Origin of the sequence: Nonomuraea sp. NPDC049714 (genome assembly GCF_044465295.1) — a bacterium.
In the GTDB taxonomy this organism is placed as follows: domain Bacteria; phylum Actinomycetota; class Actinomycetes; order Streptosporangiales; family Streptosporangiaceae; genus Nonomuraea.
The window spans coordinates 55,024-163,454 of sequence record NZ_JBITLM010000009.1 but is presented as its reverse complement, the minus strand read 5'-3'; the positions used below and the strand labels follow the sequence as shown (position 1 = coordinate 163,454).

The 108,431-nt window shown below is 70.5% G+C and carries 117 protein-coding genes, 1 tRNA gene and 1 pseudogene (1 of these 119 running past the window's edge); 72 read left to right on the top strand and 47 right to left on the bottom strand.

All coding sequences use genetic code 11. The features are described 5' to 3' along the window. On the bottom strand, nt 1–849 hold the 5' portion of the coding sequence (locus tag ACIBQX_RS32015) for a phenylacetate--CoA ligase family protein (RefSeq protein ID WP_397011075.1). Its footprint begins 441 nt before the window's first position; 849 of the gene's 1,290 nt are visible here — the first part of the coding sequence; its start codon is at nt 847–849; the stop codon falls past the left edge of the window. 366 nt (nt 850–1,215) lie between these two features. Between ACIBQX_RS32015 and ACIBQX_RS32010 the strand changes: the two genes are divergently transcribed. Together ACIBQX_RS32010 and ACIBQX_RS32005 are read left to right on the top strand one after the other, a co-directional pair. Then, the gene (locus tag ACIBQX_RS32010) at nt 1,216–2,331 is read left to right on the top strand and encodes a zinc-binding dehydrogenase (protein ID WP_397011073.1); all 1,116 of its coding nucleotides are present in this window, start codon (nt 1,216–1,218) and stop codon (nt 2,329–2,331) included. 36 nt (nt 2,332–2,367) lie between these two features. Next, nucleotides 2,368–3,372: an amidohydrolase family protein gene (locus ACIBQX_RS32005; protein WP_397011071.1), complete on the top strand. Its 1,005-nt coding sequence runs from the start codon at nt 2,368–2,370 to the stop codon at nt 3,370–3,372. Between the two features lie 159 nt (nt 3,373–3,531). Here ACIBQX_RS32005 and ACIBQX_RS32000 read toward each other — a convergent pair whose 3' ends face one another. Beyond that, nucleotides 3,532–3,702: a hypothetical protein gene (locus tag ACIBQX_RS32000; RefSeq protein WP_397011069.1), complete on the bottom strand. Its 171-nt coding sequence runs from the start codon at nt 3,700–3,702 to the stop codon at nt 3,532–3,534. A 21-nt stretch (nt 3,703–3,723) separates the two neighbouring features. Here ACIBQX_RS32000 and ACIBQX_RS31995 point away from each other — a divergent pair, with 21 nt between their 5' ends. From ACIBQX_RS31995 to ACIBQX_RS31970, 6 genes are all read left to right on the top strand, one after another. Continuing rightward, complete coding sequence (locus ACIBQX_RS31995; protein ID WP_397011067.1) at nt 3,724–4,752, top strand: ABC transporter ATP-binding protein; 1,029 nt, start codon at nt 3,724–3,726, stop codon at nt 4,750–4,752. Further along, nucleotides 4,742–5,770: an ABC transporter ATP-binding protein gene (locus ACIBQX_RS31990; protein ID WP_397011065.1), complete on the top strand. Its 1,029-nt coding sequence runs from the start codon at nt 4,742–4,744 to the stop codon at nt 5,768–5,770. The genes ACIBQX_RS31995 and ACIBQX_RS31990 overlap by 11 nt, the downstream gene beginning before the upstream one ends. Further along, nucleotides 5,767–6,726 (top strand): ABC transporter permease, encoded by a 960-nt coding sequence (locus ACIBQX_RS31985; protein ID WP_397011063.1) that lies wholly within the window; start codon nt 5,767–5,769, stop codon nt 6,724–6,726. Before ACIBQX_RS31990 ends, ACIBQX_RS31985 begins: the two co-directional genes overlap by 4 nt. After that, nucleotides 6,723–7,739, top strand: a complete 1,017-nt coding sequence (locus ACIBQX_RS31980) for an ABC transporter permease (protein WP_397011061.1) — start codon at nt 6,723–6,725, stop codon at nt 7,737–7,739. The genes ACIBQX_RS31985 and ACIBQX_RS31980 overlap by 4 nt, the downstream gene beginning before the upstream one ends. A gap of 160 nt (nt 7,740–7,899) precedes the next feature. Then, nucleotides 7,900–9,495: an ABC transporter substrate-binding protein gene (locus ACIBQX_RS31975; RefSeq protein ID WP_397011059.1), complete on the top strand. Its 1,596-nt coding sequence runs from the start codon at nt 7,900–7,902 to the stop codon at nt 9,493–9,495. Nucleotides 9,496–9,652: 157 nt separating this feature from the next. Continuing rightward, nucleotides 9,653–11,176, top strand: a complete 1,524-nt coding sequence (locus ACIBQX_RS31970; protein ID WP_397011057.1) for a nitrilase-related carbon-nitrogen hydrolase — start codon at nt 9,653–9,655, stop codon at nt 11,174–11,176. Here ACIBQX_RS31970 and ACIBQX_RS31965 read toward each other — a convergent pair. Further along, the gene (locus ACIBQX_RS31965; RefSeq protein WP_397011055.1) at nt 11,173–12,183 is read right to left on the bottom strand and encodes an AraC family transcriptional regulator; all 1,011 of its coding nucleotides are present in this window, start codon (nt 12,181–12,183) and stop codon (nt 11,173–11,175) included. The genes ACIBQX_RS31970 and ACIBQX_RS31965 overlap by 4 nt on opposite strands. A gap of 61 nt (nt 12,184–12,244) precedes the next feature. After that, the gene (locus ACIBQX_RS31960) at nt 12,245–12,673 is read right to left on the bottom strand and encodes a hypothetical protein (RefSeq protein WP_397011053.1); all 429 of its coding nucleotides are present in this window, start codon (nt 12,671–12,673) and stop codon (nt 12,245–12,247) included. A 254-nt stretch (nt 12,674–12,927) separates the two neighbouring features. Here ACIBQX_RS31960 and ACIBQX_RS31955 point away from each other — a divergent pair, with 254 nt between their 5' ends. Next, nucleotides 12,928–15,879, top strand: a complete 2,952-nt coding sequence (locus tag ACIBQX_RS31955) for an MGH1-like glycoside hydrolase domain-containing protein (protein WP_397011051.1) — start codon at nt 12,928–12,930, stop codon at nt 15,877–15,879. Between the two features lie 3 nt (nt 15,880–15,882). On the opposite strand, the gene ACIBQX_RS31950 is transcribed toward ACIBQX_RS31955, so the two are convergent. Beyond that, a complete protein-coding gene (locus ACIBQX_RS31950; protein ID WP_397011049.1) occupies nt 15,883–16,476 on the bottom strand; it encodes a DUF305 domain-containing protein in 594 nt (197 codons plus the stop codon). 58 nt (nt 16,477–16,534) lie between these two features. Continuing rightward, on the bottom strand, nt 16,535–18,118 hold the full coding sequence (locus ACIBQX_RS31945; protein WP_397011047.1) for a peptide chain release factor 3: 1,584 nt from the start codon (nt 18,116–18,118) through the stop codon (nt 16,535–16,537). Between the two features lie 131 nt (nt 18,119–18,249). Here ACIBQX_RS31945 and ACIBQX_RS31940 point away from each other — a divergent pair, with 131 nt between their 5' ends. From ACIBQX_RS31940 to ACIBQX_RS31925, 4 genes are all read left to right on the top strand, one after another. Then, nucleotides 18,250–18,966, top strand: coding sequence for a spermidine synthase (locus ACIBQX_RS31940; RefSeq protein WP_397011045.1), 717 nt, complete (start codon nt 18,250–18,252; stop codon nt 18,964–18,966). 79 nt (nt 18,967–19,045) lie between these two features. After that, a complete protein-coding gene (locus ACIBQX_RS31935) occupies nt 19,046–19,624 on the top strand; it encodes a hypothetical protein (RefSeq protein WP_397011043.1) in 579 nt (192 codons plus the stop codon). A gap of 60 nt (nt 19,625–19,684) precedes the next feature. Further along, nucleotides 19,685–20,011 (top strand): hypothetical protein, encoded by a 327-nt coding sequence (locus tag ACIBQX_RS31930; protein ID WP_397011041.1) that lies wholly within the window; start codon nt 19,685–19,687, stop codon nt 20,009–20,011. A 4-nt stretch (nt 20,012–20,015) separates the two neighbouring features. Next, nucleotides 20,016–22,142, top strand: coding sequence for a carbon starvation CstA family protein (locus ACIBQX_RS31925; RefSeq protein WP_397011039.1), 2,127 nt, complete (start codon nt 20,016–20,018; stop codon nt 22,140–22,142). A 2-nt stretch (nt 22,143–22,144) separates the two neighbouring features. On the opposite strand, the gene ACIBQX_RS31920 is transcribed toward ACIBQX_RS31925, so the two are convergent. After that, entirely contained in the window at nt 22,145–22,270 is a 126-nt protein-coding gene (locus tag ACIBQX_RS31920; protein ID WP_397011037.1) for a hypothetical protein, read from the bottom strand. A gap of 153 nt (nt 22,271–22,423) precedes the next feature. On the opposite strand from ACIBQX_RS31920, the gene ACIBQX_RS31915 reads away from it, so the two are divergent. The 3 genes from ACIBQX_RS31915 (at nt 22,424) to ACIBQX_RS31905 (ending at nt 24,892) form a co-directional block, all read left to right on the top strand. Further along, nucleotides 22,424–23,068: a LuxR C-terminal-related transcriptional regulator gene (locus ACIBQX_RS31915; protein WP_397011035.1), complete on the top strand. Its 645-nt coding sequence runs from the start codon at nt 22,424–22,426 to the stop codon at nt 23,066–23,068. After that, nucleotides 23,065–24,246, top strand: a complete 1,182-nt coding sequence (locus ACIBQX_RS31910; protein ID WP_397011033.1) for a sensor histidine kinase — start codon at nt 23,065–23,067, stop codon at nt 24,244–24,246. The genes ACIBQX_RS31915 and ACIBQX_RS31910 overlap by 4 nt, the downstream gene beginning before the upstream one ends. 94 nt (nt 24,247–24,340) lie before the next feature. Next, nucleotides 24,341–24,892: a DUF2690 domain-containing protein gene (locus ACIBQX_RS31905; protein WP_397011031.1), complete on the top strand. Its 552-nt coding sequence runs from the start codon at nt 24,341–24,343 to the stop codon at nt 24,890–24,892. A gap of 39 nt (nt 24,893–24,931) precedes the next feature. Here the strand turns inward: ACIBQX_RS31905 and ACIBQX_RS31900 are convergent, their stop codons facing one another. Further along, nucleotides 24,932–25,735, bottom strand: a complete 804-nt coding sequence (locus tag ACIBQX_RS31900; RefSeq protein ID WP_397011029.1) for a class I SAM-dependent methyltransferase — start codon at nt 25,733–25,735, stop codon at nt 24,932–24,934. Nucleotides 25,736–25,813: 78 nt separating this feature from the next. On the opposite strand from ACIBQX_RS31900, the gene ACIBQX_RS31895 reads away from it, so the two are divergent. Next, the gene (locus tag ACIBQX_RS31895) at nt 25,814–26,758 is read left to right on the top strand and encodes a DNA polymerase domain-containing protein (protein ID WP_397011027.1); all 945 of its coding nucleotides are present in this window, start codon (nt 25,814–25,816) and stop codon (nt 26,756–26,758) included. Nucleotide 26,759: 1 nt separating this feature from the next. Here the strand turns inward: ACIBQX_RS31895 and ACIBQX_RS31890 are convergent, their stop codons facing one another. Next, entirely contained in the window at nt 26,760–27,275 is a 516-nt protein-coding gene (locus ACIBQX_RS31890) for a hypothetical protein (RefSeq protein WP_397011025.1), read from the bottom strand. 128 nt (nt 27,276–27,403) lie between these two features. Here ACIBQX_RS31890 and ACIBQX_RS31885 point away from each other — a divergent pair, with 128 nt between their 5' ends. The 3 genes from ACIBQX_RS31885 to ACIBQX_RS31875 are packed head-to-tail and all read left to right on the top strand — an operon-like array spanning nt 27,404 to nt 30,215. Continuing rightward, on the top strand, nt 27,404–28,399 hold the full coding sequence (locus tag ACIBQX_RS31885) for a hypothetical protein (RefSeq protein ID WP_397011023.1): 996 nt from the start codon (nt 27,404–27,406) through the stop codon (nt 28,397–28,399). After that, the gene (locus ACIBQX_RS31880) at nt 28,396–29,535 is read left to right on the top strand and encodes a sensor histidine kinase (RefSeq protein WP_397011021.1); all 1,140 of its coding nucleotides are present in this window, start codon (nt 28,396–28,398) and stop codon (nt 29,533–29,535) included. Before ACIBQX_RS31885 ends, ACIBQX_RS31880 begins: the two co-directional genes overlap by 4 nt. Beyond that, nucleotides 29,532–30,215 carry a response regulator gene (locus ACIBQX_RS31875; protein WP_397011019.1) on the top strand — a complete coding sequence of 228 codons (684 nt, stop codon included), beginning with the start codon at nt 29,532–29,534 and terminating at the stop codon, nt 30,213–30,215. The genes ACIBQX_RS31880 and ACIBQX_RS31875 overlap by 4 nt, the downstream gene beginning before the upstream one ends. A gap of 89 nt (nt 30,216–30,304) precedes the next feature. Here ACIBQX_RS31875 and ACIBQX_RS31870 read toward each other — a convergent pair whose 3' ends face one another. Continuing rightward, nucleotides 30,305–31,180 (bottom strand): EamA family transporter, encoded by an 876-nt coding sequence (locus ACIBQX_RS31870; RefSeq protein WP_397011017.1) that lies wholly within the window; start codon nt 31,178–31,180, stop codon nt 30,305–30,307. 105 nt (nt 31,181–31,285) lie between these two features. Between ACIBQX_RS31870 and ACIBQX_RS31865 the strand changes: the two genes are divergently transcribed. Further along, nucleotides 31,286–31,786, top strand: coding sequence for a MarR family winged helix-turn-helix transcriptional regulator (locus ACIBQX_RS31865; protein WP_397011015.1), 501 nt, complete (start codon nt 31,286–31,288; stop codon nt 31,784–31,786). A 21-nt stretch (nt 31,787–31,807) separates the two neighbouring features. Here ACIBQX_RS31865 and ACIBQX_RS31860 read toward each other — a convergent pair whose 3' ends face one another. Genes ACIBQX_RS31860 through ACIBQX_RS31840 form a run of 5 tightly spaced genes read right to left on the bottom strand, consistent with a single transcriptional unit; the run spans nt 31,808 to nt 36,454 of the window. Then, a complete protein-coding gene (locus ACIBQX_RS31860; RefSeq protein ID WP_397011013.1) occupies nt 31,808–32,422 on the bottom strand; it encodes an energy-coupling factor transporter transmembrane component T family protein in 615 nt (204 codons plus the stop codon). A gap of 46 nt (nt 32,423–32,468) precedes the next feature. Further along, nucleotides 32,469–33,143, bottom strand: coding sequence for an energy-coupling factor ABC transporter ATP-binding protein (locus ACIBQX_RS31855; protein WP_397011011.1), 675 nt, complete (start codon nt 33,141–33,143; stop codon nt 32,469–32,471). Between the two features lie 36 nt (nt 33,144–33,179). Further along, nucleotides 33,180–34,304, bottom strand: coding sequence for a thiolase family protein (locus ACIBQX_RS31850; protein WP_397011009.1), 1,125 nt, complete (start codon nt 34,302–34,304; stop codon nt 33,180–33,182). Nucleotides 34,305–34,347: 43 nt separating this feature from the next. Continuing rightward, the gene (locus ACIBQX_RS31845; RefSeq protein WP_397011007.1) at nt 34,348–35,847 is read right to left on the bottom strand and encodes a class I adenylate-forming enzyme family protein; all 1,500 of its coding nucleotides are present in this window, start codon (nt 35,845–35,847) and stop codon (nt 34,348–34,350) included. Nucleotides 35,848–35,854: 7 nt separating this feature from the next. Continuing rightward, nucleotides 35,855–36,454: a biotin transporter BioY gene (locus ACIBQX_RS31840; RefSeq protein ID WP_397011005.1), complete on the bottom strand. Its 600-nt coding sequence runs from the start codon at nt 36,452–36,454 to the stop codon at nt 35,855–35,857. 195 nt (nt 36,455–36,649) lie between these two features. Between ACIBQX_RS31840 and ACIBQX_RS31835 the strand changes: the two genes are divergently transcribed. Beyond that, nucleotides 36,650–37,282: a DedA family protein gene (locus tag ACIBQX_RS31835; protein WP_397011003.1), complete on the top strand. Its 633-nt coding sequence runs from the start codon at nt 36,650–36,652 to the stop codon at nt 37,280–37,282. An 11-nt stretch (nt 37,283–37,293) separates the two neighbouring features. Then, complete coding sequence (locus ACIBQX_RS31830) at nt 37,294–37,839, top strand: GNAT family N-acetyltransferase (RefSeq protein WP_397011001.1); 546 nt, start codon at nt 37,294–37,296, stop codon at nt 37,837–37,839. Here the strand turns inward: ACIBQX_RS31830 and ACIBQX_RS31825 are convergent. From ACIBQX_RS31825 to ACIBQX_RS31810, 4 genes are all read right to left on the bottom strand, one after another. Beyond that, nucleotides 37,823–38,422, bottom strand: coding sequence for a dienelactone hydrolase family protein (locus tag ACIBQX_RS31825; RefSeq protein ID WP_397010999.1), 600 nt, complete (start codon nt 38,420–38,422; stop codon nt 37,823–37,825). The two genes, ACIBQX_RS31830 and ACIBQX_RS31825, sit on opposite strands and share 17 nt — an antisense overlap. A gap of 27 nt (nt 38,423–38,449) precedes the next feature. Next, nucleotides 38,450–38,818, bottom strand: a complete 369-nt coding sequence (locus ACIBQX_RS31820) for a hypothetical protein (RefSeq protein ID WP_397010997.1) — start codon at nt 38,816–38,818, stop codon at nt 38,450–38,452. Nucleotides 38,819–38,900: 82 nt separating this feature from the next. After that, nucleotides 38,901–42,353, bottom strand: a complete 3,453-nt coding sequence (locus ACIBQX_RS31815) for a tetratricopeptide repeat protein (RefSeq protein WP_397010995.1) — start codon at nt 42,351–42,353, stop codon at nt 38,901–38,903. A gap of 134 nt (nt 42,354–42,487) precedes the next feature. Continuing rightward, the gene (locus ACIBQX_RS31810; protein ID WP_397010993.1) at nt 42,488–43,180 is read right to left on the bottom strand and encodes a response regulator transcription factor; all 693 of its coding nucleotides are present in this window, start codon (nt 43,178–43,180) and stop codon (nt 42,488–42,490) included. Nucleotides 43,181–43,355: 175 nt separating this feature from the next. Here ACIBQX_RS31810 and ACIBQX_RS31805 point away from each other — a divergent pair, with 175 nt between their 5' ends. From ACIBQX_RS31805 to ACIBQX_RS31755, 11 genes are all read left to right on the top strand, one after another. Further along, nucleotides 43,356–43,607, top strand: coding sequence for a MoaD/ThiS family protein (locus ACIBQX_RS31805; protein WP_397010991.1), 252 nt, complete (start codon nt 43,356–43,358; stop codon nt 43,605–43,607). Between the two features lie 75 nt (nt 43,608–43,682). Then, entirely contained in the window at nt 43,683–44,348 is a 666-nt protein-coding gene (locus tag ACIBQX_RS31800; RefSeq protein ID WP_397010989.1) for a DUF2993 domain-containing protein, read from the top strand. A gap of 88 nt (nt 44,349–44,436) precedes the next feature. Then, the gene (locus ACIBQX_RS31795) at nt 44,437–44,949 is read left to right on the top strand and encodes a sigma-70 family RNA polymerase sigma factor (protein ID WP_397010987.1); all 513 of its coding nucleotides are present in this window, start codon (nt 44,437–44,439) and stop codon (nt 44,947–44,949) included. Next, nucleotides 44,949–45,815 (top strand): zf-HC2 domain-containing protein, encoded by an 867-nt coding sequence (locus tag ACIBQX_RS31790; protein WP_397011539.1) that lies wholly within the window; start codon nt 44,949–44,951, stop codon nt 45,813–45,815. Before ACIBQX_RS31795 ends, ACIBQX_RS31790 begins: the two co-directional genes overlap by 1 nt. A gap of 27 nt (nt 45,816–45,842) precedes the next feature. Further along, a complete protein-coding gene (locus ACIBQX_RS31785) occupies nt 45,843–46,535 on the top strand; it encodes a TlpA family protein disulfide reductase (protein WP_397010985.1) in 693 nt (230 codons plus the stop codon). 32 nt (nt 46,536–46,567) lie between these two features. Beyond that, complete coding sequence (locus ACIBQX_RS31780) at nt 46,568–46,651, top strand: putative leader peptide (protein ID WP_350668905.1); 84 nt, start codon at nt 46,568–46,570, stop codon at nt 46,649–46,651. A 61-nt stretch (nt 46,652–46,712) separates the two neighbouring features. Then, complete coding sequence (locus ACIBQX_RS31775; protein ID WP_397010983.1) at nt 46,713–47,126, top strand: DUF4395 domain-containing protein; 414 nt, start codon at nt 46,713–46,715, stop codon at nt 47,124–47,126. Further along, nucleotides 47,123–47,962 carry a sulfurtransferase gene (locus tag ACIBQX_RS31770; protein WP_397010981.1) on the top strand — a complete coding sequence of 280 codons (840 nt, stop codon included), beginning with the start codon at nt 47,123–47,125 and terminating at the stop codon, nt 47,960–47,962. Before ACIBQX_RS31775 ends, ACIBQX_RS31770 begins: the two co-directional genes overlap by 4 nt. Then, a complete protein-coding gene (locus tag ACIBQX_RS31765; protein ID WP_397010979.1) occupies nt 47,962–48,261 on the top strand; it encodes a DUF1416 domain-containing protein in 300 nt (99 codons plus the stop codon). Before ACIBQX_RS31770 ends, ACIBQX_RS31765 begins: the two co-directional genes overlap by 1 nt. A gap of 94 nt (nt 48,262–48,355) precedes the next feature. Further along, nucleotides 48,356–48,907 carry an RNA polymerase sigma factor gene (locus tag ACIBQX_RS31760; protein ID WP_397010977.1) on the top strand — a complete coding sequence of 184 codons (552 nt, stop codon included), beginning with the start codon at nt 48,356–48,358 and terminating at the stop codon, nt 48,905–48,907. Continuing rightward, on the top strand, nt 48,904–49,683 hold the full coding sequence (locus ACIBQX_RS31755; RefSeq protein WP_397010975.1) for a methylated-DNA--[protein]-cysteine S-methyltransferase: 780 nt from the start codon (nt 48,904–48,906) through the stop codon (nt 49,681–49,683). Before ACIBQX_RS31760 ends, ACIBQX_RS31755 begins: the two co-directional genes overlap by 4 nt. A gap of 3 nt (nt 49,684–49,686) precedes the next feature. Here ACIBQX_RS31755 and ACIBQX_RS31750 read toward each other — a convergent pair whose 3' ends face one another. Next, the gene (locus ACIBQX_RS31750) at nt 49,687–50,277 is read right to left on the bottom strand and encodes a helix-turn-helix domain-containing protein (RefSeq protein WP_397010973.1); all 591 of its coding nucleotides are present in this window, start codon (nt 50,275–50,277) and stop codon (nt 49,687–49,689) included. Nucleotides 50,278–50,477: 200 nt separating this feature from the next. Here ACIBQX_RS31750 and ACIBQX_RS31745 point away from each other — a divergent pair, with 200 nt between their 5' ends. Together ACIBQX_RS31745 and ACIBQX_RS31740 are read left to right on the top strand one after the other, a co-directional pair. Next, on the top strand, nt 50,478–51,407 hold the full coding sequence (locus ACIBQX_RS31745; RefSeq protein WP_397010971.1) for an ADP-ribosylglycohydrolase family protein: 930 nt from the start codon (nt 50,478–50,480) through the stop codon (nt 51,405–51,407). 115 nt (nt 51,408–51,522) lie between these two features. Then, nucleotides 51,523–52,782, top strand: a complete 1,260-nt coding sequence (locus ACIBQX_RS31740) for a hypothetical protein (protein ID WP_397010969.1) — start codon at nt 51,523–51,525, stop codon at nt 52,780–52,782. Here ACIBQX_RS31740 and ACIBQX_RS31735 read toward each other — a convergent pair. Genes ACIBQX_RS31735 through ACIBQX_RS31725 form a run of 3 tightly spaced genes read right to left on the bottom strand, consistent with a single transcriptional unit; the run spans nt 52,772 to nt 55,068 of the window. Further along, on the bottom strand, nt 52,772–53,761 hold the full coding sequence (locus tag ACIBQX_RS31735; RefSeq protein ID WP_397010967.1) for a hypothetical protein: 990 nt from the start codon (nt 53,759–53,761) through the stop codon (nt 52,772–52,774). The genes ACIBQX_RS31740 and ACIBQX_RS31735 overlap by 11 nt on opposite strands. Before the next feature lie 3 nt (nt 53,762–53,764). After that, the gene (locus tag ACIBQX_RS31730; protein ID WP_397010965.1) at nt 53,765–54,412 is read right to left on the bottom strand and encodes a hypothetical protein; all 648 of its coding nucleotides are present in this window, start codon (nt 54,410–54,412) and stop codon (nt 53,765–53,767) included. After that, nucleotides 54,412–55,068: a hypothetical protein gene (locus tag ACIBQX_RS31725; RefSeq protein ID WP_397010963.1), complete on the bottom strand. Its 657-nt coding sequence runs from the start codon at nt 55,066–55,068 to the stop codon at nt 54,412–54,414. The genes ACIBQX_RS31730 and ACIBQX_RS31725 overlap by 1 nt, the downstream gene beginning before the upstream one ends. A gap of 167 nt (nt 55,069–55,235) precedes the next feature. Here ACIBQX_RS31725 and ACIBQX_RS31720 point away from each other — a divergent pair, with 167 nt between their 5' ends. The 4 genes from ACIBQX_RS31720 (at nt 55,236) to ACIBQX_RS31705 (ending at nt 62,336) form a co-directional block, all read left to right on the top strand. Beyond that, the gene (locus ACIBQX_RS31720; RefSeq protein ID WP_397010961.1) at nt 55,236–57,224 is read left to right on the top strand and encodes a hypothetical protein; all 1,989 of its coding nucleotides are present in this window, start codon (nt 55,236–55,238) and stop codon (nt 57,222–57,224) included. Nucleotides 57,225–57,305: 81 nt separating this feature from the next. Next, a complete protein-coding gene (locus ACIBQX_RS31715) occupies nt 57,306–60,320 on the top strand; it encodes an ATP-binding protein (RefSeq protein WP_397010959.1) in 3,015 nt (1,004 codons plus the stop codon). Between the two features lie 83 nt (nt 60,321–60,403). Next, on the top strand, nt 60,404–61,633 hold the full coding sequence (locus ACIBQX_RS31710; RefSeq protein WP_397010957.1) for a MurT ligase domain-containing protein: 1,230 nt from the start codon (nt 60,404–60,406) through the stop codon (nt 61,631–61,633). Continuing rightward, nucleotides 61,623–62,336, top strand: a complete 714-nt coding sequence (locus ACIBQX_RS31705) for a type 1 glutamine amidotransferase (protein ID WP_397010955.1) — start codon at nt 61,623–61,625, stop codon at nt 62,334–62,336. Before ACIBQX_RS31710 ends, ACIBQX_RS31705 begins: the two co-directional genes overlap by 11 nt. A gap of 7 nt (nt 62,337–62,343) precedes the next feature. Here the strand turns inward: ACIBQX_RS31705 and ACIBQX_RS31700 are convergent, their stop codons facing one another. Continuing rightward, complete coding sequence (locus ACIBQX_RS31700) at nt 62,344–62,706, bottom strand: DsrE family protein (RefSeq protein WP_397010953.1); 363 nt, start codon at nt 62,704–62,706, stop codon at nt 62,344–62,346. Nucleotides 62,707–62,750: 44 nt separating this feature from the next. On the opposite strand from ACIBQX_RS31700, the gene ACIBQX_RS31695 reads away from it, so the two are divergent. The 5 genes from ACIBQX_RS31695 to ACIBQX_RS31675 all read left to right on the top strand — a co-directional run bounded on the left by ACIBQX_RS31695 (nt 62,751) and on the right by ACIBQX_RS31675 (nt 66,709). Beyond that, nucleotides 62,751–63,254 carry an FABP family protein gene (locus ACIBQX_RS31695; RefSeq protein WP_397010951.1) on the top strand — a complete coding sequence of 168 codons (504 nt, stop codon included), beginning with the start codon at nt 62,751–62,753 and terminating at the stop codon, nt 63,252–63,254. Nucleotides 63,255–63,258: 4 nt separating this feature from the next. Continuing rightward, on the top strand, nt 63,259–63,555 hold the full coding sequence (locus ACIBQX_RS31690; RefSeq protein ID WP_397010949.1) for a DUF2470 domain-containing protein: 297 nt from the start codon (nt 63,259–63,261) through the stop codon (nt 63,553–63,555). Nucleotides 63,556–63,786: 231 nt separating this feature from the next. Further along, on the top strand, nt 63,787–64,938 hold the full coding sequence (locus ACIBQX_RS31685; RefSeq protein WP_397010947.1) for an alginate lyase family protein: 1,152 nt from the start codon (nt 63,787–63,789) through the stop codon (nt 64,936–64,938). A gap of 409 nt (nt 64,939–65,347) precedes the next feature. Then, a complete protein-coding gene (locus ACIBQX_RS31680) occupies nt 65,348–65,761 on the top strand; it encodes a Fur family transcriptional regulator (protein ID WP_397010945.1) in 414 nt (137 codons plus the stop codon). 9 nt (nt 65,762–65,770) lie between these two features. Next, nucleotides 65,771–66,709, top strand: a complete 939-nt coding sequence (locus ACIBQX_RS31675) for a YgfZ/GcvT domain-containing protein (protein ID WP_397010943.1) — start codon at nt 65,771–65,773, stop codon at nt 66,707–66,709. Nucleotides 66,710–66,748: 39 nt separating this feature from the next. Here ACIBQX_RS31675 and dtd read toward each other — a convergent pair whose 3' ends face one another. Further along, nucleotides 66,749–67,174, bottom strand: a complete 426-nt coding sequence (dtd, locus tag ACIBQX_RS31670; RefSeq protein ID WP_397010941.1) for a D-aminoacyl-tRNA deacylase — start codon at nt 67,172–67,174, stop codon at nt 66,749–66,751. Between the two features lie 59 nt (nt 67,175–67,233). On the opposite strand from dtd, the gene ACIBQX_RS31665 reads away from it, so the two are divergent. Beyond that, complete coding sequence (locus tag ACIBQX_RS31665) at nt 67,234–68,283, top strand: asparaginase (protein ID WP_397010940.1); 1,050 nt, start codon at nt 67,234–67,236, stop codon at nt 68,281–68,283. A gap of 254 nt (nt 68,284–68,537) precedes the next feature. Here the strand turns inward: ACIBQX_RS31665 and ACIBQX_RS31660 are convergent, their stop codons facing one another. Next, the gene (locus ACIBQX_RS31660) at nt 68,538–70,154 is read right to left on the bottom strand and encodes a DUF2207 domain-containing protein (RefSeq protein ID WP_397010939.1); all 1,617 of its coding nucleotides are present in this window, start codon (nt 70,152–70,154) and stop codon (nt 68,538–68,540) included. Nucleotides 70,155–70,222: 68 nt separating this feature from the next. On the opposite strand from ACIBQX_RS31660, the gene ACIBQX_RS31655 reads away from it, so the two are divergent. Beyond that, nucleotides 70,223–71,041 carry an ankyrin repeat domain-containing protein gene (locus ACIBQX_RS31655; protein ID WP_397010937.1) on the top strand — a complete coding sequence of 273 codons (819 nt, stop codon included), beginning with the start codon at nt 70,223–70,225 and terminating at the stop codon, nt 71,039–71,041. Nucleotides 71,042–71,162: 121 nt separating this feature from the next. On the opposite strand, the gene ACIBQX_RS31650 is transcribed toward ACIBQX_RS31655, so the two are convergent. Further along, on the bottom strand, nt 71,163–71,897 hold the full coding sequence (locus tag ACIBQX_RS31650) for an alanyl-tRNA editing protein (RefSeq protein ID WP_397010935.1): 735 nt from the start codon (nt 71,895–71,897) through the stop codon (nt 71,163–71,165). A gap of 78 nt (nt 71,898–71,975) precedes the next feature. Between ACIBQX_RS31650 and ACIBQX_RS31645 the strand changes: the two genes are divergently transcribed. Further along, the gene (locus ACIBQX_RS31645) at nt 71,976–72,632 is read left to right on the top strand and encodes an SGNH/GDSL hydrolase family protein (protein ID WP_397010933.1); all 657 of its coding nucleotides are present in this window, start codon (nt 71,976–71,978) and stop codon (nt 72,630–72,632) included. On the opposite strand, the gene ACIBQX_RS31640 is transcribed toward ACIBQX_RS31645, so the two are convergent. The 5 genes from ACIBQX_RS31640 to ACIBQX_RS31620 all read right to left on the bottom strand — a co-directional run bounded on the left by ACIBQX_RS31640 (nt 72,617) and on the right by ACIBQX_RS31620 (nt 75,324). Next, a complete protein-coding gene (locus tag ACIBQX_RS31640) occupies nt 72,617–72,985 on the bottom strand; it encodes a DUF2516 family protein (RefSeq protein WP_397010931.1) in 369 nt (122 codons plus the stop codon). The two genes, ACIBQX_RS31645 and ACIBQX_RS31640, sit on opposite strands and share 16 nt — an antisense overlap. Nucleotides 72,986–73,100: 115 nt before the next feature. Continuing rightward, nucleotides 73,101–73,508 (bottom strand): hypothetical protein, encoded by a 408-nt coding sequence (locus ACIBQX_RS31635; RefSeq protein WP_397010929.1) that lies wholly within the window; start codon nt 73,506–73,508, stop codon nt 73,101–73,103. 3 nt (nt 73,509–73,511) lie between these two features. Beyond that, a complete protein-coding gene (locus ACIBQX_RS31630; RefSeq protein ID WP_397010927.1) occupies nt 73,512–74,006 on the bottom strand; it encodes a helix-turn-helix domain-containing protein in 495 nt (164 codons plus the stop codon). A gap of 59 nt (nt 74,007–74,065) precedes the next feature. Next, the gene (locus ACIBQX_RS31625; RefSeq protein WP_397010925.1) at nt 74,066–74,971 is read right to left on the bottom strand and encodes a M56 family metallopeptidase; all 906 of its coding nucleotides are present in this window, start codon (nt 74,969–74,971) and stop codon (nt 74,066–74,068) included. Next, nucleotides 74,968–75,324 carry a BlaI/MecI/CopY family transcriptional regulator gene (locus tag ACIBQX_RS31620; RefSeq protein WP_397010923.1) on the bottom strand — a complete coding sequence of 119 codons (357 nt, stop codon included), beginning with the start codon at nt 75,322–75,324 and terminating at the stop codon, nt 74,968–74,970. The genes ACIBQX_RS31625 and ACIBQX_RS31620 overlap by 4 nt, the downstream gene beginning before the upstream one ends. A gap of 54 nt (nt 75,325–75,378) precedes the next feature. On the opposite strand from ACIBQX_RS31620, the gene ACIBQX_RS31615 reads away from it, so the two are divergent. After that, on the top strand, nt 75,379–75,882 hold the full coding sequence (locus tag ACIBQX_RS31615) for an O-acetyl-ADP-ribose deacetylase (protein ID WP_397010921.1): 504 nt from the start codon (nt 75,379–75,381) through the stop codon (nt 75,880–75,882). A 25-nt stretch (nt 75,883–75,907) separates the two neighbouring features. On the opposite strand, the gene ACIBQX_RS31610 is transcribed toward ACIBQX_RS31615, so the two are convergent. Both ACIBQX_RS31610 and ACIBQX_RS31605 read right to left on the bottom strand, forming a co-directional pair. Beyond that, nucleotides 75,908–76,702, bottom strand: a complete 795-nt coding sequence (locus tag ACIBQX_RS31610) for a class I SAM-dependent methyltransferase (protein ID WP_397010919.1) — start codon at nt 76,700–76,702, stop codon at nt 75,908–75,910. Then, nucleotides 76,695–77,438 carry an SDR family NAD(P)-dependent oxidoreductase gene (locus ACIBQX_RS31605; RefSeq protein ID WP_397010917.1) on the bottom strand — a complete coding sequence of 248 codons (744 nt, stop codon included), beginning with the start codon at nt 77,436–77,438 and terminating at the stop codon, nt 76,695–76,697. Before ACIBQX_RS31605 ends, ACIBQX_RS31610 begins: the two co-directional genes overlap by 8 nt. 143 nt (nt 77,439–77,581) lie before the next feature. On the opposite strand from ACIBQX_RS31605, the gene mshA reads away from it, so the two are divergent. Genes mshA through ACIBQX_RS31585 form a run of 4 tightly spaced genes read left to right on the top strand, consistent with a single transcriptional unit; the run spans nt 77,582 to nt 80,915 of the window. Then, nucleotides 77,582–78,859, top strand: a complete 1,278-nt coding sequence (mshA, locus tag ACIBQX_RS31600; RefSeq protein ID WP_397010915.1) for a D-inositol-3-phosphate glycosyltransferase — start codon at nt 77,582–77,584, stop codon at nt 78,857–78,859. Nucleotides 78,860–78,869: 10 nt separating this feature from the next. Further along, nucleotides 78,870–79,352, top strand: a complete 483-nt coding sequence (locus tag ACIBQX_RS31595; protein ID WP_397010913.1) for a YbjN domain-containing protein — start codon at nt 78,870–78,872, stop codon at nt 79,350–79,352. A gap of 11 nt (nt 79,353–79,363) precedes the next feature. Further along, nucleotides 79,364–80,161 (top strand): SAM-dependent methyltransferase, encoded by a 798-nt coding sequence (locus tag ACIBQX_RS31590; RefSeq protein WP_397010911.1) that lies wholly within the window; start codon nt 79,364–79,366, stop codon nt 80,159–80,161. 10 nt (nt 80,162–80,171) lie between these two features. Next, nucleotides 80,172–80,915 carry a phosphoglyceromutase gene (locus ACIBQX_RS31585; protein WP_397010909.1) on the top strand — a complete coding sequence of 248 codons (744 nt, stop codon included), beginning with the start codon at nt 80,172–80,174 and terminating at the stop codon, nt 80,913–80,915. 43 nt (nt 80,916–80,958) lie between these two features. Here the strand turns inward: ACIBQX_RS31585 and phoU are convergent, their stop codons facing one another. Further along, nucleotides 80,959–81,603 (bottom strand): phosphate signaling complex protein PhoU, encoded by a 645-nt coding sequence (gene phoU, locus ACIBQX_RS31580; protein WP_397010907.1) that lies wholly within the window; start codon nt 81,601–81,603, stop codon nt 80,959–80,961. A gap of 132 nt (nt 81,604–81,735) precedes the next feature. Between phoU and ACIBQX_RS31575 the strand changes: the two genes are divergently transcribed. Further along, nucleotides 81,736–82,908, top strand: a complete 1,173-nt coding sequence (locus ACIBQX_RS31575) for a sensor histidine kinase (RefSeq protein ID WP_397011537.1) — start codon at nt 81,736–81,738, stop codon at nt 82,906–82,908. After that, nucleotides 82,905–83,603, top strand: coding sequence for a winged helix-turn-helix domain-containing protein (locus ACIBQX_RS31570; protein WP_397010905.1), 699 nt, complete (start codon nt 82,905–82,907; stop codon nt 83,601–83,603). Before ACIBQX_RS31575 ends, ACIBQX_RS31570 begins: the two co-directional genes overlap by 4 nt. 89 nt (nt 83,604–83,692) lie before the next feature. On the opposite strand, the gene ACIBQX_RS31565 is transcribed toward ACIBQX_RS31570, so the two are convergent. Then, on the bottom strand, nt 83,693–84,271 hold the full coding sequence (locus tag ACIBQX_RS31565) for a copper chaperone PCu(A)C (protein ID WP_397010903.1): 579 nt from the start codon (nt 84,269–84,271) through the stop codon (nt 83,693–83,695). Nucleotides 84,272–84,511: 240 nt separating this feature from the next. Here ACIBQX_RS31565 and ACIBQX_RS31560 point away from each other — a divergent pair, with 240 nt between their 5' ends. From ACIBQX_RS31560 to ACIBQX_RS31545, 4 genes are all read left to right on the top strand, one after another. After that, nucleotides 84,512–84,994, top strand: a complete 483-nt coding sequence (locus ACIBQX_RS31560) for a CarD family transcriptional regulator (RefSeq protein WP_043624891.1) — start codon at nt 84,512–84,514, stop codon at nt 84,992–84,994. Between the two features lie 17 nt (nt 84,995–85,011). Beyond that, nucleotides 85,012–85,473, top strand: a complete 462-nt coding sequence (ispF, locus tag ACIBQX_RS31555; protein WP_397010901.1) for a 2-C-methyl-D-erythritol 2,4-cyclodiphosphate synthase — start codon at nt 85,012–85,014, stop codon at nt 85,471–85,473. Nucleotides 85,474–85,638: 165 nt separating this feature from the next. Beyond that, a complete protein-coding gene (locus tag ACIBQX_RS31550) occupies nt 85,639–85,926 on the top strand; it encodes a GlsB/YeaQ/YmgE family stress response membrane protein (protein ID WP_397010899.1) in 288 nt (95 codons plus the stop codon). 95 nt (nt 85,927–86,021) lie between these two features. Beyond that, nucleotides 86,022–86,291, top strand: a complete 270-nt coding sequence (locus tag ACIBQX_RS31545) for a GlsB/YeaQ/YmgE family stress response membrane protein (RefSeq protein WP_397010897.1) — start codon at nt 86,022–86,024, stop codon at nt 86,289–86,291. Nucleotides 86,292–86,853: 562 nt separating this feature from the next. On the opposite strand, the gene ACIBQX_RS31540 is transcribed toward ACIBQX_RS31545, so the two are convergent. Further along, on the bottom strand, nt 86,854–88,371 hold the full coding sequence (locus ACIBQX_RS31540; protein ID WP_397010895.1) for a DUF2637 domain-containing protein: 1,518 nt from the start codon (nt 88,369–88,371) through the stop codon (nt 86,854–86,856). A gap of 54 nt (nt 88,372–88,425) precedes the next feature. Between ACIBQX_RS31540 and ACIBQX_RS31535 the strand changes: the two genes are divergently transcribed. The 4 genes from ACIBQX_RS31535 (at nt 88,426) to ACIBQX_RS31520 (ending at nt 91,344) form a co-directional block, all read left to right on the top strand. Next, nucleotides 88,426–88,812, top strand: a complete 387-nt coding sequence (locus tag ACIBQX_RS31535) for a PPOX class F420-dependent oxidoreductase (protein WP_397010893.1) — start codon at nt 88,426–88,428, stop codon at nt 88,810–88,812. Nucleotides 88,813–88,855: 43 nt separating this feature from the next. Next, entirely contained in the window at nt 88,856–90,247 is a 1,392-nt protein-coding gene (gene cysS / locus ACIBQX_RS31530) for a cysteine--tRNA ligase (protein WP_397010891.1), read from the top strand. Between the two features lie 43 nt (nt 90,248–90,290). Then, nucleotides 90,291–91,250 (top strand): 23S rRNA (guanosine(2251)-2'-O)-methyltransferase RlmB, encoded by a 960-nt coding sequence (gene rlmB, locus ACIBQX_RS31525; RefSeq protein ID WP_397010889.1) that lies wholly within the window; start codon nt 90,291–90,293, stop codon nt 91,248–91,250. Nucleotides 91,251–91,271: 21 nt separating this feature from the next. Further along, nucleotides 91,272–91,344 (top strand) — tRNA-Thr (locus ACIBQX_RS31520). A gap of 184 nt (nt 91,345–91,528) precedes the next feature. Here the strand turns inward: ACIBQX_RS31520 and ACIBQX_RS31515 are convergent. Then, the gene (locus ACIBQX_RS31515; protein ID WP_397010887.1) at nt 91,529–91,708 is read right to left on the bottom strand and encodes a hypothetical protein; all 180 of its coding nucleotides are present in this window, start codon (nt 91,706–91,708) and stop codon (nt 91,529–91,531) included. Between the two features lie 129 nt (nt 91,709–91,837). On the opposite strand from ACIBQX_RS31515, the gene ACIBQX_RS31510 reads away from it, so the two are divergent. Then, entirely contained in the window at nt 91,838–93,268 is a 1,431-nt protein-coding gene (locus ACIBQX_RS31510; RefSeq protein WP_397010885.1) for a M20/M25/M40 family metallo-hydrolase, read from the top strand. Nucleotides 93,269–93,369: 101 nt separating this feature from the next. Here ACIBQX_RS31510 and ACIBQX_RS31505 read toward each other — a convergent pair whose 3' ends face one another. The 3 genes from ACIBQX_RS31505 to ACIBQX_RS31495 form a co-directional block, all read right to left on the bottom strand. After that, nucleotides 93,370–93,813 carry a hypothetical protein gene (locus ACIBQX_RS31505; protein ID WP_397010883.1) on the bottom strand — a complete coding sequence of 148 codons (444 nt, stop codon included), beginning with the start codon at nt 93,811–93,813 and terminating at the stop codon, nt 93,370–93,372. A 582-nt stretch (nt 93,814–94,395) separates the two neighbouring features. After that, nucleotides 94,396–94,641 (bottom strand): hypothetical protein, encoded by a 246-nt coding sequence (locus ACIBQX_RS31500; protein ID WP_397010881.1) that lies wholly within the window; start codon nt 94,639–94,641, stop codon nt 94,396–94,398. Nucleotides 94,642–95,101: 460 nt separating this feature from the next. Further along, on the bottom strand, nt 95,102–96,946 hold the full coding sequence (locus ACIBQX_RS31495; protein WP_397010879.1) for a serine hydrolase domain-containing protein: 1,845 nt from the start codon (nt 96,944–96,946) through the stop codon (nt 95,102–95,104). Nucleotides 96,947–97,113: 167 nt separating this feature from the next. On the opposite strand from ACIBQX_RS31495, the gene ACIBQX_RS31490 reads away from it, so the two are divergent. The 3 genes and pseudogenes from ACIBQX_RS31490 to ACIBQX_RS31480 form a co-directional block, all read left to right on the top strand. Further along, nucleotides 97,114–98,265, top strand: a complete 1,152-nt coding sequence (locus ACIBQX_RS31490; RefSeq protein WP_397010877.1) for a sensor histidine kinase — start codon at nt 97,114–97,116, stop codon at nt 98,263–98,265. After that, nucleotides 98,243–98,896 carry a response regulator gene (locus ACIBQX_RS31485; protein WP_397010875.1) on the top strand — a complete coding sequence of 218 codons (654 nt, stop codon included), beginning with the start codon at nt 98,243–98,245 and terminating at the stop codon, nt 98,894–98,896. The genes ACIBQX_RS31490 and ACIBQX_RS31485 overlap by 23 nt, the downstream gene beginning before the upstream one ends. Before the next feature lie 361 nt (nt 98,897–99,257). Then, a pseudogene (locus ACIBQX_RS31480) lies at nt 99,258–99,674 on the top strand (SDR family NAD(P)-dependent oxidoreductase); the annotation flags it as partial. A 54-nt stretch (nt 99,675–99,728) separates the two neighbouring features. Here the strand turns inward: ACIBQX_RS31480 and ACIBQX_RS31475 are convergent. Further along, entirely contained in the window at nt 99,729–100,628 is a 900-nt protein-coding gene (locus tag ACIBQX_RS31475) for a hypothetical protein (RefSeq protein WP_397010873.1), read from the bottom strand. A gap of 142 nt (nt 100,629–100,770) precedes the next feature. Between ACIBQX_RS31475 and ACIBQX_RS31470 the strand changes: the two genes are divergently transcribed. Together ACIBQX_RS31470 and ACIBQX_RS31465 are read left to right on the top strand one after the other, a co-directional pair. Next, on the top strand, nt 100,771–101,286 hold the full coding sequence (locus ACIBQX_RS31470; protein WP_397010871.1) for a SigE family RNA polymerase sigma factor: 516 nt from the start codon (nt 100,771–100,773) through the stop codon (nt 101,284–101,286). Then, a complete protein-coding gene (locus tag ACIBQX_RS31465; RefSeq protein ID WP_397010869.1) occupies nt 101,273–102,004 on the top strand; it encodes a hypothetical protein in 732 nt (243 codons plus the stop codon). Before ACIBQX_RS31470 ends, ACIBQX_RS31465 begins: the two co-directional genes overlap by 14 nt. A gap of 230 nt (nt 102,005–102,234) precedes the next feature. On the opposite strand, the gene ACIBQX_RS31460 is transcribed toward ACIBQX_RS31465, so the two are convergent. The 4 genes from ACIBQX_RS31460 to ACIBQX_RS31445 form a co-directional block, all read right to left on the bottom strand. After that, a complete protein-coding gene (locus ACIBQX_RS31460) occupies nt 102,235–102,837 on the bottom strand; it encodes a hypothetical protein (protein WP_397010867.1) in 603 nt (200 codons plus the stop codon). Nucleotides 102,838–102,922: 85 nt separating this feature from the next. Continuing rightward, nucleotides 102,923–103,780 carry a GNAT family N-acetyltransferase gene (locus ACIBQX_RS31455; RefSeq protein ID WP_397010865.1) on the bottom strand — a complete coding sequence of 286 codons (858 nt, stop codon included), beginning with the start codon at nt 103,778–103,780 and terminating at the stop codon, nt 102,923–102,925. A gap of 230 nt (nt 103,781–104,010) precedes the next feature. Further along, on the bottom strand, nt 104,011–104,715 hold the full coding sequence (locus ACIBQX_RS31450) for a DUF4386 domain-containing protein (protein WP_397010863.1): 705 nt from the start codon (nt 104,713–104,715) through the stop codon (nt 104,011–104,013). Between the two features lie 404 nt (nt 104,716–105,119). Continuing rightward, nucleotides 105,120–106,124, bottom strand: a complete 1,005-nt coding sequence (locus tag ACIBQX_RS31445; RefSeq protein WP_397010861.1) for a hypothetical protein — start codon at nt 106,122–106,124, stop codon at nt 105,120–105,122. 79 nt (nt 106,125–106,203) lie between these two features. Here ACIBQX_RS31445 and ACIBQX_RS31440 point away from each other — a divergent pair, with 79 nt between their 5' ends. Continuing rightward, entirely contained in the window at nt 106,204–106,785 is a 582-nt protein-coding gene (locus ACIBQX_RS31440; protein ID WP_397010859.1) for a TetR/AcrR family transcriptional regulator, read from the top strand. Nucleotides 106,786–106,893: 108 nt separating this feature from the next. Here ACIBQX_RS31440 and ACIBQX_RS31435 read toward each other — a convergent pair whose 3' ends face one another. Beyond that, a complete protein-coding gene (locus tag ACIBQX_RS31435) occupies nt 106,894–107,160 on the bottom strand; it encodes a hypothetical protein (protein ID WP_397010857.1) in 267 nt (88 codons plus the stop codon). A gap of 89 nt (nt 107,161–107,249) precedes the next feature. Between ACIBQX_RS31435 and ACIBQX_RS31430 the strand changes: the two genes are divergently transcribed. Further along, on the top strand, nt 107,250–107,660 hold the full coding sequence (locus ACIBQX_RS31430) for a hypothetical protein (RefSeq protein ID WP_397010855.1): 411 nt from the start codon (nt 107,250–107,252) through the stop codon (nt 107,658–107,660). A 101-nt stretch (nt 107,661–107,761) separates the two neighbouring features. Continuing rightward, the gene (locus tag ACIBQX_RS31425) at nt 107,762–108,232 is read left to right on the top strand and encodes a hypothetical protein (RefSeq protein ID WP_397010853.1); all 471 of its coding nucleotides are present in this window, start codon (nt 107,762–107,764) and stop codon (nt 108,230–108,232) included. Nucleotides 108,233–108,431: the final 199 nt, after the last annotated feature.

Sequence of the window (108,431 nt, the reverse complement as noted above, 5' to 3'; positions counted from 1 at the left end):
GACGCCCGGCTCGGGCACGAGCGGCTCGCCCGTCTCCGGGTCGATCAGCTCCACCAGCACGTGCCGGCCACCGGTGAAGCGCATGCCGCCGGCGCCCGGAGGCTCGGCGAACAGCACCGGCGCCATGTCCGCGTTGCCGAGGCCCTCGGTGACCTGCGCTCCCCAGGCCTCCTGCATGTGCCGCTGGAAGGCGGGCTCGCCGCCGCCGGGCTCGCCGCCGACGAAGATCTTGCGGATGCCGAACTCCCTGGGGTCGCGCCCCAGCTTGCGCACGTACTCGGCGAGGTAGCGGATGTAGGAGGGGGTGGCGTGCAGCGCCGTGACACCGAGGCTCTCCAGCGCCTGTACGGCCTTCTCCGACGCTCCGGTGCCGACCGGGACCATCGTGCAGCCGATGCGCTCCAGCGCGTCGCGGATCGGCAGCCCACCCACGAACAGCGTCAGGCCCGCGCCGTGCAGCACGATGTCCTCGCGGGTCGCGCCCATGGTCATGAAGGCGCGGGAGACCATCTCGGTCCACGCGTCGGAGTCGCGCCGGGTCACTCCCACCCAGCTGGGCTTGCCGGTGGTGCCGGTGGAGGCGTGGACGCGGATCACGTCGACCATGTCCACGCCCGCGTGGCCGCCGAGCGGCGGCGTGGCCGCCTGGGAGTCGCGCAGCATCTGCTTGTCCGTGAAGGGCAGTTTGCGCATGTCGTCCAAGGACACCAGTGCCGTCGGATCGGTCCCGTGCTCGGCGAACAGGCCGGCGTAGAAGGGAGAACGCGCGGGCAGCCCGGCGAGCTGCGTGCGGAGCATCGCGGTGACGGCGTTACGGTCCTCAGCCGCGACGAAGCCGGGTGTGATCACGTATTGTCCTTCCGGGGGAATGGGGTTGCCAATGCTCGGAAGCGGCCATGATGGCGGCCGCAGCGCATAAGGAGACTCCCGAGGCCGTGCCTCATGGCGGTTAGCTGCGGTGCTTCACTATGCCCAGCGGCCCGGCTGACAGACCAGCTGACTTTCGCGTCGCGGAAAGCAAATGCCGTGCGCCGCCGCCCGGTGGAAGAGCTCCCGGCGGTCACGTACAGGACACGGCGCGGTGATTGGTTTCCGCTGAGTGAAATCCTCGTCGCATTCGTCTGACCTCGCCGACATCCTGGCAGCCAAGCGAGACATGGCGTGCCGCCGCCGCCCCGGCGCACGACCACCACCAGGAGAGAGGCCCGCCCTTTCATGGCAGACACGGTACGTGCGGCTGTCCAGGTCGCCCCTCACAAGATCGAGATACGCGAGTTCCCCCGGCCGGAGATAGGCCCCGATGACGGCCTGATGCGTGTCGAGGCCAACGGCATCTGCGGCAGTGACGTCGAGATCTACAGGGGGCACATCGGGTCGATGGCCCGGGAGGACCCCAAGCCGTTCGTGCCCGGCCACGAGCCGATGGGCATCATCGAGGAGGTCGGGGAGCGGGCCGCGGCCCGGTGGGGCGTCAAGCCCGGCGACCGGGTGGCCGTGGAGGTCATCATCCCGTGCCACGCCTGTAAGACGTGCCTGGCCGGCCGCTATCAGGCGTGCCCCAACCGGCAGCCGGGGCACGGCGTGGCGGCCACCGACGTGGCCCCGTCGCTGTGGGGCGGGTTCGCCGAGCTGATGTACCTGTCCCCCAACACGATCCTGCACCCCATCGACCGGACGCTGCCGGCCGAGGTCGCCTCGATGTTCAACCCGCTGGGCGCCGGCGTCCGCTGGGGCGTGCACCTGGGCGAGATCGGGCTCGGCGACACCGTGCTGGTCCTCGGCGCCGGGCAGCGCGGCCTGGGCGCGGTCATCGCGGCGCGGGCGGCGGGCGCCGGCACGATCATCGTCACCGGCCTGGAGGCGGACGCGCACAAGCTCGCCCTGGCCCGCGAGTTCGGCGCCGACCACACCCTCGTGGTCGACGGCGAGCAGGCCGAGGACACCGTCGAGCGGGTCCGCGAGATCACCGGCGGCGAGATGGCCGACGTCGCGCTGGAGCTCACCCCGATGGCCGGCGGGCCGATCACCGACGCCCTGCTGTCCACCCGGCACAGCGGCCGGGTGGTGCTGGCCGGGCTCAAGGGTCAGCGGGAGATCCCGCTGCGCACCGACCTGATCATCAACCGCGGGCTGACGGTCGTCGGCGCGTTCGGTGTGGACAGCCGTGCCTACAAGGCGGCGATCGGCATCATCGAGTCACGCCGCTACCCCCTGGAGAAGCTGCACACCCACTCCTTCGGGCTGGACGACACCGCTCGCGCGATCGAGGTCCTCGGCGGCGACGTGCCGGGCGAGGCCGGCGTGCACGTCTCCGTCCACCCCAACTCCTGAGGCCCATCTCCTGAGCATCGACCCGGGAGGTTCGAAATGCTTGTCGACGCCCACGCCCACCTGCTTCCCCACGACTATCCGGAAGACGCCCCCGAGTGTTTCCCGCGCATGGAGCCGATCGACGGCGACACCGCTCGCCTGCACCTGTTCGGCGCCTCGCGGTTCCGCGCCCGGGACGTGTTCTTCGACGCCGAGCGCCGGATCGAGGCGCTGGACGCCTCCGGGGTGACCACCGAGGTGATCACGCCGATGCCGCCGCTGCTGCGCTACGACCTGCCGGCCGCTGACGGCCTGTCGCTGGCGCGGCACGTCAACGAGTTCACCACGACGCTGTGCGCCACCGACCCCAAGCGGCTCATCGGCTTCGGCATCGTGCCCATGCAGGACCCCGAGGCGGCGACCGCCGAGCTGGCGGCGATGCGTGAGTCGGGCCTGATCGGCGTGGAGATCGCCTCGAACATCGCGGGCGTCTCCATCGGCGACGAGCGCTTCCTGCCGTTCTTCGCCGAGGCCGAGCGGCTGGACATGCCGATCTTCGTGCACGCCCTGCCGTCCCCGACCGACCGGCTGCCCCGCTCGGCGATGGGCACGTACGTCGTGGGTCTGGAAGGCGCGCTCGCCGCGGCTTCGCTGATCACCGGCGGCACCGCGGAGAAGTGCCCGAACCTGCGCATCTCCTTCAGCCACGCGGCAGGCGGATTCCCGCTCATGGTGCCGCGCGCGCAGTACTTCTGGGGCGGCACCTGGAACGAGGAGCCGCCGATCCCGGACAAGGCCATCGCCCACACCGAAGGCCCGTCACCGCTGGACTACGCCCGTCGCTTCTACTACGACTCGATGGTCTTCGACCGGCGCGCCCTGACGTACCTGATCGACCTGCTCGGCCACGACCGCCTGCTGGTCGGCTCCGACTACCCGGCCATGGAGCGCGAGGAACCGGCAGGCCGTACGCTGCGCTCCCTCGACCTGCCCGAGGCCGTGCTGACCGACATCACCTGGCACAACGCCTACCGCTACCTGGGCATCGACCCGCCCGGCTAGCCCCTGCGACATCCCCCTTGGCGCGGCGGGCACCCGCACCGAGGGGGATCCACCATCACAGCCCCGCAACAACCAGACGACGGCCCTCCGAAAGCTTTTCGCAGGGCGAAAGGGATATGGCGGCCCCCATACCCGCAGCGCATAGTGGCGTGACAGGAATCACACCCGATGAGGTGCGGCGATACGCCGCGCGCCGCCGGGCCCACCGGCCCGGTACGCGCACGAGCTCGGCGGGCTGGTCGTCAGATCGCCGCCGAACACGGCGATGAACGCGCACTCGTTCCTCGCACCCATGCCGGCCTGGAACAGGCGGACCGCCTTCCCCAGCAACTCCCCGATGACGAAGGAGCGATGACGGTGCCGTCCCCACCGCTGCTCGAAGTGAATGATCTATACGTCCAATTTCCCACTCCTACCGGCCCGGTGAACGCCGTCGCCGGTGTGTCGTTCACGGTCTCGGCCGGTGAGACGGTCGCGGTGGTGGGCGAGTCCGGCTCTGGGAAGAGCGTGTCGTCGCTCGCGCTGCTCGGACTGCTCGGCTCGGGCAAGATCTCGTCGGGCTCGGTCCTGCTGCGCGGCGACGAGCTCGTCGGGGCCGACCGGGAGAAGCTGCGGAAGCTGCGCGGCGCCGAGATCGCGATGATCTTCCAGAACCCGATGAGCTCGCTGGACCCGCTGTTCACGATCGGTGACCAACTGATCGAGGCGCTGCGCGTGCATCGGCCGATGTCGCGTCGCGCCGCCCGGGTTCGCGCCGTCGAGTTGCTGCGGGAGGTTGGGCTGCCGGACCCGGAACGGCGGGTGCGGGCCTATCCGCACGAGCTCTCCGGCGGCCAGCAGCAGCGGGTGATGGTGGCGATCGCGCTGACCTGTGAGCCGGCGCTGCTCATCGCCGACGAGCCCACGACGGCGCTGGACGTGACGGTCGAGGCACAGATCCTGGAGCTGCTGCGCACCATGCAGCGCGACCACGGCACGGCGTTGCTGCTCATCACCCATGACATGGCGGTGGTGGCCGAGATGGCCGACCGGGTCGTGGTCATGTACGCGGGGCAGGTGGTGGAGCACGGGCCGGTGGAGGACGTGCTACGCGACCCGCGGAACCCGTACACCAAGGCTTTGATCGATTCGATTCCGACGCCGGCGACGCCGCGGGACAAGCCGATGCCGGCCATCGCGGGCAATGTGCCGACACCGGCGGCGGCGCCCCCGGGATGCCGGTTCCACCCTCGCTGTCCCTCGGTGCACGACCGGTGCTCGGTGGACGCGCCCCGGCTGTACCAGCTGGGAGAGACGCGGGCGAGCCGGTGCTGGACGCATGACACCGAGCCCTCGGACTCGTCCGCGGCGACCGTCGAAGAGGTGCACCGTGTCGGGTAGCGAAGTGTCGGTGGCGTCTCCCGAGATCTCGGACGAGCAGGCGACCCCGCTGTTCGAGGCGCGTGACCTGGTCAAGCAGTTCCGGTCGCGGCGGACCGTGGTGCAGGCGGTCAACGGCGTCTCGCTGAAGATCCCGCGCGGACGCACCGTGGGGCTGGTGGGGGAGTCCGGCTCCGGGAAGTCCACCGTCGCCCGGCTGGCCCTGCGGCTGCTCGACCCCACCTCCGGCGAGGTGAGCTTCGACGGCGTCGATCTGCTGCGCGCCTCGCGGGGCGAGATGCGGGCGCTGCGGCGGCGGATGCAGATCGTGTTCCAGGACCCGCTCGGTTCCCTGAACCCCCGGATGCGGGTGCTGAGCGCGGTCGGCGAGCCGCTCACCGTGCACGGGATCGCCAAGGGCAAGGACAAGGCCGACCGGGTGGTCGAGCTGCTGGAGCGGGTCGGTCTCAGCTCGGGCGACCTGTACAAGTTCTCCCACCAGTTCTCCGGCGGGCAGGCACAGCGCCTCGGCATCGCGCGGGCGCTCGCCACCGACCCGGACCTGATCGTCTGCGACGAGGCCGTCTCCGCGCTCGACGTGTCGGTGCAGGCCCAGGTGCTGAATCTGCTCAAGGAGCTGCAAGCCGACCTCGGGCTGTCCTATCTGTTCATCGCGCACGATCTCAACGTCGTGCGGTACATGGCCGACGAGGTCTGCGTCATGTACCTCGGCGAGATCGTGGAGCGGGGCGACGGCGACGAGCTGTTCGCCGACCCGCGGCACCCGTACACCAAGATGCTCGTCTCCGCCGTGCCCGAGTTCGCGCCTGAGCTGGCCGACGGCCGTGGTCGCCGCTCGATCCCGCGGGGCGAGCCCGCCAGCCCGAGCAACCCACCGCCGGGGTGCCGGTTCCACCCCCGTTGTCCGCAGGCGATGCGGCGGTGCCGAGAGGACGCGCCCACCATGCACCGAATTTCGACCGGCCGCACGGTGGCCTGCCACCTGTTCGACGCCGAACGGGAAGTGAGCGAGCGATGATCGGCTACACCCTGCGCAGGCTGGGATTCGGCGCGGTGGTCATGTTCCTGGTCACGGTGTTCGTGTTCGTGATCATGCGGCTGGTCCCCGGCGACGCCGTGAGCCTGCAGTTGCAGGACACCGGGGTGAGCAAGGCGGAAGCCGACGCGCTGCGCGCGGAGTTCGGGCTGGACGACCCGGTCTGGGTGCAGTTGTGGACCTGGCTCGGCAACGCCGTGCAGGGAGACCTGGGCACGTCGTTCTACAGCGGGGAGTCCGTGGTCGACCTGTTCCTGGCCAGGATCCCGGTGACCGTGCAGCTCGGCCTGATGGCGATGCTGCTCGGCGCGGTGCTCGGGCTCGTGGTCGGCGTCATCGCCGCGGCGACCCGGGGCTCCCTGATGGACGGCGCCCTGCGGCTGTTCGCGGTGGCCTTCCTGTCGGTGCCGAACTTCGTGGTCGCCCTGCTGGTGCTGACGGGGCTCGCGATCTGGTTCGCGTGGTCGCCGCCGATCGTCTACACCGGGCCGGGCGAGGACTTCGTCAGCTGGGCCCAGCAGATCGCGATCCCGGTCATCGCGCTCGGCACCGGCGGCATGGCCTCGGTGGCCCGGCTGACCCGGTCGTCGATGCTGGAGTCGCTGGGGTCCGACTACATCCGCACGGTGCGCGCCAAGGGCGTCCGTGAGCGGGTCGTGATCGCCAAGCACGCGCTGCGCAACTCGACGATCGCGGTGCTCACGCTGCTCGGGCTGGAGCTGGCCACCGTGCTCGGCGGCACGGTGATCATCGAGCGGATGTTCTCGCTCCCCGGCACCGGACAGCTCATCTATCAGGCGGTGCTCGACCGGGACTATCCGGTGGTGGTGGCCTGCACGATCTTCTACGCCGGCCTGTTCATCATCACGATCATTCTGATCGACCTGCTGTACGCGCTGGTCGATCCGCGGATCCGCTCCGGGAAGGCGCTGTCGTGACCCAGAAGCAGACATTGACGGATGAGGCGCCGGCCGTGCGATCCGCGCCGAAGCCGCCCCGGCCGCCGCGCCGGGTCGGCGTGCGGCAGGTGCTCAAGGCGCTGCGCACGTTCGTGCGCTCCCAGCCGCTGGGCGCCGCCGCGTTGCTGCTGATCTGCTTCTTCGTGTTCGTGGCGGTGTTCGCGCCCCTGGTGGCCCCGTACGATCCGGTGGAGCAGTTCCGCCGGGACATCCTGGAGCCGCCGTCCGGCACGTACCTGTTCGGCACCGACGACCTCGGCCGCGACGTGCTGAGCCGGACCATCTACGGCGCCCAGACGTCGTTGATCATCGGTGTCGTGACCACGAGCGTCAGCCTGGTGCTGGGCACCACGATCGGCGTGATCTCGGGCTACTTCGGCCGTGCCCTGGACGTGGTCGTGCAGCGGCTGATGGACGCCGTGCAGGCCGTCCCCGGCATCGTGCTGCTGCTGTTCATCGCGGTGATCCTCGGGCCGTCGGTGCGCAACACGATCATCGCGCTGACCGTGGTGATCACACCCTCGTTCAACCGGATCGCCCGCGCCGAGACGCTGCGGGTCCGCCAGGAGCCCTACGTCGAGGCCGCCAGGGCGACCGGCGCGCACGCGCCACGCATCCTGGCCCTCCATGTGCTGCCCAACCTGCTGGCCTCGGTGCTGACCCTGGGCAGCCTGATCTTCGCCGGCGTGATCATCGCGGAGTCGGCGCTGAGCTTCCTCGGCATCGGCGCGCCGCCGCCCACCCCGTCCTGGGGCCTGATGCTCTCCGAAGGGGTGCGCTATGTCGAACGCGCCCCCTGGCTGATCATCGTCCCCTCCATCGCGCTGTCCATCGCCGTCTTCAGCTTCAACCTGCTCGGCGACGCGCTGCGTGACCATCTCGACCCACGCCTGCAGCGGCGGGCCATCGACCGGGTCACCGGGCTGTGGTGGGGCCGGCGCATGCTGTCCCGCCTGGCCCCGAGCCTGTCCCGCGCCACTGAGAAGAACTAGTCACTGACATACCCGGTAGGCCGATTCCCGGCCGTGCCCCCGGACCCCCCGCGCTGAAGCGCTGATCTATTGGAGGCAGGAGCATGAGAAGCTCAGGGAAGGGACGGACCGCCTTGACCAAGGCGATCCACCCCGTGGCGATTTCCGTCCGGGAGTCAGCGTGAAGCGCCGTCCGCTGCTGGCAGCAGCACTCGTCGCGGCGCTGGCCCTGACCGGTTGTGGCGGCGGTGACGACACCGGGGGCAGCACCGACAAGGGTGCGGCGGCTCCGGTCGGCGCTCCCAAGCCGGGCGGCACGGCCGTGCTCCACCTCCCCTCGGAGATCACCAACGGGCTGAACCCGCTGATCAGCAGTGACCCGACGCTGAACACGCTCCTTTCGGGATCCGTCTACGGCAAGCTGCTGGACATCAAGACCGGGCCCGACGTGAAGACGTGGGAGCTGGTGCCCGATCTCGCCGAGTCCTGGGAGGCCTCCGAGGACGGCAAGACCTACACCTTCAAGCTGCGCAAGGACGTGCGCTGGCACAACATCGCGCCGGTGAACGGGCGCGCGTTCGTCGCCGACGACGTGGTGGCCACCTTCGAGGCCCTGAAGAAGGCCACACGGGTGCACCAGTGGATGATCGAGCCGGTCACCAGCATCAAGGCGACGGACGACCACACGGTCGTGTTCAAGCTGAAGAAGCCGTACGCTCCGATGCTGGACTACCTCGCCTACCACTTCAACATGATCCTTCCCAGGGAGGGCGTCGAGGGCAAGTTCGACCTGGCGACCCAGGCGATCGGGACCGGCCCGTTCATGCTCGACAAGCACACTCCCGACGTGGAGTGGGTGTTCAAGAAGAACCCTGACTACTACGTCAAGGGCAAGCCGTACGTGGACGTGATCAAGCGCCCGATCATGTCGGACGTCGCGGCCGTCACCGCCGCGCTGCGCAGCGGACGCCTGGACTTCGGCACCACCAGCGACCAGAACGTGGCCAAGCAGCTCGCCGAGCAGGGCCTCAAGGTCGCCGAGACGCCCGGCGCCCCGGTCAGCTTCTTCATCAACCCCAAGGTCGAGCCGTTCGACGACCTGAAGGTGCGGCAGGCCGTCGCGCAGGCCATCGACTGGGTCGGGATGGGCGAGAACATCCGCGGCAAGTTCAACCTGACGTCACTGGTGCGGCCTGACACCAGCGCCGCCGCGCTGACCCGCGACGAAGTCCTGAAGCTCCGGCCGTACGACCCCGAGAACGCCAAGAAGCTGCTGGCGGAGGCGGGTCTGCCGAACGGGTTCGAGACGAAGCTCATGGTGCAGCGCGTCGACGACGAGGACGTCCGCGAGGCGCAGTGGATGCAGGAGGACCTGGCCAAGGTCGGCATCAAGATGGAGCTCGAAATGGTCGACCCGGCCACGGGCATCGACCGGCGCCGTAGCCACGACTTCCCGATGGCCAAGGCGCTGCGCGGCGTGCACCTGCCCGACCAGGTGTGGCGTGACTTCGAGAAGGACTCGCTGGAGAACTACACCTCGATCGACGATCCCGAGCTGTACAAGCTGCTCGCGGAGTCGCGCGCCGAGCAGGACGAGGACAAGCGCAACGAGATCTACCGCACGATGCAGACGCGGATGGAGACCGAGATCGTCCAGGTGCTCTACCCGATCCAGAAGTTCGACTACGGCATCACCAACGCCCGGGTTCAGGGCCTGTACGAGAGCCCGATCTACCAGGGCAAGCGACTCGCGGACATGTGGCTGAACGAGTCGTAGGCCATCCAGTCCGAAGCGGTGGCCACCGGGGTCCTCCCGGTGGCCGCCGTTCGTCGTGCGCGTCTCGGTCATGGAACAGGAGAGTCCGGGTCACAGCCTCCCAGGTCACGCCGCCGTTAGCGTCCGACTGGAAGCTTCGACGGCAGGGAAGGTCGAGATGGACACACAGACGGTCGCTCCACCGAGCGTGACGCCGACGGCGCCGGACGGGGACAGATGGCGCTGGGCGTGGCTGGGCGTGGGCACGGTGCTCTGGCTGTTCGCCGTGCACGGCCGCTTCGACATCGCGGTGGCGGCCTGGCTGTCGCCCGTCTTCCTGCTGAGGTTCGTCAGGACCGGTCCGGCGGTCAGCGGACTGCTGCTGGTGTGGGTGGCCTCCGCGCTGGCGGGCGTGTTCTGGATGGTTGAGACCGCCGTGCCGATGACGCCGATCACGGTGGTGGGGATCATCGGGCTGGGCACCCTGACCGTGCTGCCCTACGTGGCGGACCGGCTGGTCACGCCGGGGGCGCGCACGCTGGTGGGCCTGCTGCTGTTCCCGGCGGCGCTCGCGGCCTGCGAGTTCGCGATGACGCTCATCAGCCCGTTCGGCACCGCGTTCGGCGTGCCGGCCGCGACCCAGCACGGCAGTCTCGCGTTGCTGCAGGTGGTGGCCGTGACCGGCCCCTACGGCGTGGGATTCCTCATCGGCTGGTTCGCCACGGTGGTGAACCACTTCTGGGCGAACCCGCGCAGGGCGGGCAGGGTGCTCGGCTCCTTCGCCGCCGTGCTCCTGGCGCTGCTCCTGGCGGGCGGGGCCCGACTGGCGTTCTTCGCGCCGGACGGCGACCGGGTGCGGGTCGCGGGCATCAGCCCGGACACCTCCGTCACCAGCGAGCTGCGCGGCGCGATCGGCGCGGACGTCACCCCGCAGCAGATGGCGGGACGGGACCAGGCGGCGGTGCGGGCGGCCTTCGGCAAGGTCAACGCCAACGTGCTGACCCGCACCCGGGAGGCCGCGCAGGCGGGCGCGAAGATCGTGATGTGGTCGGAGCAGGCGGCCAACGTGCTGCTCGCCGACGAGCCGGCGTTCCTCGGCCAGGTCGCCGCCGTCGCCAGGGAGAGCCGGATCTACCTCCAGGCCGCCGTGAACCTCTACCTGCCGCAGGCGCCGTACTCGGCCAACCGCGTCTACCTCTTCGACCCGTCCGGCGAGCAGGTGTGGGTCTACAACAAGACGCACCCGATCCCCGGCTTGGAGTTCTACCCAGGAGGCGACGGCGTGGTGCCGGTCGCGCGGACGCCGTACGGACGGCTGGCCACGGTGATCTGCTTCGACGCCGACTTCCCCGAGCTGATGCGGGTGGACGCCGACATCATGATCGTGCCCGCCCGCGACTGGGCCGAGATCGGCCCGGTGCACAGCCAGAAGGCGCAGTCGCGCTCGATCGAGAACGGGTACGCGATGATCCGGCAGGGGGAGTTCGGCGTGTCGGGCGCGTTCGACCAGCAGGGCCGGACGCTCGCCGCACACGATCACGGGGGCACGGACCAGCACGTCGTGTACTCCGATGTGCCCACGCGCGGCACCGCCACCGTCTACCGCGTGATCGGTGACACGTTCGCCTGGCTGTGCATGGCCGGGACCGTCGTCGCGATCGGCCTGGCGGTGCGCGAGCGGGGCGCCCGCCGGAGCGGCTAACCCCCGCTCGTCAGGGAGTGCCGGTACTCGCCCGGCGGGCTGCCGACCCAGCGCGTGAAGGCCCGCCGGAACGCGCTGGGCTCGGAGAACCCGAGCCGGTACGAGATCTCGTCGATGGACTCCCTGCCGTGCCGCAGGCCGTCCACGGCGAGGTCGCGGAGCACCTCCTCCCGCACGTGCTGGAACGAGGTGCCCTCCTGCCGCAGGAGGCGGCGCATGTGCTGGACGCTGATCGACAGCCGGGCCGCCACCTGGTCGGCCCGCTCCCTGTGGGTCAGGTCGCCGCGTTCGAGCACCTTGCGCACCCGGTCGGCGGTCGTCGTGCCGTAGTCGCGATGGTTGATCAGATCGCTCGGCGACCTGCTGATGTAGCTGATCAGCTCCGGCTCCTCCCGCACGACCGGGGCGCTCAGCAGGCGGGCGGGGAAGCTGATCGACGCCACCGGCGCGTCGAAGGACGGCTGCCTGCCGAAGATCGACGTGTACTCGGCGCTGTAGTCGGGCTCGGCGAAGGGCATGTCCAGCCCCGTGAGCGGGAGCCGCTGTCCCACCAGCCAGGCCGAGAAGCGATGGACGAAGGTGAGCATGAGCTCGACGGCGAGTGGCCGCACCTCGTCGGCCGGCTCGGCGGCGATCTCGATCCGGCAGGTGTCGCCGTCGACCACGAGGCGGCTGCGTGTGTAGCCGGTGGTGATCGATGCGAACGTGACCAGCCGGTCGAGCGCGGCCCGCAGGTCAGGCGCGTGGATCAGGCCCAGCGAGATCATGCGGAAGGTGCCCTGGGGCACCGGCCGGGGCCCGAGGCGGAGCAACTCGTCGCCGGTGAGCCGCACCAGGACCCGCATCACCGCGACCGTCTGCTCGCAGCCGAGCCGGGTCACGCCGGGACTGGTCAGCTCGGGCCACAGCGGCAGGTCGCGCATCTCGCGCCGGACGTCGGTCCCCGCTGTCTCCGTGGAGCCGATGGCCGATCGGACGAACTGGATCGCAACGCCGCACTCCGCCATAAAGCACTCCTTGCCGTGCTGGCGACGCTAGCAGACGCCCGTCCTCTCGCGGCACGCCTGACTAGTAGATGCGGTACTTCTTGCCGCAGTTGTCGAACTTGCCGGCCCAGCAGGTGTAGGTGTAGACCTTGCCGATCCCGTGGCCGCTCCAGGAGCCGACCTTCTTGCCGTCCCAGGCGTGGTTGAACTTGTGCCAGGAACCGTTCTTGTAGACCTCGAACCACACCCAGCCCTTCTTGCCGCCGAACTTGTCCACCCCGTACCACTTCGTGAACACCTTGCCATGGCTCTTCCACGTCTTGCCGAAGGTGTACGCCTTGTGATCGCCGGAGAAGAACTTCCCCCACTTGACGATGGTGGCGGTGCTTGCGGTGCTTGCGGTGCTTGCGGTCGTGCTGGCCTGCGTGGCCGCCTGAGCGGCGGGAGCGACGGCGAGACCGGTGACGGCCATTGAACCGGCCAGAGCGGCGATCGCGAGGGTCTTACGCATTTCGGGTTCCTCCCCCAGTTGGTGCTTTCCGACAGCACGAACGTTACGGAGAACCCCAGCGATCAACTGTGGAGGAATCCACACATGACATGTGACCGACGCCACATCAGTATCTTGCTAAATCAAACCGAAGTGGTCAATATCTGATGGGAAACAGTCACATCCGGTCGGCCTGGCGATCGGATGTGACCGAACGTCTGAAGGTGACCATGAGAAACAGGGCCGTAGCGCTCGCCGCCGTCGCGGTGTTAGCCATGACCCCCCTTGCCATCACGACCCCCGCCGAGGCCACCGGGGCGGGGCTCCCGTACCCGGAGGTGGGCAGGGGGACCCACATCCTGGACCACGACGCCCTGCTCACCGGCCACGCCGAGCCGGAGTGGTACAAGGCCAACATCCCCTTCCTGGAAGTCCCGGACCGGGAGATCCAGGACGTGTACTACTACCGGTGGAGCACCTACAAACGACACCTCCGCTACACCGACACCGCGACGGGCCACATCCTCACCGAGTTCCACAACGCCCCCGGCTACTCCGCCCCGCTGGGCGGTATCGTCGCCGCCGCCGGTCACCACATCTACGAGGGCCGCTGGCTGCGCGACCGCCGGCCGGTCGACGACTATCTCCGCTACTGGCTGCGCGGCCACGGCGCCGGCCCCAAGCCCAAGACGGACTTCCTCAACGAGGACACCGACGACTGGGCGCACCAGTACGGCTTCTGGGCGGCGGACGCGGCCTACCAGCGCTCCCTCGTCACGGGCGACACCGAGCTCGTCAAGAGCCTGCTCCCCGACCTCATCCGCCAGTACGACAAGTGGGGCCATCAGTACGACGAGAAGCTCGGCCTGTACTGGTCGGTGCCCGTGTGGGACGCGATGGAGTACACCGCCTCCTCCTACGAGAGCGACCCGGCCGACCCGTACCACGGCGGGCACGGATACCGGCCGACGTTGAACGCCTACCAGTACGGCGACGCCAAGGCCATCGCCGCCATCGCCCGCGCCCAGGGCGACACCGCCACCGCCCGCCGGTTCGAGCGGCGGGCCGAGGAACTGCGCACCGCCCTGCACCGCTGGCTGTGGGACCCGGAGCGGCAGTTCTTCTACCACAAGGCCCGCGCCGACCTGGACCCGCAGCAGCGGCTGGTGTCCAGCCGCGAGCAGATCGGCTTCGTCCCCTGGATGTTCGGCATGGCCGACCCGGGGACCGAGCAGGCGTGGAGCCAGCTCCTCGACCCGCAGGGCTTCGCCGCGCCGTACGGGCCGACCACGACCGAGCGGCGCAGCCAGTGGTTCATGCACGACGCGCTGCGGGGCTGCTGCCGGTGGAACGGGCCGAGCTGGCCGTTCGCCACCTCGCAGACGCTGACCGGGATGGCCAACCTGCTCAACGACCGCGATCAGACGGTGGTGGACAACGACGACTACTACCAGGTGCTGCGCGGGTACGCGCGCAGCCAGTACAAGGACGGCCGGCCGTACGTCGCCGAGGCGCACCACCCGGACGAGCCGCGCTGGATCTACGACGGCCGGGGGCACAGTGAGCACTACAACCACTCGACGTACAACGACCTGGTGATCAGCGGCCTGATCGGCCTGCGCCCGCAGCCGGGGAACCGGCTGGTGGTGAACCCGCTGGCCCCGGCCTCCTGGGACCACTTCGCCCTGGAGAACGTCCCCTACCGGGGGCACAACGTCACCGTGCTGTGGGACCGCGACGGCACCCGCTACGGGCAGGGCGCCGGCCTGCGGCTGTACGTGGACGGGCAGCGGATCGCCTCCCGGCCGACCCTCGGCGAGCTCACCGCGCCGATGCCCGCCTCCGTCCCGGGCGACGGGACGCCGGCGATGGCGAACGACGCGGCCAACCCGCACGGGAGCGGCCACCCCCGGCCGTTCGCGTCGTACACCAACGGCATCGACAGCGTGTGGGACACCGTGGACGGCCGGATCTACTACGACGACGTCCCGCACAGCCGGTGGACCAACTACCGCTCCCCGAACGCCCAGGACCACCTCGGCCTGGACTTCGGCGTGCCCACCGAGGTCAGCGACGTGCGTTTCCACCCCTACGACGACGGCGGAGGCGTACGGGCGCCGGCCGGATACCGGCTGGAGCACTGGGACGGCGCGGCCTGGCAGGAGGTGCCCGGCCAGCGCCGCACCCCTCAGCGGCCGGCCGGCAACGCGCTGAACCGGATCACCTTCCCCGCGCTGACGACCACCAGGCTCCGGCTGGTGTTCGACAACCCGCAGGACGCCTACGTCGGCGTCGTCGAACTGCAGGCCTGGTCGCCCTCCACCGACGACGCCCGGCTGACCGTGACCCCTGGCGAGCAGGTGACCACCGTGTTCACCAACACCGCGGCGACCCCGGCCACGAACGTGCGGGTGAGCCTCGCGGTGCCGCCCGGCTGGACGGCCCGGCCGCACGGACCGGCGGGCGCGGCCCGGGTGCGGTCCGGGGGCGAGCTGACCGTGCGCTGGACGGTACGGCCCCCGGCGGGCGTACGACCGGGCGGTTACCCGGTGCGGGCCTTCGCCCGGTACGGGTCGCCCGGCCGTCCGAAGCGGGTGTCCAGCACCTACGAGCAGTTCGCCGTACCCCTCGATCTGGCCGCCTTCCCGCAGGTGGACGTCGCCGACGCCTTCGACGCCGACACCTCCGCGAGCTACACCGCCTACCAGCCGTCCGGCGGGGAGGCCAGGCCGGAGATCGCCGTCGGCGACGGACGGTTCGCCGCGACCGGTCCTGGGCCGTACTTCGCCCTGGTGGCCGGACCGGGACCGCTACCGGACGGTGACGCCGTCAGCGTGCTGACCGCCGGCTCGTTCGCGGGCCACGGCCGGCCGGAGGACAGCGTGTTCGTGGGCTGGGTGAAGGACGCGTCCACCTACGTGACCGCCTGGTACAACCACACCCGCCAGGTGTCCGGCCTCAACGTCAGCGTGAACGGCGACCTCCTGCCCCTGGCGGGCGACGCGCCGCTGACTCTGAAGCCCGGCGACCGCTTCGCGCTGGTCCTGACGGGTACCGCCATCACCTCCTACGCCGAGACCGGAGGCGGGTGGCGGGAGCTGCGCACCGCCGACCTCGGCGACACCCTCGCGACCGCCCAGGCCAGGCAGGGCTACCGGTACGGCTTCGGGCTGCGCGGCTCCAGCGGCACGATCGGCGTCGACGCGGTGGAGGGCAGGAGGCGCTGACGGTCAGTCCAGGTGGGTGGCGATCTCGGCGATCTGCCGGCGCTGGCCGGTGAGGAGCTTGCCCGCGAGGTCGAGGGTGGGCTGATGCTCACCCTTGGCCTGGACGTTCTCCACCATCACGATGCCGTGGCCGAGGTGCGTGGACAGCAGGGTCAGCCAGGTGCGGTCGAATTCGGCCCCGGACTGCCGCGCCATCGTGGCCATCTGCTGCTGGGACAGCATGCCGGGCATGCTGTGGGTGCTCTTCGCGTTCTCCTGCGGCACCTGCGCCTTCCAGGACTGCAGCCACTTCGTCATCTGCCTGATCTCGGTCCGCTCGTCGTCGATCAGGTGCTCGCTGACGGCCAGTACGTACTCGTTGCTGGTCCGCGTGGCCACCAGTTCGGCCATCTGGATGGTCTGCTGGTGGTGGGGGATCATCTCCTGGGAGAAGCGGACGTCGGCGTCGTTGTGGGACGTCGAGGTGTTCACCGCGGCGGCAGCGGCCGGGATGGGGTCTCCACTGGCGGGCGCGCAGGCGGTGAACAGTGGGGCGGACAGCACCACGGCCACCGCCGCGAGCCTCGTACGTGGCGGACACCAGGCGCTCAGTGGCATGGATCGCCCCTCTCTGCTGGACGGCTACTGGGAGATACGCCGTCCGACAAGAGAAGGTTCAGGTGGTTGTGTCGGCGATGAGAGGTTCGAGCACCAGGCCGGGGTGGTCGGACTTGATGGAGCCCATCCGCCAGCGGTCGGTGAAGACCGCCAGCAGCGTCTGGTCGCTGCCGCGCATGAGGACCTCGGCACCGCGCTGGCCGGCCATGAGCTCGGCCGAGGCGCTGTCGGTGCGCCGGGCGAGGGTGTAGTCGAGGTGGTCCAGGCTGATCTCGGCGCCGAACTCGGCGGCCAGCCGATGCTGGACGACCTCGAACTGCATGGGCCCGACCGCGGCCAGCACCGGGGCCTGGTCGCCGCGCAGGTCGGAGCGCAGCACCTGGATGACGCCCTCGGCGTCGAGCTGGTCGATGCCGCGGCGGAACTGCTTGGACTTGCCGCTGTTGCGGGCGCGGGCGACGGCGAAGTGCTCGGGCGCGAAGCTCGGGATCGGCGGGTACGTCACCGCCGCACCGTCGTACAGGGTGTCGCCGGGGCGCAGCGCGGTGGCGTTGACCAGGCCGACGACGTCGCCGGGGAAGGCCTCGTCCACGGTGGCGCGCTCCTGGCCGAACATCGCCTGGGCGTACTTGGTGGCGAAGGGGCGACCGGTGGCCGCGTGGGTGAGCACCATGCCGCGCTGGAAGCGGCCGGAGCAGACGCGGACGAACGCGATCCTGTCGCGGTGCGCCGGGTCCATGTTGGCCTGGACCTTGAACACCAGCCCGGAGAAGGGCGCCTCCACCGCGCGCGGGCGATCGTCGATGTCGGCGCGCGGGCCGGGGGCGGGGGCGAGGTCGGCCAGGGCGTCGAGCAGCCGGCCGACGCCGAAGTTGGTCAGCGCGGCGCCGAACAGCACGGGGGTCGACTCGTGGGACTCGAAGGCCTTCTGGTCGTGGTCGGCGCCGATCTCGTCGAGCAGCGCCACCTCCTCGCCGGCCCGCAGCCAGTCGGCGCCCCACTCGGCCTCCGCCTGCTCGGCGGTGAGATCGGCCTCCTGCGCCTTGGTCGCACCGCCAGGGGTGCGCAGGTAGCGGATGAGGCGCTGCTCGGCCCGGTCGACCACGCCGTGGAAGTCGCCGGAGATGCCGATCGGCCAGGTGATCGGGGTCGGCCGCAGACCGGTGCGCTCCTCGATCTCGTCGAGCAGCTGCAGGGCTTCGCGGCCGGGCCGGTCCCACTTGTTGACGAAGGTGATGACCGGGATGCGGCGGTGGCGGCAGACCTCGAACAACTTCATGGTCTGGGGCTCCATGCCCTTGGCCGCGTCGATCAGCATCACCGCGCAGTCGACCGCGGCCAGCACCCGGTAGGTGTCCTCGGAGAAGTCGGCGTGGCCGGGCGTGTCGACCAGGTTGAAGACGTGGCCGCGGTGCTCGAAGCGCAGGGCCGCCGAGGTGATGGAGATCCCTCGGGTGCGCTCCAGCTCCATCCAGTCGGAGGTGACGCCCCGCCGCCCCGCCTTGCCGTGCACCGCGCCCGCCTGGGTGATCGCGGAAGCGTGCAGTGCCAGGGCCTCGGTCATGGTCGACTTGCCCGCGTCCGGGTGACTGATCACAGCGAACGTCCTGCGCCGTTTCGCCTCCCCGGCAACGTCCGTCATCGTGTCACTCCGTTGCTGTAGGTCTGCGCACGCCACTGTACCCAACGTTGAGGTACGCACGATTCGGCGCGCTAACCTGACCGCTGGGCCGACACTGCGCGGCGTCGGCGCGACGGCACGGGGAGAACGCGATGAGTGTCAGGTTCGAGGAGCTCGACTGGCGGCCCACCCCGCTCGGTGACCTGAGCCTGCGGCGGCGGCGCGAGCCGACCCTCGGCACGGACGTCCACGAGATCAAGCTGGGCGACGACTTCCTGATGTCCAGCCTGTTCACCGAGGCGGAGATCCAGCTCGCCCGGCTCGGCCTGGCCGCCCTGGACCACGACGCGCTCGATGTCGCCGTGGGCGGGCTCGGCCTGGGCTACACCGCGCGCTCGGTGCTGGAGGACGCCCGGGTGCGCTCCCTGGTGGTGATCGACGCGCTGTCGGAGGTCATCGAGTGGCACGAGCGCGGACTGCTGCCGCTCGGCCCCGGCCTGACGGGCGACGTCCGCTGCCGGTTCGTGCACGGTGACTTCTTCGCCATGGCCGCCACCCCCGCCGGGCTCGACCCCGAGAGCCCGCAGCGGCGCTTCCACGCCATCCTGGTCGACATCGACCACGCCCCCGACCATGTCCTGCACCCTGGCCACGCCGCCTTCTACCGGCCCGACGGGCTGCGCGGGCTGGCCCGCCACCTGCATCCGGGCGGCGTCTTCGCGCTCTGGTCGAACGACCCGCCGAGCGAGGAGTTCAACGCCTGCCTGAGGCAGGTCTTCAGCACGGGGGAGGCGCACGTCGTCACCTTCCCGAACCACCTGCAGGGACGCCCGGCGACCAACACCGTGTACGTCGCCACGCTGGCATGAGAACCGTCTCATCTTCGCCTCACCGGCCCCTCACCGCCGATGGACATCCTTCTGATCACACCCCGACGGAAGGCATGACATGAACAAGATCAAGCTGGCTCTCACCGGCACCGTCCTCGGCAGCGTGCTCGGCGGGCTCGGCGGGCTCGTGGTGGCGACGCCGGCCCTCGCGGACGAGCGGGCCTGCCGGGGGACCATGGGCGCGGTGTCCGTCGACGGCCTGCGAGTGCCGCAGGGGGCGACCTGCATCCTCGTCGGCACCCGGGTGAAGAGCGACATCAAGGTGGAGCGCAACGCCACCCTGGTGGCCCGCAAGGTGAAGGTCGGCGGCAACGTGCAGGCCGAGGGCGCGCGCGCCGTGTCGCTGACCGCCAAGTCGTACGTGCGCGGCAACGTGCAGGTGAAGCAGGGCGGCGCCGCCACGGTGACCTCGTCCCGGATCGGCGAGGACGTCCAGCTCGACGACAACCGCCGCTACCAGCGGGTCAGCGGCAACCGGATCGGCGGCAACGTCCAGGTGATGGCCAACCGCGACGGCGTGCGGATCTACCGCAACTCGATCAAGGGCGACCTGCAGTGCAAGGAGAACAGCCCGCGGCCGACCGGGAGCCGCAACGCCGTCGGCGGCAACAAGGAAGACCAGTGCCGCCGCTTCTGATTAAGACGCCCGGCCAGGGGAAGGCTGACTCTGGGTTACCAGCTTTTTCAGGAGCCCAGAATGTCCCGGATCACGCTGACGACCGCCGCATGTGAGGCGCTCCGCGCCGACGAAGTGATCTTTTTCGACTGGCATGTCACCGGACTCTGCTGCGCGGACTCCGGGGAGTTCTCAGTCCGGTCACTGCGACGGTCCCAGCTGCCCCGGCGGGCCCGCCGGCTGGGGACGGATCTGGTGTACGCCCACCCCACTGCCTGGACGCATCTGGTCGAGTTGCCCGTGACGATCGACTGCCGCCCGCTCTGGCGCTGGCGGCGCTTCACGACCGATCTGCCACCGGACGCGGGACTGCGCTGCTGCCTGGGCCGTCCCGTGTTCGGGAGGTAAATCAGTGAACGTGCGTTCCGTCATCGTGTGGACGTTGGTCGCGGTCGTCGGCGCCACCGGGTGGGGGGTGCTCGCCCTGTCGAGGGGCGAGAACGTCAACGCCGTCTGGCTGCTCGCCGCCGCCCTCGGTTCCTACGCCATCGCCTACCGGTTCTATGCCCGGTTCATCCTGCGCAGGGTGCTGGGGGCCGACGACCGCAGGGCCACCCCGGCCGAACGGCTCAACAACGGCATCGACTATCACCCGACCGACCGGCGGATCCTGTTCGGTCACCACTTCGCGGCCATCGCGGGAGCCGGGCCGCTGGTGGGGCCGGTGCTGGCCGCCCAGATGGGCTACCTTCCCGGCACCATCTGGATCGTCGCCGGAGTGATCTTCGCGGGGGCGGTGCAGGACATGGTGGTCCTGTTCTTCTCCATGCGGCGCAACGGCAAGAGCCTGGGGCAGATGGCGCGTGACGAGATCGGCCCGGTGGGCGGGGCCGCGGCGCTGATCGCCGTCTTCGCCATCATGATCATTCTGCTCGCGGTGCTGGCCCTGGTCGTGGTGAACGCCCTGGCCGAATCCCCGTGGGGCGTCTTCTCGATCGCGATGACCATTCCGATCGCCCTGTTCATGGGCTTCTACCTGCGGGTGCTGCGGCCGGGCCGGGTCGTCGAGACCACCGCGATCGGGGTGGCGCTGCTGCTGCTGGCCATCGCGGCCGGCGGCTGGGTGCAGGAGTCGAGCTGGGCGTCGGTCTTCACGCTCAGCCCGTCGGCCCTCGCGCTCTGGCTCATCGGGTACGGCTTCGTCGCCGCCGTGCTGCCCGTGTGGATGCTGCTCGCGCCGCGCGACTATCTGTCGACCTTCATGAAGATCGGCACCATCGTGCTGATCGCCATCGGGATCGCCATCACGCTGCCCCCGCTGCGCAACACCGCCTTCACCGAGTTCGCCTTCACCGGCGACGGGCCGGTCTTCGCCGGGTCGCTGTTCCCGTTCGTGTTCATCATCATCGCCTGCGGGGCGCTGTCCGGCTTCCACTCGCTGATCGCGTCCGGCACGACGCCCAAGATGATCCAGAAGGAGTCGCAGGTCCGCGTGATCGGCTACGGCTCCATGCTGATGGAGTCGTTCGTCGCCATCATGGCCATCACCGCGGCCTCGGTGCTCAGCCCCGGCCTGTACTTCGCGATGAACTCCCCGGCGGGCGTCGTCGGCGCCACCGTCGAGTCCGCCTCCCAGGCGGTCACCAACCTGGGCTTCGTCATCACGCCCGAACAACTGCAGTCCGCCGCGGACGCCGTACAGGAAGAGACCCTGATCGCGCGGACCGGAGGCGCGCCCACGCTGGCCGTCGGCATCTCGCAGATCTTCTCCGGCTTCCTCGGCGGCGCGGCGTTGCAGGCCTTCTGGTACCACTTCGCGATCATGTTCGAGGCGCTGTTCATCCTCACCACGGTCGACGCCGGGACCCGGGTCGGCCGGTTCATGCTGCAGGACACGCTGGGCAACCTGTGGAAGCCGATCGGGCGGGTGAGCTGGTGGCCCGGCCTGGTGGCATCCAGCGCCGTCGTCGTGGCGGCCTGGGGATACTTCCTCTACCAGGGGGTCAACGATCCGCTCGGCGGCATCAACCAGCTCTTCCCGCTGTTCGGCATCGCCAATCAGCTGCTCGCCGCGGTGGCGCTCACCGTGGCCACCACGCTGCTGATCAAGAGCGGGCGGCTGAAGTGGGCGTGGGTGACGGCGCTGCCGCTCGCCTGGGACGTCGCCGTCACGCTGGTCGCGAGCTGGCAGAAGATCTTCTCCAGCGATCCCACCCTGGGCTTCTTCGCCCAGCGGGACCGCTACCAGGGCGCCCTGGACCGGGGGGAGCTGCTCGCCCCGGCCAAGTCGTTCGACGCGATGCGCCAGATCGTGGTCAACTCCACCATCGACGGGATCCTCGCCGCGCTGTTCGCGATCCTGATCATCGTGGTGCTGGTGGACGCCGCGCGCATCTGGGTGCGGGTGATCAGGACACGGGAGCCGATGCCGAGCACGGAGGAGCCGTTCCACGAGTCCAAGATCCACGCCCCGGCCGGGCTCATCGCCACCCGTGAGGAGCGAGAGCTGATGGCCAGGGCCTCGTCGGACACCGGCTGAGCTCAGGCGGCCGGCGCCGGCTCGGGCACGCGCGACCGCCAGAGGCCGTACGCCGCCACGCCGGCCGCCGGCGCCATGATCCAGTGGCTCGCGATCTCGGTGAGCCCGTCATCGAGGAAGGCCTCCATCAGGATGCCGCGCCCGTCCTGCGCCGACGTTCGCGTAGCCGGGCGGCCGTCGCCGATTTATCATCGGCTCTGTAGAGCTTTCGCAGGACTTGCCTGTCATGCCCGCTGGTGCACACCGTGGGGGGCATGCCGCCGCGTTCAACGGAGCAAGACGTGATCCGGATCGCCGTGATCGACGATCATGAGCTGATCCGTCATGGGCTGGAATTCCTGCTCCACCGGTTCGACGATCTCCAGGTGGTCCTGCGCGGCGCGAGCGTCGGCGACCTGCGCGGCCCCGACGCCGACTACGACGTGCTGATCCTCGATCTCTACCTCGCCACCGACGAGCCCTGCGTCGAGGCGGTCAGGGAGCTGTCGGCCGTCACCCGCGTCCTGGTCGTCTCCGCCTCCGGGCGGCCCGCCGACGTGCTCGCCGCCGTCCGTTCCGGCGCCAACGGCTACGTCACCAAGGACGCTCCGGCCGAGCTCATCGTCGCGGCCGTCCGTACCGTGGCGTCCGGCGGCTTCTACCTGTCGGCCGGGCTGGCCGACATCGTGCAGAGCGAGCTCGACGCCGCCGCGCCGCCCGCCGCGCAACCCGGAGGCGGGCACCCCCAGCTGTCGGCCAGGGAGGAGGAGACGCTCTCCTACATCGCCCAGGGCTTCACCCACGCCCAGGTGGCCCGCAGGATGGGAGTGAGCAAGGCCACCGTCGACACCTACGTCGAGCGGATCAGGGCCAAACTCCAGGTCGGCAACAAGGCCCAGCTCACCCGCGCCGCGCTGAACCGCCTCGAACGCCGGGACGGGCGATGACCGGGGCGGACGTTCGCCCGCCGCCGTCCGCCGTCGCCGGGATCGAGCGGACCCGCGCCGTCAGCATGATCGTCGTACAGGTGGGCGCGCTGGTCCTGTGCGGATCCATCGAGCTGCTCGGCGACTGGCGCTGGATGACGATCGGACCGCTGCCGTACCTGCTGGGCGCGATGCTGCTGAGCGGCCTGGGCGTCTGCGCGCTGATCCTGGCCACGGGCGCGTTCCCGCCGCGCGGCCTGGTCGCCGTGGACCTGGCGATCGTGACCGCGGCCGTCCCGGCGATCGCGTGGTGGGCGGGCGACGAGATGACCAACGGCTGGCCGGGCACCGCCCTGCCGTACGCCCTCCTGACGGCCATCCTCATCGGCATCACCTTCCGCACGCCGGCCGCGATCGTGGCCTGGACCGCCGCGCTGGGCGGCTCGCTGCTGCTCGGCTTCGTGCTCGCGGAGCCGGCCTGGTGGCAGGCGCTGCCGCACGTCGCGGGCCTGGCCACCAACGCGTTCATGGTCGGGTACGTCACCAGGCTGCTCACCCGCAGCGCCCGTGACCTGGACCTGGCGCGGGCCGAGGAGCTCCAGCGCTCGGCGCAGCTGTCCCGCGAACGCGAACGCGGCCGGACCGCACGCAACCTGCACGACCGCATCCTGCAGACGATGGAGGCGCTGGCCCGCGACGGCTGGATCGCCGACGACGGCGTCCGGGCGCGGGTCGCCGAGGAGTCCCGGTGGCTGCGCGCCTACCTGCGCGGCGACGACCGCGACCCGGCCACCGACGTGCTCGCCGCCCTGGAGGAGACCGTACGGCAGGCCGTCGGCGGCGGGCTGCGGGTGGAGTTCAACGCGGGCCGGTTGCGCGCGGCGCCGGAGCGGGAGCGGATGCCGGCCGAGATCGTGGAGGCGTTGACCGGGGTCCTGCGCGAGGCGCTGACCAACGTCAGCAAGCACGCGGGCGTCGACCACGCCGTCGTCCGGGCCGAGTGCCGCGCGGGCGCGGTGACCCTGAGCGTGCTGGACCAGGGCCGGGGCTTCGACGCGACGGCGCCCACCGCCGGCCTCGGCATCGCCCGCTCCATCGTCGAACGGGTCCGCGCGACCGGCGGCGACGCCCGGATCGAGGCCGAACCCGGCGAGGGCACGCACGTCTCGGTACGGATCCCGCTCCCGCAGGACGGATGACCGTCTCCCAATTGCCGACAGGCCGCATGACAGATCCGGACGGGGACCTCTGCCCACAATCAACGGGAATCAGCCGACCCCCTTGGAGGCATCGATGCGACCCCACCGGCTGCCGACCGTACTGATGGGACTGACCCTGTCCCTGGCCCTGTTCCCTGTCACGGGGGCGAGCGGGGCCACCGCGCCGCCACCCGGGAGGGCGGCGGGCGGCGACTGCCACGGCGAGCGCTGCGACGGGAGGGACCCGATCGCCACCCGCTGCACCTACGGCGCGTACATCCCGCGGATCGCGAACGCCACCGTGCCCGCGTACGGCGGCACGATCGAGCTCCACTACGGTCCGGGCCGGCTGGTGAACGGCAAGCGGACCTGCGAGGTCAACTGGGCGCGGTTCGTCAAGCGCGGCCAGGGCGACTCCTACCGGGTGTGGGTCGAGCGCGACCCGGCGTTCACCGGCAAGGCCGGTCAGGACAAGACGCGCACCCGCTACTCCGGCGGCGACGAGGGCACCGGGATCATCTACTCCGATCAGGTCTATGTCGGCACCGCCGTCCCGGCGAGAGCGTGCGTGGAACGGGTCCTCCCGGTCCGCCCGCTGGGCGGCGCCGGCGTGGGCAGGTCCGCCGTCTGCACGGCGTTCATCTAGGGGTGTTCATCTGACGGTGTTCACCTGACGGCGCCCGTCTCAGGCGCGGGTGGCGACGGTGATCAGGTAGTCCCAGTCGTGCACCAGGGTTCCGTCGGTGGCGCGGTTCGACTGCTCGGCGAGGATGATCAGGTCGCGGTGGAAGGCCCGCCGCTCCTCCTCGCCGAGCCGTTCGGCGGCCTTGACCGTCGGGCCGTAGTGCTCCAGGAAGAAGTCGGCGTAGTGCTCCGGCGAGAGGAACCGCTGGGTCACCGTGGCGTTCGTGAACGTCACCTCCTGACACCCCTCGTCGAGCAGGTCGAGCATCGTCTCCTCGGTGCCCCAGCGCGTCGGCGGCAGGGCGCCGGGAGGCGGGGGCGCGTAGCGGCCGACGACCTTGAGCATCCCGCCGACGAACCCGGCAGGCGTCCAACTGGCCGTGGCCACCCGGCCCCCACGTCTGCACACCCGCAGCAGCTCGTCCGCCGCCCGCTGGTGGTCGGCGGTGAACATCACCCCGATCGCCGACAGCACATAGTCGAACGACGCGTCGGGGAAGGGCAGGTTCTCCGCGTCCGCCTCGCGGAAGTCGATCTCCAGGTCCTCCGCCCCGGCCCGCCGGCGGGCGCGGTCGAGCAGGGCGGGCACGTAGTCGATGCCGGTCACGTGGCAGAACCGGCGGGCGGCGGCGAGCGCCACGTGCCCGGTCCCGGTCGCCACGTCGAGCACGGTGGAGCCCGGCCGCAGCTCCGCCGCGTCGCACAGGGCGTCGGCCAGCGGTACGGTCAGCCAGGCGATCCTGGCGTAGTCGCCGCTGGCCCACGTCTTCCGCTGCCGTTCCTTCAGGGCTTCGAGTTCGCTCATGCTCAGCGCTCCTTCCGGAACCAGGCATGCCCACCCAAGGCCCGCACATGCCCACGAACCCCGGCTATCGTGGGCCGGGTGACCAGCGATGAGACGCGGGACGGTGTGCCGCTGACCAACCTCGATCAGCCGCTCTTCGACGGCGCTGATGCCACGAAACGGGATCTGGTCGACTATCTGGACGCGGTCAGCGACCGCATCCTCCCCGTCCTGCGCGGCCGGCCGCTGTCGGTGCAGCGCGTGCGGCCCGGTCAGGCGCCGTTCATGCAGAAGAACCTGCCCAAGTACGCCCCGTCCTGGATCGGTTCCGTCAGCATCTGGGCGGAGGCGTCCCAGCGGCGGGTCACCTACGCGCTGTGCGACGACCGCCGGACGCTGCTGTGGTTCGCCAACCAGCGGGCGGTCGAGTATCACCCGGCGCTGGTGGCCGGGGACCACTTCACGCACCTGGTGCTCGACCTCGACCCGCCGGAGGGGGAGGCGTTCGAGCTGGTGGTGCGGGCCGCCGGGCTGGTGCGGCAGGCGCTGGACGACGCCGGGCTGGCGGGCGCGGTCAAGACCAGCGGGGCCAAGGGCGTGCACGTGTTCGTGCCGGTGGTGGCCGGCCTCGCGATGGACGACCTGGCAGCGGCCACCCGGGCGCTCGCCGCGCGGGCCGAGCGCGTCGATCCGGCGCTCGGCACCACCGCGTTCATCCGCGAGGACCGCCAGGGCAAGGTCTTCCTCGACTCCACGCGGGCCGGCGGGGCGACCGTGGTGGCCGCGTACAGCCCGCGCATCCGGCCCGGCACGCCGGTGTCCTTCCCCGTGTCGTGGGACGACCTCGACCGGGTGACGCCCGGCGACTTCACCCTCCGCACCGCGCCGGGGCTGCTCGGCGACGGCGACCCCTGGGCGGAGCACATGCCCGAGCCGCAGACGCTGCCCGCCGACCTGATCGAGGAGGGCCACACCATCCCGATCGCCCGCGTCCAGGCCATGCACGAGGGCAAGCGCCGCGCCCGCGCCAAGCGCGGCGACTGATTCACCCCAGCAGCCGCCCGATGTCCTCCCGGGAGGCGACGCGCACGAACCGCAGATGGGCGTTGGCCGGATCCTCCGCCGCCTGGCGGTAGCGCTCACGGTACTTCTCGTGCTGGATCCACGCCCAGCGAAGGATCGACTCGTCCTTCTGGAACAGGAACCGGAACCGCTCCCGGTTGCCGTTCCACAGCTCCGTCCCGGTGGCCATCCGGCGCAGCGTGCGGCGCAGCAGCCGGCGCATGATCGTGTGCCTGGGCAGGTCGATCCAGACGACGGTGTCGGCACGAGCCCAGACGATGTCGCGTACGGCTGAGTAATTGCCGTCGACCACCCAGCCGCCGGCCGCCGTGAACCGGTCCACCTCCTCGCGGAACTCCGCCACCGGGCGAGGAGTCCAGTCGCGCATGTGGAAGATGGAGTCGAGCTCCAGCCACGGCACCTCCAGCCGCCCGCTGAGCGACGCGGCCAGCGTGGACTTGCCGGAGCCGGAGTTGCCCACCACATGTACGCGTCGCATCCGGCTCAATGTATGCCAGTGCTCGTCCTTGTGGACGATCCCCTATGCCTCAGGAGGTACAGGAGCGTCAGGCGTCATCGGACCAGAGGGAGTCGTCCGGCGGGTGGGCGCCTTCTAGCGTCGATCAGGTGACAGTGAAACGAGACGGCTGGCAGCCGATCCTGGCCTTGATGGTTCTCGCGCCGTTACTGGCGGAGGTCTTCAGCGGATCGATGCCGGTGACCATGTTCCTGCAGCCTGGCATGTTCCTCGCCTTCACGATCTTCGTGTACGGCCTCCCGATCCTCGTCCTGCGTGAGGTCGCGGTCCGGCGCGGCTACGGCCTGTTGGGGCTGTTCGCCCTGGGCATGATCTATGGGCTGTTCAACGAAGGCCTGATCTCCGAGACGTTGTACCACCCACTCGACCCGCACGACCCGACCTACGCCGACTACGGGCTGGTGGCCGGCCTGCGTATCCCGTTGATGTCCTACCTGCTGCCGTGGCACGGCCTGTTCTCCATGATCACCCCGGTCCTCGTCGTGGACCTGCTCTTCCCCCGGAAGGCCGGGCAGCCGTGGCTGCCGACCAGGGCGTTGTGGGTCCTCGGGGTCGTCACCGGAGGGCTGGGCCTGGCCAGGTTCCTGCTGTGGGGGGATGACCGCGCCCAGGCCGGCGGCACGTTCGTCATCCACCTCGCCGTCGTGCTCGGCGTGGCCGCGCTGGTCTGGGCGGGGGCCAGGCGTCTGCCGAGAACGCCGGTGCCAGCGACGCAGTACGGTTTCGCGTGGCGGGACGTCGCCGCCGGGATGGGGGTGTACGCCGGTGTGCTGCTGGGAGTGCAGATCCTGGCCGGTGTGGTGACGGCCCCCTGGCCGCTGACGGTGCTCTACGGCGCCCTGGCGGTGGCGACGGCCATGTGGGCGGTGGGCCGCCGCCAGGCTGTCGCCCGGTCCCGCGCCGTCGCGTTCGTGCTGGGCGCCGGGCTGGCGCAGGCGGCGGTGACCGTGCTGGTGGTCGGCGCGCTGACCGGTGACACCGTCAGAGCGGTGACGGGCGCGGTCATCACCATGGCCTACCTCGCCGCGCTCGTGGGCATCCGGGCCTCCCACCGGCGCGGTGTGCGCGAGCCGGCGGCGGGATGACCAGGGGCACGGCGGTGTGGCCGGAGGCGGTCCATCGTCATGCCCGCGTGGTCGACGCGCTGGTCGCCGCCGTCGTCGCGGCGATCGACGGGCTGGTCGTGGGGGGAGTGACCGGATGGCTGCCGTTCGTCGCCGTGCATGTCCCGCTGCTGTGGCGCCGCCTGGCCCCGGCCGCGGCCTTCTGGACCGTCCTGGCCGTGTCATCACTGGTCTGGGCGACGGCGGAACCAGGACTGGTGTATCCGGTGGTCGTCGTCCTGGTGGCCCTCTACACGCTCGCCCGGCACCGTCACTGGAGACACCTGTTGCCGGCGCTGGTGGCCGTCGAGCTCGTCTGGCTGCTCGCCGTCGTCGTCAGCGGCCTGCCATGGGTGGAGCTGACCGCGCTCACCGCACTCACCGCGGCGAGCGGGCTGCTCGGTGTGACGGTACGCCTCCGGCACGCGTACCTGACCCAGCTGAGGGAGCGGGCGTGGCGGCTGGAACGCGAGCGCGACCAGCAGGCGCGCATCGCGGTCGCGGCAGAGCGTGTCCGCATCGCGCGTGAGATGCATGACGTGATCGCCCACAACCTGGCGGTCATGGTCGCGCTGGCCGACGGAGGGGCGCTGGCCTCGGCCATCTCCCCCCGGCAGGCCGCCGAGGCGCTGTCGGCCATCGCCGCCACGGGACGGCAGTCGCTGACCGAGATGCACCGCCTGCTCGGCGTGCTCCGCGACGCGGACGACACAGGCGAATTGGCGCCACAGCCGGGTCTGGTCGACCTGAACACCCTGATAGAACAGGTACACGCCGCCGGCCTCCCGGTCACGCTGACCCACGAGGGTGATCCCCCCGCCCTGACTGAGGGCGCCGGCCTGTCCATCTACCGCATCATCCAGGAAGGGCTGACGAACATCCTCAAACACGCCGGTCCGCACGCCACCGCACGCGTACGGCTGCGCTTCCACGCCATCGGCGCGGACATCGAGATCGACGACGACGGCGGCGGCCGGCGAGCCATCCCCGCCGTCCCCGGCCAGGGACAGGGCCTTACCGGCATGGCCGAACGCGCCGCCGCCTACCACGGCCAGGTCGACGCCGGCCCCCTGCCCGAGGCGGGCTGGAGGGTACGCGTCCGCCTGCGGCTGCCGTGACCATCAGGGTGCTGCTGGTCGACGACCAGTCCCTGCTGCGGCTGGGCCTGCGCATGGCGCTCGACAGCCAAGCCGACTTCGACGTGGTCGGCGAGGCGGGCGACGGCGCACAGGCGGTGGCGATGACCAGGGCGCTGCGGCCCGATGTCGTGCTGATGGACGTGCGCATGCCCGTCATGGACGGCCTTGAGGCCACCCGCCAGATCGTCGCGGAGCTTCCGGAGGCACGGGTGCTCCTCCTGACGACCTTCAACCTTGACGAGTACGTCTTCGCCGGGCTCCGCGCCGGGGCCGGCGGGTTCTTGCTGAAGAACGTCCCGCCTGCCGACCTGTTCAGCGGCATCAGGGCCGTGGCCGAGGGCGACAGCGTCATCTCCCCGGCCGTCACCCGTCGGCTGCTGGAGGTCTGTGCCGCGCACCTGCCCGACCCGGCGACCGGCCGGTCCGCGGCCGGCGATCGGCTGGCCCGGCTCACTGATCGCGAACGCGACGTCCTGGGCGAGGTCGCCCGTGGCCACTCCAACGCCGAGATCGCCGCCGTGCTGGGAGTGACCCAGGGCACCGTCAAGATCCACGTCGGACGGATCCTGAACAAGCTCGGCCTTCGCGACCGCGTGCAGATCGCGATCTTCGCCTACGAGAGCGGGATCGTCCGGCCCGGGACGAACCCGCCGCTGTAGCCCGCGCGCCGCGCCTCACGTACGCGCGCCGCCGGAACAGGGTCCAGCCCCACCTGAATGCATGCCCGCAAGAGCCGACCTGATCGGCCTCATGCCTTTCTGGAGAACGTCTGGCCGGCGACGAGGGCGCCGAGCGCGATGGTGAAGCCGGCGATCTGCCAGCCGGTGAGGGTCTGCCCGAGGACGACGAGCCCGGCGATGGTGGCGACGAGCGGGTTGGTGAGGCCGAGCAGTGAGACCGAGGTGGGGGTCAGCCGGTCGATCCCGCGGAACCACAGGGCGTAGGCGATGGCGGTGCCGAAGACGCCCAGGTAGGTGAAGCCGAGGACGTTCGTGGTGGTGAGGGAGGTGGGCACGCCTTCGGCGGCGAGGGTGATGGGGACCAGCACCAGGCCGCCGATGGTGAGCTGCCAGCCGGTCATCTTGAGCGGTGACGCGGGGCGGCCCCACTTCTTGGCCAGCACCATGGCCATGCCCATGAGCGAGGTGGCGGCGAGCATGGCGGCGATGCCGAGCGGGTCCAGCCGGGCCTCGGAGGTCAGGGTCAGCAGGGCGACGCCGCCGGTGCCCGCCAGCGCCGCGTACAGCATGATCCGGCCCGGCACGAGCCCCAGGATCAGCACCGACAGCAACGCCACGATCAGCGGCTGGACCGAGCCGATGGTGGCGGCGACTCCGCCCGGCAGCCGGTAGGCGGCGAAGAAGAGCAACGGGAAGAAGGCGCCGAAGTTGAGCAGGCCGAGCACCGCGGACTTCCACCACCACGATCCGGACGGCAGGCTGCGGGTCGCCGCGAGCAGCACCAGGCCGGCGGGCAGGGCGCGCAGGGTGGCGGCGAGCAGCGGCCGGTCCGGGGGGAGCAGGGTGGTGGTGACCACGTAGGTGGTGCCCCAGCTCACCGGTGCCAGTGCCGCTAACAGGAGGTCGGTCGTCCGGGTGCGCGGGGGTGCGGCAAGGGTGGTCATGGGATGCCTTTGCATTGATAATCTTAACGTTGAGATAAGACCATGGCCGGTCTATGCGTGTCAAATATCTTAATGTTGAGATAGTCAATGCTGAGAGGACGGCCGATGAGCGATGCGGTGGACGCGCTGACCGCGCAGTGGCGGCGGGAGCGGCCCGACGTGGACGTGTGGCCGATGGAGGTCGTCGGCCGCGTCTCACGGCTGTCGCGCCTGTTGGAGCGCGGGCTCCGGGACCTGTTCGCCGAGCACGGGCTGGAGAGCTTCGAGTTCGACGTGCTGGCCACGCTCCGCCGCTCCGGCGCGCCGTACGAGCTGACGGCGGGGGCGCTGCTCAAGGCGGCCATGGTCACCTCGGGCGCGATCACCAACAGGATCGACAAGCTGGAGGCGAAGGGCCTGGTCCAGCGCGTCCGCGACAGCGGCGACCGCAGGACCGTGCGCATCCGGCTCACCGAGCGCGGCCGGGAGCTCATCGACGAGCTGCTCACGGCGCACGTGGCGAACGAGGCGCGGCTGCTGTCCGGCCTCGCCCCCGCCGACCGCGACCACCTCGTGGCGCTGCTGCGCGGCCTCCTGGAGTCCCTCGGCGACACCGCGCTGGAGTGACACCGCGCTGGAATGATCGCCTCAGTCGTCCAGCCCGCGCGCGCTCAGGGCCTCACCCAGCGCGTCGGCGTGCCGTAGTGCGCTGACCACCAGCGGCACGGCGAAGGCGCGCATGCTCCACTCGACCCCACGCGCGCGCTGCGCCTCACGGACGCGCGCCGCCAGGCCCGCGATGACCGGCACGCTGCGGATGGTGAGGGAGAGCAAGAGCGACAGCCGGAACGGATCCAGCCCCACCCGGCGCACCGGCGACAGGCCGCGCTCCAGGGCCGCCATCATCGCGGAGGTCCTGGTGGTCAGCGTGACCAGCCCGGCCAGCGCCACCGCCAGCACCACCCTGGACGTGATCAGCACCGCGCTCGGCACGTCGGCGAAGACCAGCTGCATGCCGAACAGCGCCACGGCGAACCACCGGACCGGGCGGACCTGCGCCCAGGCCGCCGCGACCCCCACCCGCGCCACCGCGAACAACAGCACGACCACGCCCGCGGCGACCGCCATCGCCCACGGCGAGCGCAGTAGGACAAGCACCGTGCAGGCCGCCGCCAGGCCCAGCAGCTTGCCGCCGACCGGCAGCCGGTGCACCGGCGAGTCACCCGGCACGTAGGCACCGGCGAGCCCGTTCACCCCGTTCACACCCCCTCGGGCTCGCTCACACCGACCCACCTCCGCTCACGTCCGCTCACGCCATGAGTTTCCGGTAGTGGCCGATGGCCGACTCCGGCGTGCCGTCCGCCACGATCTGGCCCTCGTCCAGCACGAGCACCCGGTCGAACCCCTCCAGCAGAGGCAGATCGTGGGTGACCACGATCACCTGCATCGGCAGGGCGTGCAGCGCCTCGGCGACCTGCCGGGAGTGGCGCAGGTCCAGCAGCGTCGTGGGTTCGTCCATGACCAGGATCTCCGGCTCAAGCACCAGCACCGAGCAGAGCGCGAGCAGCTGCTTCTGACCGCCGGACAGCTGGTGGGCGGGGTGATCGGCGTGCCCCGCCAGGCCGTGGCGGGCCAGCACCTCCTCGACCCTGCCCCGCACCTCCGCACCGGACAGCTTCCGGCGCCGCAGCGAGAAGGCGACGTCCTCGGCCACGGTCGGCATCACGATCTGCGCGTCCGGATCGGTGAACAGGAACCCGACCCGCCGCCGGATCTTGGCCGCCCGCCGCCGTGTGTCCTCGCCGAACACCGTGACGCTGCCCGACGTCGGCAGGGCCAGCCCGTTGAACAGCCGCGCCAGCGTGCTCTTGCCGGAGCCGTTGGCGCCGACCACGCCGACCCGCCGCTCGGACAGTGAAGCGCTGACGCCCCGCAACACGTCCCGCTGCCCCAGCCGAACCCGTACGTCCACCAGCTCGATCACTCACGCCCCCTCGACACGTCCACCAGATCCGATCGCTTAGGCCACCTCGAACAGGGCGGCGACGCCGAGGCCGCCACCGACCGCTGCCGTCGCCAGCCCCAGCGTCCCCTTCGGCGCGCCCCCGCGCACGAGCCTGCTGAACAGCCGTGTCACCACGACCGCGCCGCTCGCCCCCCACGGATGACCGAGCGCCAGCGCCCCGCCGTCGGCGCACACCCGCGCGCCGTCCGCCCCTAGCGGGTCGAGCCCGAGCGCGTCGGTCACCGCCAGCGTCTGCGCCGCGAACGCCTCCACGATCTCCACCGCCTCGATCCGCTCCATGCTCACTCCTGTACGCTCCAGCAGGCGTCTCACGGCGGGCACCGGCCCCCAGCCGGGCAACTCCGGATCACAGCCCACCACCGCGCCCGCCAGCAGCCGCAGCCCTGGCAGCCCGGCCCGCAGCCGCTCGGGCAGCACGGCGACCGCCGCCGCGCCGTCGCTGTTCGGGGCGGAGTTGCCCGCCGTCACCGCGCCTCCGGGCACGAACGCCCCAGGCAGCCGCGCCAGCGACGCCGGGCGCAGCGGACGCGGCCGCTGATCCCGGTCGCGGCCCGCCACCGGGACGATCTCCTCGTCGAACCGGCCCGCCTCACGGGCCGCCACCGCCTTGGCGTGGCTGGCGCACGCGTAGTCGTCCTGCCGGTCCCGCCGCACGCCGCGCGCGACGCCGAGCGCCTCGGCCGCCGCGCCCATGTCCGGGTCAGGATGTCCCGCCGGGGTGAAGGCCGCCCGCTCGTACGGCTCACCGCCCCGATACGCGCGCACCGGTGCGGTGGAGGCACTCTCGGCCCCTCCGGCGATGACCAGGTCCATCTCACCACTGCGTACGGCCTGCCCCGCGAGGAGGACGGCGGCCAGCCCGCTCCCGCACTGCCGGTCGATCGTGACCCCCGGCACGGACGAATCCAGCCCCGCCCCGAGCGCCGAGACCCGCGCCAGATTCCCGCCGGGCCCCATGCAGTTACCCAGCACCACATCGTCGACAGGCAGCCCCGAGCCCGCCACATCCCGGGCGACCGCGGCGATGACAGGCGAAGCCAGCCGGTCCGCCGTCACCGACTTGAACGCATGCCCCGCAGTGCCGACCGCAGTCCGCCGAGCCGCCACGACGACAGGCATGTCGCGCGTCATGACGACCCGCCCAGGGTGGTGGTGTGGCGGGTCATGGGAGTCTGCGGAGGTTGGGGTCGTCGCCGTCGGCGAGGCGGGCGGCTACGAGGTCGCGGGCGGGCTTGCCTGAGGGGGTGCGGGGGAGGGCGTTGATCGTGTACCAGCGGCGGGGGCGCTGCGCCGCGTCCAGGCCGCCCCGGGCGATCGCCTCCAGGGCCGCTCTCACGGGCGGGCCGTCTGCGGCTGCTTCCACGATCGCGGTGACGACCGCGCCCAGATCCGGGTGCGGTGAGCCGACCACCACGATGTCGCCGACCCCCGCCACGCTCCTGAACACGGCCTCCACGTCCTCCGGCACGACGGTGGCTCCACCCGTCTGGATGGCGCCACCGCCCCGGCCACGCAGCCGCAGCACCTCACCGGGCAGGTAGGGGGCGGCCACGTCGCCGACGCTCATCCAGCCGTCGCCGTCGGCCAGCAGCGGACCCGCCGCGCCGGCCAGGTAGCCCTCGGCCAGCCAGGGGGAGCGCGCCCACACCTCGCCGAGTCGCCGGCCGGGTGGCGTTCTGACCTCGATCTCCACACCGGGGAACGGCCGCAGCCCCCGGCCGTCGGCGTCCACGGCCACGAAGGACAGCTCGGTGGCACCGTAATAGGACACCACGTGCACGCCCGCGGTCGCCGCGCGCTCACGCAACCCCGGAGCCAGGGCGGCGCCGCCGATCACCGCCGTCCGCAGCGGGGCGCCGTCGGGCAGCGCCTCCAGCAGCTCGGGCAGGTGGTGCGGCACCAGGTGCACGGCGGTCGCCCGGCGCAGCAGGCCCGGCAGGGAGCCGGGGGACCAGCGGCCCGGCGCCAGGACGGTCGCGCCGACGGCCAGTGCGTGCACGGCGGCGAAACCGTACAGGGAGGAAAGCAGGGGACCGGGCACCAGCACGACATCGCCGCCGCCGATCCCGGTGAGCTCGCTCAGCGGCGCGAAGGAGCCGGTCCACGACCCCCGGGTACGGACGACGGCGCGCGGGCGGCCGGTGCTGCCTGAGCTGAAGCACGCCCAGGCCAGATCGCCGGGCGTGGGCCGGTGCAACGGCACGTCGCGCCCTGCCGCCCCGGAAGGCAGCGCATCGATCACCAGACCGACGAGACCCCGCCCGGCGTCATCCAGCAGCGGCATGCCCCCGAGAGCGCCGGCGGAGACCGGGGCGTGCGGCCGTGGTGTGTCCCCCAAGGCGTCGATCCGGGCCGGGGTGTGGGGCTGGGGGGTGTCGCCGAGAGGGGTGGTCAGGAGGGTCTTCAGGTGGGTGGGGTCGCAGAGGAGTGGGGTGCCGCCGAGGAGGTCGATGGCGAGGGCGGCGGTGAGTTGGCCGACCGGGTCGGTCAGGGTGATCGCCGCGAGTGCGCCGGGGCCGGGGAAGCGGGTGGCCAGGCGGGCGGCCGTGCGCTGGATCCGGCGGGCGAGTGCGGCATAGGTCAGCTCCTCCCGGGGACCGCGCACGGCGGGGCGGCCGGGGTGGGTTGCGGCGTGCCGCATGACCTGCGCTGCGACTGGCATGCCCGGTTCAGTTCTCCTTGCCGGCTCTGAGGCGGTCGTAGTACACGGCCGGGACGGCGTCGGGGTAGGCCCGCTGGGTTCCTCTGGCCACGATCGTGGCGAGCACCGCCTTGGCGAGGTCGCCGGGGAGGAAGGCCGCGGTCAGCAGGGCGGCCTGGCCCAGCGTGACCCCTCCGACGGCCGCCCACATCGGCACTCCGACGAGGTAGACCGCCCCGATGCCACCGGCCAGGCAGGCTACCAGCAGCCTGACGAAGCTCGGGCTGCGGCCGCCGCGCTCGACGATCCAGCCGGTGAGGGCTGCGCCGGGCAGCCAGCCCAGCAGGAAGCCCACCGTCGGCGTCGCGAACACCGCCAGCCCGCCCCGCCCGCCGGCCAGCAACGGCAGCCCCACCGCCACCAGCGCGATCAGCACGGCCACGGCGAGGGCGGCCCGCCATGAGCCGAGGATGGCGCCGGCGAGCATGACGCCCAGCGTCTGGAGGGTGATCGGCACGGCGCTGCCGAAGACGTTCAGGGCGCCGGGCAGGCCGAGTACGGCGATCAGCGCCGCGAAGACGGCGACCCGGGCCACGTCAGCGGCGGTCAACAGCCGGAAGTGGGGCATTCCATCTCCTCGATCCGCGTTCGGGGTGCGGATCCGATCCCACACCACTACGCCCGGGTACATGCATAGCGGGTTGCCACAACGTTCCTTTGTCAGAGATGTCGCAGGCGGATGGGGTCGCCCGGAGATCGATGCGGGCGCGCAGGCATAGATGGGCCCGTCCTGGCTAGAGATACCTGCGACGAGAGGACGGCGATGGCATCCAGCGGTCTTGGCGGGATCGCCGAGTGGGCGACGGGGCTGATGGAGACGCTGGGCGCTCCTGGCGCGGGCATCGCGGTGGCGTTGGAGAACTTGTTCCCTCCGCTGCCCAGCGAGGTCATCCTGCCCCTGGCGGGGTTCACGGTGAGCAAGGGCGAGCTGGTCCTGTGGCAGGTGCTGCTCTGGACGACGGTGGGCTCGGTGATCGGGGCGCTGGTCCTCTACGGCCTCGGCGCGCTGCTGGGCCGGGACCGCATGCACGCCCTGGTCGCCAAGGTCCCGCTGGTCAAGTCCGAGGACGTGCGGAAGACCGAGGCCTGGTTCGCCGATCATGGCCGCAAGACGGTCTTCTTCGGGCGCATGATCCCGATCTTCAGGAGCCTGATCTCCATCCCGGCGGGGGTGGAGCGCATGCCGCTGGTCACGTTCGTGGTGTTCACCGCGATGGGCAGCTTCATCTGGAACACGTTGCTGGTCATGGGCGGCTACCTGCTCGGCGAGCAGTGGTCGCTGGTGGAGACCTATGTCGGCGTCATCACGTACGTGGTGATCGGGCTGGTGGTGCTGGCCGTCGGGGCGTTCGTGTGGAAGCGGCTGTCGGAGAGGCGCAAGGCGCCCCAGGGGTAACCTGGGCGTTCGTGACCATCCGACCAGGCGCCGCGGACGATGTGGAATCGATCGCGGAGCTGCACACCGAGAGCTGGCGAGCGGCCTATGCCGGCATCATGCCCGCCGACTATCTCGACGGCCCGCTGCTCGCGATCAACCTGGAGCTGTGGCAGGCCAGGGTAGACAGCGAGCGCTACCTCAACGGCGGGGCGCCCTCCTGCCTCCTGGTGGCCGAGGGCGACGACCAGGACATCACCGCCTTCGCCTACCTCACCCCGCAGCGGGACGAGCGGATCCTGCTCGACAACCTGCACGTACGACCCGGCAGCAAGCGCTCGGGCATCGGGCGCCGCCTGATGCTCAGCGGCCTCGGCTGGGCGGCCGAGCACCACCCGGACCAGCCGGTCTACCTGGAGGTGCTGCGGGACAACACCCCGGCGCGGGCCTTCTACGAGCGCATGGGAGGCAGCGCCGGCAGGGCGTACGTGGAGCGCTTCCACGCCGGGTTCGACCTGGACATGCTGGAGTACACCTGGAGCCCGGCCGCCGTACAGGAGGTCACAGGCGACCGGTGAACCAGTCGCCGGCGAGCCCCGCGACCCGCTCCAGCGCGCCCGGCTCCTCGAACAGGTGGGTGGCCCCCGGCACGATCTCCAGCCGGCTCTCGCAGCGCAGGTGGCGCCGCGCCTCCTGGTTGAGCTCGACGACCTGCTCGTCGTGGCCGCCGACGATGAGCAGCGTGGGCGCCCGTACGTCCGCCAGCCGCGCCCCGGCCAGGTCGGGCCGCCCGCCTCTGGAGACGATCGCGGCGACCTCCACGCCCGGCTCGGCCGCCGCCCACAGCGCGGCGCCCGCGCCGGTGCTGGCGCCGAAGTAGGCGATCGGCAGCCCCGCCGCCGTCGGCTCCTCCCGTACCCGGTCCGTCGCCTGGAGCAGCCGGCCGGCCAGCAGTTCGATGTCGAACACGTTGGCCCGGTCGGCCTCCTCCTCCGGCGTCAGCAGGTCGAACAGCAGCGTGCCCAGCCCCGCCTCGTTGAGCGCGCCGGCCACGTACCGGTTGCGCGGACTGCGGCTGCTGCTCCCGCTGCCGTGCACGAACAGCACCACGCCCCGCGCCTGATCGGGCACCACCAGCTGCCCCGAGACCTCGACGACCATCTGCCGCACCTCCCCGTCACCAGGCTCCTACCCCAGGAACAGCGCGGTCACGAACTGCAGGACATGCCAGGAGCCGTAGCAGCCGAGCGCGGTGAACGCCCACTCCTTGGCCAGGGCGGCCCTGGAGACCAGGCGCAGCGTCTCGACCGGCTCGCGCCGCCGCCGTGCCGAGCGGGCCAGGAAGTACGCCGACATCAGCCAGGCCGTGGCCGAGCCGGCGAGCAGCGCGCCGGACAGGGCGAAGAGCAGCCCGGAGACGGGCATCGCGTCGCCTGGGGAGAGCTGGCGCAGCCAGGCGGCGGGCACCCCGGCGAGCAGCGCGAGCGTGATCCACCTGTCCTTACTGGCCTGCCGCTTGAGCGACCACAGGTCTCGACGCAGAGAATTTCTGAGCATCCGGATCACCTCCGCTTGACGTTGCTGTGACGCCAGCTAACGGGAGATGCCGGAGAAGATCTGCGACCTAAGACTTAAAAAATCACGACATTTCGCGGAGTTCTGCGGCGGCCTTCCGCGACTCGAACACGTCGCCCACCTCGTCCAGGATCCGCACCGCCTCGCCCAGGTGGCGCACCGCCGAGGCCGCGTCGCCGCGCCGCCACTGGATCAGGCCCAGCGCCCGCAGCGCACAGCCCAGGTCACGGCGGGTGCCGCAGTCCAGGTGCACCTCCCGGGCCTGGGAGGCGAGCACGTACGCCTCGTCCGGCCGGTCGAGGTCCAGCAGGATCATGGCGAGCGTGGTGAGCGCGGCCGCCCACCGATCCCGCGTGCCGCTCCGGTGCTGCGACTCGACCGTCCGCCTGGCGTACCCGACGGCCTCCGCCGTCCGGCCCGCCAGGTGCAGCGCCTGCGCGACCGACAGCAGCGCGCTGGCCCTGTTGTCGCGGGCCTCCTCCCGCAGCGCCAGCGACGCCTTGGCCGCCCGCAGCGCGTCGCCGTGCAGGTTCAGCGAGAGGTACGTGTACGCCAGCGTCTCCTGGACATCCGCCTCGGCCCGGCGGTTGCCGATGCCCTGCACGATGTCCAGCGCCTCCAGCGCGTACACGAACCCCACCTGCGGCAGCCCCTGCCGCCGCCGCACCCGCGCCAGCCGGTTCAGCATGCGCGCCTCGACGGGCAGGTCGCGGATCACCCGGCTGATCGCCAGCGCCTGGTTCAGGTAGTCGTCCGCGCGCAGGTAGTCGGCCAGCCGCCAGTGCACCAGCCCGATGTCCCCCAGCGTCTCGGCCTTGCCCTGCTCGTGGTGCAGCTCAAGTTGTACGGCCAGCGCCTGCTCGTAGTGGTCCAGGGCCTCGTCGTAGCGGGAGCCGTTGCGCGCGATGCGGCCCAGCGTGCACAGGGCGCGTCCGCATCCGTGCTGGTCACCGGTGGCCGTGTAGCCGGCCAGCGCCCGCTCGGCGTCCCGCTGGGCGTCCTGCGGCAGCCGCAGCGAGTCGTAGATCTCGGCCAGGCAGAGCAGCGTCTCGGCCTCGGCGTGCTCGTCGCCGAGCCGGTGGCAGATGGACAGCGCGTCCAGCCCTTCCGACAGTGCGGCGTTCGGCTCGCCGAGGCTCTGCCGCACCCTGGCCAGGATGATCTGGCTCTGCGCGATCCCGGCCAGGTCGCCGATCTCCCGGTAGAGCTTCAGGGCCTGCCCGGCGTGCTCCAGCGCGAGCTCGTGCCGCTCCTGCGACAGGTGCAGCCGGGAGAGCGTGTGCAGGCTCCCGGCGACGCCGGCCGGGTCGCCGATCTCCCGGTAGAGCTCCAGCGCCTCGGCCGCGCAGGTGAGCGCGTCCTCGCTGTTGCCCGCGATGCCGTGCACGTCGGCGAGGTCGTTGAGCGCGCGTGCCCGCCCCTCGCGGTCGCCGAGCGTGGCGAAGTCGGCCAGCGCCTCGCCGATGTGCCGGGCGGCGGTGGTGGACGGGCCGATGTCGCGGTGGATCGAGCCGAGGTGGCTGCGCATGCGCGCGATGGCCCGCCGGTTGCCGATCCGCTGCGCGGAGCGGAGCCCGGTCTGCTGGATCTCCAGGTTGTTCTCGTAGTAGCGCAGCCGCCTGAACGGCTCGAACACCGCCTCGGCGAGCTGCCAGGCGAGGCCGTGCGCGCCCGACTCCTCCGCCAGCCGCACCACCGAGACCAGCGCCCGTCGCTCGGCCTCGAACCACTCGACCGGCGTGTCAGCGGCGGCGGCGACCGTCAGATAGTGATCGAGCAGCCGCACCCGCGCCTCGCGCACCCCCGCCTCGGCGTGCCTGCCCAGCTCCCTGGCGAGCCGTTTGACCAGGTCGTGCACCCGGTAGCGGGGCCCCGGCATCGGCTCGACCAGATACGCCCGGTGCAGTCCCTCCACCGCCATGACGGCCTCGCTCACCGGCACGCCCAGCGCGGCGGCCAGCACCTCCGGCGCGAAGGGGCCGCCCGGCAGCAGCCCGACATGCCGGAAGGCGCGGCGCTGCGGCGGGCTGAGCGACTCGTAGGCCAGGTCGAGCGCCGAGCGGAAGGCCTCCTCCGGGTCGCCGGAGAACGTCTGGTGCCGATCCGGCCGGCGTAGCTCCTGCACCCGGGAGGCCACGCTGAGCTCCGGATGCTCGGCCAGCTTGGCCGCCGAGATGCGCAGCGCGAACGGATGGTAGGAGCAGACGCGGGCCAGCTCGGCCAGCCCGTCACGGTCGGCCGCCCGTGGCGAGTCCTCGCCCAGCAGGGCCACCAGCAGCGCCACCGCGTTGCCCGGATCGAGCACCGGCAGGTCCATCAGGTCGGCGTGCCCGGTGGCGCGCAGCGGCGCCATCCTGGTCCTGCTCGTCACCACGACCACGCAGTCCTTGCTGCCCGGCAGCAGCGCCCGCACCTGCGCCGGGTCGGCGGCGTTGTCCAGGATGAGCAGCAACTTGCGACCGGCGAGCCTGCTCCGGTAGAGCAGCATCAGCTCGGCCTCGTCGGAGGCGGGCATGTGCTCGCCCACGCCGAGCGAGCGCAGGATCTGCCCGAGCGCCTCGGCCGGGGTCATCGGCGGCTGGCTGGGCGACTGGCCGCGCAGGTCGATGACGATCTGCCCGTCGGGGAACCGGTCGGCGTGCACGTGCCCCCAGTGGGTGACCAGCGCCGTCTTCCCCACTCCCGGCAGGCCCTGGACCACCATCGTGTTCGTCCTGCGGGGCCGCTCCAGCCAGCCGGTCAGCTGGTCCAGGCTCTGCTGCCGCCCGGTGAAGTCCGGCAGGTCGGCGGGCAGCTGGGCGGGGCGCGGCACCTCGCCGGCGAGCATCGGCTCGGCGGGCGCGCCGGGTTTGCTGAGGAACGCGGTGATCCGCCCCTCCCATCGGGCGGCCAGATGGTCCCAGCTCCCCGCGGCGCCGCGTAGCGCGACGGGGTCGGCGATCCGCAGCCGCCGGTACCCCGGCCGCACCACCCAGCCGCGCCGCGCCCACTGGGCGAGCTGCCGCTGCACCACGTCGGGAGAGCTGCCGACCAGGTCGGCCAGCGTCTCCATGGACAGCGGCGGCGCGCTCTCGGAGGCCAGCCCGTAACGCTCGTCCAGGTTCAGCAGCCACACGGCCAGCCGCGCCGCCACCGGCGCCCGCGCCAGCGCCTCGTGCCTGCGGGCGGTCAGGTTCCTGGCGAACAGCTCCTGCACCAGGGCGGTCGCCACGCCGGGGGCCGCCGCGACGTGCTCGCGCAGCCGTCGCATGTCGATGGGCCAGGCCCGCACCTCGGTCAGCGCGTCGATCCGCACCCGCTCGCCGGCGTTCCAGAACGCCAGCTCGCCGACGAGATCCCCGCCGGCGCGCAGGTCGTGGATGACCTCACGGTCCCCGGCCGGTACGTACTCCCGCGCGTAGCCGTAGTCGAGCAGGTAGACGCGGTTGGCGGCGCGCTGCGGCGAGCAGATGTACTCGTTACGCCGATAGACCCGGGGGCGGGCGCCCTCGTCGACGAGCGACCTGAACAGATCCACCGACACCACCCAGTCTCCGGTCAATCCCCGGGACGGCGGTGTCCGCGACGCGACAGTCACATGACAGATCTACGGAAGATCTGTCACAACAGTGCACTCCGGACGGAGGCGCCTGTCAATATCGCCGGCGGCTCTCACACGTGGGCCTGCTCGGCGCGGTCGGGCACGAACCGGTAGCCGACGTTGCGCACGGTGCCGATGAGCGCTTCGTACTCCGTGCCGAGCTTGGCGCGCAGCCGCCGCACGTGCACGTCCACGGTCCGGGTGCCGCCGAAGTAGTCGTAGCCCCAGACCTCCTGCAGCAGCTGGGCACGGGTGAACACCCGGCCGGGGTGCTGGGCGAGGTACTTGAGCAGCTCGAACTCCTTGAACGTGAGGTCGAGGACCCGGCCGCGCAGCCGGGCGGTGTAGGTGGCCTCGTCGATCGACAGGTCACCGCTGCGGATCTCGTCGGGCACGTCCTCCGCGGCCGCCTGCGAGATGCGGCCGATGGCCATCCGCAGCCGCGCCTCCACCTCGGCCGGACCCGCGCTGTCGAGCAGCACGTCGTCGACCCCCCACTCGGCGGTCATCGCCGCCAGCCCGCCCTCGGTGACGATCACCAGCAGGGGGCAGTCGATGCCGGTGGTACGGATCAGCCGGCACAGGCTCTTGGCGTGCGCCAGCTCCTTACGGGCGTCGACCACGACGGCGTCGGAGGGTGGCGCGTCGATGAGCGCGGACGCCTCAGCCGGCGCGACGCGGACCGAGTGGAGCAGCAACCCCAGCGCCGGCAGCACCTCAGCGGACGGCTCGAGGGCGTTGGTCAGCAGGAGCAGGTTGCTCATATCGGCCTCCTCAAACACGCAAGGACCCGGGGGCTACGTCGCCCAGGTCCTGTAGGCGAGGATATCCCACGAGTAACCGGAGTCCATTGCGCGTCCACCGAGTGAACAGCACCTACCGTGAAACGGTCAGGTTAATCGCGACGCACAATGGTTCCCGAGCGAGGGTGAGGAGCCTATGGCCATGGGAAAAGTGCGATATTGGGCGGCGGCGAAGGAAGCGGCCGGAGTCGCCGAGGAGTCGTTCCACGCCGCCACACTGGGCGAACTCATGACGCAAATCACAGAAAACCGCCCAGAGCTCGCGCGTGTCGTGACCAGATCATCGTTTCTGATCGACGGTTCTCCGGTGGGAAAACGACCGCATGACGAGGTGATTCTCGGCGACGGGGCGACGGTGGAGGTGCTGCCGCCGTTCGCGGGCGGGTGAAACGGCCGCTTTGGTGGGCAATGAGGCTTGAGTCTGGTCGATAAGCTCATGACCCCCGCATGAGACAGGAGCCCGATGCGCAAGCTGCTCGTATTCCTGATGGTGTTGATCGTCCTTCTCGTCGTCGTCGACCGGGTCGCCGTCGCCGGCGTGCAACGTGACCTCGCCAACAGGATCGCTGCGTCGGCCGACCTCGACAACGCCCCCACCGTCACCATCGAAGGCATCCCCTTCCTCACCCAGGCCGTCTCCGGGCACTATCCGGAGGTGCGGTTCGACCTCGGCACGGTTCGCTACGGTGACGTGCCGGTCAGCGGCCTGCGCGGCGCCGCCTACGGCGTCACCGCCCCGCTGGCCGACGTCCTGCAGAACCGGGCCGACATCAGGGCCGAGCGGCTGACCGTACGAGGCACCCTGAGCAGGGCGACGATCGACGCGCACGCCCCGAAGGGCGTGAAGATCAGCGGGAACGGCGAGCGGCTCGTCGCCTCCGGCGAGCTGACGGTCGGCGCGAACAAGGTGAAGTTCGACGCCGAGATGCGGGTCGAGCTCGTCGACGGCGGCATCAGGCTCCAGGCGGAGAAGATCGAGGGTGTGCCCGACCAGGTCGCGGGCTTCGTCAACTACACGATCCCGTTCCAGGGCAAGCTGCCCTTCGACGTGAAGGTGACCGGCGTGCGGAACGTGGCCGACGGCCTGGAGTTCACCGCCGAGGCGACCGACGTGCCGCTGCGTGGATGACCGCTGTGGATGACCACCGTGGATGACCCCGTGGATGACATCTGTGGCTGACATCGAACCGGGACGCCGTGCCGTACGTCATGAGGGTGTGAGCCCAGCTGACACCGCCGACGAGGAACTCGTGAGGACCCTGTTCGACGAGCACGCCGGGCCACTGTACGGATACGTGCTGCGACTGACGGGTGACTCGGGACGGGCGGAGGACGTCGTGCAGGAGACGCTGCTGCGGGCCTGGCGGCACCCTGACGCGCTCGCCGACCGCCCCATCCGCGCGTGGCTGTTCACAGTGGCGCGCAACATCGTCGTCGACCAGCACCGGGCGCGCAAGGCGCGGCCACCGGAGATCGGTGACGAGGCGCTGGCCGTGCTGCCCGCCGACGACGAGCTGGAGCGCGCGGTCGAGTCGTGGGCCGTGGCGGAGGCGCTCGCGGCCTTACGGCCCGAGCATCGGGACGTGCTGATGGAGGTCTACTACCGGGGGAGATCGGTGAGGGAGGCGTCGGCGAAGCTCGGCATCCCGCCGGGCACCGTCAAGTCGCGCACCTACTACGCGCTGCGGGCGCTCAAGCTCGCGCTGCAGGAGCGGGGGCTCGCGCCGTGATGACGTGTGAGGAGGTCAGGCTGGCGCTGGGCGCGCACGCGCTCGGCGCGCTGGAGCCCGAAGAGGCCGAGGAGATCGACGCCCATCTGGCCACCTGCGAGGAGTGCGGCGCGGAGCTGCTGGACCTCGAAGGGGTCGCGGGGTTCCTGGGCAAGGTCTCGGAGGCGGACGTCGCGCTGGTGGCCAGCCCGCCGCGGCAGGTGCTCGACCGGCTGCTGCTCGACCGGGTGCTGCGGGACCGCGCCAGGCGGCACAGGCGCGGGCGGCTGCTGATCGCCGTGGCGGCCTCCGCGGCCGTGATGGTCGTCGGCGGCACGGTGTGGACCGTCACCCAGCAGAACGGGGGCGAGCAGGGCGCCGCCTCGGCTCCCGTGGCCGACAGCCCTCAGCGGGAGGCCGCGCCGTACGTCGCCTCGGAGGACAGGAGCGCCGAGGACGACGCGAGCGCGTCCGACGAGGCCGACGCGTCCGTCGAGGCCAAGAGGGCGCTCCCGAGTGCGAGCCCGAAGCCGACCCCGAGCCGGTCCGAAGCGCCCAGTCTGCTGCGGACGGTGGAGGGCGAGGAGTTCGCCGGGGCCGACGAGGCCGCCGGCTACCGCGCCACGGTGTCGGCGAGCCCGGCGGGTGGGGGGACGGATCTCCTGGTACGGATCGACGGCGTGCCCGTGGGCACGACCTTGAGGCTCCTGGTCGTCGGCGCGGACGGGCAGCGGGAGCGCACCCAGTCGTGGACGATCAGCCGCAAGACCTACGAGGACAAGGCCGTCTTCCCGCGTTCGACGCGGATCCCGATGGAGTCGATCGTGCGGTTCGAGGTCGTCGACGCGACCGGCAGGACGCTCGTCACGGTGCCTGTGCGGAAGTAAACGGCGCTCTGGGTGGTTGCACCGGAGATGACGGGTTTGTGGGTGGTGCTGGCGACGCTGGCGCTGGGGTCGGTGATCGGGCTGGTACGGCTCCGCCGCGACGGGCGACTGCGCGACTTCACCGCCCGGCGCGGGCCGGCGGGGTCCTCGCGGTGGCGGGGCGGATCCTCGACCCGGTCTGTGGGTGTTCCGGCCGATGAGGACGGTGAGCGGATGGCGGGCGGTTCGGCTGACCGAGCGAGTGGTGGCTCGGGCGCTGGTTCGGGTGAGGCGGAGGGCTTGGGCGCTGGTTCGGGTGAGGCGGGGAGCTCGGGCGGTGGTTCGCCGGATGGAGTGGGGTCGGTGAGCCGGCTCACCGGGGGTGATCTGGGGGCGCCGCTGGGGGAGCGGGCCACACTGGTGCAGTTCTCCAGCGCCTTCTGTCAGCCGTGCCGGGCGACACGCCGGGTGCTGGCCGACGTGAGCGCTCTGGTGCCCGGGGTCGCGCATGTGGAGGTCGACGCCGAGTCCCGCCTGGACCTGGTGCGGCGGCTCGACGTGCTGCGCACGCCGACGGTGTTCGTCCTCGACAGTTCCGGAAATATCCTGAAAAAGGCCTCGGGCCAGCCACGCAAAGCCGACGTGCTGAACGCGCTCGCCCAGGCCGTCCCCGCCGCCCTTCCACAGAACCGCCCGTACGACCCGTCTCATGGCACGTCTCAGGACTCGGACGAGATGTGACAGATGCCGAGACGACGAGTACTGTCGTCACCATGAACCCATCGACAGAGCTGCTGACGAAGCGGCGCGCGGTTGATTTCTGCCGCGTGGCCACCGCGCTCTGTCGCGCTGCCTGAGGACGGTCTCGCGCGGATATTCGATCCGCCCCAATCCGACCCCTTCAGGGAGCATCCCACGATGCGTACCGACCCTAGAGCGTTGCGCTTCGGCGCGGCCTTGACCACTGCGATCCTCGCCCTCGTCCTGGTGACGGGCAGCGCCTGGCTGCTCGCCGCCCAGACGGTGGTGTTCGCACTCGGCACGACCGGCCGCTCGCCGTACGGAATGCTCTTCAAGGCGCTCGTCAGGAGCGTCCCGAAGGAGACCGAGGACGCCCGCCCGCCGCGCTTCGCGCAGGGGGTGGGGCTCGTCTTCGCGGTCGCGGGGCTGGCCGGATACGCCCTGGGGATCACACCGCTGGCCATGGTGGCCACGGCTGCGGCTCTCCTCGCCGCATTCCTCAACGCAGCCTTCGGATTCTGCCTTGGCTGCGAGCTGTACCTGCTGATTCGCCGTCTACTACCCGCCGCCAAAATGGAGGTTTCCCAATGAGCCGCTCTGCCGTCCTGGTAGATGCCGAATGGGTCGAGTCCAACCTCGACACCCCCGGGATCGTGCTCGTCGAGGTCGACGAGGACACCAGTGCCTATGACAAGGGCCACATCCGTGGTGCCGTGAAGATCGACTGGAAGCAGGACCTGCAGGACCCGGTCCGCCGTGACTTCGTCGACAAGACGGGATTCGAGGCCCTGCTCTCCGAGCGCGGCATCTCCAACGACGACACCGTCGTCCTCTACGGCGGCAACAACAACTGGTTCGCCGCCTACGCCTACTGGTACTTCAAGCTGTACGGCCACGACCAGGTGAAGCTGCTCGACGGTGGCCGTAAGAAGTGGGAGCTCGACTCCCGCCAGCTGGTCAAGGACGTGCCGCAGCGCGACAAGACCCAGTACGTCGTCTCCGGCGAGGACACCAGCATCCGCGCCTTCCGCGACGACGTGGTGGCCGCGATCGGCAAGCTCAACCTGGTCGACGTCCGCTCGCCCGACGAGTTCACCGGCAAGCTGCTCGCCCCGGCCCACCTGCCGCAGGAGTCCGCGCAGCGCGGCGGCCACGTGCCCACCGCCCGCAACATCCCGTGGTCGAAGGCGGCCAACGACGACGGCACCTTCAAGTCCGACGACGACCTGCGCAGCCTCTACGAGGCGGCCGGCGTCGACTTCGCCAAGGACACGATCGCCTACTGCCGCATCGGCGAGCGGTCCGCGCACACCTGGTTCGTGCTGCACGAGCTGCTCGACCAGGCCAACGTGACCAACTATGACGGTTCATGGACCGAATACGGCTCGCTCGTGGGCGTGCCGATCGAGCTGGGAGAGGCCCGCTGATGACTGCACAGGGTTGCGGAGCGCCGGAGCAGACGATCGCGCTGCCGGCCGGAATCGATCTTTCCAACCAGGCCGTGATCCAGGGCCGGGTCACGGGCGCCGGCACCGCCTACGCGCGGCTGCTGGACCACACCGGTGAGTTCACCGGCGAGGTGGTCGTGTCCGACGAGGGCGTCTTCCGCTTCTTCGCCGGTCCCGGCGACTGGACCGTCCGTATCATCGCGGGCGGCGGCGTCACCAGGGACGTCCAGGTGGAGGCCAAGCTCGGCGAAGTGTCCGAGCTGGCTGTGGCCGTCTGACCCGTTCTTCAGTGAAGGGCCCGCGTTCTCCGGACGCGGGCTTTTCGCGTGCAACGAGATCGAGGCGCGCGGTGTTGTACCTGATGTGAGCCACATGGACTGTCTCGATCCCGTGCGCAAGGCGCTGCTGGACGACCTCGACGAGGGGTTCGCCGAGCTGTTCGCCGCGCACCGCGGGCTCGTGTTCACCACCGCGCTGCGCCTCAGCGGCCGGTGGGCCGACGCGGAGGACCTGACCGCGGAGGCGTTCCTGCGGGCCTACCGGGCGCTGGCCGGATACGATCGCGACCGCATCGCCGAGTTGCAGCCGAGGGCCTGGCTGATGACGATCCTGATGAACCTCTGGCGCAACTGCGCCCGGACCAGATCCCGTAAACCGCCCCCCGACCTGCATGAGGTCCCCGTCGAGACAGCCGACCCCCGCGAGAGCGTCGAGGACGCGGCCGTGCGCCGCGAGACGGGCGACGAGCTGCAGGCACTGCTCGGCCTGCTGCCGGCGGAGCAGCGAGCGGCGGTCGTCCTCCGGCACGTTGTCGACCTGCCGGTGAGCGAGATCGCCACGGTACTCAAGATCCCGCAGGGGACCGTGAAGTCGCACGTATCGCGCGGCCTGAAGCGGCTGCGCGCACTGGGAGGCACCCGATGACCCCGCGACCGACAACCCCGGACCCGACGACCGGCGAGGATCGGGACCCGTTGCTCGCCGGGCTGGCGGCGTTGGCCACCGACGCGCCCGAAGGGCTGCTCGACCGGATCGCGGCGCGCCGGGTGCGCGTGCCGGGGCCGATCGGGGAGGTCGACGTGGCCTTCACCGACCACGGGATCGTGTACGTGCACGAGGGCGTGGACGGGTTCGCCGAGTCGTTCAGGAAGCGGTTCGGCCGCCCGCTGCTGCCCGCCGCCAGGCCACCGGCGGGCCTGGTGCCGGCCCTGCGCACCGGCCGCGCCGCAGGGCTGCGGCTGGACCTGCGCGGGCTGAGCGACTTTCAGCGTGACGTGCTGCTCGCCGCCCGTGCCATCCCCAGAGGCGAGGTACGGCCGTACGCCTGGATCGCCCAGCGGATCGGCAGGCCGAGGGCGGTCCGAGCGGTGGGCACGGCCCTGGCGGGCAACCCGGTGCCGCTGCTCATCCCCTGTCACCGGGTGACCCGCTCCGACGGGGGCGTAGGGGAGTACGTCTTCGGCCCGGCCGCCAAGGAACGGCTTCTCGCAGCCGAGGGCGTGGACCTCGACCGCCTCCGCGCCCTGGCCCGCGAGCGGGTCTTCTACCTGGCCAGCGACACCACAGGCGTGGTCTGCTTCCCGACCTGCCACAACGCCCGCCGCATCACCCCCGCCCACCGCCACGGCTTCCGCACCCTCGGCCAGGCCCGCACGGCCGGCTACAGGCCCTGCCGCACCTGCCGGCCCGCCGCCGCCTGACGGTCAGTAGGCCTGGAGGTCCGCGGGCGGAGCGGCGTGAGGGCGTCCGGGGGTGGCGGCGTAGCGCATGAGGAGGGTGGCGTGGACGACCTCGGCGCCCGTGGCGCGGTAGCCGTGGGGCACGTCGGAGCGCCAGCAGATGTGGTCGCCGGGGCCGGCCGTCAGGGGCGCGTCCAGCGGGCCCGCCGTCAGGGTGCCGTTGAAGACCGTGATGTGCTCGCTGGCGCCCGCGAGATGCGCCGGGGAGGTCTGGGTGATGCCGGGCGGCACGCGCAGGCGGTAGAGCTCGTAGGTGACCGTCTCGTCCTCGAACACCTCCAGCAGCGCCGCCTCGACGGCCGTGCCCCGCACGATCCGGGGCTCGGGAGGTGCGTCGAGGATCGCCCCGATCGGCACCCCGAGCTGGGCGGTGATGGCCCAGAGCGTCTCCAGCGTGGGGTTGCGGGTGCCGGTCTCCACGCCGGAGAGCGTGGCCTTGCCGATGCCCGCTCGTCTGGCGAGCTCCGACAGCGAGACCCCGCGCGCCTGGCGCAGTTGCCGGACCCGTTGGCCGACCACGCGCGGGTCGGTGTCCAGTGCGGGCTGCGGCTTCATCCCGCCATCGTGCCGTACCCACGCCCGGATCGGGAGCCCACGCCCGCACCGATCCCGGCACCGTACTCCCATCCCGCTCGCCGCTGTCCCGGCGCCGTAAGCCGATCCCGCATCCTGCCGCCGCCGCACCTCGATCGCGCTGGAGGCGGTGGGGCGGAACCGCTGTGAGGAGGTCGGCGGGGCGTCGATACGCTGCAGAGATGGACCGTAGGGAACGTGCCGTGGGCGCGGTCGTGGGATCGGCCGTGGGTGACGCGCTGGGAGCCCCCTTCGAGTTCGGGCCCGCCGGCGCGTTCAGCGGCCGGTTCCCCGCCGGAGGCGGGGAGATGTGCGGTGGCGGGGGCTGGGAGCCTGGAGAGGCCACCGACGACACCCAGATGGCCGTGCACCTGGCCGAGTCGCTGCTGGAGTGCGGCGGGCTGGACCTGCCCGACGTCTTCGCCCGGTTCCAGCGCTGGGCCGCCGACGATCCCAAGGACATCGGCCTGCAGACCGAGGAAGTGCTCACCAACGGCATGCCGTGGGACCTGGCGGCGGGCTTCCACTTCCAGAGCACGCGCCGCGCCGCAGGCAACGGCTCGCTCATGCGGGCCACCACTTCGGCCGTCTACTTCGCCGCCGACGGGCGTGAGGCGACCATGGACGCCGCCCGGCGCATCGCGGCGCTGACCCACGGCGACCCGGCCGCCTGGGCGGGCACGGCCGTCTACCACGAGCTGCTGCGGGTGGCGCTCGACGGCGGCGATCCCCTCGAAGCCGTGCCCGACGTGCTCACGCATGTCCCCGCGCAGCACCGGGAGCGCTACTCCGTCGTGCTGGCGCCGGACTGGCACCCTGATCAGGCCACCGAGTTCAACGGCGCGATCTGGCCCTGCCTCGGTTCGGCCGTGTGGGCGTTGCGCGGCACGTCGGGGCTGGAGGAGGCGCTGCGGGCCGCGGTCGACCTGGGCGGCGACACCGACACGGTGGGCGCGGTGACCGGTGGCCTGGCGGGGGCGGTCTACGGTTTCGCGGCGATTCCGGCGCGCTGGACCGAGCCGCTGCACGTGCCTCTGCCGGGGGCGGGGGGCCGGGTGCTGCGCCTGCCGGAGCTGGTGGATCTGGCCCGGCGCCTGGAGAGCCGCGCCTAGCGGGCTGTGCACGTTGCTGCTGCGCCAGATGGAGCAGAACGATACGATTCAGCAGATGTCCGGATCGTCAGGTGTGATGGCGCCTCCCCGACCTGGGCCTATACCGGCTCAGAAGATGCCGTCCCCCTTCTCGTTGCCCCTGCACGCCCTCAGGCTTGCGGGGCGATGCGCGCTGCCCCTGATCCTCTGGTTCTCGGCGGGTGAGCTGGCTCGCTGGGCCACGCTCTACCTGGCCTCGGAGATCCAGCACGGCGATTTCTACCAGGCGCGCCTGGTCGCCGCCTACGTGCTGCTGACCGTGGTGATCCTGATCTCGATGACGATGATCACGGGCATGTTCCTGTCGCTGCGCCGCGTGCTCTGGGAGACCCAGGCGCGCCACGCGGACGGGCAGCCGCCGGAGAAGCTGTGGCGTTCGCTCAACCGGGTGGCGCCGGCCTTCGCGGTCATCTACATGGCCTGGTCGCTGCACATCGAGGACGCGGCCGACTTTCAGCAGATGGACCTGCTCCACAACCTCGACGACAACTTCTACACGCCCATCCTGAACAACGCGGCCAACGGTACGAACGAGGCGGTCACGTACGGCGTGGGTCTGGTCAGTCTGGACTGGCGGGTCTCGCTCGCGGCGATGGCCGTCACCTTCGGGCTGCGCGCGCTGTTCTCGCGCATGGTGGAGAACGGCAAGGGCGGGGCCACCGGCGTCGCCGCCGCCTTCGCGGAGTTCTCCTTCGTGTTCTGCGCGCTGAACGCCCTCTACAACCTGTCGGCGCTGCGGGGCGACTGGGCCGGTCAGCGAGCCGTCGTGGGCGGCGCGACGGACGCCTGGGAGCAGGCCAAGGAGAGCGTCCCCGGCTGGGAGGCGTTCTGGGCCTGGGTCGCCGACGTGTGGCCGTACGCGGTGGACGCGCTCGCCGTGCCGCTCACCTGGCTGGCGGTGGCCGTGCTGGTCTTCGGCGCCTCCGTGGACGACATGCGCAGGGCGGTGCGCGGCACAAAGCTGGAGAAGGGCGTCGACAAGCTGGAGGGCAGCCACTCGATCACCCAGCGGGCCGTGGACCGGGTCGTGGGCGGCTTCGTGGAGCGCTGGGTGCCCGTGGTCAACGCCTTCAGGATCACGGTGAAGGGCGGCGCGACGCTGTTCGGCCTCGTGTGCCTGCTGTACACGGGCCTCCACGTGGGCGTCGACTATCTGACGCGGGCCATCTACACGCTGATCGGTTCGGACGTGCCGTTCATGTGGCTGTTCGTCGGCCATCCCGTCGGGTTCGTCCTGGACCTGCTGGTGACCGCCCTGTCCTTCAGCGTGCTGGCCGCGGCGTTCGACATCGCGGCCACCAGGGCACGGCTGCGGGGCGAGGACATCACCGCCTGAAGATCAGCACGTCGTTCCTGGCGGCCTTCTCCTCGTCCTCCGGCTTGACCTCCAGGAGCTTCTCGGTGGGCGTGTCCGAGCGGTAGGTGATGTTCGGCTCCAGGTGCAGCTCCACCTCGTCGGCCACCGCCTTGGGCACCACGGCCAGCGCGGTGTAGTCGTAGGCCCGGTGCACCTCGTGCTTGTCGGTGGGCAGGTTGTCCTCGATGATCTCCACCTGCCAGGTGCGCTCGCGCTTGTCCCGTACGGTCAGCTCGGGCCTGCCGGTGAGGACGGTGCCGGCCTCGTCGGCGGCCTTGCGGGTGACGGTGATTTTGAGCCACTGCTTGTCGGGGGTGTTGTGCGTGGTGCCCGCCGGTGGCGGCGTCGGCTCGACCACCGTCAGCCACGTCACGTGCTCGTACGTCACCTGCTGTCCGACCGGCACCACGTGCACGGTCTCGCCCGGCTGGCCGCTCTTGTAGAACAGGTAGCGGTCGGCCGTCGGCAGGCCCATGCCCAGCGTGAAGGCGACCACCGCGCCGACTCCCAGCAGCAGCGTCCGGCCCCGCCGGGCGGGCGGCCGGACGGCGGCGGGCTCGGAGGCAGGCGCCGGTTCGGGCGTCGGCCCGGGCGCCGGCTCTTGTGGAGGCGGTTCTTGTGGAGGCGGCGGCGAGGCGGGCGGGGTCGAGGACGGCAGCGGCCCGGCGCTCGTGATGGCCGGGATCGGCTGGGTCGCGGCGTTGACCGACTGCTTCCGCGGCGGCGGCCACACCTGCTGGTCCGGGAACGGGGCCGTGCCACGGGGCCGCCGGGGCGGAGCGCCGGGCGAGAAGGGCTGACCGCCCGGCTGCCGATGCTGCCCCCGGCGCGGCCGAGCCGGTCCCTGGGGGGCCTGGGGCGCCTGCGGGTCCCGGGGCGGCGGTGCGGGCTGTGGTGGCTGGGTGGGCTGGCTGGGCGGTGGGGCGAACCAGTCGCGCTCCGCGTCGTTCGTGCTCATGGCCTACTTCTTCTCGTCCAGGTCGACGACGTCCGCGGGCGCGGAGCTGAGCTTCTTGGCGGTGGCCGCGTCGATGCCGAGGTCCACCTGCGCCTCCGGCGGCAGCGGCTCGACGTAGAAGCCGCCGGTCGGCAGCTGGAACACGGCCTGCGCGCCCGGCAGCGCGGCGGGCGGCACCTCGAAGACGAACCTGCCCGACGCCCACCAGCCCGGCTGGATCCACGGGTTGACCAGCGTCTGGCTCTCGTCGACCTTGTCGGTGGCGACGAACTTCTTGCCGTCGGCGGCGAGCAGGGTGGGCGGCGCCAGATGTACCGGGTCCTTGGGCACGGTGGCCTCCGCCTCGATCACCAGGAACACCTGCTCGGTTTCCACGATCTTGTCCCGGCTCTTGACCGTCCTGGCCGTGGACACCTTCTTCACGCGAACCGCGAACCGGCCGGCGTCGACCGCCTCGTCCTTCGCGCCCACGTAGGTGAGCGGCGCGTCCATCTCCGCCTGGGACATCTCCCGCGACTGCACGGCCACGGCGCCGGCGACCAGGACCAGGCCGACCAGGGTGTTGACCACCGTGGCGGCCGCCCGGCGGCGCGGGCGCTCCCGCCGCGCGCCGGGCGGGGGCTCGGTGCGCACCTCGTCGGTGGTCGTCATCACGTCCCCTCCTGCTTCACGGGCAGGGTGACGGTCGCGGCCACCTTCTTCACCTCCGCCTTGCCGACGAATCCCCCCTCGGACGGCACCAGCCAGGTGACGACACCGGTCAGCGGGTTCTCCATCTCCTCGTACGCGGCCACGTCGTAGGTCACCTGCTCCGGCGGGGTGGCCGTACCGTCCAGCTCATAGCGGGCGATCACGGTCGCGGCGACGTCAGGATGCAACTGCGAGGACTGTACGCCCTTGGACAGGACGAACAACCGGCCCCCGACCTCGCTCTTGATCTGCGGGGTCATCTTCAGCAGGGCCCCGCCGAAGCTGTAGCCGGAGCTCTTGTCGGTCGGCAGGCTGCCCACGAGGAGGGTCTTGTCGGTCTTGTTCGTCACCTTGAACACCACGTCGAGGAAGCGCTTGTCCTTGGCGAACTGGTTCGCGGCCGGCTCGATCGTCATCGTGGACTCGATGAACTGGGCGTCGAACTGGCCCAGGTCCACGCTCTGCCCGGCCTTGAGCTTCGGCGGCGGGGTTTCAGGGCGCTCGTCGAGGCCGCCCAGCAGAGCGACGACGCCGACGGCGGTGAGGGTCACCAGGGCGAGCACGGGCACCACTACGGGGCGTCTGTGCCTGTCGCTGCCGCCGGAGGGTTCCGTCATGGGTATCGATGGTAATAGGTCACACTTGTCCCACTCACCCCAATGCGCCCATTGTGCTGGTCGAATTGCCGAGAACCCTGCCGCAGCAGGGGTTGTAGCTCATACGCTGTCACGGAGCGGAGGGACACCGACCCTACTGACGACACAGCGCAGCCGGAGGGGGTCACGTGGCGGACGTGCATCCCGATCACGCACAGCTGCAGGCTGACCGTATCTACCTGGGCTGGCAGTACATCCTGGTGCACCCCGACCCGGGGCCTCCCCCGAAGCGGCCGTCGCCCGCCGAGGAGAGCGACTCCGTCAAGGGCGACACGGACGCGGAGCAACAGGCCGAGCTGCTGCGCCGCGAGCGCTTGCAGGAGGACATGCTCAACCGGCCGGTGCGGCGGGTCCGGATGTTCATGCTCCTGCTCACCCTGTTCCTGCTCACGCTGGCCATGACGGACTATCTCGGCTGGTCCTTCGCGCTCATCGGCGTGCTGGCGACCGGCGGCGTGGCGGCCATCTGCAGCTACGCCCTGCTGCAGGGCGACCGTGCGGTCAAGCACCGGGTCCACGAGCAGCAGGCGAGGGATGACAGACAGCGTCAGGAACGTGACAAGGAGCTGTTCCGCGCCCAGGAGGAGCACGCGCAGCGCTACCGCGAGTGGCAGGAGGTCAAGGAGCGCCACGACCGCCAGCTCACCTGGTACGCCGTCGCGGTGCCCGACGACATCGACCGCATCGACGTGGCCGGGGGCACGCTGCCCGGCTGGTCGGCGCTGATCACGCTGCTCGGCGCCACCCGGCTCTACAGCGGCGGCCACCTGACCGTGCTCGACCTGTCGGAGGGCGCGATCGCCAAGGACCTGATCGAGCTGGCCCGTAAGGGCGGGGACGATCCGCTGGTGTGGGTGCTGCCGGTCGACCTGCCCAGGCTCGACCTGGGCGCCACGCTCAAGCCCGAGGCGTTCGCCGACGTCCTCGCGCACGTGGTCAGCGTCAGCGAGGAGCACCGCAGCACCCGCGACCTCAGCTTCGACAACGCCATCCTGGAGCGGGTGCTGGAGGTGCTCGGCGACAACGCCACGATCAGTCAGGTCACGGCCGCGCTCCGCGCGCTCGCGCAGGTCGGCGACCCGCGCGAGGACCTGCGGTTCGGCCTGATCACCGCCAGCCAGCTGGAGCGGATCGGCACCCTGTTCGGGCGCGGCGTGAGCGACCGGGTGGTGATCGAGCGGGCCTGGGCGCTGGAGTCGCAGCTGCGCAAACTGGAGACGCTCGGCACGCAGGCCGTCCGCCTGCCGCCCGCCAGGCTCCGGGTCGTCAGCATGGACCGGCAGGCCGGCGTGTTCGGCAACCGGGTGCTCGGGACGTACGTCGCGACGGCCCTGACCCACATCCTGCGCCAGTCGCCCGCCTCCGACCGGCCCTGGTACCACACGATCATCGTGGCGGGCGCGGACAAGCTCCGCGGCGACGTGCTGGACCGGCTGATGGACGCCTGTGAGACCTCCAGGACAGGGCTCGTGCTGACCTACCGGTCGCTCACCCCGACCGTCCGTGAGCGGCTCGGCAGGGGCCACGCCGCGGTCGCCTTCATGCGCCTGGGCAACGCCGAGGACGCCCGGGTCGCCAGCGAGCACGTCGGCACCGAGCACCGGCTGGAGCTCGCCCAGCTCACCGAGACGATCAGCGAGTCGCTGCCCGGCCTCGACGGCGGCTACACCTCCACCATCGATCAGCTCGACGACTCCGCGGAGCAGCGCGCCGAGAGCCACGCCGACCTGGCCGAGGACATCACCGAGTCGACCGAGTGGGGCCGGACCGCCGACAAGATCTCCGAGAAGGAGCGGGTGCTGCAGCGCTCGCGGGAGTTCCTCGTCGAGCCGCACCAGCTCCAGCAGCTGCCCACCACGTCCGTGATCGTCACCGACGCCACCGCGGAGGGCAGGCGGGTCCGCCTGGCCGACGCGAACCCGGCCATACTGACCTTCCCCAAGACCACGCTCGGTGAGCTGGACGACGTCCGCGAAGCCCGCACCGCCGTCGAGCGCGCAGCCGGCAACGGCGCCGGCAGTGCGGCCCGCAGCGCGGCCGGCAGCGGCGACGCGGACCCCCCGCCGAACCTCGGGCCACCACCGCCACGCCTGGACTGGCGCAAGGACAGGCAATGACGGTCAATGAAATGGTCAATGTCGAGGTGATGCGCTGACGGGCGGCGGAGTTTTACTAACAACCGTCTGTGGGGGGATGAAATGCAGTCGAGTGTGTCGCTGAGCGGTCCCTGGTACCGAATCCAGTCGATCGCCGCACCCTCGCGTAGCTCGTCGGCAGAGTGGGATTTCGTCACCGTGCTGCCCGCCGTGCTCTCGGCCGCGCAGCGCGACCGGCCGTTCGTCATCGGCTGGCTCTCCCGGGGCTCCGGCGCGCCGCTCGAACTGATCACCAACGCGGGGCCGCTGTCACCGCCGCGCCAGCCGCGCCGGGCGCACGACGCGCCCGGCCGGCCGGGCGGCCCGCAGCCGTTGCTCTTCCCCGGTGGCGCGCGCGGCGTCGAGCTCGACGAGGAGTACCTCGCCGACCTGGCCGACCTGGTGTGGACGCCGTGTCCGGGCCGCCAGGCGCCGCCGCTCGGCGGCCGGCGTGAGTACGGCGGCGATCCCGATGAGCTGAAACGCCCCACCCTGTTCGAGTCGACCCTGGTCACGCTGATGTCCCGGCCGTTCGCCTGGCTGGTCGTGGCCGAGCCGACCGACCTGCTGGACGCCGAGGTGGCCCACCTGCGCACCCAGCTCAACGTGCTCAGACAGTACGGCGACGCCTCGGAGCGGTCCAGGTTCGACGCCGAGCGAGCCGAACGGCGCATGCAGGAGCTCGACGCCTTCCGTGAGGCGGGGCTGTGGAACACGCGGGTGCTGGCCGGCGGCGCCACCGCCGAGGAGCTGCGCCAGATCGCCCCCGTGCTGGTCGGCTCGGTCGAGATGAGCCACCACCCCTACCGGCTGCGCAGCGCCCAGGGATCCGTGTACGCCCTGGCGGACGCGCTGGCGATCACCATGCAGGACCCCGCCGACGGCGCCGCCGCCCCGTTCGCCGCGACGGCCGGAGCGCTGGCCGCGCTGGCCGGGCTGCCCCGCCGCGAGGTGCCGGGCGTACGGGTGCTCGACTCCGGGTTCTTCGACGTGACCTCGGAGGCCGAGGACGGCGAGCTGGAGCTCGGTGAGATCCTCGACGGCCAGGACCGCGCCGTCGGCTCGTTCCGGGTGCCGCTGGCCACGCTCAACCGGCACGCCTTCGTCACCGGCGCCACCGGCTCCGGCAAGTCGCAGACCGTCAGGCACCTGCTGGAGCAGCTCAGCCACGCGAACATCCCCTGGCTGGCCATCGAGGCCGCCAAGTCGGAGTACGCCGCCATGGCCGGCCGCGTCGAGTCGCACGGGCCCGTCACGGTGATCAACCCGTCCGCGCCCGGCGGCGTGCCGTTCAGCATCAACCCGCTGGAACCGGAGCCCGGATACCCGGTCCAGGCGCACATCGACATGGTGCGGGCGCTGTTCATGGCCGCCTTCGACGCCGAGGAGCCGTTCCCGCAGATCATGTCGCTGGCGCTGCAGCGGGTCTACGAGGCCACCGGCTGGGACGTGGTCACCGGCGGCGCGGTTCCCGGCTCGAAGGTGCCGCCCAGCGTGCCCACCCTGGAGCAGCTCCAGCAGCACGCGATGGACGTGATCAAGGAGATCGGCTACGGGCGCGAGGTGCAGGCCGACGTCGAAGGCTTCATCTCGCTCCGGCTGCGCTCGCTGCGGGTCGGCTCCGCCGGGCGCTTCTTCGAGGGCGGCCACCCGGCCGACATCGGCGGGCTGCTGCGGCGCAACGTGGTGCTGGCGATCGAGGACGTGGCCAACGACGAGGACAAGGCGTTCCTCATGGGCACGCTGATCATCAGGATCGTGGAGCACCTGCGGATGCGCGCCAGGCAGGAGAAATCCACCGACCTGCGGCACGTCATCGTCATCGAGGAGGCGCACCGGCTGCTGCGCGACCGCGGCGCCGGCCGGGCCGCCACCCACGCCGTCGAACTGCTCGCCGGCATGCTCGCCGAGATCAGGGCGTACGGCGAGGGCATCGTGGTGGCCGAGCAGATCCCCACCAAGCTCGTCTCCGACGTGGTCAAGAACACCGCGCTGAAGGTCGTGCACCGGCTGCCCGCGGAGGACGACAGGCAGCTCGTCGGCGCGGCGATGAACCTCAGCGAGGAGCAGTCCCGCCAGGTCGTCTCGCTGCCGCCGGGCGACGCGGCCGTGTTCGCCGACGGCATGGACCGGCCGCTGCGCGTGCGCGTGCCGCTCGGCGAGAGCCGCGAGAAGCTGCTGACCAGCCCGCCCCCGCCGATCCGCGGCCGCAGGTCGGCGGCGTGCGGCGGCCAGTGCCGCACCGGGCAGGCGTGCACGCTGGTCGAGCTGCGCGAGGCCGACGTGCTGGCCGACGCGCCGGAGTGGGCCTGGCTGCGCATCTGGTGCGACACGGTCGTGCTCGCCTTCGTCAGCAACCGGCCGCTGCCCGGCGTGCCGCGCTCGCTGGCGGCGGCCTGGGCCGAGCTGCCGGCCCGGCGCAGGGAGTGCCTGCTGGCCACCCTCGTCGAACGCTCGGTGCAGCGGCGCGCCTGGTCGCTGCGGAGCTGGTTCGACCCGGCGCTGCTCACCGAGAAGGCCGCGGAGACGGCCACCCGCCTGCTCGCCACCCTGGACACCGGCGGCGAACGCCCCGGCGCCTCGTGGGTCATCCCGCAGGTGCGCTGGCTGCACGAGGTCGACAGACTCTTCCCGTACGGCCGGCCCGCGCCCGACCTGCGCAGCCCCGCGCCTCCGATGGAGTATTCGCTCTTCCGCCGGCAGCCCAACGGCGACAGCCCTGGTCCCGGCGCCGTTGCCGGCGCCGGCGCCGGCAACGGCAACGGCTCGGGCGACCTCGCGCGCACCGAGCTGCTCGGCCACCGTGCCAAGGCCCTGCGTCACCACCCGCTGTCGATGGAGGTGGACCACAACAGGGCGCTGGCGTGGCGGGTCATCCTGGGCGACGACGAGAGCGAGAGCGTCCAGCGGGACATCACCACGGTCGCCGTGGGGATCGAGACGCAGGCCCGGCTCCGCCACGTCGGCCAGACGATGGGCGCCGGGTGGCTGGAAGGGGTCCTGTCGTGGCCTCGCAGGTTCGTGCTCCCGTTCGAGCAGGGCGGCACTCCGGAGATCTCCTTCGCTGAATCCAGCTGACTTGCCGAATCACCCGAATCGGACGTGTCGCCGACCGTCAGATGGAGGTGCCACACCCCCGATGACGACTAGGATCCCTGTACATGACCCAGCTTCCACTACGGGCTCAGCTCGCGAGCGCCCTGGGCCGCAGTGCCGCGACGCTGTCCAGGATGACCGGGCGCGGCGACGGCTCGGTGATCGGCGGACGGGTCGGCCTGATGCTCGAGCCCGACCTGCTCCGCCAGCTCGCCCGTGATCGCAAGCTGGCCCTGGTCAGCGCGACCAACGGCAAGACGACCACGACGAGGCTGATCACCTCGGCGCTGCTGCGGCTGGGGCAGGTGGCCACCAACGCGTTCGGCGCCAACATGCCCGCCGGTCACGTCTCCGCGCTGTCGCAGCAGAAGGGCGCCCCCTACGGGGTGCTGGAGGTCGACGAGAAATACCTGCCGGAGGTCCTCGACACCACCGGCGCGAGCGTCGTCTGCCTGATGAACCTCAGCCGCGACCAGATGGACCGGGCGGCGGAGATCTGGCTCCTGGCACAGAAGTGGCGCAAGGCCCTGTCGGGCAAGCCCACCCACGTCATCGCCAACTGCGACGACCCGCTCGTCACCTGGGGCGCCTCCACCGCGGCCAAGGTCACCTGGGTCGCCGGCGGCCAGCGCTGGAAAGAGGACTCCTGGAGCTGCCCGGAGTGCGGCGGCCCGCTTGAGCGCAAGGACGTCGACTGGGCCTGCCGCGAGTGCACCTTCCACCGGCCCGAGCCGCAGTGGATCCTCGACGACGACGCGGTCATCGACCCGCGCGGCGAGCGGTGGCTGCTCGACATCCAGCTCCCCGGCCTGGCCAACCGCTCCAACGCCGCGATGGCGCTGGCCGTGGCCGAGGCGTTCGGCCTGCCGGTGGATCAGGCGTTGCCCAGCCTGCGCGAGGTCACCTCGGTCGCCGGCCGCTACACCACGGTCGAGCGCGACGGCCGCCAGGCCCGGCTGCTGCTGGCCAAGAACCCGGCGGGCTGGCTGGAGGCGTTCGACGTCAGCGACCCCGGCCTGCCGATCATCCTGTCGGTCAACGCCAAGGGCCCCGACGGGCGCGACACCTCCTGGCTGTGGGACGTCGACTACCGCATCCTGCGCGGACGTCCCGTGTTCATCACCGGCGAGCGCCGGCTCGACCTGGCGTTGCGGCTCGAAGTGGCCGACGTGCCGTTCGCCACCTGCACCTCCTTCTCCGAGGCGCTGGCCATGCAGCCGCCCGGCCGGGTCGACGTGATCGCCAACTACACCGCCTTCCAGCAGATCCGATCGGAGTTCGGTCGTGCCGTCTGACAGCGCCCTGCGCATCGTCTGGATCTACCCTGACCTGCTGAGCACCTACGGCGACCAGGGCAACGTGCTCGTCCTGGAGCACCGGGCGCAGCGCAGGGGCATCGAGACCGAGACCATCCACGTCCGCTCCGCCGACCCGGTGCCGGAATCGGGTGACATCTACCTCATCGGCGGCGGTGAGGACCGTCCGCAGATCCTCGCGGCCGAGCGCCTGCGCCGTGACGGCGGCCTCCACCGCGCCATCGCGCACGGCGCCGCGATGCTGGCCGTGTGCGCCGGCTATCAGATCATGGGCAGCACGTTCGGCGGCGAGGAAGGCCAGCCGGTCGACGGCATCGGCCTGCTCGACATCGCCAGCACCCGCGGCCCCGCCCGCGCCGTCGGCGAGCTGGTCGCGGAGGTGGACGCCAACCTCGGCCTGCCCACCCTGACCGGCTTCGAGAACCACATGGGCGTCACCAGCCTCGGCCCCGGCGTCAAGCCTCTGTCCCAGACGATCAAGGGCGTCGGCAACGGCGACGGTTTCGAAGGCTGCTACGCCGGCCACGTGGTCGGCACCTACCTCCACGGCCCCGCCCTGGCCCGCAACCCCGCCCTGGCCGACCTGCTGCTCTCCTGGCGGGCCGGCGAGCTCGCCCCCCTGGACGACACCCGCTACGAGCAACTCCGCCAGGAGCGCCTCAGCAGCGTGCTCGCCCAGTGACCCCAGGTCAGTAGACCAGCGCCTGCGCGCCCTCCGCGATGGCCTCCTCGACGAACGTCGGGGCGCCGGCGATGCGGACACCGTCGATCACGTCGTCGACGGTGATGTCGCGGCGGGCCGCGCACTGCGTGCACAGGGTCACCCGGCCGCCCGCGAGGACGGCGTCCAGGAGATCCGGCAGGGGTACGGCGTGCGCAAGGGTGAGCTCCTTGGCCTTGCCCGGAAGGGCGAACCAGGCGGACTCCCCAGTCAGCCAGAGCGACACCGGGACGCCGCTCGCGAGGGCGGCCGCCGCGACCGTGAACGCCTGGTTGCAGCGCTCGGGTGCGTCGGCGCCTGCTGTCACTTTGATCACCAGTGATCGTGCCATGCCCGTCACCTTAGTCCCCGGCGGAGTCAATAGGGTTGGGCACCATGGGAGTAGAACACGAGGAGCCGGTGCCGGTGCACCCCGACCTGGAGCCGATCGCCTTTCTGCTGGGCCGGTGGGAGGGCGCGGGCGTCGGGGGCTACCCGACGATCGAGAGCTTCAACTTCGGTCAGGAGATCGAGTTCGGCCACAACGGCAAGCCCTTTCTCAGTTACGTGAGCCGCACCTGGCTGCTGGACGAGGACGGCAACCGGGTCAGGCCGCTGGCCACGGAGTCCGGCTACTGGCGGTCGCGGGCCGACCGGCAGCTTGAGGTGGTGCTGGCGCACCCGACCGGCGTCGTGGAGGTCTACGTCGGCGAGGTCGTCTTCCACAAGATCGAGCTGCAGACGGACGTGGTGGCGCGCACGGCGACGGCCAAGGAGTACACCGCGGGACGCCGCCTGTACGGCCTGGTCAAGGGAAATCTGATGTGGGCGTACGACATGGCCGCCATGGGACAGCCGCTGACGTCGCACATGTCGGCGGAGCTGAAGAAGGTGGGTTGACCAGATGAGCTCTCCGTTCACCGCGGACGCGGTGGAGGCGATCAAACGCCACATGAACGACGATCACGCCGACGACGCATTGATCATCGTGCGGGGTCTCGCCGGCAGGCCGGAGGCCACCACGGCGGTGACGAGCGGGGTCGACGCGGAGGCCATCGAGTTCACCGTCGACGGCGGCGAGCAGGTCAGGGTGGCATGGGGGGAGAGCCTGACCGAGCGCGCACAGGTGCGCATGGCCGTGGTCCGCCTCTACCGCGACGCCTGCCGTGAGCTGGGCATCCCCGCCAGAGGAGAGCACTAGCCCGCGGCTTCCACGGCGCTGCCCATCCGCGGCGTGCATTTCGTGCACCGGGACACTGACGACGGCGACGCAAGGGCCGACGCCGATCTGGCGCTCCTCCGCGTCGCCGGCGGGACCCGTCCCGCCGCCGCGCCCCAGGCGGCGGCCTAGCGGCCGATGTGCACGGCGCGAGAACGTTGACAGATGCGTCGGCGGCTGGCTGAATGGGCGTCCGCGTCTGGAAGGAAATCCGTGCGTCTCGCTCGCCCTCTCGCCGTCACCATGCTCGTGGCCGCCGCCTTATCCGCCCCGCAGCCCGCGCAGGCGGCCGCGTTCAAGCATCCCGGCGTCCTGGTCAGCCGCGCTCAGCTCGACTTCGTCAGAGCCAACCTCGGCAACGAACCGTGGAAGTCTGCCTGGAAAGCCCTGCAACGCAGTTCCTATGCCTCGCTGTCCTACACGGCCAAGCCCCGCGCCGTCGTGGAGTGCGGTATGTGGGGGAAGCCCGACCACGGCTGCTCGGACGAGCGTGAGGACGCCAATGCGGCCTACACCCACGCCCTGCGGTGGTACCTCACCAAGGACTCCCGCTACGCCAAGAAGGCGATCCAGATCATGGACGCCTGGTCAGCCGTGATCACCGAACACACCGGGAGCAACGCGCCGTTACAGACCGGCTTTGCCGGCGCCAACTTCTCCCGCGCCGCCGAGCTCATCAAGCACACCTACACCGGCTGGACCCGGGCCGACCGGTTCGCCGGCAAGCTGCGCACCGTGTACCTGCCGACCTTGATCGCCGGTATGCCCAACCACCAAGGCAACTGGGAACTGATCATGACCGATGCCGCCATCGGCATCGCCGTGCACCTGGACGACCGCGCCTCCTTCAACCGAGCGGTCACGACCTGGCGCGGCAGGCTGCCCGCCTACATCTACCTCGCGACGGACGGCTCGCTGCCCAAAGCGCCACCGAACAGCAAGCACGACACCAAAGCCGAGATCATCGACTACTGGCACGGGCAGACCAAGTTCGTGAACGGCCTGGCCCAGGAAACCTGCCGCGACTTCGGGCACACCGGATGGGGGCTCGCGGCCATCTCCCACGTCGCAGAGACGGCCCGCCACCAGGGCGTGGACCTGTACGCCACGGCCAAGCACCGGCTGCGATTCGCGATGGAGTTCCACGCTCGCCTGCAACTGGGCGCGACGGTGCCACCGTGGCTGTGCGGCGGAACGGTCACCCTCGGCCTCGGGCCGAACCTCGAAGTCGGCTACAACGCGCTGCACCAGCGTTTCGGATACGACATGCCCCATGCCGAGAAGTGGGCGAAGCAGAAGCGCCCGGTCGGCGCCTCGCGCTTCCTGGCCTGGGAGACCCTCACCCACGCGAAGAACCCGCGCTAAGCGGCGGACTGGCCGTCGGCCTGCGCGACCGCGGGAAACTCCGCGGGCCTGTGGAACCCCGCCTACCCGGCGCGACAGCCGGGCACCCACGCTGACCACAGCTGGCTCAAGAAGAATCGACGCTAGAACTGAAGAAGGGCCCCAGGCAACGTTCCGCCTGCCGAGCAGGTGGGCCGGATGGACTAAGGCCGGGATCGGATCCCGTCCTCCGGCTGCCAGGGGCCCCGGTGGTTGCCTCGTACTCGCGAACGACTCGAGACAACAAGTCCGCGTCGTTAGCGGACAACCACCTCGCTAGTCCAATCATGAATCACCATTGTTTGGACCACCTCCTTTCCGCGTACTGCAGAAGCTATGCGGTCACGCGCGGACGAGGCAAGCGAATAACCATCGGCCGTACACTCGGGACATGACGGAGACGCAGTGGCATGAGGAGCTTCGCGCCAAGGGCTATCGGGTGACTCCGCAGCGGCAGCTCGTGCTTGAGGCGGTCAAGGAGCTGGAGCACGGCACTCCCGAGGAGATCTGCGTCAAGGTCCGCCAGACCGCCCGCGGCGTCAACATCTCGACCGTCTACCGCACGCTGGAGCTGCTCGAAGAGCTCGGCATGGTCACCCACACCCACCTCGGCCACGGCGCCCCCACCTACCACCTGGCGGCCGAAGCCGACCACGTGCACCTGGTGTGCCGGGGCTGCGGCGAGGTCGGCGAGGTGCGCCCGCAGCTGGCCGAAGGCCTGGTCAAAGGCTTGGACGACGAGTTGGGTTTCGAGGCCGACGTACGACACCTGACCGTCTTCGGACGCTGTCACAACTGCCGTTAACCTGGAGGCATGCGTAGCCCTCTGCTCGATCTGCCCGGCGCCGTCGCCGCCGACGGTCCTGACGCCGACGTCGCCGCCCACTACGGCGACCTGTTCGCCGAGCAGCGCGTCCTGGTCAAGGGTGAGGCGGTCGTGGACCGCAGCAACCGCGAGGTGATCCGCGTCGCGGGGGCCGACCGGCTGAAATGGCTCAACGACCTGACCTCCCAGAAACTCGACACCCTGGCCCCCGGCGAATGGACGCAGACGCTCCTGCTCGACGCGCAGGGCCGGCTGGAGCACCACCTGACGCTGGTGGACGACGGCACGGCGGTGCTGGCCCACGTCGAGCCGGGCGCCTCGGCGACGCTGATCGACTATCTCGACCGGATGCGGTTCATGCTCCGCGTGGAGGTGTCCCTGGCCGAGGACCTGGCGGTGCTGTCGTCGGCGACCGAGGACTTCCTGGTGTCGCGGGCCGAGCTGCCCGACCACCTGGGCAGGCCGCTGGCCGGATTGTGGGCCTACGAGGCGCTGCGGATCGAGGAGCACCGGCCGCGGGCCGGCTTCGACACCGACCACAAGACGATCCCCCACGAGGTCGGCTGGATCGGCTCGGCCGTCCACCTCAACAAGGGCTGCTACCGAGGTCAGGAGACCGTCGCCAGGGTGCACAACGTGGGCCATCCACCGCGCCGCCTGGTCTTCCTGCACCTGGACGGCAGCGTCGACACGCTGCCCCCGCACGGCGCACCGGTGATCTTCGAGAGCCAGGAGGTCGGCACCGTCGGATCCGCCGCCCGCCACTACGAGCTGGGGCCCATCGCCCTGGCCCTGGTCAAGCGGACCGTTCCGGTGGACGCGACGCTGCTGGCCGGGGGAGTCGCCGCCGCCCAGGAGGTCATCGTGCCGCCCGACGCGGGCCGCAACGTCACCATCGACCCGGCCCTGCGCCGCCGCATCCGCTGAGGGTCAGACGTCCTGGATGATCGGGCCGTCGTCCTGCGGTCAGACGTCCAGGACGAGGGTGATCGGGCCGTCGTTGACGAGGGAGACCTGCATGTCGGCGCCGAAACTGCCGGTCTCCACGTGCGCGCCGAGCCCGCGCAGCTCCTCGATCACGGCGTCCACCAGGGGCTCGGCGACGGGGCCCGGAGCGGCGGCCTGCCAGGTGGGACGCCTGCCCTTGCGCGCGTCGCCGTACAGGGTGAACTGGCTGATCACCAGGAGCGGCGCCGAGACGTCGGAGCAGGACTTCTCGCCGTGCAGGATGCGCAGCCCCCACAATTTGGCGGCGAGCCTGGCCGCCTCCGCGCGCGTGTCGGCGTGAGTGACACCGACCAGCACGAGCAGGCCGGGCTCGTCGATCGCGCCGATGACCTGCCCGTCGACCGTCACGGACGCTGAGCTCACTCGCTGTACCACTGCTCGCATGGGATCCCATTCTGGCTCAGATACGGCGCTCCGTAGACTCTGCGCGAAAGGGGTGGCAGATGTCGCTGGTTGTGGAGGTCGTCCGGTCCGGGTTCGTGGAGTCCAGGCACCAGGCCCGGATGCTGACCTTGGACGCGGCCGGCCGTCCTGTCGAGGCGCACGGCGCGGTGCACGTACCGGCCTCGCCGCGTTCGTCGATGAAGCCGCTGCAGGCGCTCGGCATGCTCCGCGCCGGGCTGGGCCTGAGCGGCGAGCTGCTCGCCCTGGCCTGCGCCTCCCACGCGGGCGAGCCCTATCACGTCGAGGGCGTCAGGAAGATCCTGGCGGGGGCCGGGCTGGATGAGTCGGCGCTGCGCTGCCCGGAGGACTACCCCGAGGACAGAGCGGTCACCGACCGGGGCCGCGTCTACATGAACTGCTCCGGCAAGCACGCCGCCATGCTGGCCACCTGCGTACAGAACGACTGGCCGCTGGCGACCTACCTGGAGCCGCCGCATCCGCTGCAGCGGGCGATCCGCGCCACCGTGGAGGAGTTGACGGGCGAGCGGATGGTGGCCTCCGGCGTGGACGGGTGCGGGGCACCGCTGTTCTTCGTCTCGATGCTGGGCGTGGCCAGAGCCTTCGCCTCCCTCGCACTGAGCACAGAAGCGGGCACAGACGACGGTGTGGGTGAACACACCGAGCACGACACTGTGGGCCGTGCTGAGGGCGGCACTGACGAGGGCCCACAGGTGGACCCTGCGGGCACCGTGGGCACCGTGGGCACCGTGAGCACCGTGAGCACTGCGGGCAGGCGGCCGCGGGTCGTCTTCGACGCCATGCGGGCTCATCCCGAGTGGACGTCCGGCACCCACCGGCCCGAGGCGGCGCTCATGCGTGCCCTGCCCGGCCTGGTGGTCAAGGCAGGGGCGGAGGGCTTTCAAGCCTTCGTGTTCGAGGACGGGCGCGCGGGCGTCATCAAGGTCGAGGACGGCGCCGGACGCGGGCGCACCCCGCTCACTGTGGCGGCGCTGCGCACGCTCGGGCTAACCTCGCCCGAACTGGACGCGCTGGCCACGCAGCCCGTACTGGGCGGTGGCCGCCCGGTCGGCGAGCTCCGCGTCCGTTAGAGCGGCCCCTGGCAGCGGCTCCGGTGGTGCTGCGCGCCTGTGCGAGCTGCGCGCCTGTGCGAGCTGCGCGCCTGGACGAGCTGCGCACCTGCGTGCGCTAGCCCCTGCGCGTCCGCTGGCTCTGCGTGCGCTAGCCCCTGCGTGGCGCTAGCGCTGCGCGTCCATTGGTCCTCGCGCGTCCGTCTAGAGCTACGCGCCTGTTGGAGATGCGCGTCTGTAAATCCCGCGCATCCGCTCCCGCTGCGTGTCCGCCGCTAGAGGGTGCGGAACTGGCGGGTGGCCGAGATCGCGCCCGAGGTCGTCGTGGTGAACGTACGCATCGAGCCGGCGAACTTCGACAGGTCCCACTCGGCCGGCCCGTGATACCAGTAGAGGTTGTCCGAGGGTGAGCCGTTGCCGGTGACCGAGGCGACGACGCGCGACCAGTGCTCCACCCCGTCGAAGATCACGGCGTACGGCAGATAACGCGAGAACAGCTCCACCCGCTGCTTCTCCGGCACGTCACCCAGGTCACCCGAGAAGAGGAACTCGCGGAACCCCAGGGTGTGCGCCAGCGCCGCCGAGCCCTTGGCGGTCTTGGCCGGCATGTACTGCCCACCCACGGACAGCGCCCCACCCGCGATGATCAGCGCCAGCCCGATCAGGCCGTAGGTCGTCAACCAGGCCAGCGCGGCCGTGGCGAGAACGCCCACGACCATGACGACCGCGCCGATCGTGGTCCAGCGGGTGCGCTCGGCGTCGGGGCGGCGGGCGAACCAGCCCTGCGAGACCACGTCGGCGTACAGCGCGTCGCGGACCTTGCCCAGATGGGCGGCGAACGAGCCGGACAGATGCGACAGCAGCACCGCGTCCCGTCCGTCGAAGATCGCGTCGTACAGGGCCCGCTCGTAGGGGAGCAGCGCGGCCACAGGCGCGTGGGGCTGCTTGACCAGCATCCAGTCCGGGGCGTCGTACGTCTGCCGCTGCTGCTCGTCGATGCGGAGGTAGCCGCGTACGGCGAGGTCCACGATCGTGGCCGTCACGTCGACCACGTCGGCCTGCTCGTCGACCAGGGTGCCGATCTGGCCGGGCCGCACCCCGTCAGGCGGGGAGAAGTGGCCGTCCCGCACCGGGTCGACCGCGCCCCTCTCATGGTCGACGATCCGGGCGTCCCGGCCGCGCGTCCAGTACAGCGCGGCCAGGCCGCCGAGGAGCAGCACCAGCAGGGCGGCCAGCGCGCCGCCGGTGACCGGGCTGAGGGCGAAGGCGCCGGCCAGCGAGAAACGCCTGTCGATGATCGGCTGCCCGCCGCTGGCGCCCTTGGGGAAGCCGACGACCACGGTGAGCGCCTGGCCGGGGGCGAGGCCCGCCTGCTCGAAGTCGGCCCGGGTGGCGGAGTGGTCCATGGAGGCGGAGGTGCAGCCGATGGCCGAGGTCAGCTCACCGGCGAAGCACGACAGGCTCTGCACCTGGCCAGGACCGTTGATCTTGACCGTGGCCTTGGCGACGGCGGTGTCCCAGCCGTTGACCGCGAACCAGCGCAGCTCCTCCATGCCGCCCGTCGCGGTCACGGCGCCCTTGACGTCGTACTCGACGGTGGCCGGAGCCGTCACGGTCAGCACGTCGCCGGTGAGCTTGCCACCCTTGACGCCGGAGATCTCGTACAGCCGGTCGCTGGTGTCGTCATAGCGCGTCCTGGTCAGGAACGTCCGCTTGAGCTCTCCCTCGGCACCGCTGATCTTCTCTACGACGTGCAGGGTGCCACCCTTGCCGAGGGTCATCGTCACTTCGTCGGTGATCCCTGCCGCCGCCATGGCGGGAGTGGCGGACGCAGGGGCCACCGCCAGAGCGATGGCCCCCAGCGCGGCCAGCATGTGCCTGAAACCCGTCATGGCCGCACATGCTAGCGGTTCCCCCCGACAACCCCCGAAGATGGAGTCCACATGCGCAGGAGGAACCGATGAGCAGCACTCCGCACGCGGAGGGGCCGATGGGCGGGCCCGGCGCGGTCCAGGCGATCCGGTCGGGTGACGTGCTCGCGCTCCGGCGACTGCTCGCGTCCGACCCGGCGCTGGCCACCGCCCGCGTGGACGGATCTCGTACGCTCCTGCACGTGGCCACCGACTGGCCGGGCCACTTCCCGAACGTCGCCGAGACGATCGCCGCGCTCGTCGACGCGGGCGCCGACGTCAACGCCCCCTTCGGCGGCGACCAGCCCGAGCACCAGGAGCGCAGCGAGCACGACGAACACGGCGAGTACGACGAACACGGCGAGTACGACGAACACGGCGAGTACGACGAATCCGACGAACGAGGCGCTCGCGGCGGGCATGCCGAGACGCCGCTGCACTGGGCGGCGAGCAGCGACGACGTCGAGGCGCTGGACGCGCTTCTGAACGCGGGCGCCGACATCGAGGCGCGGGGTGCGGTCATCGCGGGCGGGACGGCGCTCGCGGACGCGGTGGCGTTCGCGCAGTGGGAGGCGGCCAGGCGGCTGGTGGCGCGGGGTGCGGCCGTCGAGCCTCGCCACGCCGCCGCCCTCGGCCTCCTGGACCAGGTCACGGTCTCCGGTCAGGACGAGGTCGACCTGGCTTTCTGGTACGCCTGCCACGGCGGCCGGCGTCAGGTGGCCGAGCATCTGCTGGCGCGGGGCGCCACCGTGGACTGGGTGCCGTCCTGGGAGCCGCTGACGCCCCTGGACGCGGCCGAGCGCCACGGCTTCACCGCCGTAGCCGCCTGGCTACGCAGCCTGGGCGCGCACTCGTACCAGGACCTCTGAGCGGCGCGGCCGAGCAGGGAGCGCTGAGCGGGCGCGCTCAAGCAGGGAGCGCTGGCCGGGCGCGGTCGAGTAGGGGGCGCTGGCCGGGCGCGGTCAAGCAGGGAGCGCTGGGCGGGCGCGGTCAGTCGGCGATGGCGATGCGGAGGCGGCGGAAGCCGCGGCCCTTGCTCTCCACCTTGGTCACCTTGACGCGGCCGATCTGCTTGGTGGAGGCGACGTGGGTGCCGCCGTCGGCCTGGGTGTCCAGGCCGTTGATGTCGACGATGCGGACCTCCTGCACCTCCGGCGGCACCAGGTTGGCGGCGGTGCGGATGATGTCGGGGATGGCGAACGCCTCCTCCCGCGGCAGGACGCGCACGTCGATGCGCCGGTCGGCGACGATCTCGGCGTTGCAGGCCGCCTCGACCGCCTCCTTGAAGCCCGCCGGCACTTCCGGCAGGTTGAAGTCCATCCTGGCGGTCATCGGCTCCATGTTGCCCCCGGTGACCAGGCAACCGTAGTCGCGGAAGACGACCCCGCAGAGCACGTGCAGGCCGGAGTGGGTGCGCATGAGGGCGGAGCGGCGCTCGTCGGCCACGGCCGCCCGCACGACCGTGCCGACCGGGGGCACCGGGTCGCCCTCTGCCGGAATCAGGTAGAGATCGTCGCCTTTGCGCACCCCGACGATGCGAGTTTCCACCCCTTGCCAGAGGAGAACTCCGTGATCCGCAGGCTGGCCGCCGCCCCCTGGATAGAATGCCGACCTGTTCACCACGATCCCCTCAGGGGTGGAGTCGAGGACGACGGCTTCGAAGTCGCGAAGGTTCTGGTCGGACAGCTCAAGCCGTTGCGTACGCCCGTGGAGATCGCTGGTCATACCAGCAGCCTAGAGCTTTCGAGGTGGTACATGCGTGGTCTGATGCATCTCCCCTTCATCGCCCGGGCAGCCGCCTTAATGGCGATTTATGGCACTACGTCGGCCTGTAGTACGGCGGCGGCGGCACCCGAGATCGCGCTCCGGACGCCCGTCCGGCAGGGCGCACCGGTGGTGATGTTCGTCGGGGACAGCTTCACCGTCGGATCGGGGCCGGTCCCTCGCTGGCACGCGTACGCGACCGAGGCCGCCCGCCTGCTCGGCTGGCAGCCGATCGTCGCGGGCGCGGGCGGCACCGGCTATCTCAGTGAAGGGCGCGTGGGACGTACGTTCCAGCAGTCGTTCGAGGCGGAGCTCGCCTGGCGGCCGGCGCCCGACGTGCTGGTGATCTCCGGGGGGCACAACGACTGCCGCTGGTCCTCGCCCAAGGTGCGGCGCGCGGCCACCACGCTCCTGAAGGACGCCAGGGCCACCTGGCCACGGGCCGAGGTCGTCATGGTGGGCCCGATCTGGATGGGGCGCGCTCCGGCGAAGGCCTATCGCGTGCGTGACGTACTGGCCGAGGTGGCGGAGCGTCAGGCGGTGCCGTTCCTCGACCCGATGCGCGAGCGCTGGACCGCGGGCGGAAAGGCGGAGATGACGCTGCCCGACGGCGTCCATCCGACGCACGCCGGGCATGTCCGGCTGGGGACGTGGCTGGCCGGAGCCTTGAGCCGGCTACCTCACCAGGGTCCGTAGGGCCCCTGGTTGCCGCCGCGCCCGCCCATGCCCTTCACCGCGGGCTTGACGTCCACGATGTAGACGGTGGCGGCGATGACGGCGATGATGGAGAAGATCCCCAGGCCGATGCCGAGGAAAGCGGCCCCTCCGATGACGAGGAAACTCGTCAGATAGCCATAGGCGCCCGCCGCCGAGAACAGCGTCGCCAGGATCAAGATGATCAGCCAGATGTTCTTCTGCAGCTTCCCCGCCGACACGAACGCGTCGTTCGACACGCGTACCGCGTGCGCCAGCGCGTACGCCGCCATGCCGAAAATGATCACGGAGAGCACGAGGAAGAGAAAGTTGAAGACGAGATTGATGATTTCCATATAAAGGCTCCGCCCGATGCCGCGATGAGTCGGCCCCAGCCTAATAGGCGCCCCCGGCGCACGGGAGCCACAAAACGAAGGCCCGGCTCTCGTGAGAGCCGGGCCTTCGGTCAGGTCAGGCCTGGGCCTTGGTGGTGCGGGTCTTCTTGACAGGGGTGGCGACGGGCGGCTCGGCGGCCTCCGACAGCTCCTCCAGCTCCAGGGCGGCCTCGCCGGTCGTCTTGCTGACGACCTTGCGGCCCCTGCTGGCGAAGTCCTCGTAGGCCTCCACCGCGCGGTGGGTGAGCACGTCGGCGTACTCGCGCGCCTTCTCCGGGAGCTCCTTGGCGATGCCCTCGGCCTTGTCGGCGTAGGTGCGGGCCCGGACCGGCAGGTCCTTGGCCAGCTCGACACGACGCGACTGCAGCTTCTGCAGCTGGTCGGGCAGCTCGCGCAGCTTCTCGACGGCGAAGTCACCGACGCCGGCGACCGCGTAGAAAGGCTTGGAATCGGTGAGCTTCTTGACCTCGGTGGCCAGAGTCATGGGTTAACCTTCCTTGGTTTCCTGGTTGACGGCGCCGTTGTCCGCGCTCGCCGCATAGGGCTCGAGTGCGGCGAGCAATTCCGGTGGCAGCGGCCGCTCGTCGTCCGTTTCGGAGTCGCGCTGGGGATGGGCGTTCTGGGAGGTCTGCTCATCCCCGGCGAGATGCTCCTTGCGGAACGATTCGTAGATATCGATCAGCACCTGACGTTGCCGCTCGGTCAGCAGGGTGTCGGCCCTGATCGTGGCGATCACGTCGCTGGGCGGCTCGCGGTCCTCGATGAGGCCGGCCTGCACGTAGAGCGCCTGCGAGGAGATGCGCAGACCCTTGGCGATCTGGTTGAGGATCTCCGCGCTCGGCTTGCGCAGCCCGCGCTCGATCTGGCTGAGGTAGGGGTTGGAGACCCCCGCCGCGGCCGAGAGCTGGCGAAGCGAGATCTTCGCCTGCTGCCGCTGCTCACGGATGTACTCGCCGATCGAGCCGACCTTCGGTAGTGCCATGCCTCTAGTGTGCCTCGCCGTGCTTGCAAATGCAAACACAGTGGTAGCAGGAGCAAGCGCTAGAGCTGGATGACCCAGAGGAAGGGGGTGGAGGTGACCAGGCCCACAGACAGGGCGAGAACCCCGTAACGCAGGCTCACGGGCAGCTCGGGGCCCGGCTTGAGCAGCCGGTCCACCCTGGCCATGACGTGGTGCGCGTGCACGCCCAGCATCCCGCTGGGCGTCGGCATCGCGCCCGCGGTGCCGAACCTGAGCAACGCGGTGGCCAGGCGGCGCGGCGAGCAGTAGCGGCGGGCCCGGTCGTCGGCCGCCATCTCCACCAGCAGCTCGACCTGCTCCTGCGCCTCGCGGACCACCTTCGCCCAGGGCAGCGCCCTGCGCAGCGCGGTGAACGGCAGCAGCACCAGATCGTGCCGCTCGCGTACGTGCGCGGCCTCGTGCGCGAGCACGGCGGTCAGCTCGTCCTGGGACAGCAGCTTGAGCGCGCCCTCGCTGACCACCACCTGGGAGCGCAGCCCCGGCACGCAGTAGGCGGCGGCGCTCGGGTGGTCGAGCACCCGCACACCGGGCACGCCCGGATCGTCACGGGAGATCAGCGCCAGCAGCACGCGGTGCCGCCGCCGGGCGCGCAGCGCCTGCACCCCGGCCGAGATCAGCACCACGACGAGCACGGTCAGTGCGGTGAGCCCGGCGATCATCGCCAGGACGTGCAGCGGGTCCCACGCCACACTCGGCGCCTGGCCGTCGGCGAAGGCGAGCAGGCCGGACAGCACGCCGATCTCGTAGGGCTGCACGCCGAAGGCGAGCATGGAGCCGGTGGTGGCCAGGCCCCAGGCGACGCCGAGTGACTGCCAGAGGATGATGGCGGTCCGTGGCGCGCGGGAGGTCCAGCGGGCGGTGGTGAGACGCCAGGAGCCGATCGCGCACGCCATGGCGAGCGCGGCCAGCACCACTGCCGTGATCACTCTTCCTCCAGCTCCGTAAGGACTCTGCGCAGGACGTCCGCCTCGGGCCCAGAGACGGCCTGGGCGAAGCGGGTCAGGGCGGCGGACCGGTCACCGGTCATGCCCAGTGCCTCAAGCATAAGCTCAGCGACGTAGCTGTCACGGCTTTCGGCGGGTTCGTAGCGCCAGGCGCGCCCGTCACGGGTGCGGTGCAGGAAGCCCTTGCGGGTGAGACGGTCGAGCACGGTCATGACCGTCGTCGGGGCCAGGTCGCGGTCGGCGATGAGCCTGCCGACCTCGCGGGCGGTCAGTGGGTTGTTCTCCGCCCACAGGATGTCCATGATGCTGCGTTCAAGCTCCCCAAGACCCTTCACACTCTTCAGCGTAGTACTACGACGTGTCGAGCAGCCATCCGGGATGCTGAAGAGATGCACATCACGCTGGTTCTGGGCGACATCACCGAGCAGCAGGTCGACGCCGTGGTGAACGCCGCCAACTCCTCCCTCATGGGTGGTGGCGGGGTCGACGGCGCCATCCACCGCCGTGGCGGCCCGGAGATCCTCCAGGAGTGCATGAAGCTGCGCGCCTCGCAGTACGGCAAGGGCCTGCGGACCGGCCAGGCGGTCGCCACGACGGCGGGCAGGCTGCCGGCGCGCTGGGTCATCCACACCGTCGGACCGGTTCACTCCGCGACGGAGGACAGGTCGCACCTGCTCGCCTCCTGCTACCGCGAGTCGCTGCGGGTGGCGAGTTCGCTGGGGGCGGCGACGGTGGCCTTCCCAGCGATCTCCACCGGCATCTACGGCTGGCCGCTCGACGACGGCGCGCGCGTCGCGATCCGCACGGTGCGCGCCGCCGAAGCGCCTGTCGAGGAGGTGCGTTTCGTCCTGTTCGACAAGGCAGCGTACGCCGCGTTCGAGGCCGCGCTCTGACCCTCAGGCGTCCAGTACGACGACCTCAGGCGTCCGGTGCGACGGCGGCCCAGGGGAGCGTCACCTCGCCCAGTCGCCAGCGGCGCCGGCCGCCGAGCGGTGGCCGGCGCGCGATGGGCCAGGACCCGGCCAGCGCGCCGACCGCGGCCAGCCAGCGCTGACGCAGCCCGTGCGCCCCGTACGGCGCGCAGACGGCCCAGGCGTGGTCGAAGTCGCGCAGGAAGGCGTGGATCGGCTCCCCGGGCACGTTGCGGTGGATGAGCGTCTTGGGCAGCCGGTCGGCCAGGTCCGACGGCCGGTCGAAGGCGTCGAAGCGGGCCGAGAAGGTCAGCGTGCGCGGCCCGTCGCGGTCCAGGCACACCCACACCGCCCGGTGTCCCGTCTCCGAGCAGGTGCCCTCCACCAGCAGGCCGCCCGGGGCGAGCCGGGCCCGCAGGAGGTCCCAGTAACGCCACGCCTCGGCCTCGCCGTACTGCCTGAGGACGTTGAAGGCGCGCACCAGCGCCGGCGGCCGCGCGACCGGGAGCTCGAACCCGCCGAGCCTGAAGCTCAGCCCCTCCCGCTCGTACGGCTTGGCCAGCGCGACCCGGACCGGGTCGATCTCGACGCCGACGACCTCGACGCCGGGCACGACGACACGCAACCGGGTGAACAGCTCCAGCGTGGTGGCGTGCGAGGCGCCGTAGCCCAGGTCCACCACCAGCGGGCGGTGGGCGGCGCGCAGCGCGGGGCCGTGCGCGGCGGCGACCCACCGGTCCGCGCGCCGCAGCCGGTTGTGACCGGTCGTGCCCCGGGTGATCGCCCCGACGGGCTTAGCCACTGACGCGGTGCACCTTGTGCTGGGCGGCCTGGGCGCGGGGGCGCAGGACCATGCGGTCGACGTTGAAGTGCGCGGGCCTGGTGACGCACCAGGTGATGGCGTCGGCCACGTCGTCGGAGGTCAGCGGGTCGGGGACGCCCTCGTAGACCTTCGCGGCGGCGGACTCGTCGCCGCGGAAGCGGGTGACGGCGAACCCCTCGCTGCGCACCATGCCCGGCGCGATCTCGACGACGCGCACGGGCTGCCCGACCAGCTCCAGCCGGAGGGTCTCGGCCATCGAGCTCTGCGCGTGCTTGGCGGCGCAGTAGCCGCCGCCGCCCTCGTAGGAGACCAGGCCGGCGGTGGAGGTCAGCATCACCAGCACGCCGTCGCCGGACTCGACGAGCCGGGGCAGCAGGGCCTGGGTCACGCGCAGGGTGCCGAGCACGTTGGTGTCGTACATCGCCTGCCAGTCGTCCAGCAGGCCGTCCGCGACGGACTCCGTGCCGAGCGCGCCGCCCGCGTTGTTGACCAGGACGTCACACCGCTCCAGCGAGGCCGCCAGCGCCTCGACGGAGTCCTGGGAGGTGACGTCGAGCGTGACGGGCCTGATGCCGGGCACCTCGGCGGCCAGCTTGTCGAGCCGCTCGCGCCGCCTGGCGCCCGCCACCACGTCGTAGCCCTCGGCGGCCAGCCGTCGCGCCGTCGCCTCGCCGATCCCGCTGCTCGCGCCCGTGACCACAGCAGTTCTCTTCATGCGCCATATCCTGCCAGGCCCTCCCGGAAGCCACCCGCCGCGACCTCAACCGGGGGTCCTCCCAGAAGCCACCCGCTGTGATCTATGAGAGGGAATGCCGGGAAGATCTCCATGGTTGTAATTCGTTCGGGAGGTGATGTCGGGTGAGGCGACGACGGGTCAACCGGGTCGCGACCATCAGCATGCACACGTCACCACTGGAACAGCCCGGGACGGGCGACGCCGGTGGCATGAACGTGTACATCGTTGAGTCGGCCAGACGGCTAGCGCAGCTGGGTGTGGAGGTGGAGATCTTCACCAGGGCCACGGCCAGGGACCTGCCACCGGTCGCCGAGCTGGAGCCGGGAGTCGTGGTCCGCCACCTGACCGCGGGACCGTACGAGGAGATGGACCGGGCCGACCTGCCCGGCCAGCTGTGCGCGTTCCTGTCGGAGGTGTTGCGCACCGAGGCCATGTACGAGCCGGGCCGCTACGACGTCATCCACTCGCACTACTGGCTGTCCGGCCAGGTCGGCTGGCTCGCCAAGGAGCGCTGGGGCGTGCCGCTGGTGCACACCATGCACACCATGGCCAAGGTCAAGAACCGGTTGCTGGCCGCCGACGACAGGCCCGAGCCGCAGGCCCGCGTGGTGGGCGAGGAGCAGGTCGTGGAGATCGCCGACCGGCTCGTGGCCAACACCCGCGACGAGGCGCGCGAGCTCATCGAGCTGTACGGCGCGTCCGAGCAGCGGGTCGCCGTGGTCAACCCCGGCGTCAATCTCACCGTCTTCCAGCCCGCTTCACAGGACGAGGCCCGGCGCAGGCTCGGCGTCCCCCGGGACGCGCACATGCTGCTGTTCGTGGGCCGGATCCAGCCGCTGAAGGCCCCCGACGTGCTGCTGCGCGCCGCCTCCCGGATGCTGATCGACGACCCCTCGCTCCGCGGCCGCCTGGTGGTCGCCTGCGTGGGCGGCCCCTCGGGCAACGGCCTGGCCAGGCCCTCGCTCCTCACCGAACTGGCCGCCGAACTCGGCATCGCCGACGTGGTCCGACTTGTCCCGCCCGCTCCGCAGCAGGAGCTCGCCGACTGGTACCGCGCGGCCGACGTGACCGTGGTGCCCTCGCACAGCGAGTCGTTCGGCCTGGTCGCCTTAGAGTCACAGGCCTGCGGCACGCCGGTCGCGGCAGCCGCCGTGGGCGGGCTGCGCACGGCGGTCCGCGACGGCGTGTCCGGCCGGCTCGTGGACGGCCACGACCCCCACGACTGGGCCAGGGCGCTGAGCCGCTTCGTGACCGAGCCCCGCTGGCGCGACACCCTGTCGGCCGGCGCCCGCGAGCACGCCGCCGCCTTCGGCTGGCAGGCCACCTCCTCCCGGCTCATGGAGGTCTACGCCGAGGCCGTCGCCAACCTGCACCGGCAGCCCGTGGCGATCAACTCATAGGCTGTACGGCATGCGCGCCGTCGTCGAAGCCGCGCTCACCGCCGCGGACGTCACCTTTGACGAGCCGCGGCCGGGGGCGTTCCTGGTCAAGCTGCCCGGGCAGCACAAGCTCGCCACCATGGTCTGGCTGATCGTCGGTGAGCGGGCGCTGCACGTGGAGGCGTTCTTCTGCCGTCAACCGGACGAGAACCACGCCGAGTTCTATCGGTGGCTGCTCGGCAAGAACGGCGGCATGTACGGCGTCCACTTCTCCCTCGACCCCGTCGGCGACGTCTACCTCGTCGGCCGGACCCCGCTGGCGGCGGTCTCCGAGGGGGAGATCGACCGGCTGCTCGGCTGCGTGCTCACCTACGCCGACGACTGGTTCGACCGGGCGCTGGAGCTGGGCTTCGCCTCGTCCATCAGGCGCGAGTGGGAGTGGCGGGCCAAGCGCGGCGAGTCGCTGGCCAACCTGCGGGCGTTCGCCCGCTTCGCCGATCCCGAGCGTGGCTAAGATCTTCAGCTGTGACCGAACCCGGCAACTTAGAGCCTCAGGGACACGCGGAGCCGAACGTCGCGCGGATGTACGACCACCTGCTCGGCGGCACGGACAACTCCGCCATCGACCGTGAGGCGGCCGACCGCGTCCTGGAGATCCTGCCCGGCATCCTCACCGGCGCCCGCGAGAACCGGGCCTTCCTCGGCCGAGCCGTACGCTTCCTCGTCCGTGACGGCGTCCGCCAGTTCATCGACATCGGCGCCGGACTGCCCACCCGGCGATGCGTCCACGAGGTGGCCGCCGAGGAGGCCGCCGGCTGCCGCACCGTCTACGTGGACAACGACCCGGAGGTCGTCTCGTACGCCCGTGCGCTGCTCCACGGCACCCCCGGCGTCCGGTTCCTGCACGGTGACCTGCACGCCCCCAAGGAGATCCTCGGCCACCCCGGCGTCCAGGAGCACCTCGACCTCGACCAGCCCGTCGCGGTCCTGCTGCTGACCATCGTGCACGTCGTCGCCGACCCGCGGCCGATCATCTCCGACCTCATGGCGTCGCTCGCGCCGGGCAGTCATCTCGTGCTGTCCCACATGGCGGGCTCCCACATGCCAGGCTCTCACATGTCGGGCGGGGTCCAGCCCGCCGTGGACCAGATCTACCAGGGCGCACCGGCCCGGCCGGCCCAGATCGCCGGCTTCTTCGACGGTCTCGAACTGCTGCCGCCCGGCGTGGTCAACCTGGCCGAGTGGCGTCCCGAATCCCCCCAGCTGGTCCGCGCGGCCGGGGCGGCGCCGTACATTCTCTGCGGGGTCGCCCGCAAACCGTAGGATTGACCGCATGGCGACTTTGGTGCTGCTGCGGCACGGCGAGAGTGACTGGAACGCGAAGGGCTTGTTCACCGGGTGGGTGGACGTCAGCCTGTCGGCCAAGGGCGAGGACGAGGCCCGCCGGGGCGGCAGACTGATGACCGAGGTAGGCGTCCACCCGGACGTCGTGCACACCAGCCTGCTGACCAGGGCCATCCAGACGGCCGAGCTCGCGCTCGGCGAGGCCGACCTGCGCTGGCTGCCGGTCAAGCGCAGCTGGCGGCTCAACGAGCGCCACTACGGCGCGCTCCAGGGCAAGAACAAGGCGCAGACGCGTGAGGAGTTCGGCGAGGAGCAGTTCATGCTGTGGCGGCGCTCCTACGACGTGCCGCCGCCGCCGATCGAGGACGGCGCCGAATACTCCCAGGCCGGCGACCGGCGCTACGCCTTGCTGCCCTCCGAGCTGATGCCCCGCACGGAGTGCCTCAAGGACGTCGTCGACCGCATGCTCCCCTACTGGTACGACTCGATCGTCCCCGACCTCGCGGCCGGCCGCACGGTTCTGGTGGCCGCGCACGGCAACTCGCTGCGCGCCCTGGTCAAGCACCTCGACGGCGTCAGCGACGAGGAGATCGCGCACCTCAACATCCCCACCGGCATCCCGCTGCGCTACGAGCTGGACGCCGACTTCCGCCCGCTGCGGCCCGGGGGCGAGTACCTCGACCCGGAGGCGGCCAAGGCGGCCATCGAGGCCGTCGCCAACCAGGGACGGTAGGGCCCCGGCGCGAAGGGGGCGGTCAGCGCCCCCTTCGCGGCCGTCAGACGGTCCGGGTGCCCGTCACCAGATAGACGACGGACGTGGCCACGCGCACCGCGTGGTCCGCGTAGCGCTCGTAGTAGCGCCCGATCAGCGTGATGTCGATGGCGGGCTCGACGCCGTGCGCCCAGTCCTTGGACAGGATGGTCTTGAACAGCCGCCGGTGCAGCCGGTCCATCGCGTCGTCGTCCTGCTCCAGTTCCATGGCCGAGTCCACGTCGCGGGAGGCGACGCAGCTGCCGGCCTTGGTGACCAGGTTCTCGGCGATCTGGCCCATCTCCAGGATCGTGGAGCGGATCTCCGCCGGGATGGCCGAGTCGGGATGACGCAGGCGGGCCACCTTGGCCACGTGCACCGCGAGATCGCCCATGCGCTCCAGGTCGGTGCCCATGCGCAGCGCGGTGATCACCCGGCGCAGGTCCATCGCCACCGGCTGCTGCCGGGCCATCAGGTCGAAGATGGACGTCTCGATCTCCTCGAAGAGCGCGTTGACCTCCCCGTCGCGGGAGATGACGCTCTCCGCCAGCTGCAGGTCGGCGTCCAGCAGTGCGATGGTCGCCCGGGAAATGGCCGAGCGGACGAGCCTGGTCATCTCGACCAGTTTGTCCGTGAGAGCGTCTAGTTCTTCGTGGTAGGCGTCGCGCATGCCGTCACCGTATGTGGCGATCGATGAACGAACTCCGACGCGGAGGTGAACTTTCCGGGAAAGGCGGGTTCATCCCCAGGTGAGAGGGCTGTCCGCAGCCCGGCGACGCCTACCATCGTAAGCATGAGTGAGATGGCCATGAGCTTCGCGGCCCTGGCCGGCTTCGTGGTGGGGGCTCTCGCGGTGCTGTTCTACCGCAATCAGATCGAGGCTCCCAGCAGCAAGTCAGGCGAAAGCGCCGAGACCGAGGCCGGGGCACTGCCGCAGGGCATCGCGTCCGTGCTGGCCGTGCTGCCGTCGTCCGCAGTCGTGCTGGACGCGCAGGACCACGTGCTCCGCGCCAGCTCGGCCGCGCGCGCGTTCGGGCTGGTCAAAGGCGATCGGCTGATGGCCGCGGAGCTGCTCGCGCTGGCGAGGCAGGTACGCCGCGACGGCGAGATCCGCGAGACGGAGATCGACGTCGCAGCCCACAAGTTCGGACACGAGAACACCAACTTCGCGGTCCGCGTCGCCCCGCTCGGCTCCTACGGCCAGGTGCTCGTGCTGGCCGAGGACCAGACCGAGCGGCGCAGGGTCGAGGCCGTGCGCCGTGACTTCGTGGCGAACGTCAGCCACGAGCTCAAGACCCCGGTCGGCGCGCTGAGCCTGCTGGCCGAGACCGTCCAGGACGCCGCCGACGACCCCGAGGCCGTCACCCGCTTCGCCGGGCGCATGCAACACGAGGCGGCCCGGCTCACCTATCTGATGCAGGACCTCATCACCCTGAGCAGGATCCAGGGCGCCGAGGAGATCCCCACCCCCGAGCAGGTCTCCATCGACGAGGCCGTCCAGGTCGCCATCGACTACTGCAAGACCAGGGCCGGCGCCAAGGACATCACACTCGTCACCGGCGGGACGGAAGGGCTGCGCATCTGGGGCGACGACGAGTTGCTGATCACCGCGCTGCGCAACCTCATCGACAACGCCATCGCCTACAGCCCCGAGCACACCCGCGTCGTGATAAGCGCCAGACCGGCGGGGGACAGCGTCGAGGTCAGCGTCAGCGACCAGGGGATCGGCATCCCCGAGGAGTCGCAGGAACGCATCTTCGAGCGCTTCTTCCGCGTCGACGCCGCCCGCTCACGCGCCACCGGCGGCACCGGGCTCGGCCTGGCCATCGTCAAGCACGTCGCCGCCGCCCACGCGGGCGACGTGACGGTGTGGAGCAAGGAAGGCTCCGGCTCGACTTTCACTCTCCGACTGCCCGCCTTCGGCGGGACGGCCCTGGCCGCACCACCCTCGATTCCCCTGGAGGTCGCTCCGTGACCCGAGTCCTGGTCGTGGAGGACGAGGAGTCCTTCTCCGACGCCCTGTCCTACATGTTGCGCAAGGAGGGCTTCGAGGTCTCGATCGCGGCGACCGGCCCCGACGCGCTCGACGCCTTCGACCGCAGCGGCGCCGACCTGGTGCTGCTCGACCTGATGCTGCCCGGCCTGTCCGGCACCGAGGTGTGCCGCTCACTGCGGCAGCGCTCCAAGGTCCCGGTGATCATGCTGACCGCCAAGGACAGCGAGATCGACAAGGTCGTGGGCCTGGAGCTGGGCGCCGACGACTACGTGACCAAGCCGTTCTCCTCCCGCGAGCTGGTGGCCCGGATCCGCGCGGTGCTGCGCCGCCAGGGTGACGTGGTGGAGGAGCTGGAGACGGCGGTGCTCGCCGTCGGCCCGGTCCGCATGGACGTCGACCGGCACGTCGTGGCGGTCCGCGGCGAGCAGGTGCAGCTGCCGCTCAAGGAGTTCGAGCTGCTGGAGGTGCTGCTGCGCAACGCCGGCCGGGTGCTGACCCGCGGCCAGCTCATCGACCGCGTCTGGGGCGCCGACTACGTCGGAGACACCAAGACCCTCGACGTGCACGTCAAGCGGCTGCGCGCCAAGATCGAGGCCGACCCGTCCAACCCGCGCTGCATCCTGACCGTGCGCGGCCTCGGCTACAAGTTCGATGCCACCGAGGAGTCCGCCTGACAAAACCCTTGTTCAGGTACGGGTCCCGTACCTGAACAAGGGTTTTCGCGTGCGCTGAGCGCGGTCAGTGAGCCGGTCGGTGGGCGCGGTCAGTGGGCCTCTTCCTCGGCCGGCGTCGGCGTGGCCGAGGGGGTGGGGGCCGGCACGGCGCCGGGGACCGCGGGGTAGGCGGCGAACTCACGGCTGCGCGTCACCACGGGGACGTCCATGGACACGGTGCCGGCGTTGGCGAACTGGAGGTCCAGGCGGATGCTCTCGCCGCCTCTGAGGCCCTTGGAGAGGCCTTCCAGCATGATCTGGGGGGCCGGCTTGCCGGTGTTGACGAGCTGGTTGATCGGCAGCTGGATGGGCGCGGTGAGCTTGGCCTGGGCCACGGTGCCGGCGCTGACCGCCGTCAGAGTGTCCGGGGCGGTCCCGGAGTTGAGAATGTTCAGGTAAAGGGGGACGGAGCCGCGCCAAGGGATCTGCCCGCCCGAGTCAGGGCCGAGGATGAACGCCTGCGGGACGAAGATGCTCTGCTTGCCGTAGGCGCCCTGCTCGATGAGGGCCGCGCCCTCGACCGGGGCGTACGGCGTGTTGGTGTTGGCGTCGAATCCGACAGAACAGCCGGCCACTACAGGGGCTGCCAGGAACGCGGCGGCGGCGACAATCCAGCGACGGCTGGTCACGACGGGTTCTCCTAGGGTCTCGCGCATGCGGGATGGGCAGCGCCTACCATATCGACCTGATTCCAAGGTCATATCCGCACCCCCGCAGGTCATTAGCTATGTGTGGATATGCGATTCATAGAGTTGACCGCTTGTCAACCCCCAATATGCGCCTTTGACCTGCAGTTATGATGATTTCACTGTTCCGGGAGGCTGTGGACGCGTGGTACTCTGGAGTACAGCGGAAGGGGTACTTGTCACATGACTTTCCAGGTCGGCGACACTGTCGTCTACCCCCACCATGGGGCTGCTCGGATCGAAGCAATCACCAAGCGATCCATCAAGGGTGAGGAAAAGACCTACCTGGTGCTCAAGGTCGACAAGGGCGACCTTACCGTCCAGGTGCCAGCCGAAAACGCAGAACTCGTCGGTGTGCGCGATGTTGTTGGTCAGGAAGGCCTTGAGAGGGTTTTCGACGTCCTGCGAATGCCGCACACGGAAGAGCCGACCAACTGGTCTCGTCGTTACAAGGCCAATCTGGAGAAGCTCGCCTCCGGCGATGTGAACAAGGTCGCTGAAGTCGTTCGCGACCTGTGGCGGAGGGACCGCGAGCGCGGCCTGTCCGCTGGGGAGAAGCGCATGCTCGCCAAGGCTCGCCAGATTCTGGTCAGCGAGCTGGCACTTGCCGAGAAGACCAATGAGGACAAGGCGGAAGCCCTGCTCGACGAGGTTCTCAACTCCTGAACACGAAGCTTCCACGGGTGGGCGTCGGTGTCGACGTCCACCCGTTCTCATCTGGCCGGCAGCTCCACCTCGCCGGCCTGCACTGGCCCGGCGAGACCGGGCTGGCCGGACACTCCGACGGCGACGCCGCCGCGCACGCGGCCTGCGACGCCCTGCTCTCCGCCGCCGGTCTCGGCGACCTCGGCGGGCTGTTCGGCACCGCCGACCCACGCTGGGCGGGCGCGTCCGGGATCGCCCTGCTGGAGGAGGCCGCCCGCAAGGTGCGCGAGGCGGGCTTCGAGATCGGCAACGTGGCCGTCCAGGTGATCGGTAACCGCCCCAAACTGGCTCCCCGGCGCCAGGAGGCCGAGAAGGCGCTCAGCGCGGCTCTGGGGGCCCCTGTGAGCCTCAGCGCGACCACTACGGACGGGCTCGGGCTCACCGGTCGCGGCGAGGGCGTCGCCGCCGTCGCCACCGCCCTCGTGGTCAACCATTCGTAGGCGTCGGGCGTCTGTAGATGGGCGGACTCCGCGTACGGTCCGCACACCCTGGGCGGCGGCGGTCCGTCACTGGCGCGGTACGGATCGCCGTCTACCAGGGATAACCTGCGCTTTTGTCGGGTAGGTCCCCTCAAGACATGTGACCGTCTCGGGGGGAGCTACCACATGATCGGCGCGATCGTTTCCGCAGTAGTCATCGGCGCCATCGTCGGCGCGCTGGCCCGGCTGATAGTGCCCGGCAGGCAGAACATGTCCATCGGCCTGACGCTGATCGTCGGCATCGTGGCCGCCCTGCTCGGCACCCTGCTGGCCCAGGCGTTCGGCTGGGCCGACACCAGAGGGATCGACTGGATCGAGCACATCCTCCAGCTCGTGCTGGCCGTGATCGGTGTGTCGATCGTGGCGAAAATGGCTCAAGGGAAAACCGGCGGAACCGGCCGAACAACCACCTGACCTGCCCAAACAATATTCCCGCGCATAAAGGCCGGGGATCGGGTATCCACCACCCGTGAGGATGAACGGCTCACCCTCACGGGGAGGTTTGTGTCATGACAATCCAGTCCATCCTTGGCGCCATCCTGATCGGTGCCGTGATCGGCGCAATCGGTCGTCTGCTGCTTCCCGGCCGGCAGGCCATCGGCTGGATACTCACGATCGTCGTCGGTATCGTGGCCGCCCTGATCGGCACCGTGCTCGCCCAGGTACTCGGCGTCGAGACGACCCCCGGCATCGACTGGATCGAGCTGGTGATGCAGGTCGTGCTGGCGATCGTCGGTGTCGGCCTCGTCGCGGGGCTACGACGTGGTAGCAGCGTCTGACGACGTGCCGGACCCCCATCGGCACGGCACCACACGCACCAGGGCCCGCTCGGCAAGGCCGAGCGGGCCTTCCACGTCTTCACGGGTGCTCGCCTAGGGCGGATCCGCGTCACTCTTGACGCTGTGGCCGCCGTGCGCCAGGGCGTTTCCTTCTCGGCCGGGGGGCGGGGGTGACGCTCGGGGCGCGCCGCTGAGTGATCCGCTTCATCCTTCCGGCTTCCGGCGGGTGGGGGCCGGGCGTCTTGGGCGGCCCGGGTCGTCCTTCAACTGGAGGGCGGGGGAGGCGTACGGGTCGCCTTGAGGGACCCGTTTCACCCTTCCGGGGGGTGGCTGGGTGATCGTTCGCCTTGGCGACCCGTGCTCTCCTTGGCGGAGAGTGATGGGGGGTGCGTGGGCCAGTGGGTTCACCCCAAGGCCTGCGTCGCCATGCCGCGCCGGAGCGGGCTGTGCAGCCCGCTTTGCGGCGCTCGCTTTGCGCCGCACGCTCTGTGTCGCACGCTCTGTGCCGCCCGCTCTGCATCGTCTGTTTCTGACTGGGTCGTTCTTCGGGCGTTTCGGGCTTTTATGGCGCTTCGGGTTCTTCGGGTGGGAGTGGGGTGCTGCGCAGGCGGCCTGAGGGGGCGTCCTGGGCGGCTCTGGCGGGGCCGGAGTCCGGGAGGACCGGGTGCGGGGCCGTGTCCTCCATCGACTCGTCTCGTAACTCCGCTGCTCCGCCTGCCCTGGGGGAGTCGGTGACGCGGCGCTCGTGATCGTCCGCCGCTTCCGCGCCGTGGTGGGGGTCCGGGGCGCGACCTTCCTGGGAGGCCGCCGAGCCCTCGGGGGTGGTCGGCGCATCGGCGCGGGAGGACGGCGTGTCGGTGATGACGGCGACAGGCTGGGTGTCGACGTCCTTCTCCGCAGCCCTGCTCTGGCGGGGGTGCACCAGCACGTCGGTCGGCTTGACGCGGTCACCCCAGCGAACCGGACGCCGCAAGCCGGGCTGCCGCTCGGCGTCGACCGCTGCCCCGCTGTCGGGCGTGACGTCGACCTCGGACTCGGGCTCCCGCCCCGTGAGCTCCCGCTCCTCCCGCTCTTCGGGTTCGTGCCCTTCGCGCTCCCGATCTTCGGGCCCGTGCCCTTCGCGCTCCCGCCCGTCGGGCCTGTGGTCCTCGTGCTCCCATCCTTCGAGCCCGCGCCGCTCGTGCTCGGCGGGCTCTCGCCCAGCGGGCGTCGGCTCGGGCTCACGCTGGGGTTGGGGCTCTGGTTCGGGCTGGGGCGCGGGGTCGAACCGGGGCTCCGGCTCCGGCTGGGGAACGTGCTGGGCGTCGGGCTTGGACGCCGGCTGTGGGGTGTCGTCTCGCTCGTGGCCGCGCGCTGCTCCCGAGCCTTCCGTAGGGTCGAGGTCCGGGTCTCGGGCGGGCTCAGGGGTCGCGTGCCAGCGGGTGACCTGTTCCGAGATGGGCGGGGTCTCCGGTGCGGCCGTCGGGCCGACGACCGGGGTCGCCTCCAGCGGGGTGGTCACCGGCCTCCTGGGCGGCGGCACGGCGTCGGACGGCGTGACGAGAGGCGGCGGGGTCTCGTGGTGCCCGCCGGGACGTGGCGCCGCCTCAGTGCGTACGCCTCCGTCGAACGGCACGATGTCGTGCGGATCCGTACCGTCATCGCCGGTCGGGGCGGGCCTGCGAGCCTGCACGTGCTTGATCAACAGCAACCACAGCCACAACGCGACGGCCAGCATCGCCCACGGCGCGACGGCCACGCCCACCGCGGTCGGCGAGATCGGGAACTCGTAGCGCAGCGCGGCGAGAACGTTCACGGCGGCGGCGGCCACGATCAGCAGGACCAGCACGAGCGCGGCCTGGGCGCGTACCAGCGTGCGGGCCGAGCGGACGAGCAGCACGCTGATCAGCGCGACGGCCAGCAGGGCGTCGAACGCCGCCGGATAGAGGTAGGCGAGGTCCGGTCTGGCCTCGCCGCGCACGGCGAGGCTCCGGAGATCGTCGAACGACAGCACGCACGCGGCCCCGGTGAGGGCGGCGACGGCGAGCCCGGCCAGGGCGATGCCCAGGCGGCGCAGCGTTGAGGGGGGAGTCACGTCCATGGCGCTTTCGAGCCTACAGAACAATGGGGGTCAGGACCGATCAAGGGGAGACACATGGCTGAGCTGCCTGACCGCGCTCGAGAACTGCTCGACGCGCCGAACCACGCGGTGGTGACCACGCTCAATCCTGACGGCGGACCGCAGTCGACGGTCGTCTGGGTGCGTACCGACGGCGACGAGGTGCTGTTCTCCACGGTCAGGGGGCGACGTAAGCCGCGTAACTTCGACCGGGATCCGCGGGTCAGCCTGCTGGTGATCGACCCCGAGAGCCCCTACCGCTACGTGGAGGTGCGCGGCCGGGTGACCGTGCAGGAAGACCCGGAGGGCGCGCTCATTCAGGAGCTGGCGCACAAGTACACCGGAAAGCCGTGGACGGAGCATCCGGGTGCCGAGCGGCTCATCGTGCGCATCCGACCGGACAAGGTGACGTTGCGGGGATGATTATTCGGCATGTTATGCCGGCTGAGGCGTTAGCCTAGCCTTCGTGAGCCTGCACCTATACGACACCAGCGCGCGCGCCATTCGTGAATTCGTTCCGGTCGAAGCCGGCCGGGCGTCGCTCTATCTGTGTGGCGCCACCGTGCAGGCTCCTCCTCATATCGGACATATCCGCTCCGGCGTGAACTTCGACGTGCTGCGCCGCTGGCTGTCGCGTTCCGGGTACGACGTGACCTTCTGCCGCAACGTCACCGATATCGATGACAAGATCATCCGCGTGGCCGCCGCCGAGGGCGTGCCCTGGTTCGTGGTGGCCGAGCGCAACCAGCGCGCCTTCACCTGGGCGTACGACACGCTAGGCTGCCTGCCGCCCACCGTCGAGCCGCGCGCGACCGGCCACGTGCCGGAGATGATCGTGCTCATGCAGCGCCTCATCGAGCGCGGCCACGCCTACGCCGCCGGCGGTGACGTCTACTTCAACGTGATGTCATACGAACGCGAGTACGGCAAGCTGTCCAACCAGAAGCTCGCCAACATGCGGCCCGCCGCCGACACCGACGACGAGTCCTGCAAGGGCGACCCGCGCGACTTCGCGCTGTGGAAGAGCGAGAAGCCCGGCGAGCCCACCTGGCCCACGCCGTGGGGTCCTGGCCGCCCGGGCTGGCACCTGGAGTGCTCGGCGATGGCCACCAAGTATCTGGGGCCGACGTTCGACATTCACGGCGGCGGCATCGACCTGGTCTTCCCGCACCACGAGAACGAGCTCGCCCAGTCCCAGGCGGCCGGCGACGGCTTCGCCCGCTACTGGATGCACAACGGCATGCTCAAGATCGGCGCCGAGAAGATGAGCAAGTCGCTGGGCAACTCGCTGCTGATCCCGGACCTGGTGCAGAAGGTACGCCCGGTCGAGCTGCGCTACTACCTGGCGACCCCGCACTACCGCTCCTCCATCGACTACTCCGAGGAGGCCCTGCTGGAGGCGGCGGCGGCCTACCAGCGGATCGAGGGCTTCGTGGCCCGTGCGGCGGAGGTCATCCACGACGTCGACGCCGACGCCCCGCTCCCGCAGGCGTTCGTCGACGCGCTCAACGACGACCTCGGCACCCCGCAGGCGGTCGCCGTCGTGCACGAGGTGGTTCGCGAGGGCAACGTCGCCCTGGCCAAGGGGGACAAGGAGGCGGTGGCCCGCCTGCTGGCCGAGACCCAGAACATGCTCGACGTGCTCGGCCTCGACCCGCGAGCCCCGCAGTGGCGCGAGGCCGGTTCGGACCTCAGGCCGGTGGTCGACGCCCTGGTGGCGGTGGCCCTGGAGCAGCGCAAGGCGGCCCGTGCCCGCAAGGACTACGCGGCCGCGGACGCCATCAGGGACCAGCTCGCGGCGGCGGGCGTCGTGGTGGAGGACACGCCCCACGGGCCCCGCTGGGAGCTCAGCCGCTAGCGTTCGGCATGAGCTGGCCGGTGGCCCGAGTACCCTTGGTGCCATGGCAGCTGGTAGATCGTCGGGTAGGCCCGCGAAGAAGAAGGGCCCGTCCAAGGGCACCGGCGGGCAGGTGCGCCGCGGGCTCGAGGGCCGGGGCGCGACCCCGCCTGCCGAGATGCGCCACTGGTACAAAGACAAGGCCCGCACCGAGCGCATCGCCCGCGAGGACCGCGGCGGCGCCCGGCGTCCCGGCGCGGCCAAGCCCAAGCGCTCCGAGGACGCCCCCGAGTACATCGGCGGTCGCAACCCGGTCCTGGAGGCCCTGGTCGCCGGCGTCCCGGCCAACGCCCTGTACGTTGCCCAGCGCCTCGAGAACGACGACCGCGTACGCGACGCGATCCGGGTCGCCACCGAGCGCGGCATCGCCCTGCTCGAAGTCACCCGCGACAAGCTCGACCGCCTCACCGAGGGCGCCGTGCACCAGGGCGTGGCACTGCAGATCCCGGCCTACGACTACGCGCACCCCTCCGAGCTGGTCGAGCTGGCTCATGACGCGGCCGAGGTGCCTCTGATCGTGGCCCTCGACGGGGTCACCGACCCGCGCAACCTCGGCGCCATCGCCCGCTCCGCGACGGCCTTCGGAGCCCACGGGCTGCTGGTCCCGTCCCGGCGCTCCGCCGGAGTCACCGGCGGCGCCTGGAAGACCTCCGCAGGCACCCTGGCCAACCTCCGGGTGGCCCGAGCGGCCAACCTGACGGCCGCACTGCGCGAGTACCGCGAGGCCGGACTGTTCGTGATCGGCCTGGACGGCGAGGGCAGGGTCGACATCGGCGACGTCGAGCTGCTGGGGGAGCCGCTGGTCGTCGTGGTGGGATCCGAGGGGAAGGGGCTCTCGCGGCTGGTACGGGAGCATTGTGACGTCGTGGCCAGGATTCCGATGCGGGCGGCGGCGGAGTCGCTGAACGCGGGAGTGGCGGCTGGGGTGACGTTGTACGAGGTGGCTCGTCATCGTCGTGGTTGAGCGTCTACACTGGTAGGCCGTGCCGACGTAGCTCAATCGGCAGAGCATCTGTCTTGTAAACAGAAGGTTTGGGGTTCGATTCCCCACGTCGGCTCGCAGCTAGAAGGCCCCTTCCGGGATTCGGGAGGGGCCTTTTTGATCTCCATACAGCAGTGCTGTACAGCAGCAACGTGGGCATAAGACTCCTGCCCCTGGCAGCCGTTCACTCCGCACCCACCGTTCCCGGCTCCTTCCTGCCTGCGGCCACGGCTACGATGCATCTGATGTGCGCCGGCGAACTAGAAGGCCGCGCACCACCTCGGGTGAACCCCGTTCAGCGGCGGCATGTAGCGGCCGTACGTGGAAGTACCCGCCGGGTGGGGATCGGCGCCCGCGTCGAGCCGGGCGCGGATCAGACTTAGGTTCGTCCAGCCATCCCAGCCGATTCCGGACTGTCCGGTTCCATTGTTGACGACCATGACTCTCCTTGAGGGACGTTTGAGTGCTGTCTTTGACGGCCGATCATGGCGTACGGAGCCGACAGCTTCCGGGCGGGCCGTCGCGCTCGCCGTGCATGAGAGGCGCGGCGTTTGCGCCAGTATTACCGCATGGACCATCAGAAACTTCGTGAAACGATCAGTGAAGCCTGGGCGACGGACGTGCTGCCCAGCCTCTCCGGGTTGATCGAGATTCCCGCCGTGTCGTCCGCCTACGACGCCGCATGGGAGGAGCACGGTCATCTGCGGGCCGCCGTCGAGCACGTGCGGGGCTGGGTGGCATCGCGGGGCCTGCCCGACGCGCGGTGCGACGTCTTGCAGCTCGACGGCCGCGCCCCGCTCCTGCTCGTGGACGTGCCCGCGACGCCGGGCGCGGCGGCTACCGGGACCGTCCTGCTGTACGGGCACCTCGACAAGCAGCCGCCGCTCGGTGGCTGGTCGGAGGGCCTGGGCCCGTGGCAGGCGGTGATCCGCGACGACCGGCTCTACGGCCGAGGTGCCGCCGACGACGGGTACTCGGGCTACGCCGCAACGACCGCGCTGGAGGCCGTACGCGAGGCAGGCGGCGAACACGCCCGGGCGGTCCTGCTGCTGGAGACCGGCGAGGAGTCCGGCAGCCCGGACCTGCCCGTGTACCTGGAGCATCTCACCGGTCGGCTCGGCGAGGTGTCGCTGGTGGTCTGCCTGGACGGGGGCGGCGGAGACTACGAGCGGTTGTGGCTGACCTCCAGCCTGCGCGGCGCGGTGCAGGCGACCGTCACGGTGCGCGTCCTCGAGACGGGCGTCCACTCCGGGCTCGGGAGTGGCGTCGTGCCGAGCTCATTCCGTGTCATGCGCCGGCTGCTCGATCGAGTGGAGGACCCGGAGACCGGCGAGGTCAAGGTGGCCGAGATGGTGGTGCCCATCCCGGAGGACCGGCGCGCGGAGGCGGCGGAGCTCGTCGCGCTCCATCCGGAGATCGCCGTGCCCCGGTTGCCGCTGCCGCCGGGAATGAGGCGAGCCTCCGACGACGACGTCGAGCTCGTCCTCAACAACACCTGGCGGCCGACCCTGTCCGTGACCGGCGCCGGCGGGCTCCCGGACCCCGCGGTGGCGGGCGCCGTGCTGCGGGCCTGGACCTCCTTCCGGCTGAGCTTCCGCCTGCCCCCCTCGGCAGACGCCGAGGCGGCGCGGGCCGCGCTGGAGAAGATCCTCACGACCGACGTGCCGTACGGGGCGCAGGTCGAGGTCGGCGACTTCATGGTCATGAACGGCTGGCACGCGCCGGCGCCGGCCCCCTGGCTGGCCTCGGCGTTGCGGCAGGTCGGTGATCGCGTGTTCGGGAAGCCGTGCCAGAACTTGGGCATCGGCGGCGGCATCCCGTTCATGGAGATGCTCGGCAGGCGGTATCCGCGGGCGCAGTTCGTCGTGACAGGCGCGCTCGGTGGGGACTCGAACGCGCACGTGCCGGACGAATGGCTGCACATCCCGTTCGCCGTGCAGGTGACCGAAGCGGTCGCGCACCTCCTCGACGCGCACGCACGCGCCGGCGGGCATGCGTGACCCGATCCGCCATGATGCCTGAACGGCGGCATCCAGGCTCACACCCCATCCGGCTCGGCGCGCCGGCTCGTCCGGTTCACCCACTGGGCTGTGGATAGGCGTCATGAGGGCGTATGACGATGGTGCTGACTGTGCCGTTGCCCCAGACGGTGGTGTTCAACTTCATCCGCCCGTCCAGGGACGCCATCATGAACTCCGGCAGGGAGGCGTACGTGAATCCACGCGATGTCATCGTCCCCAGTGCCGGTTTCCCAGTATCTCGCGTAGCAGACTGAGAGCAGGAACTCACGATCTTCGTTGAAGAGCCCGTACTCGGCTGCCATGCGGAACCAGCCCGCATTGACCTTGTCGGGCATGTCCGCGTCGTCGACATCGGCTATCTCGTCCGGGCGGGAATCGAACCGGCCATGCTCCGGTCCTGCACTCGCGGCTGAGTGTCCCGGTGGCAGCGGAGGCAATCGGACGCTCTCTTGGTTCATCCGCTTGACGAACAGGAGGCCGGCTGGTGCGAGAAGAGTGGTCACATCGGCATCGGTAAGCGTCACAGCCGTACGGTAGTCCTTCTTACCCGATCACATGCCGACGTTCCACGATCACCACTTGAGCACGACTGTCGCGCGTTGACGAGGCGCCTGCCCTGCCCTTGTGAACAGAAGGTTCGGGGTTCGATTCCGCTTGGCGCTCCCAGGTGGAACGCCCTTCGCGATGATCGCGAGGGACCTTTGGGTTCATACGGCACGATATGCAAGTGCAGGCTAGTCGGATTCTGTTGCTGGTGCAGAACCACTCTCCAGATTGGGAGGCGTGACAGCAAGATCCGCTCTTGGTGGTGCCATCCACGCGCTGACGGTCGATGACGGCTGCTGGCCGTCCGCGCTCCGCTCATGGCGGATAACAAGCGACTCCAGGGCCTATTGCCGTCGCCGCCTCCGGCCAGCCGCTCAACCGAGCCCACTGGTACGACACCCTCACCGAAGAGCAGCAGCACGTAGCCCAGGACCGCCGTACCGCCCGCCTCGAAGTCGGCCGCCAGGCGAAGGGCCTGGCCTATAACCTGGTCGGGCGAGCAAAATGCACATCGGGTCCCGCCCACGACAGGCGGGACTCGATGTGGCAGGGGTGTTATGTCAGGAAGCTTCGAACCGAACGGACTTGATTGTCGTCAGGCCGCCGTCCCATGTTTCGTTGGGGATGAGCGCATGATGCAGGTGTGCTTCGTTGCACGAACGCGTCGTGTAGAGCAGGGCCTTGAAGTTGGTTTTGTTGTGCGCGAAACTGGCATCCGATTGTAGATCGTAGCACCTCTCCGTTGGCTCCTGGATTGTGGTCCAGGAAGTGTCGGAGACGGCGCGGTAGTGAAAAGCCAAACTCACATGAACCACCTCTCACAATTCCGCGTGACGGGCCGAAGATGCGCCCCGCAGCTATTTGTGCATTGGCTATAGTGGCAATCTGACCTGTGCGGTCTAACGCACTTTCACAGCTTTTCGCTCGCCATTCAGATGCCTGTGCAATCTCAAGTACCCTTCCCAATCGCCCATACCCTGAGATCGAAGCAATCGTTCCTAAAAAACTCATCAGAACGGGACGCAGGGTGAGGACACGGATGGAGCCGCAGGCGCGTACCAAGGGCCCGAGTGGGCCGATGCGGGCCAAGCTCGTTGAGCAGCTGTCGGACGTTCACCACCGCGGCGCGGCAGGCGGGACGGCTCGTGCGGGGGCTGGGACTTCGACTCGGCGGGCGACGTGACGAACCTCTTGGCCAACTATCCGGCGACCGACCATCCGGACGAGACCTCGTACCAGAGCCTGCTGAGTCAGGCGGTCGAGTGATCACAGGTGCCAGCCGAGCAAGTTCCAGTGCCGGCAGAACCAGAGGAGGGCGAGCAGTCCCGCCAGCACGACCACCTGGTGGCCGCGGGCCAGGACGCCCGCGCGCCGCCAGGCCCTCACGGTGGTGGCGACCGCGGCGACGGTGAGGGCGAGGACCAGCAGCGGCAGCACCAGGAGTACCTGGACGTTGGTCGGCACGCCGTACAGGATGCTCGTGTCGCCGGCCAGGACCAGCGTGAACAGCACCACGAACACCAGTCCGACCGCGGCGGCGAGCCCGGCCAGGACACGTCCGGCGCGCCAGACACGCGGAACGGGACGCTTCTTGGCCCCGCGGACCACAGCGGCCACCGGCAGGCCGAGCACGGCGGTCAGGGCGGTGACGGCGAACAGCAGGACGATGACGACATTGACCGGCGGGGTGTCCCACCAGGGGACGCGTTGGTAGGTGGGGCCGTCCGTGGCCACGTACGCGACACCGCTCCCGCCGGTCACCAGAGCCAGCCGCTGCGTGCCGCCGTTCTGCTGATACAGCCCGGGCCCCAGTGAGCTCCACGTCGAGCCCCTGAAGGTGAGCTTCCCGCCCTCCACCCGCAGCGCGGTGGAACTGGTCAGGGCGACCACCTTCTCGATGCTGGACTCGGCGGACCGGGTGAGCTTGTAGAAGCCTTCAACAGGCATGACGGAAGCACCGCCGTCGGGCACGGAGCGCTTTCCGGGCAGGAAGCGGTCGAAGAAGGCAGGAATGATCTCGGTAGCGGCGTCGGCCCCGCCTGGACTGTTCGTGGAGACGAACAGGCCGAGGTCGGCGTCGGGCACCAGCAGCAACGCGCTCTGGAAGCCCTCCCAGCCGCCGTCGTGCATGAGCACGCGATGCCCGTTGAGCGTCTGCTCCTTGAACCCGTGGGCGTACCCGTCGATGCGCGGATCGGCCGCGAACGTGCGCCGGTGCATGAGCCGGGCCGTCGGCTCGTCGAGGATGCGCTGGTCGCCGACGCGTCCGTCCCGCAGGTGAGCGATCATGAACTGGGCCATGTCGTTCGCGGTGGCACTGATCGACCCGTCGGGGGCGAGGTTGTCGAAGACGAACGGCTTGCGCCGATACGCCCCGCCCTCGTGGTCGTAACTGCGCGCCAGATCCGCGGCCAAGGGGGCGGGGACGGGCTCGGCGGCCGTGCTGTGCCGCATCGCGAGCGGGTCGAGGATGTGGTCGCGCACGTACGCGTCATACGGCTGCCCGCTCACCCGCGACACGATGTATCCGGCCAGCGCCGCCCCATAGTTCGAGTACGCCGACACCTCGCCGGGCGGGCGCACCCGCGCGGGCATGTTGTCGGCGAGATAGTCCGCCAAGGGCGGCACGTCGTCCTTGCTCCGCGCCCCCACGCCGATCGTGCGGTCCTCGAACCCGGCCGTGTGGTCCATCAGGTCCTGCAGCGTGATCGGCCGGGGGTAGGTCGCGGGGATCCGGAACGCGGTGAGGTAGCGGTTCACGTCCGCCTTCAGGTCCAGCTTGCCCTGCTGAACCTGCTGCATCACCGCGGTCCAGGTGAACAGCTTGGTGATCGAGGCGATCCGGACCATTGAGGTGTCCGGGTCAAAGGGCCTGTGGTTCTCGACGTCGGCCAGTCCGTACCCCTTGCTGAAGAGCGTCCTCCCACCGCCCACCACCGAGACGACCGCGCCCGGCACGTGGTTGGCCGCCAGCGCGTCCGCCATCGCGGCGTCGAAGAAGTCTGCTAGAGCACGTTCGTCCGGAATGTCGGTAGCTGCCGCGGCGGGACGCGGGACGAGGATCATCAGCGCCGCGCACACCGCGACGAGCATCGAACGGAAGACACACACGGGACGACTCCTGACCTTGTCGAGGCCATCCACGATGCGGCCGGCGAGGGTGCGGCCACATCGTCATCGCGGCCACGGGCGTCTCCGACGAAAGTCGGAGACCGCCCGGCGTCCGGCATCGACCCCGGTATGAGGTGGCGCGCCGCCGCCCTGGCTACGCTGGATCGATGCTGTCGTACCGCGCGGCGCTGCGGCGGGTGGCCGCGCCCGGGCCACACGCGATCAGTGCGGCCTCCGTGGCGCTCTGCCTGTTCCTCACCGTCCTGGCAGTCAAGACGCCGTGGGCGCCGCTGCCGCGACCCGTCATCGCCGCCGCCGGGCTGGCAGGCACGGGTGCGGTGTGGTTCCGGGGCCGGTGGCCGGTCGCGGTGGCCGTCGTCGGGGCGGGCGCGTACGTGCTGTCGGGCAATCCGGGGCCGCTGCTGATCGGCCTGTTCTCCGGCGCGGGCACGCGGTTCCTGGCGCTGGCGGCGATCGGCATGGCGGGGTTCCTGGCCCAGCAGTGGGTGGACGGCGGCCGGTTGGGCACGGACGCGCTGATCTCGGCGGTGACCGCCACCGGGGTCACGCTGGCGGCAGGGGCGTACGCCACCACCCGCCGCGAGCTGACCCGATCGCTGCGCGAGCGCGCCGAACGCGCCGAGACCGAGCAGCGTCTGCGCAACGAGCAGGCGAGGTCCGCTGAGCGCGGCCGGATCGCCCGGGAGATGCACGACGTGCTCGCGCACAAGGTCACGCTCATCTCGCTGCACGCCGGCGGCCTGGAGGTGAACGCGAGCGCAGGGCCCGAGCGCGTCGAGCGGGAGGCGGCGCTGATCAGGGTCAGCGCGCAGGAGGCGCTCGGAGAGCTGCGCAAGATCCTTGGCGTGCTGCGCGCCGGGCCCGACGATGACGACGACGGCTTCCCCGACCTGCGGCGGCTGGTGGACTCCTGGGTATCGGCCGGCGGGACCGTCACCCTGCACGGCGATATCAGCACGTGGCCACCGGAAACGGCCAAGGCCGCGCATCGCCTCGTCCAGGAGGGCCTGACCAATGCGCACAAGCACGCCCACGGGGCCCCGGTCACGGTCACGGCCACCGGGAGCAGGGAAGACGGCGTCACGATCGCGGTCGCCAACGGACGATCGCTCCAGCCGAGTACGGAGACCGGCGCCGGGGTCGGTCTGGTGGGCCTGGCGGAGCGTTTCCGGCTGATCGGCGGAACGGTGCGCGGCGGGCCGGACGATGCGGGAGGCTGGCGACTTGAGGGCCGGCTGCCGTGGCACGCCGCGGACGCATCCCCAAGGGAATCACATGATCAGGACACTGCTGGTTGACGACGAATCGCTGATCCGCGCGGGGCTGCGGTTCATCATCGAGTCCGCACCCGACGTGGAGGTCGTGGGCGAGGCCGAGGACGGCAACCAGGCCGTCGACGCGGTCCGCCGCCTGGGGCCCGACGTCGTCCTGATGGACGTCAGGATGCCCCGGTACGACGGCCTGGCCGCCACCGGGGCCATCCGCCGGCTCGCCCGGGCACCTGCGGTGATCATCCTCACCACATTCGACAGCGACGAGCACATCTTCACCGCCCTGGAGGCGGGAGCCTGCGGGTTCCTGCTCAAGGACACCTCGCCGCACGACCTGATCCGGGCGATCCGTCTCGCGAACGGCGGCGACTCGATGCTGTCCCCGCGGGTCACTCGGCGGCTGATCCACCGCATCACCACCGACCAGCCCATTCGGCGCCGCCGTGACGCGCTCGCCCGGTTGGAGGCCCTGACCGGCCGCGAGCGCGAGGTGCTCACCGAGGTCGGGCTCGGCCGCTCCAACACCGAGATCGCGGCCCGCCTGAACATGAGCGAGGCCACGGTCAAGAGCCACATCTCCCACCTGTTCGACAAGCTCGCCGTCACGAACCGCGTACAGGTGGCCATCGCCGCCTACCGCGCCGGCCTGGTCGACTGACTCAGCCCAGCCCAATGCGTGGGTTAGGGCCGTTGGCCTGCTTCCGTTTCGGCACCGGACATGGGTGTACGTCCTTGCAGCCGATCAAGTTGACGAGGCCGCAGAGCAGCCGCCGGTGCAGGAGTGGGCCGCCGACCCCGGTGAGCACGATGCGCGAAGCACTGTCTCGGGGGCGTGGTGTCATTGCCACGGCTCGAGATGTGGAGGCGGTGCTCAAGGCGTACCCGGACAAGCCTGCCGGGCTGCTGGCGGTGACTGCGGACGTCACTTCTCAGGAGCAACAGCAAGCCGCGGTTGATGTTGCGTGCCCAGGGATCAGGGTGCGTCCTGAACATCGGTTCGGTGGCCCGGGTTCGCGACGGCTCCGGGCACAGGCCTGTACGGCGCGACGAAGTTCGCCCTCGAAGGGATTTCCGAAGCGCTGTATGGCGAACTGGCACCCCTCGGTGTGCGGGTCGTCATTGTCGAGCCGGGCGGCTTCCGCACAGATTTCCTCGATGGCGCAAGCCTTCAGGTCCAGCCCGCATCCATTTCGGACTATGACGCCGGTACGGGTCCGACCCGTGGGGCCTTGGCCGCCAACAACGGCCGGCAACCAGACGATCCGGCGAAGGCCGCCACCGCGATCGTGGACGTTGCGGAGGCCGCCGAGCCCCCGTTGCGCCTGCAACTCGGCGCCGACGCCATCGAACGGGTGGAGGCCAAGCTTGACCTCGTCCGCCGTGAGCTGGACCAGTGGCGGCTCATCGCCCTATCGACCAGCTGGTGGACAGGTTGACGAGCTGGCTTTCTGCCAAGCGCCATGGCGATCATGGAGATGGACAGCGGCGCGTCAGGGCAGAGCCGGCACGGCAGGCTGGGAGTCGGTCCAGCCGACCTCGATCAGCGTCGTGTTGGTCGTGCTGTAGGGCAGGCCTGCGGATGCCTTACCGTCGACCGTGCCCAGATAGTTCTGTGACAGCAGCACCATCCTGCCGGTGTCGACGATCAACCTCTCCCTGGTCGAGTGCGCCTTCTTTCCCGTCCCGCTCGTGTGGTCGAGCACGACGGCGGCGCCGGGTCTGCCCAGGTCGTCCTTCGCGTTGCCGTCGGCGCGGGCGCCCGGCAGCGTCAGCAGGGCCTGATAAGCCGCGGCGCGGACCTCCTTCGGGGCGGGAAGATCGTGCAGGAGCTGGGACAGGGTGTATTTGAGCCAGCCAGGCATGTCGATCTCTCGACCGGCCCGGCCCGCATTCGTGAGCCAGTCCTTCAGACGGCTCGGGTCGGCGGGCAGGCGCTGAACCTCGTCGTACGTCAGCCACTGCCCCGCGAATTGGAACTTGTTCCATTTCGTCGGCTCTGGTCCAACGTGGCCTCTGGCGGGCTCGGCGGACAGCTTCACCGTCTTGCCGTCGATCGACGTGCTCCACGTGGAGGGGGAGCCGTCGCGCCGCCATGCCTTCTTGTCGGCCGCGGTCCCCGGCAGCGTCCCGAGCTCCCGGAACCCGAACCAGCTCCTGCCGTCGGGGGTGCTCCACCGTTCCGAGATCTCCCGCACGACCAGCGAATACGGGGCCGACTTGGAGCCGAACCGCAAGGGATGGGTGGACGTCGTCAGCGTCCTGGTGTGCCAGTAGGCCCCCTCGGGGGGAGTGGCCGCGACGGCTGCCGGCGCGCCCAGGACGGTGGCGCCCACGGCCAGGGCGACGCCGAGAGTGATCAGCCGCCGGGCCGGCGCGGTCGTGAACGTCATCAGATTGCTCCATGGATTCGAAGTCACGACCATCCATACGCCTGGGCCGCTCGAAGGGTTGCCCGCGAAAATATTCTGAGCGAGAGGGCAACGGTCGCGAAGGCCGAGGCGTATTAGAAGGCGTGATATCGGACAGACAGCCGTGAACGGCGGCGAACACGACTTCGGCGCCTTCGTGGCCACGCGTGCCACGAGCCTGCTGCGGGTCGCCTATCTCGCCTGCGGTGACAAGACAGAGGCCGAGGACCTGCTGCAGGCAGCGCTGGAGCGTACCTACAGGAACTGGGACCGGGTGGCCCGCCACGACAACCCCGAGCCCTACGTGAGGCGCGTCATCATCAACGCCGCCATCAGCCGCGCCCGCCGCCGGGCGATCTTCAGCATCATCCCCATGCACAGCCCGCCAGAGACGCCGGCCCGTGCGAGCGACCCCGACCTGCTCCATGTGCTCATGGAGGCGCTGCGCGCCCTGCCGCCCCGGCAGCGGGCGGTGATCGTCCTGCGCTACTGGGAGGACCTCACCGAGACACAGACCGCCGAGGTGCTCGGATGCGCGGTCGGCACGGTCAAGAGCCAGGCGTCGAAGGCCATGGCCAAGCTCCGTTCGGTGCTCGGCCGGGAAACACTGGAAGGAGCGATCAAGGATGCCCACGCTTGAGGACGAGATCCGCCGGCTCATGGCGGATGAGACGGCGAGGCTGCACGCCGCGCCTGACCTGGCGGAGCGGGTCATGCGCTCCTCCCGCAGCAAGCGGCGGAGGGCCAGGGTCGCGGCGCTGGCCACGTCGGTTGCCGTCATCGCCGCCGCGCCCATCGGGTACCTGACCGTCGGCTCGGTGGCCATGACCGGGCAGGAGCCCACGATCTCCGTGGTACCGGAACCGCCTCCCATCGACGACACCCCACCCGTGCCGACAGAGCCGCCGAACCTCGGGGACCTGGGCGACGGGAGGGAGTTCGGGCATGTCAGGGTGGGATACCTGCCCGAGAGGCTGCAGTGGTCCCAACGGTCGGTGGACAACGGCGACAGATACTCGACCACGTACAACTACAAGGGCGACGACAAGGGCTCCTATCGGGTGCGGATTCACATGTACGAGGAGGAGGCCGTCCAGGAGGCCGACGACCAGATCCAGGCTTATCGCGGCGAGGAGGACGGCGAGGAGGTGACCGTCGGCGCACGGAGCGGCTACCTGGTCGTGCAGAACGTCGGTGAGGACGGCATGAAGGGCGCTCCGACCCTCTTCCTCAGAATGGGCGACAGGCAGTGGGCCGAGATCATGTTCAGCCCTGTGTACGCGGAGGAGTTCTCCAGCGCTGAGGCCGTCGACGCCGAGCTGAAGAGGATCGGGGAAGGGCTCACCTCCACCATGTGATGCCACGTTCGAACCGGGCTCTTGTACACATAAGAGTTGCTGGGCAGCCTCCTTGAACGCGCCGTAGCGGGTTGCGTCGGGCAGTCGTGCCAGACTCAGCGGACCTGCTGACGCTGGAGCGCAGTCGAGGTCAGCGGATGTCATCCTCTCGGCATCTGACGGCACGAATTGAGAGAACAGGCACGGTACGTCTCACCGGCGGTTCACATCGAAGTGGCCTTGGCGTTCGCCTAATCCGTCACAGTGATCATGAAGTATTCGTCGAGGGCTGAGATGAGCCGGTCGGCCGGCCCCGGGGTGGTGGTCGCCGCCCATTGCCGGGCGAGGTCGAGGAACCCGGAGAAGTGCTGTTGGGCTGTGGTGAGCAGGCTGGAGAGCTCGCCGCGGGTGATCTCGATGGACGGAGAGTCCCCGTCGTCCTGGAAGAGCCGGATGACGTGACCCACATGTGTGATGTGTGGCGTGGGGTCGTGGCCGAGCCATGGTTCTTGCCCGCGAGCCACGTCCCACCAGTCCCGCCAGTTCTCCAAGCCGAAGCAGCAACCGGGCGAGATGCTGACGCCCGTGGTGGTGTCGCGGAAGCGCAGCCCGCCTGGAGCGATCAGGGCTCCCGCTTCGGCGAGATGCTGTTCCAGGTGGGCCTCGGTCAGGTCGGCGGCGTGGGCGATGGCGATTCTGTTGTAGCTGAAGATGACGGCCATGGCCGTCCCGACTTCGAGGGGAGACATCCGGCCGGAGAGGGCGAGAAGGCGGTCGCTCGATGGCTCCGCGATCGGCCAGGCCGTGAAATCCACCGCGTCGTAGGTCTCCATGACGACGTTGACGATGACCATGGTCGCCAGTATCCAGCCATTGCGCGGGTGTGCGGTTGCTGGAGTGTGAAGCGGGCTCGTCGGAAGGTCGAGGGGAGTCAGCGGGTCAATAGAGGATGCTGGGCAGGTACGCTCCGGCGGGCTCGCTGTAGAGCCCGATGGTCATCAAGTTCGCCAGCTGGGTCACCTTGAGGCCGTGGTCCAGGCACCACCCGAGCAGCGCGGTGTCGCTGGCCGGTACGAGGATGCCCGGCCCGTTGAAAGCGGAGGCCGAGGCGATGAGCGCCTTGAGATCTTCCGGAGTCTCGCCCACGGCGTGGGCGAAGTAGGCAAGGTCAGTGGCGTACCCGGTCACCCGGCCACCGTGCTCGACCACACGGGCCGTTCCCTGCTGGAGCGCGTCGCTGACCTCGCCGCCGCGGTCGATCCCGTGCACCCGCCGGCATACCTGGTTGCATGCGGGCAGGTCCGCGTCCGTCGCCGGCCGTACCTTGTATCCGGGGATGGTGGACCCGATCGGCGGGCCCTGCAGGCATGCCATGGTCTCGCGGAACTCGAAGCCCAAGCTCGCGTACAAGGCGAACGACCTGCAGTGATAAGCCGCCTGCAGTAGCCGGATGCTCGGTACCCGCCGTGCTTCGGCCCGGTGCATGACGTCTTCCATGAGCCGACGGCCCACACCGGCGTTCTGGCATGCCGGATCGACGGTGACCGGCCCGACGCCGACGGCATTCGAGCGCTCATCGAGGAAGTTGCTGCCGACGATCCGTCCGTCCAGTTCCGCGGTCACGCTGTAGAAGCCCGGGTGGGTCAGGAGCGAGTCCACCAGGCCGGTCGCGGTTTCCACGTCGGGAAGGTCGCCGGTGAAGCCGTGCTCGCGGGCTATCTGGTCGAACGCTTCGAAGCAGATCCTTCCGCACTCAGCCGCATCTGTGCGCGCCCCGGGACGCAGGAGAAGATCCATGGAGACCGCCTCCGTCTCCGCTGGTCGTCAGATCGGATACGCCTCCGCGCTGGGATGCGGAAACGCCCCCTTTATCCATCAAAGCACCATGCCCGTTGCACGGTGAAAGGGGTAGCCTGTTCCAGCGCCCGCACAGAGGAAGGCGACCCCTGGCACCGGGTGGCCATGGCTGAGGTGACAGGAACTTCCCCACACGCCGACGCATCCAGGAAGGTCAGACGACGTGCACGTCAGTCGCGTCGGCCGTCGAGCCGTTGGCCCCTGGTCGATGCCTTCGTATCGAAGCCTTTTGTGATCAACCACATGGCCAGGACCAAGCCTTGTAGGGCCAGTGGTGCATTTATGGCCAGGTAGATTGGCGTGACGACATCGGCCAGGCGGAGAAGCACCATAAAGCTCGCCGACATGGCTAGTCCGACCCCAATGATTCCCCACGCGGACAGCCGGCGAGGGATAAATCTCGACCGATACAGAATGCAGAAGAATAGAAGATCTCCGAGACTCAGCGAGATGATGAGCGCGACGTGATTGACCAGGTCGCGCGCCGTTCGCAGCAGCTCGCCCAAGGTTTCCAGGTGTGATGTGCCTGACGCGCCGGCTTGGGCATATTCCTGTCCCAGTACAAGGAACAAGGGTAAAAGAATCACGCCCATGAAGTGGAACGTGGCTGCTATCAGCCTGAATCCAAGGAAGCCCAGACTGAGTGCTTCACTTTCGATCCTCAATATCGGATGCAGATACAGCGCAAATCCGATAGAGGTGGGGATCATCAGTGCCTGACAGACTGCGCCGACGAGTATCTGGGTCTTGTGCGCAGGAACCAGATCGAGATAGTTGGGCTCCTCCAGGACGGGAACAACACTGAGCGCGCCGGCGATCATGCCTACGATGATCAGTGTGCCCGCGATTTTCGTTGCTCGCCTGCTTGTTTTCATGAAACTCTCCCGACTTGGTCGGCGCGGGTCGGCCGTGCGAATGAACTTACAACTGTAAGGACGCGGCCAACGCTACCCTTACATGCGTAAGGCTGCAAGCGGTCTGCTGCAGAAAGAGGTTCGGGTGCCCGGGGTGGCGGGTCCTGTTGATCTCGGCGGCCAAGGTCGAACTCCTCGTGGTACGTGCTGTGTCCTGATGGGGAGACCGTCGCCGGAGACGTGCAGACGCTTCCCGATCGGCACTCACCCCAGTTCGAGGCGGTCGGTCGCTGTCCCAGGGCCCGTACTCGATGAGAGCGTCATCACAGCGGGTGGGGTCGAGGGTCGCGGACTTGTCGGCGGTAGCCGTAACGGGAACGCGTTCGGACGGAAGCCTCGCCGGCTTCCGTCCGGGCGGGGGTGCTTCAGCGATGGGCGGGTGCGTCGACGAAGGTGGCGCCGATCTCCAGCATCCGCTCGACCGCGTAGCCAGGGTCGATCAATGCCTCCGGGGTGTGGATGCCCGGCGTCACAGCCCCACCACGCAGGCCGAGCAGTCGTTCGACACCGAGGGCGATGCCGAGTCCTGTCAAGGGGCGCTGGCCCTCCGGGTGGATGAGGTAGCGGCTCGTACGGAGTGGTGCGCCCGTGAGATCTGCGCCTTCGAGGTCGATCCTGACCTCGGTGGAAGCAGCCTCGCCGCGGCGCCTGCTCGCGGATTCTCCGACCGCGAAATCGAAGCGGACGTTCGGTGCGCCCGTCGCGATGGCCAGGCTCGGCAGGTCGAGGGTGGGAATGCTCTGGCCGGGCAGGACGGTGCCGTCGACGCTGACCACCTCCGCCTGCGCGTCAGGGCCGCTGACCCAGGTGAAGACGCCGTCGCGCCGTACGAGCCCCGCCGAGGTGACGGTCAGCAGGCGCTGCACATCCTCAAGAGCCGCAGGCCCGCCGCTGTCCAATTCATCCAGTACGGCACTGACCTGGATGGTGTCGAGCCTGCCGAATGCCTTGGCGAAGTCCTGTGCGGCGAGCACGACGAGTCCCGCGTACCAGTGACTGGCCAGCAGGATCGGCGCGGCGCCGGCTCGCTGGCCGCCCGCGATGACCTCGGGCGCGATATCGGTCAGACCGTTGGAGATGCTGAGGTACGGGAGCCCGCGGTTCTGCGCATGGCGGAGTCCGTGCAGGCAGCTGTCCCACACCGCCGCGACGACCGCTGAGTGGTCATGGTCGGCCGGGAGGCTGAGGTCGCTCCGCCGCAGATCGATGGTCGCGGCTGTCGCGCCGCCGAGCTTGTCGGCAACTCGCTGCGCGCGATCGAGATCACGGCCCGCGATGGTGAGCGGCAGCGTCGGGTGCCACTGGCGCAGGGTGGACGCGGTCGCCGCGCCTGCCTGCCCCGAACCGCCCATGATCAGTACTGGCTTCACGGTGTTCCCTCTCGAATTAACCTACATTTTGTAAGTTACATTTTGTAGCCTAAGCTGAGCGGCAGTGCAAGGGAGGACGATGACCACCGCATCGACGCGGCTGTCCAAGCCGGCCAGGCGGGAGCAGTTGCTCGACACCGCCATGACGATCGTGCGCACCCAGGGCACCGACAGCCTTACCCTGCTCACCCTGGCGGAGGCCGGAGGGGTGAGCAGGCCGATCGTCTACGACCACTTCGGCACCCGCCCCGGCCTGCTGCTCGCGCTCTACCAGCGACTCGACGACCGACATCGGGCGGCGTTGACGCAGGCGTTGCGGGGTGCCGCATCGGCTCCTCGGGAGATAGCCGGTGTCATGAGCGCCGCGTACTTCGCCTGCGCCATCGACATGCCGGAGTGGAGCGCCATTTCCGCCGCGTTGAAAGGCAATCCGGAAATGGAGGCGATCGAGCGCGAGATGTTCGACGGCTACACGGCCTTGATGGCCGCCGCGTTGCAGCCGCACTCCGGCCTCATGCCGGACCGCCTTCAGCTCCGCTGCATCGGCGTGCTGGGGGCGGCCGAAGCGATCGCCGCGGAGCTGAACCGAGGGCGGACCACTGCCGCCGAGGCGGTCACGGCGCTGACCGACCTGATCGTCGGCAGCATCGACGGCCACTGAGGGGACCGCAGGACGCCGGTTCAAAGAGGCAGTTCGTCGACGGGGCGTTCTCAGACCGGAAACTGGCCCGCTAACCGAGCGCGGGCTCTGTTCCGGGCACGGATGATCTCAGTCCGGCGGTGCGGGGATGATGTGGAAGATGCGCTGATGGGGCAGGCCCGGGACGCTGCTGATGTCGCGGGTGGTCCAGCCCTGGTCGGCCAGGGCACGGGCGGCGTTGCGGACGGCGTCGCGTTCGGCTTGTTCGGCGTGGAGGCGTGCGGCGCGTGCACTGTGGACGTTGTTCAGAGCGTCCGCGGCTTCCTGGTCGGCGGGGGTGAAGAGGAAGCCGGCGGTGTCGGAATTGTGTCCGACCAGGGCGGATACGTTGTCCATGACGTTGTCCGCCGCTTCTCTCCAGGTCGCGCCCTGAACCTGGACGACGTGATGGTCCGGCAGGTGGGGATGTCGGGCTGGTCCCAATTGTGCTGCTCCTGCTGATGCTGGCCTGGCCGGTGCCTGCCGTCGCGGCTCTCGTACTCATGGCGCTCGCGTTGCGCGACCGTGGTCGCCGGCGAGCGGGATGGTCGCTGTCAGCGGCGGCGCTGTGCGCGGCGATCGCCGCCTACGGGTACGGGCTGGGGTCGACGACCTTCGGGGCGTGGACGGACCCCGACGACCGGTGCGGGCTGGTCCGGCCGGACCTCTACGCCTACGGCCACCGTGGCCCGGAGGGCGGGGCGCAGAGCATGTGGCCGCTGCACGACACCACATGCGGCCCTGACCTGGTGCCGGGCTTCGTCAACCCACTGGTGGCCGGGTCGGTGGCGCTGTGTGCGGCGTCCCTATTGATCATGGTGGTGGTGACGATCAGAGCTCGCCGCCGGGCTGCTTAGCGGCAGCAGGTGCTCGGTCGTTCGGCACGGTATCGGTGGATACGACGTAGGGTCCAGGGCAGGCCGTACCCACGGCGGCCCTGTGCGAGATGGAAGCCCGCATGACTGTCACTCCCGAGCACCTGACCGTCCTCGCGAGCCGTGCCGAGGCGCTCACCGCCGAGGTCCTGGCACTCTGTGACCGCGTCCCGAACGCGTCGCCGGAAGCCGAGCACCTCGCGGTGGCACGGCATGCCGCCACCTGGCTGACCCGAGGCGCGGAGGACCTGCGGCGCGCGGCCGCGGACCTGGCCAAGCTCCAGGCCCAGCCGTGCGGCCTGCCGTGGGGCGTCTGCCCCGAGCACGGCAACACCCTCTCCACCAGAGGAGGCATCTCCACGTGCCGGGTGTGCAGCCGCACCTGGAACCATGACAGGCTCGGCCTGCCGTGCCCGGAGCCGGTGACGTGGAAGGTGATCGACCAGGCCGGAACGGAGACGAGGATGTGCGACGGGCACGTCCTCGGCGCCCGCGCCGCCGCCGGTGGCGCCACTTTCGTACGCCTCCTCGACGAGAACGGCGTACCTGCCTGACTCCAGCGCCCCCTGGGCGGACGGGATCGCGGCGCCCGCCAAGCCGAGCGGGAGAGCGAAAGTTTCGGAATGCCCAGCCGAGATGGCCCCTGTATCAGTTAGTTTCCGAAACTTCCCGACACCGAAGCATGTATAAGCGCATGCCACAGCTTCTTGTAGCGCCTAACAGCTGAAACATTTCGGTGATGCGTTGACATAT

What these genes read in the sequence shown, in the direction of transcription:
- ACIBQX_RS31640 (WP_397010931.1), bottom strand. Translation starts at nt 72,985, where the DNA reads ATGGAAATCATCAATCTCGTCTTCAACTTTCTCTTCCTCGTGCTCTCC.
- ACIBQX_RS31825 (WP_397010999.1), bottom strand. Translation starts at nt 38,422, where the DNA reads ATGGTCGTCGAGGTCTCGGGGCAGCTGGTGGTGCCCGATCAGGCGCGG.
- ACIBQX_RS31615 (WP_397010921.1), top strand. Translation starts at nt 75,379, where the DNA reads ATGCACATCACGCTGGTTCTGGGCGACATCACCGAGCAGCAGGTCGAC.
- ACIBQX_RS31695 (WP_397010951.1), top strand. Translation starts at nt 62,751, where the DNA reads ATGGGAGTAGAACACGAGGAGCCGGTGCCGGTGCACCCCGACCTGGAG.
- ACIBQX_RS31805 (WP_397010991.1), top strand. Translation starts at nt 43,356, where the DNA reads ATGGCCATGGGAAAAGTGCGATATTGGGCGGCGGCGAAGGAAGCGGCC.
- ACIBQX_RS31485 (WP_397010875.1), top strand. Translation starts at nt 98,243, where the DNA reads ATGATCAGGACACTGCTGGTTGACGACGAATCGCTGATCCGCGCGGGG.
- ACIBQX_RS31835 (WP_397011003.1), top strand. Translation starts at nt 36,650, where the DNA reads ATGGCATCCAGCGGTCTTGGCGGGATCGCCGAGTGGGCGACGGGGCTG.
- ACIBQX_RS31730 (WP_397010965.1), bottom strand. Translation starts at nt 54,412, where the DNA reads ATGACGACCACCGACGAGGTGCGCACCGAGCCCCCGCCCGGCGCGCGG.
- ACIBQX_RS31950 (WP_397011049.1), bottom strand. Translation starts at nt 16,476, where the DNA reads ATGCCACTGAGCGCCTGGTGTCCGCCACGTACGAGGCTCGCGGCGGTG.
- ACIBQX_RS31840 (WP_397011005.1), bottom strand. Translation starts at nt 36,454, where the DNA reads ATGCCCCACTTCCGGCTGTTGACCGCCGCTGACGTGGCCCGGGTCGCC.
- ACIBQX_RS31905 (WP_397011031.1), top strand. Translation starts at nt 24,341, where the DNA reads ATGCGACCCCACCGGCTGCCGACCGTACTGATGGGACTGACCCTGTCC.
- ACIBQX_RS31960 (WP_397011053.1), bottom strand. Translation starts at nt 12,673, where the DNA reads ATGCGTAAGACCCTCGCGATCGCCGCTCTGGCCGGTTCAATGGCCGTC.
- ACIBQX_RS31820 (WP_397010997.1), bottom strand. Translation starts at nt 38,818, where the DNA reads ATGCTCAGAAATTCTCTGCGTCGAGACCTGTGGTCGCTCAAGCGGCAG.
- ACIBQX_RS31475 (WP_397010873.1), bottom strand. Translation starts at nt 100,628, where the DNA reads ATGACGTTCACGACCGCGCCGGCCCGGCGGCTGATCACTCTCGGCGTC.
- ACIBQX_RS31765 (WP_397010979.1), top strand. Translation starts at nt 47,962, where the DNA reads ATGACTGCACAGGGTTGCGGAGCGCCGGAGCAGACGATCGCGCTGCCG.
- ACIBQX_RS31655 (WP_397010937.1), top strand. Translation starts at nt 70,223, where the DNA reads ATGAGCAGCACTCCGCACGCGGAGGGGCCGATGGGCGGGCCCGGCGCG.
- ACIBQX_RS32005 (WP_397011071.1), top strand. Translation starts at nt 2,368, where the DNA reads ATGCTTGTCGACGCCCACGCCCACCTGCTTCCCCACGACTATCCGGAA.
- ACIBQX_RS31630 (WP_397010927.1), bottom strand. Translation starts at nt 74,006, where the DNA reads ATGGCACTACCGAAGGTCGGCTCGATCGGCGAGTACATCCGTGAGCAG.
- ACIBQX_RS31450 (WP_397010863.1), bottom strand. Translation starts at nt 104,715, where the DNA reads ATGAAAACAAGCAGGCGAGCAACGAAAATCGCGGGCACACTGATCATC.
- ACIBQX_RS31560 (WP_043624891.1), top strand. Translation starts at nt 84,512, where the DNA reads ATGACTTTCCAGGTCGGCGACACTGTCGTCTACCCCCACCATGGGGCT.
- ACIBQX_RS31780 (WP_350668905.1), top strand. Translation starts at nt 46,568, where the DNA reads ATGAACCCATCGACAGAGCTGCTGACGAAGCGGCGCGCGGTTGATTTC.
- ACIBQX_RS31465 (WP_397010869.1), top strand. Translation starts at nt 101,273, where the DNA reads ATGCCCACGCTTGAGGACGAGATCCGCCGGCTCATGGCGGATGAGACG.
- ACIBQX_RS31845 (WP_397011007.1), bottom strand. Translation starts at nt 35,847, where the DNA reads ATGCCAGTCGCAGCGCAGGTCATGCGGCACGCCGCAACCCACCCCGGC.
- ACIBQX_RS31680 (WP_397010945.1), top strand. Translation starts at nt 65,348, where the DNA reads ATGACGGAGACGCAGTGGCATGAGGAGCTTCGCGCCAAGGGCTATCGG.
- ACIBQX_RS31700 (WP_397010953.1), bottom strand. Translation starts at nt 62,706, where the DNA reads ATGGCACGATCACTGGTGATCAAAGTGACAGCAGGCGCCGACGCACCC.
- ACIBQX_RS31435 (WP_397010857.1), bottom strand. Translation starts at nt 107,160, where the DNA reads ATGGACAACGTATCCGCCCTGGTCGGACACAATTCCGACACCGCCGGC.
- ACIBQX_RS31455 (WP_397010865.1), bottom strand. Translation starts at nt 103,780, where the DNA reads ATGGATCTTCTCCTGCGTCCCGGGGCGCGCACAGATGCGGCTGAGTGC.
- ACIBQX_RS31510 (WP_397010885.1), top strand. Translation starts at nt 91,838, where the DNA reads ATGGACCATCAGAAACTTCGTGAAACGATCAGTGAAGCCTGGGCGACG.
- ACIBQX_RS31900 (WP_397011029.1), bottom strand. Translation starts at nt 25,735, where the DNA reads ATGAGCGAACTCGAAGCCCTGAAGGAACGGCAGCGGAAGACGTGGGCC.
- ACIBQX_RS31710 (WP_397010957.1), top strand. Translation starts at nt 60,404, where the DNA reads ATGACCCAGCTTCCACTACGGGCTCAGCTCGCGAGCGCCCTGGGCCGC.
- ACIBQX_RS31850 (WP_397011009.1), bottom strand. Translation starts at nt 34,304, where the DNA reads ATGCCTGTCGTCGTGGCGGCTCGGCGGACTGCGGTCGGCACTGCGGGG.
- ACIBQX_RS31910 (WP_397011033.1), top strand. Translation starts at nt 23,065, where the DNA reads ATGACCGGGGCGGACGTTCGCCCGCCGCCGTCCGCCGTCGCCGGGATC.
- ACIBQX_RS31715 (WP_397010959.1), top strand. Translation starts at nt 57,306, where the DNA reads ATGCAGTCGAGTGTGTCGCTGAGCGGTCCCTGGTACCGAATCCAGTCG.
- ACIBQX_RS31660 (WP_397010939.1), bottom strand. Translation starts at nt 70,154, where the DNA reads ATGACGGGTTTCAGGCACATGCTGGCCGCGCTGGGGGCCATCGCTCTG.
- ACIBQX_RS31545 (WP_397010897.1), top strand. Translation starts at nt 86,022, where the DNA reads ATGACAATCCAGTCCATCCTTGGCGCCATCCTGATCGGTGCCGTGATC.
- ACIBQX_RS31760 (WP_397010977.1), top strand. Translation starts at nt 48,356, where the DNA reads ATGGACTGTCTCGATCCCGTGCGCAAGGCGCTGCTGGACGACCTCGAC.
- ACIBQX_RS31865 (WP_397011015.1), top strand. Translation starts at nt 31,286, where the DNA reads ATGAGCGATGCGGTGGACGCGCTGACCGCGCAGTGGCGGCGGGAGCGG.
- phoU (WP_397010907.1), bottom strand. Translation starts at nt 81,603, where the DNA reads ATGCGCGACGCCTACCACGAAGAACTAGACGCTCTCACGGACAAACTG.
- ACIBQX_RS31745 (WP_397010971.1), top strand. Translation starts at nt 50,478, where the DNA reads ATGGACCGTAGGGAACGTGCCGTGGGCGCGGTCGTGGGATCGGCCGTG.
- ACIBQX_RS31940 (WP_397011045.1), top strand. Translation starts at nt 18,250, where the DNA reads ATGAGTGTCAGGTTCGAGGAGCTCGACTGGCGGCCCACCCCGCTCGGT.
- ACIBQX_RS31690 (WP_397010949.1), top strand. Translation starts at nt 63,259, where the DNA reads ATGAGCTCTCCGTTCACCGCGGACGCGGTGGAGGCGATCAAACGCCAC.
- ACIBQX_RS31645 (WP_397010933.1), top strand. Translation starts at nt 71,976, where the DNA reads ATGGCGATTTATGGCACTACGTCGGCCTGTAGTACGGCGGCGGCGGCA.
- ACIBQX_RS31605 (WP_397010917.1), bottom strand. Translation starts at nt 77,438, where the DNA reads ATGAAGAGAACTGCTGTGGTCACGGGCGCGAGCAGCGGGATCGGCGAG.
- ACIBQX_RS31575 (WP_397011537.1), top strand. Translation starts at nt 81,736, where the DNA reads ATGGCCATGAGCTTCGCGGCCCTGGCCGGCTTCGTGGTGGGGGCTCTC.
- ACIBQX_RS31490 (WP_397010877.1), top strand. Translation starts at nt 97,114, where the DNA reads ATGCTGTCGTACCGCGCGGCGCTGCGGCGGGTGGCCGCGCCCGGGCCA.
- ACIBQX_RS31930 (WP_397011041.1), top strand. Translation starts at nt 19,685, where the DNA reads ATGTCCCGGATCACGCTGACGACCGCCGCATGTGAGGCGCTCCGCGCC.
- ACIBQX_RS31595 (WP_397010913.1), top strand. Translation starts at nt 78,870, where the DNA reads ATGCGCGCCGTCGTCGAAGCCGCGCTCACCGCCGCGGACGTCACCTTT.
- ACIBQX_RS31970 (WP_397011057.1), top strand. Translation starts at nt 9,653, where the DNA reads ATGGACACACAGACGGTCGCTCCACCGAGCGTGACGCCGACGGCGCCG.
- ACIBQX_RS31535 (WP_397010893.1), top strand. Translation starts at nt 88,426, where the DNA reads ATGGCTGAGCTGCCTGACCGCGCTCGAGAACTGCTCGACGCGCCGAAC.
- ACIBQX_RS31810 (WP_397010993.1), bottom strand. Translation starts at nt 43,180, where the DNA reads ATGAGCAACCTGCTCCTGCTGACCAACGCCCTCGAGCCGTCCGCTGAG.
- ACIBQX_RS31935 (WP_397011043.1), top strand. Translation starts at nt 19,046, where the DNA reads ATGAACAAGATCAAGCTGGCTCTCACCGGCACCGTCCTCGGCAGCGTG.
- ACIBQX_RS31460 (WP_397010867.1), bottom strand. Translation starts at nt 102,837, where the DNA reads ATGGTCATCGTCAACGTCGTCATGGAGACCTACGACGCGGTGGATTTC.
- ACIBQX_RS31650 (WP_397010935.1), bottom strand. Translation starts at nt 71,897, where the DNA reads ATGACCAGCGATCTCCACGGGCGTACGCAACGGCTTGAGCTGTCCGAC.
- ACIBQX_RS31675 (WP_397010943.1), top strand. Translation starts at nt 65,771, where the DNA reads ATGCGTAGCCCTCTGCTCGATCTGCCCGGCGCCGTCGCCGCCGACGGT.
- ACIBQX_RS31750 (WP_397010973.1), bottom strand. Translation starts at nt 50,277, where the DNA reads ATGAAGCCGCAGCCCGCACTGGACACCGACCCGCGCGTGGTCGGCCAA.
- ACIBQX_RS31540 (WP_397010895.1), bottom strand. Translation starts at nt 88,371, where the DNA reads ATGGACGTGACTCCCCCCTCAACGCTGCGCCGCCTGGGCATCGCCCTG.
- ACIBQX_RS31995 (WP_397011067.1), top strand. Translation starts at nt 3,724, where the DNA reads ATGACGGTGCCGTCCCCACCGCTGCTCGAAGTGAATGATCTATACGTC.
- ACIBQX_RS31775 (WP_397010983.1), top strand. Translation starts at nt 46,713, where the DNA reads ATGCGTACCGACCCTAGAGCGTTGCGCTTCGGCGCGGCCTTGACCACT.
- ACIBQX_RS31755 (WP_397010975.1), top strand. Translation starts at nt 48,904, where the DNA reads ATGACCCCGCGACCGACAACCCCGGACCCGACGACCGGCGAGGATCGG.
- ACIBQX_RS31585 (WP_397010909.1), top strand. Translation starts at nt 80,172, where the DNA reads ATGGCGACTTTGGTGCTGCTGCGGCACGGCGAGAGTGACTGGAACGCG.
- ACIBQX_RS31890 (WP_397011025.1), bottom strand. Translation starts at nt 27,275, where the DNA reads ATGCGACGCGTACATGTGGTGGGCAACTCCGGCTCCGGCAAGTCCACG.
- ACIBQX_RS31965 (WP_397011055.1), bottom strand. Translation starts at nt 12,183, where the DNA reads ATGGCGGAGTGCGGCGTTGCGATCCAGTTCGTCCGATCGGCCATCGGC.
- ACIBQX_RS32010 (WP_397011073.1), top strand. Translation starts at nt 1,216, where the DNA reads ATGGCAGACACGGTACGTGCGGCTGTCCAGGTCGCCCCTCACAAGATC.
- ACIBQX_RS31550 (WP_397010899.1), top strand. Translation starts at nt 85,639, where the DNA reads ATGATCGGCGCGATCGTTTCCGCAGTAGTCATCGGCGCCATCGTCGGC.
- ACIBQX_RS31790 (WP_397011539.1), top strand. Translation starts at nt 44,949, where the DNA reads ATGACGTGTGAGGAGGTCAGGCTGGCGCTGGGCGCGCACGCGCTCGGC.
- ACIBQX_RS31425 (WP_397010853.1), top strand. Translation starts at nt 107,762, where the DNA reads ATGACTGTCACTCCCGAGCACCTGACCGTCCTCGCGAGCCGTGCCGAG.
- dtd (WP_397010941.1), bottom strand. Translation starts at nt 67,174, where the DNA reads ATGCGAGCAGTGGTACAGCGAGTGAGCTCAGCGTCCGTGACGGTCGAC.
- ACIBQX_RS31735 (WP_397010967.1), bottom strand. Translation starts at nt 53,761, where the DNA reads ATGAGCACGAACGACGCGGAGCGCGACTGGTTCGCCCCACCGCCCAGC.
- ACIBQX_RS31955 (WP_397011051.1), top strand. Translation starts at nt 12,928, where the DNA reads ATGACCCCCCTTGCCATCACGACCCCCGCCGAGGCCACCGGGGCGGGG.
- ACIBQX_RS31725 (WP_397010963.1), bottom strand. Translation starts at nt 55,068, where the DNA reads ATGACGGAACCCTCCGGCGGCAGCGACAGGCACAGACGCCCCGTAGTG.
- rlmB (WP_397010889.1), top strand. Translation starts at nt 90,291, where the DNA reads ATGGCAGCTGGTAGATCGTCGGGTAGGCCCGCGAAGAAGAAGGGCCCG.
- ACIBQX_RS31880 (WP_397011021.1), top strand. Translation starts at nt 28,396, where the DNA reads ATGACCAGGGGCACGGCGGTGTGGCCGGAGGCGGTCCATCGTCATGCC.
- ACIBQX_RS31665 (WP_397010940.1), top strand. Translation starts at nt 67,234, where the DNA reads ATGTCGCTGGTTGTGGAGGTCGTCCGGTCCGGGTTCGTGGAGTCCAGG.
- ACIBQX_RS31945 (WP_397011047.1), bottom strand. Translation starts at nt 18,118, where the DNA reads ATGACGGACGTTGCCGGGGAGGCGAAACGGCGCAGGACGTTCGCTGTG.
- ACIBQX_RS31800 (WP_397010989.1), top strand. Translation starts at nt 43,683, where the DNA reads ATGCGCAAGCTGCTCGTATTCCTGATGGTGTTGATCGTCCTTCTCGTC.
- ACIBQX_RS31870 (WP_397011017.1), bottom strand. Translation starts at nt 31,180, where the DNA reads ATGACCACCCTTGCCGCACCCCCGCGCACCCGGACGACCGACCTCCTG.
- ACIBQX_RS31770 (WP_397010981.1), top strand. Translation starts at nt 47,123, where the DNA reads ATGAGCCGCTCTGCCGTCCTGGTAGATGCCGAATGGGTCGAGTCCAAC.
- ACIBQX_RS31635 (WP_397010929.1), bottom strand. Translation starts at nt 73,508, where the DNA reads ATGACTCTGGCCACCGAGGTCAAGAAGCTCACCGATTCCAAGCCTTTC.
- ACIBQX_RS31515 (WP_397010887.1), bottom strand. Translation starts at nt 91,708, where the DNA reads ATGGTCGTCAACAATGGAACCGGACAGTCCGGAATCGGCTGGGATGGC.
- ACIBQX_RS31920 (WP_397011037.1), bottom strand. Translation starts at nt 22,270, where the DNA reads ATGGAGGCCTTCCTCGATGACGGGCTCACCGAGATCGCGAGCCACTGG.
- ACIBQX_RS31740 (WP_397010969.1), top strand. Translation starts at nt 51,523, where the DNA reads ATGCCGTCCCCCTTCTCGTTGCCCCTGCACGCCCTCAGGCTTGCGGGG.
- ACIBQX_RS31440 (WP_397010859.1), top strand. Translation starts at nt 106,204, where the DNA reads ATGACCACCGCATCGACGCGGCTGTCCAAGCCGGCCAGGCGGGAGCAG.
- ACIBQX_RS31785 (WP_397010985.1), top strand. Translation starts at nt 45,843, where the DNA reads ATGACGGGTTTGTGGGTGGTGCTGGCGACGCTGGCGCTGGGGTCGGTG.
- ACIBQX_RS31985 (WP_397011063.1), top strand. Translation starts at nt 5,767, where the DNA reads ATGATCGGCTACACCCTGCGCAGGCTGGGATTCGGCGCGGTGGTCATG.